Source organism: Sphingobacterium sp. HJSM2_6, from assembly GCF_049316305.1.
Lineage (GTDB): Bacteria > Bacteroidota > Bacteroidia > Sphingobacteriales > Sphingobacteriaceae > Sphingobacterium.
Map to the genome: position 1 here is coordinate 1 of NZ_JBMOXB010000015.1, position 115343 is coordinate 115343.

98 protein-coding genes, 1 other RNA gene and 2 pseudogenes (1 of these 101 running past the window's edge) are annotated in these 115343 nt (G+C 36.5%); 44 read left to right on the forward strand and 57 right to left on the reverse strand.

The window, feature by feature from the left end; all coding sequences use genetic code 11:
• Positions 1-389: 389 nt before the first annotated feature.
• Positions 390-1691 carry a serine hydrolase domain-containing protein gene (locus tag ACFRAE_RS13270; RefSeq protein WP_422797651.1) on the forward strand — a complete coding sequence of 434 codons (1302 nt, stop codon included), beginning with the start codon at positions 390-392 and terminating at the stop codon, positions 1689-1691.
• A 56-nt stretch (positions 1692-1747) separates the two neighbouring features.
• On the opposite strand, the gene ACFRAE_RS13275 is transcribed toward ACFRAE_RS13270, so the two are convergent.
• A complete protein-coding gene (locus ACFRAE_RS13275; protein ID WP_422797652.1) occupies positions 1748-2830 on the reverse strand; it encodes a metallophosphoesterase in 1083 nt (360 codons plus the stop codon).
• 144 nt (positions 2831-2974) lie between these two features.
• Here ACFRAE_RS13275 and mbhE point away from each other — a divergent pair, with 144 nt between their 5' ends.
• From mbhE to mnhG, 7 genes are read left to right on the forward strand one after another with little or no spacing between them, the layout of a single operon-like run.
• Entirely contained in the window at positions 2975-5284 is a 2310-nt protein-coding gene (mbhE, locus tag ACFRAE_RS13280; protein WP_422797653.1) for a hydrogen gas-evolving membrane-bound hydrogenase subunit E, read from the forward strand.
• Between the two features lie 4 nt (positions 5285-5288).
• Positions 5289-5702, forward strand: coding sequence for a Na+/H+ antiporter subunit B (locus ACFRAE_RS13285; RefSeq protein ID WP_422797654.1), 414 nt, complete (start codon positions 5289-5291; stop codon positions 5700-5702).
• Position 5703: 1 nt separating this feature from the next.
• Positions 5704-6060, forward strand: coding sequence for a Na+/H+ antiporter subunit C (locus ACFRAE_RS13290; RefSeq protein WP_422797655.1), 357 nt, complete (start codon positions 5704-5706; stop codon positions 6058-6060).
• A complete protein-coding gene (locus ACFRAE_RS13295) occupies positions 6057-7574 on the forward strand; it encodes a proton-conducting transporter membrane subunit (protein WP_422797656.1) in 1518 nt (505 codons plus the stop codon). The genes ACFRAE_RS13290 and ACFRAE_RS13295 overlap by 4 nt, the downstream gene beginning before the upstream one ends.
• Complete coding sequence (locus ACFRAE_RS13300) at positions 7571-8047, forward strand: Na+/H+ antiporter subunit E (protein WP_422797657.1); 477 nt, start codon at positions 7571-7573, stop codon at positions 8045-8047. Before ACFRAE_RS13295 ends, ACFRAE_RS13300 begins: the two co-directional genes overlap by 4 nt.
• Positions 8044-8316: a monovalent cation/H+ antiporter complex subunit F gene (locus tag ACFRAE_RS13305; RefSeq protein WP_422797658.1), complete on the forward strand. Its 273-nt coding sequence runs from the start codon at positions 8044-8046 to the stop codon at positions 8314-8316. Before ACFRAE_RS13300 ends, ACFRAE_RS13305 begins: the two co-directional genes overlap by 4 nt.
• 34 nt (positions 8317-8350) lie before the next feature.
• A complete protein-coding gene (gene mnhG, locus ACFRAE_RS13310; RefSeq protein WP_422797659.1) occupies positions 8351-8728 on the forward strand; it encodes a monovalent cation/H(+) antiporter subunit G in 378 nt (125 codons plus the stop codon).
• A 67-nt stretch (positions 8729-8795) separates the two neighbouring features.
• Here mnhG and ACFRAE_RS13315 read toward each other — a convergent pair whose 3' ends face one another.
• The 5 genes and pseudogenes from ACFRAE_RS13315 to ACFRAE_RS13335 all read right to left on the reverse strand — a co-directional run bounded on the left by ACFRAE_RS13315 (position 8796) and on the right by ACFRAE_RS13335 (position 17082).
• Complete coding sequence (locus ACFRAE_RS13315; RefSeq protein WP_422797660.1) at positions 8796-9482, reverse strand: DUF4998 domain-containing protein; 687 nt, start codon at positions 9480-9482, stop codon at positions 8796-8798.
• A pseudogene (locus ACFRAE_RS13320) lies at positions 9472-10692 on the reverse strand (DUF5000 domain-containing lipoprotein). Before ACFRAE_RS13320 ends, ACFRAE_RS13315 begins: the two are co-directional and overlap by 11 nt.
• Positions 10693-10703: 11 nt before the next feature.
• Positions 10704-12590: a RagB/SusD family nutrient uptake outer membrane protein gene (locus tag ACFRAE_RS13325; protein WP_422797661.1), complete on the reverse strand. Its 1887-nt coding sequence runs from the start codon at positions 12588-12590 to the stop codon at positions 10704-10706.
• Positions 12591-12614: 24 nt separating this feature from the next.
• Positions 12615-15761: a SusC/RagA family TonB-linked outer membrane protein gene (locus tag ACFRAE_RS13330; protein ID WP_422797662.1), complete on the reverse strand. Its 3147-nt coding sequence runs from the start codon at positions 15759-15761 to the stop codon at positions 12615-12617.
• Positions 15762-15981: 220 nt separating this feature from the next.
• Positions 15982-17082, reverse strand: a complete 1101-nt coding sequence (locus ACFRAE_RS13335) for a lactonase family protein (RefSeq protein ID WP_422797663.1) — start codon at positions 17080-17082, stop codon at positions 15982-15984.
• A 169-nt stretch (positions 17083-17251) separates the two neighbouring features.
• Between ACFRAE_RS13335 and ACFRAE_RS13340 the strand changes: the two genes are divergently transcribed.
• Positions 17252-18622, forward strand: coding sequence for a peptidylprolyl isomerase (locus ACFRAE_RS13340; protein ID WP_422797664.1), 1371 nt, complete (start codon positions 17252-17254; stop codon positions 18620-18622).
• Positions 18623-18706: 84 nt separating this feature from the next.
• Here ACFRAE_RS13340 and ACFRAE_RS13345 read toward each other — a convergent pair whose 3' ends face one another.
• The 6 genes from ACFRAE_RS13345 to tgt form a co-directional block, all read right to left on the reverse strand.
• Complete coding sequence (locus ACFRAE_RS13345; protein ID WP_422797665.1) at positions 18707-19567, reverse strand: YybH family protein; 861 nt, start codon at positions 19565-19567, stop codon at positions 18707-18709.
• Positions 19568-19589: 22 nt separating this feature from the next.
• On the reverse strand, positions 19590-21056 hold the full coding sequence (gene cysS / locus ACFRAE_RS13350) for a cysteine--tRNA ligase (protein WP_422797666.1): 1467 nt from the start codon (positions 21054-21056) through the stop codon (positions 19590-19592).
• A 17-nt stretch (positions 21057-21073) separates the two neighbouring features.
• Positions 21074-22375 (reverse strand): ribosome biogenesis GTPase Der, encoded by a 1302-nt coding sequence (gene der, locus ACFRAE_RS13355; protein ID WP_422797667.1) that lies wholly within the window; start codon positions 22373-22375, stop codon positions 21074-21076.
• A 776-nt stretch (positions 22376-23151) separates the two neighbouring features.
• The gene (locus ACFRAE_RS13360; protein ID WP_422797668.1) at positions 23152-24030 is read right to left on the reverse strand and encodes a DMT family transporter; all 879 of its coding nucleotides are present in this window, start codon (positions 24028-24030) and stop codon (positions 23152-23154) included.
• A gap of 7 nt (positions 24031-24037) precedes the next feature.
• On the reverse strand, positions 24038-25117 hold the full coding sequence (locus tag ACFRAE_RS13365) for an LptF/LptG family permease (protein WP_422797669.1): 1080 nt from the start codon (positions 25115-25117) through the stop codon (positions 24038-24040).
• Positions 25118-25126: 9 nt separating this feature from the next.
• On the reverse strand, positions 25127-26257 hold the full coding sequence (tgt, locus tag ACFRAE_RS13370) for a tRNA guanosine(34) transglycosylase Tgt (RefSeq protein ID WP_422797670.1): 1131 nt from the start codon (positions 26255-26257) through the stop codon (positions 25127-25129).
• Positions 26258-26385: 128 nt separating this feature from the next.
• Here tgt and ACFRAE_RS13375 point away from each other — a divergent pair, with 128 nt between their 5' ends.
• Positions 26386-27531 (forward strand): glycosyltransferase, encoded by a 1146-nt coding sequence (locus ACFRAE_RS13375; protein ID WP_422797671.1) that lies wholly within the window; start codon positions 26386-26388, stop codon positions 27529-27531.
• Positions 27532-27550: 19 nt separating this feature from the next.
• Complete coding sequence (gene rsmG / locus ACFRAE_RS13380) at positions 27551-28186, forward strand: 16S rRNA (guanine(527)-N(7))-methyltransferase RsmG (RefSeq protein WP_422797672.1); 636 nt, start codon at positions 27551-27553, stop codon at positions 28184-28186.
• A 58-nt stretch (positions 28187-28244) separates the two neighbouring features.
• Here the strand turns inward: rsmG and ACFRAE_RS13385 are convergent, their stop codons facing one another.
• Entirely contained in the window at positions 28245-28475 is a 231-nt protein-coding gene (locus ACFRAE_RS13385; protein WP_422797673.1) for a hypothetical protein, read from the reverse strand.
• A 95-nt stretch (positions 28476-28570) separates the two neighbouring features.
• Here ACFRAE_RS13385 and dprA point away from each other — a divergent pair, with 95 nt between their 5' ends.
• From dprA to ACFRAE_RS13415, 6 genes are all read left to right on the forward strand, one after another.
• Positions 28571-29671: a DNA-processing protein DprA gene (gene dprA / locus ACFRAE_RS13390; RefSeq protein ID WP_422797674.1), complete on the forward strand. Its 1101-nt coding sequence runs from the start codon at positions 28571-28573 to the stop codon at positions 29669-29671.
• A gap of 14 nt (positions 29672-29685) precedes the next feature.
• Positions 29686-31221 (forward strand): MFS transporter, encoded by a 1536-nt coding sequence (locus ACFRAE_RS13395; protein ID WP_422797675.1) that lies wholly within the window; start codon positions 29686-29688, stop codon positions 31219-31221.
• 2 nt (positions 31222-31223) lie between these two features.
• Positions 31224-31451: a DUF6814 family protein gene (locus ACFRAE_RS13400; protein ID WP_422797676.1), complete on the forward strand. Its 228-nt coding sequence runs from the start codon at positions 31224-31226 to the stop codon at positions 31449-31451.
• 81 nt (positions 31452-31532) lie between these two features.
• An RNA gene (gene ffs, locus ACFRAE_RS13405) (signal recognition particle sRNA small type) lies at positions 31533-31630 on the forward strand.
• A 110-nt stretch (positions 31631-31740) separates the two neighbouring features.
• A complete protein-coding gene (accD, locus tag ACFRAE_RS13410; protein ID WP_422797677.1) occupies positions 31741-32583 on the forward strand; it encodes an acetyl-CoA carboxylase, carboxyltransferase subunit beta in 843 nt (280 codons plus the stop codon).
• Positions 32584-32721: 138 nt separating this feature from the next.
• A complete protein-coding gene (locus ACFRAE_RS13415; RefSeq protein ID WP_422797678.1) occupies positions 32722-34122 on the forward strand; it encodes a sialate O-acetylesterase in 1401 nt (466 codons plus the stop codon).
• 57 nt (positions 34123-34179) lie between these two features.
• Here the strand turns inward: ACFRAE_RS13415 and ACFRAE_RS13420 are convergent, their stop codons facing one another.
• Positions 34180-34527 carry a hypothetical protein gene (locus tag ACFRAE_RS13420; protein WP_422797679.1) on the reverse strand — a complete coding sequence of 116 codons (348 nt, stop codon included), beginning with the start codon at positions 34525-34527 and terminating at the stop codon, positions 34180-34182.
• A 101-nt stretch (positions 34528-34628) separates the two neighbouring features.
• Between ACFRAE_RS13420 and ACFRAE_RS13425 the strand changes: the two genes are divergently transcribed.
• Complete coding sequence (locus tag ACFRAE_RS13425; protein WP_422797680.1) at positions 34629-34964, forward strand: MerR family transcriptional regulator; 336 nt, start codon at positions 34629-34631, stop codon at positions 34962-34964.
• Between the two features lie 15 nt (positions 34965-34979).
• On the opposite strand, the gene ACFRAE_RS13430 is transcribed toward ACFRAE_RS13425, so the two are convergent.
• Genes ACFRAE_RS13430 through mutS form a run of 3 tightly spaced genes read right to left on the reverse strand, consistent with a single transcriptional unit; the run spans position 34980 to position 38814 of the window.
• Entirely contained in the window at positions 34980-35471 is a 492-nt protein-coding gene (locus tag ACFRAE_RS13430; RefSeq protein WP_422797681.1) for a metallophosphoesterase family protein, read from the reverse strand.
• A gap of 2 nt (positions 35472-35473) precedes the next feature.
• A complete protein-coding gene (locus ACFRAE_RS13435) occupies positions 35474-36184 on the reverse strand; it encodes a tRNA1(Val) (adenine(37)-N6)-methyltransferase (protein ID WP_422797682.1) in 711 nt (236 codons plus the stop codon).
• Between the two features lie 23 nt (positions 36185-36207).
• Positions 36208-38814 (reverse strand): DNA mismatch repair protein MutS, encoded by a 2607-nt coding sequence (gene mutS / locus ACFRAE_RS13440; protein ID WP_422797683.1) that lies wholly within the window; start codon positions 38812-38814, stop codon positions 36208-36210.
• Positions 38815-38953: 139 nt separating this feature from the next.
• On the opposite strand from mutS, the gene mtgA reads away from it, so the two are divergent.
• The gene (mtgA, locus tag ACFRAE_RS13445; protein WP_422797684.1) at positions 38954-39700 is read left to right on the forward strand and encodes a monofunctional biosynthetic peptidoglycan transglycosylase; all 747 of its coding nucleotides are present in this window, start codon (positions 38954-38956) and stop codon (positions 39698-39700) included.
• A 384-nt stretch (positions 39701-40084) separates the two neighbouring features.
• Here mtgA and ACFRAE_RS13450 read toward each other — a convergent pair whose 3' ends face one another.
• The 7 genes from ACFRAE_RS13450 to ACFRAE_RS13480 form a co-directional block, all read right to left on the reverse strand.
• Positions 40085-41122 carry an isoaspartyl peptidase/L-asparaginase family protein gene (locus ACFRAE_RS13450; protein WP_422797685.1) on the reverse strand — a complete coding sequence of 346 codons (1038 nt, stop codon included), beginning with the start codon at positions 41120-41122 and terminating at the stop codon, positions 40085-40087.
• 100 nt (positions 41123-41222) lie between these two features.
• A complete protein-coding gene (locus tag ACFRAE_RS13455; RefSeq protein ID WP_422797686.1) occupies positions 41223-42560 on the reverse strand; it encodes a DUF5121 domain-containing protein in 1338 nt (445 codons plus the stop codon).
• On the reverse strand, positions 42557-44050 hold the full coding sequence (locus ACFRAE_RS13460) for a glycoside hydrolase family 30 protein (RefSeq protein WP_422797687.1): 1494 nt from the start codon (positions 44048-44050) through the stop codon (positions 42557-42559). Before ACFRAE_RS13460 ends, ACFRAE_RS13455 begins: the two co-directional genes overlap by 4 nt.
• 1 nt (position 44051) lies before the next feature.
• Positions 44052-45572: a RagB/SusD family nutrient uptake outer membrane protein gene (locus ACFRAE_RS13465; RefSeq protein ID WP_422797688.1), complete on the reverse strand. Its 1521-nt coding sequence runs from the start codon at positions 45570-45572 to the stop codon at positions 44052-44054.
• 19 nt (positions 45573-45591) lie between these two features.
• Positions 45592-48561 carry a SusC/RagA family TonB-linked outer membrane protein gene (locus ACFRAE_RS13470; RefSeq protein WP_422797689.1) on the reverse strand — a complete coding sequence of 990 codons (2970 nt, stop codon included), beginning with the start codon at positions 48559-48561 and terminating at the stop codon, positions 45592-45594.
• Positions 48562-48745: 184 nt separating this feature from the next.
• On the reverse strand, positions 48746-50386 hold the full coding sequence (locus ACFRAE_RS13475; protein ID WP_422797690.1) for a DUF6377 domain-containing protein: 1641 nt from the start codon (positions 50384-50386) through the stop codon (positions 48746-48748).
• A gap of 13 nt (positions 50387-50399) precedes the next feature.
• Complete coding sequence (locus ACFRAE_RS13480; RefSeq protein WP_422797691.1) at positions 50400-50813, reverse strand: RNA-binding S4 domain-containing protein; 414 nt, start codon at positions 50811-50813, stop codon at positions 50400-50402.
• 104 nt (positions 50814-50917) lie between these two features.
• Between ACFRAE_RS13480 and ACFRAE_RS13485 the strand changes: the two genes are divergently transcribed.
• The 5 genes from ACFRAE_RS13485 to brnQ all read left to right on the forward strand — a co-directional run bounded on the left by ACFRAE_RS13485 (position 50918) and on the right by brnQ (position 55091).
• Positions 50918-51742 (forward strand): 2,3,4,5-tetrahydropyridine-2,6-dicarboxylate N-succinyltransferase, encoded by an 825-nt coding sequence (locus ACFRAE_RS13485; RefSeq protein WP_422797692.1) that lies wholly within the window; start codon positions 50918-50920, stop codon positions 51740-51742.
• A 19-nt stretch (positions 51743-51761) separates the two neighbouring features.
• Entirely contained in the window at positions 51762-52343 is a 582-nt protein-coding gene (locus ACFRAE_RS13490) for an L-threonylcarbamoyladenylate synthase (protein ID WP_422797693.1), read from the forward strand.
• Positions 52344-52345: 2 nt separating this feature from the next.
• Positions 52346-52825, forward strand: a complete 480-nt coding sequence (locus ACFRAE_RS13495) for a DUF4920 domain-containing protein (protein ID WP_422797694.1) — start codon at positions 52346-52348, stop codon at positions 52823-52825.
• A gap of 115 nt (positions 52826-52940) precedes the next feature.
• Complete coding sequence (folP, locus tag ACFRAE_RS13500) at positions 52941-53783, forward strand: dihydropteroate synthase (protein WP_422797695.1); 843 nt, start codon at positions 52941-52943, stop codon at positions 53781-53783.
• A gap of 9 nt (positions 53784-53792) precedes the next feature.
• On the forward strand, positions 53793-55091 hold the full coding sequence (brnQ, locus tag ACFRAE_RS13505; protein ID WP_422797696.1) for a branched-chain amino acid transport system II carrier protein: 1299 nt from the start codon (positions 53793-53795) through the stop codon (positions 55089-55091).
• 132 nt (positions 55092-55223) lie between these two features.
• On the opposite strand, the gene metG is transcribed toward brnQ, so the two are convergent.
• On the reverse strand, positions 55224-57290 hold the full coding sequence (metG, locus tag ACFRAE_RS13510) for a methionine--tRNA ligase (protein WP_422797697.1): 2067 nt from the start codon (positions 57288-57290) through the stop codon (positions 55224-55226).
• 164 nt (positions 57291-57454) lie between these two features.
• Here metG and ACFRAE_RS13515 point away from each other — a divergent pair, with 164 nt between their 5' ends.
• The gene (locus tag ACFRAE_RS13515) at positions 57455-57847 is read left to right on the forward strand and encodes a DoxX family protein (protein ID WP_422797698.1); all 393 of its coding nucleotides are present in this window, start codon (positions 57455-57457) and stop codon (positions 57845-57847) included.
• Here ACFRAE_RS13515 and ACFRAE_RS13520 read toward each other — a convergent pair.
• The 17 genes and pseudogenes from ACFRAE_RS13520 to ACFRAE_RS13600 form a co-directional block, all read right to left on the reverse strand.
• A pseudogene (locus ACFRAE_RS13520) lies at positions 57828-57902 on the reverse strand (prepilin-type N-terminal cleavage/methylation domain-containing protein); the annotation flags it as partial. The gene ACFRAE_RS13515 and the pseudogene ACFRAE_RS13520 overlap by 20 nt on opposite strands.
• Positions 57903-57950: 48 nt before the next feature.
• A complete protein-coding gene (locus ACFRAE_RS13525; RefSeq protein WP_422797699.1) occupies positions 57951-58415 on the reverse strand; it encodes an ABC transporter ATPase in 465 nt (154 codons plus the stop codon).
• A gap of 12 nt (positions 58416-58427) precedes the next feature.
• Positions 58428-58970: a DUF420 domain-containing protein gene (locus tag ACFRAE_RS13530; RefSeq protein ID WP_422797700.1), complete on the reverse strand. Its 543-nt coding sequence runs from the start codon at positions 58968-58970 to the stop codon at positions 58428-58430.
• Between the two features lie 2 nt (positions 58971-58972).
• A complete protein-coding gene (locus tag ACFRAE_RS13535) occupies positions 58973-59695 on the reverse strand; it encodes a photosynthetic protein synthase I (protein ID WP_422797701.1) in 723 nt (240 codons plus the stop codon).
• 14 nt (positions 59696-59709) lie between these two features.
• A complete protein-coding gene (locus ACFRAE_RS13540; RefSeq protein ID WP_422797702.1) occupies positions 59710-60084 on the reverse strand; it encodes a cytochrome C oxidase subunit IV family protein in 375 nt (124 codons plus the stop codon).
• Between the two features lie 32 nt (positions 60085-60116).
• Positions 60117-60854: a cytochrome c oxidase subunit 3 gene (locus ACFRAE_RS13545; RefSeq protein WP_422797703.1), complete on the reverse strand. Its 738-nt coding sequence runs from the start codon at positions 60852-60854 to the stop codon at positions 60117-60119.
• Between the two features lie 9 nt (positions 60855-60863).
• Positions 60864-61466 (reverse strand): cytochrome c oxidase subunit 3, encoded by a 603-nt coding sequence (locus ACFRAE_RS13550; protein WP_422797704.1) that lies wholly within the window; start codon positions 61464-61466, stop codon positions 60864-60866.
• A 2-nt stretch (positions 61467-61468) separates the two neighbouring features.
• The gene (gene cyoE, locus ACFRAE_RS13555; protein WP_422797705.1) at positions 61469-62374 is read right to left on the reverse strand and encodes a heme o synthase; all 906 of its coding nucleotides are present in this window, start codon (positions 62372-62374) and stop codon (positions 61469-61471) included.
• A 16-nt stretch (positions 62375-62390) separates the two neighbouring features.
• The gene (locus tag ACFRAE_RS13560) at positions 62391-63455 is read right to left on the reverse strand and encodes a COX15/CtaA family protein (protein WP_422797706.1); all 1065 of its coding nucleotides are present in this window, start codon (positions 63453-63455) and stop codon (positions 62391-62393) included.
• A 50-nt stretch (positions 63456-63505) separates the two neighbouring features.
• A complete protein-coding gene (locus ACFRAE_RS13565; RefSeq protein ID WP_422797707.1) occupies positions 63506-65380 on the reverse strand; it encodes a cytochrome c oxidase subunit I in 1875 nt (624 codons plus the stop codon).
• 25 nt (positions 65381-65405) lie between these two features.
• The gene (locus tag ACFRAE_RS13570) at positions 65406-66737 is read right to left on the reverse strand and encodes a cytochrome c oxidase subunit II (RefSeq protein WP_422797708.1); all 1332 of its coding nucleotides are present in this window, start codon (positions 66735-66737) and stop codon (positions 65406-65408) included.
• Positions 66738-66778: 41 nt separating this feature from the next.
• Entirely contained in the window at positions 66779-68014 is a 1236-nt protein-coding gene (locus ACFRAE_RS13575; RefSeq protein WP_422797709.1) for a quinol:cytochrome C oxidoreductase, read from the reverse strand.
• Between the two features lie 19 nt (positions 68015-68033).
• The gene (locus ACFRAE_RS13580; RefSeq protein ID WP_422797710.1) at positions 68034-68684 is read right to left on the reverse strand and encodes a c-type cytochrome; all 651 of its coding nucleotides are present in this window, start codon (positions 68682-68684) and stop codon (positions 68034-68036) included.
• On the reverse strand, positions 68656-69192 hold the full coding sequence (locus tag ACFRAE_RS13585) for a DUF3341 domain-containing protein (RefSeq protein WP_422797711.1): 537 nt from the start codon (positions 69190-69192) through the stop codon (positions 68656-68658). The genes ACFRAE_RS13580 and ACFRAE_RS13585 overlap by 29 nt, the downstream gene beginning before the upstream one ends.
• A gap of 5 nt (positions 69193-69197) precedes the next feature.
• Positions 69198-70679, reverse strand: coding sequence for an NrfD/PsrC family molybdoenzyme membrane anchor subunit (nrfD, locus tag ACFRAE_RS13590; protein WP_422797712.1), 1482 nt, complete (start codon positions 70677-70679; stop codon positions 69198-69200).
• Positions 70680-70706: 27 nt separating this feature from the next.
• Positions 70707-73718, reverse strand: coding sequence for a TAT-variant-translocated molybdopterin oxidoreductase (locus ACFRAE_RS13595; protein WP_422797713.1), 3012 nt, complete (start codon positions 73716-73718; stop codon positions 70707-70709).
• A 42-nt stretch (positions 73719-73760) separates the two neighbouring features.
• Complete coding sequence (locus ACFRAE_RS13600) at positions 73761-75047, reverse strand: cytochrome c3 family protein (RefSeq protein WP_422797714.1); 1287 nt, start codon at positions 75045-75047, stop codon at positions 73761-73763.
• Positions 75048-75286: 239 nt separating this feature from the next.
• On the opposite strand from ACFRAE_RS13600, the gene ACFRAE_RS13605 reads away from it, so the two are divergent.
• Positions 75287-75751, forward strand: a complete 465-nt coding sequence (locus ACFRAE_RS13605) for a methionine-R-sulfoxide reductase (RefSeq protein ID WP_422797715.1) — start codon at positions 75287-75289, stop codon at positions 75749-75751.
• Here ACFRAE_RS13605 and ACFRAE_RS13610 read toward each other — a convergent pair.
• A complete protein-coding gene (locus ACFRAE_RS13610) occupies positions 75726-76745 on the reverse strand; it encodes a LacI family DNA-binding transcriptional regulator (RefSeq protein WP_422797716.1) in 1020 nt (339 codons plus the stop codon). The genes ACFRAE_RS13605 and ACFRAE_RS13610 overlap by 26 nt on opposite strands.
• Positions 76746-76974: 229 nt before the next feature.
• Here ACFRAE_RS13610 and ACFRAE_RS13615 point away from each other — a divergent pair, with 229 nt between their 5' ends.
• Positions 76975-77298, forward strand: coding sequence for a DUF493 domain-containing protein (locus ACFRAE_RS13615; protein WP_422797717.1), 324 nt, complete (start codon positions 76975-76977; stop codon positions 77296-77298).
• Between the two features lie 57 nt (positions 77299-77355).
• On the opposite strand, the gene ACFRAE_RS13620 is transcribed toward ACFRAE_RS13615, so the two are convergent.
• The 5 genes from ACFRAE_RS13620 to ACFRAE_RS13640 all read right to left on the reverse strand — a co-directional run bounded on the left by ACFRAE_RS13620 (position 77356) and on the right by ACFRAE_RS13640 (position 87032).
• A complete protein-coding gene (locus ACFRAE_RS13620) occupies positions 77356-78231 on the reverse strand; it encodes a collagen-like triple helix repeat-containing protein (RefSeq protein WP_422797718.1) in 876 nt (291 codons plus the stop codon).
• Between the two features lie 147 nt (positions 78232-78378).
• Positions 78379-80733, reverse strand: a complete 2355-nt coding sequence (locus tag ACFRAE_RS13625) for a glycoside hydrolase family 95 protein (RefSeq protein ID WP_422797719.1) — start codon at positions 80731-80733, stop codon at positions 78379-78381.
• 171 nt (positions 80734-80904) lie between these two features.
• Complete coding sequence (locus ACFRAE_RS13630) at positions 80905-82500, reverse strand: SusD/RagB family nutrient-binding outer membrane lipoprotein (protein ID WP_422797720.1); 1596 nt, start codon at positions 82498-82500, stop codon at positions 80905-80907.
• A 5-nt stretch (positions 82501-82505) separates the two neighbouring features.
• Positions 82506-85805, reverse strand: coding sequence for a SusC/RagA family TonB-linked outer membrane protein (locus ACFRAE_RS13635; protein ID WP_422797721.1), 3300 nt, complete (start codon positions 85803-85805; stop codon positions 82506-82508).
• A gap of 42 nt (positions 85806-85847) precedes the next feature.
• The gene (locus ACFRAE_RS13640) at positions 85848-87032 is read right to left on the reverse strand and encodes an ROK family transcriptional regulator (RefSeq protein WP_422797722.1); all 1185 of its coding nucleotides are present in this window, start codon (positions 87030-87032) and stop codon (positions 85848-85850) included.
• Between the two features lie 227 nt (positions 87033-87259).
• Here ACFRAE_RS13640 and ACFRAE_RS13645 point away from each other — a divergent pair, with 227 nt between their 5' ends.
• Together ACFRAE_RS13645 and rpsO are read left to right on the forward strand one after the other, a co-directional pair.
• Entirely contained in the window at positions 87260-88471 is a 1212-nt protein-coding gene (locus ACFRAE_RS13645; protein WP_422797723.1) for an acyltransferase family protein, read from the forward strand.
• A 120-nt stretch (positions 88472-88591) separates the two neighbouring features.
• Entirely contained in the window at positions 88592-88870 is a 279-nt protein-coding gene (gene rpsO / locus ACFRAE_RS13650; protein ID WP_136901502.1) for a 30S ribosomal protein S15, read from the forward strand.
• A 300-nt stretch (positions 88871-89170) separates the two neighbouring features.
• On the opposite strand, the gene ACFRAE_RS13655 is transcribed toward rpsO, so the two are convergent.
• Positions 89171-89302 (reverse strand): hypothetical protein, encoded by a 132-nt coding sequence (locus ACFRAE_RS13655; RefSeq protein ID WP_422797724.1) that lies wholly within the window; start codon positions 89300-89302, stop codon positions 89171-89173.
• Between the two features lie 273 nt (positions 89303-89575).
• On the opposite strand from ACFRAE_RS13655, the gene pnp reads away from it, so the two are divergent.
• Complete coding sequence (pnp, locus tag ACFRAE_RS13660) at positions 89576-91744, forward strand: polyribonucleotide nucleotidyltransferase (protein ID WP_422797725.1); 2169 nt, start codon at positions 89576-89578, stop codon at positions 91742-91744.
• A gap of 295 nt (positions 91745-92039) precedes the next feature.
• On the opposite strand, the gene ACFRAE_RS13665 is transcribed toward pnp, so the two are convergent.
• Positions 92040-92822, reverse strand: coding sequence for an SAM hydrolase/SAM-dependent halogenase family protein (locus tag ACFRAE_RS13665; protein WP_422797765.1), 783 nt, complete (start codon positions 92820-92822; stop codon positions 92040-92042).
• Positions 92823-93073: 251 nt separating this feature from the next.
• Between ACFRAE_RS13665 and ACFRAE_RS13670 the strand changes: the two genes are divergently transcribed.
• From ACFRAE_RS13670 to hisIE, 10 genes are read left to right on the forward strand one after another with little or no spacing between them, the layout of a single operon-like run.
• Positions 93074-94042 (forward strand): PhoH family protein, encoded by a 969-nt coding sequence (locus ACFRAE_RS13670; protein ID WP_422797726.1) that lies wholly within the window; start codon positions 93074-93076, stop codon positions 94040-94042.
• Between the two features lie 33 nt (positions 94043-94075).
• Positions 94076-95020: a phosphoribosylaminoimidazolesuccinocarboxamide synthase gene (locus ACFRAE_RS13675; RefSeq protein WP_422797727.1), complete on the forward strand. Its 945-nt coding sequence runs from the start codon at positions 94076-94078 to the stop codon at positions 95018-95020.
• Between the two features lie 22 nt (positions 95021-95042).
• Positions 95043-95420 carry an STAS domain-containing protein gene (locus tag ACFRAE_RS13680; RefSeq protein WP_422797728.1) on the forward strand — a complete coding sequence of 126 codons (378 nt, stop codon included), beginning with the start codon at positions 95043-95045 and terminating at the stop codon, positions 95418-95420.
• A gap of 4 nt (positions 95421-95424) precedes the next feature.
• Positions 95425-96336, forward strand: a complete 912-nt coding sequence (locus ACFRAE_RS13685; RefSeq protein ID WP_422797766.1) for a ribonuclease Z — start codon at positions 95425-95427, stop codon at positions 96334-96336.
• Between the two features lie 56 nt (positions 96337-96392).
• Entirely contained in the window at positions 96393-97445 is a 1053-nt protein-coding gene (hisC, locus tag ACFRAE_RS13690; RefSeq protein WP_422797729.1) for a histidinol-phosphate transaminase, read from the forward strand.
• 6 nt (positions 97446-97451) lie between these two features.
• A complete protein-coding gene (hisB, locus tag ACFRAE_RS13695; RefSeq protein ID WP_422797730.1) occupies positions 97452-98591 on the forward strand; it encodes a bifunctional histidinol-phosphatase/imidazoleglycerol-phosphate dehydratase HisB in 1140 nt (379 codons plus the stop codon).
• Between the two features lie 40 nt (positions 98592-98631).
• Positions 98632-99222 carry an imidazole glycerol phosphate synthase subunit HisH gene (gene hisH / locus ACFRAE_RS13700; protein WP_422797731.1) on the forward strand — a complete coding sequence of 197 codons (591 nt, stop codon included), beginning with the start codon at positions 98632-98634 and terminating at the stop codon, positions 99220-99222.
• 14 nt (positions 99223-99236) lie between these two features.
• Complete coding sequence (locus ACFRAE_RS13705; protein ID WP_422797732.1) at positions 99237-99989, forward strand: HisA/HisF-related TIM barrel protein; 753 nt, start codon at positions 99237-99239, stop codon at positions 99987-99989.
• Between the two features lies 1 nt (position 99990).
• Positions 99991-100746: an imidazole glycerol phosphate synthase subunit HisF gene (gene hisF / locus ACFRAE_RS13710; protein ID WP_422797733.1), complete on the forward strand. Its 756-nt coding sequence runs from the start codon at positions 99991-99993 to the stop codon at positions 100744-100746.
• Between the two features lie 12 nt (positions 100747-100758).
• Entirely contained in the window at positions 100759-101346 is a 588-nt protein-coding gene (gene hisIE / locus ACFRAE_RS13715; RefSeq protein ID WP_422797734.1) for a bifunctional phosphoribosyl-AMP cyclohydrolase/phosphoribosyl-ATP diphosphatase HisIE, read from the forward strand.
• A gap of 93 nt (positions 101347-101439) precedes the next feature.
• Here the strand turns inward: hisIE and ACFRAE_RS13720 are convergent, their stop codons facing one another.
• The gene (locus tag ACFRAE_RS13720) at positions 101440-102753 is read right to left on the reverse strand and encodes an acetylxylan esterase (RefSeq protein ID WP_422797735.1); all 1314 of its coding nucleotides are present in this window, start codon (positions 102751-102753) and stop codon (positions 101440-101442) included.
• 217 nt (positions 102754-102970) lie between these two features.
• Between ACFRAE_RS13720 and ACFRAE_RS13725 the strand changes: the two genes are divergently transcribed.
• Complete coding sequence (locus ACFRAE_RS13725) at positions 102971-103897, forward strand: WD40 repeat domain-containing protein (protein WP_422797736.1); 927 nt, start codon at positions 102971-102973, stop codon at positions 103895-103897.
• Here the strand turns inward: ACFRAE_RS13725 and ACFRAE_RS13730 are convergent.
• The 5 genes from ACFRAE_RS13730 to dacB all read right to left on the reverse strand — a co-directional run bounded on the left by ACFRAE_RS13730 (position 103854) and on the right by dacB (position 109699).
• Positions 103854-104687, reverse strand: a complete 834-nt coding sequence (locus ACFRAE_RS13730) for a hypothetical protein (RefSeq protein WP_422797737.1) — start codon at positions 104685-104687, stop codon at positions 103854-103856. The two genes, ACFRAE_RS13725 and ACFRAE_RS13730, sit on opposite strands and share 44 nt — an antisense overlap.
• A gap of 49 nt (positions 104688-104736) precedes the next feature.
• Positions 104737-105213, reverse strand: a complete 477-nt coding sequence (locus tag ACFRAE_RS13735) for a GAF domain-containing protein (RefSeq protein WP_422797738.1) — start codon at positions 105211-105213, stop codon at positions 104737-104739.
• Positions 105214-105335: 122 nt separating this feature from the next.
• Positions 105336-105920, reverse strand: a complete 585-nt coding sequence (ruvA, locus tag ACFRAE_RS13740; protein ID WP_422797739.1) for a Holliday junction branch migration protein RuvA — start codon at positions 105918-105920, stop codon at positions 105336-105338.
• A 17-nt stretch (positions 105921-105937) separates the two neighbouring features.
• Positions 105938-108217, reverse strand: a complete 2280-nt coding sequence (locus ACFRAE_RS13745) for an NADP-dependent malic enzyme (protein WP_422797740.1) — start codon at positions 108215-108217, stop codon at positions 105938-105940.
• 51 nt (positions 108218-108268) lie between these two features.
• Positions 108269-109699, reverse strand: coding sequence for a D-alanyl-D-alanine carboxypeptidase/D-alanyl-D-alanine endopeptidase (gene dacB, locus ACFRAE_RS13750; RefSeq protein WP_422797741.1), 1431 nt, complete (start codon positions 109697-109699; stop codon positions 108269-108271).
• Between the two features lie 128 nt (positions 109700-109827).
• Here dacB and ACFRAE_RS13755 point away from each other — a divergent pair, with 128 nt between their 5' ends.
• Positions 109828-111603 carry an aminopeptidase P family protein gene (locus ACFRAE_RS13755; RefSeq protein WP_422797742.1) on the forward strand — a complete coding sequence of 592 codons (1776 nt, stop codon included), beginning with the start codon at positions 109828-109830 and terminating at the stop codon, positions 111601-111603.
• A 79-nt stretch (positions 111604-111682) separates the two neighbouring features.
• Here the strand turns inward: ACFRAE_RS13755 and ACFRAE_RS13760 are convergent, their stop codons facing one another.
• Positions 111683-113269, reverse strand: a complete 1587-nt coding sequence (locus ACFRAE_RS13760; RefSeq protein ID WP_422797743.1) for a discoidin domain-containing protein — start codon at positions 113267-113269, stop codon at positions 111683-111685.
• A 335-nt stretch (positions 113270-113604) separates the two neighbouring features.
• Here ACFRAE_RS13760 and ACFRAE_RS13765 point away from each other — a divergent pair, with 335 nt between their 5' ends.
• Positions 113605-114165, forward strand: a complete 561-nt coding sequence (locus tag ACFRAE_RS13765) for a hypothetical protein (protein WP_422797744.1) — start codon at positions 113605-113607, stop codon at positions 114163-114165.
• 56 nt (positions 114166-114221) lie between these two features.
• On the forward strand, positions 114222-115343 hold the 5' portion of the coding sequence (locus tag ACFRAE_RS13770) for an ABC transporter ATP-binding protein (RefSeq protein ID WP_422797745.1). It continues 714 nt past the right edge of the window; 1122 of the gene's 1836 nt are visible here — the first part of the coding sequence; it begins with the start codon at positions 114222-114224; the stop codon falls past the right edge of the window.

Below are 115343 nucleotides of genomic sequence, written 5' to 3' on the forward strand. Positions count from 1 at the left end.
AATTACAGCAATGGATCTCCTTCGGATCTTGGTCGGACATCACTCGGATGTTCACCGAAAATCAGCGAACAAGATCCAAAGGTCTTCCGAAGAAGTTGAAAAGAAGCAGTAAAAGTAGACCGTATTTACTTAAAGCGTAAAAGAAACAAGGAATCAATTATCTCAATGCGTAAATCAGCAAACAACTAGATCAATACATTATCCTAATCCTATTTCCACAAGTGTGGCACGTGGAACAACCAATAGTTATCCTATAGTAACCAGTAGTTGCTTAACAAGCATATTTAAAAATTGACATTACGTTGCCAATAATTCATTTCAAAATAATTTAATTAATTGTAATTTAGAAAGGCAAACGACACCAATCAAAACTTATAAAATTTATACATATGAAAAGGTTCTCACTTATTTATTATTTATGCCTACCTCTCTTTCTTAGCAGTTATGTTTTAGCACAACCCGTAAAATCTGAAAATCAAACACCCAAAAACAAAAACGTAGTCAGTATTCAAGGATTCAATGTAGATCGACTCCAACGAATAGACCAATTATTTCAAGAGTATATAGACCAACAATGGATAAAAGGTGGAGTTGCCTTAATACTTCATGACGGAAAGCCTGCTTATTATAAAGCATTCGGTGTCGATAAGAGCAATCCATCAACAAAAATGAAAGAAGATGCAATCTTCCGAATTGCCTCACAAACCAAAGCCATTACAAGTATAGGTGTCATGATGTTGTTTGAGGAAGGTAAATTTCTGTTAGACGATCCGATATCCAACTATATTCCAGCATTCAAAAACCCTAAAGTACTTGATCAATTTAATGAGCGCGACAGCAGCTATACTACAAAGCCTGCCAGCAGAGAAATAACAATACGTGATTTATTGACCCATACCTCCGGCATCGACTATGCACAGATCGGAAGTCCTGCCATGAAAGCGATTTATGAAAAAGCTGGAATTGTAGCCGGATTTTCTCCAGAGAAAAAAAAATTAGAAAACATGATCAATACACTAGGTGGGCTACCATTAACTCATAACCCTGGTGAAAAATTTACGTATAGTTTAGGTATCGATGTTTTAGGTCGATTAATCGAGGTATGCTCTGGACAGAATCTGTCTGAATTCCTACATCAACGATTGTTTGTACCACTTCGGATGAAAGACACTTATTTCGACCTGCCGGAAGAAAAACAGGATCGTTTAGTACAAGTATATGCAGACGATGCCGAAAAAGGTCAAATAGTGCCCTGGACGGATAAGTATTCGCCAGGTATAACCATCGATTATCCCATCAATAGAAATGGATTATATGCTGGTGGAGCAGGTTTAGTATCTACGATATACGATTATGCGAATTTTTTGCAAATGATCATTAATCAAGGAGAATTCAATGGACAACAAATTCTAGCGAGAAGAACGGTAGATATCATCGCTCAAAACCAAATCGGAAATTTATCCTTGGGTGTAGATAAATTTGGTTTAGGCTTTCAAATTACCAGCAAGGACGGTCAAGCCAGATTGGGATTAACGGAAGGCACCTTATCTTGGGGTGGCTATTTCGGTACCAATTATTGGGCTGATCCAAAAGAAAAGATTGTTGGCTTAATTTTTATTCAACAAAGTCCCTTTAATCATGGAGAAATACACGATAAATTTAAAGCCTTAGTGTACCAAGCTTTAAAATAGCGATACTAAAAAGCCATACTCCTTAGAGTATGGCTTTTTTAAGCTATGTATAAGGACTAATCCAATTTAAACTCAAACTCTTGATTTGCCTCTTTTTTATACGCTAAATGTTGCGTAGCTGGTGAAATTGCAAATAGCGGAGAAAAGGTTTTCACTTTTACTGTTTTACCATCTGGTAAAAACTCCAAAAACCTTAACCAACCATCGCCACCATTGCCATGCCAACCGCCACCCATGGCTTGTGCATTAAACAACATTTGCGTTACTGTTTTTCCAGCAGCATTTTTATCCTGACGGAAACCTATGTGCTTATTGAAATCATCGGGACCTGCAATATGTCCACACAATACTAAACGGATATTTTTAGCAGGTTTTACTAGTTTTTCAAAAACAGAAGCTCCCCAATTAGGATTTTCTAATTGATATCCCTCTTGAGGTATGTGCTTACTTTGCGCATCTATATAAGTATGTGTTAATAAGATGACCTCATGTTGCGCATATTTAGGTAGATCTACCGTCTTCTTTGCCCAATCTAAAACAATATCACGAGGTGCAAATTCTAAAACCATGACCAACAATTTCTTTTGGGTGGGTGTAATAAATTCATAAACAGCATTCGTAGTTGTTGAATTTCCATTAAGGCTTGGCCCAACCTCGCGAATAGCAGCAGCATTTAATGAATTCTGTTCAGGAGAAAAATAAGTGTTATAGTTAGTCGCTCGGTATTCAGCACTTACATGACCATAGTCGTGATTGCCTGTAGCTAATATATAAGGTACTGTACCATTCAGTCGATGAAATGCAGAACTTATGTTGGTCCATTGTTGTTTGCTATTTTGATCTGCCGCTTTACCATCAGGATTTAAATAATCGTTTTGTTCCACTAAATCGCCTGTACATAATACAAATTGTGTATTTAGAGCGTTGGAATTATCCTTAATCCAAGAAGTCATTAAATTAATAATACCTACATTTCTTTCAAACTTAACATAAGTCTGTGGATCTGGCACTAAAACTAAAGACCAAGAATTTTTATCTGAAAGACTAGGTTTTTCATAAGCTTGCTGCGCAAGGGAAGGTGCAGCAAAAAAAATTAACCCTAAAAGATAGGTCAATAATAGGATAGGTTTTTTATTCATAAATATTTGTTATTGAGATTTAAATCTACTCAAAATTCTAATCCAAACCCAATATTAACCTTGTTTTTGCACAAAAATAACGGGGCTAAAAACGATTTTTTTATTATATTTAGCCGAATCCCAAATATTTACAAATTAATAATCATGCTATTTACAATATTTGTCGCTTTACTCTCTGCACTTATTTTAGTTCCATTTGGAAAGAAGATCAAGTCGAAATGGAGTATGGTTTTACCAATTATTCCCACATGTTTATTTATTTACTATTTAAGCTTTGTTCCTTCAGTTGCCTCAGGATCTGTATTTACCCAAATGATTGCTTGGGTTCCTACCCTAGGGGTAAACTTTGATTTGAAATTAGATGGCTTATCGTTATTATTTATCTTATTAATCACCGGGATAGGGTCTGGGATCTTTTTTTATGCCCGCACCTATTTAAAAGGGCATCCCTATTTCGATCGCTTTTTTGGCTACCTCTTCCTATTCATGATGGCCATGATGGGCTTGGTCTTAGCCGATAATTTATTATTGTTGTTTATCTTTTGGGAATTAACAAGTATTACTTCCTTTTTCTTAATTGGTTTTAATAATGAAAACAAGGATTCTAGAAAGAGTGCCATCACGGCCCTCACCATCACTGGTGCTGGCGGCTTATTTTTATTTGCGGGTCTAATCCTCATTGGGAATATCGCTGGCACCTATCAAATATCAGAATTAATCAATAGTAGGACCGAAATCCTCGCACACGAATTATATCCATTAGTATTAGGTTTGCTCTTTTTAGGAGCATTTACCAAATCAGCGCAATTCCCTTTCCATTTCTGGTTACCAGGAGCAATGAAAGCCCCGACGCCAGTTTCGGCGTATTTACATTCTGCTACCATGGTAAAAGCAGGCATTTATTTATTGGCGCGCTTTTCTCCAATACTTGGAGGAACAGACTACTGGACTTATCCATTAGTCATTGTTGGAGGTTTTACAATGATTTATGCGGCCATCTTATCCTTATTTCGCTTAGATCTTAAATCCATATTAGCCTATAGCACGATTTCGGCTTTAGGAATCTTAGTTTTTCTTTTAGGATTAGGAACTCGCGAGGCAGTGATCGCTGCCAGTGTTTTTATTTTAGTGCATGCCTTATATAAGGCAACACTATTTTTAGTAACTGGTATTATAGATCACGAAACAGGAACCCGCGATATTAGTAAATTATCCGGTTTACAACAGGTATTAAAACCTGTCGCCATTGCCGGATGGCTTGCCGCATTGAGCAGTGCCGGATTAATATTGACCTTTGGGTTTATTGGCAAAGATTTAATCTATGAAGCGACATTACAGTTGCCGAATCAATACAGCACGATTCTTACGGGCTTGGCTGTCGCATGCAATACCTGTTTAGTTGCTGCTGGATTTATGGCAGGCATCAAACCTTTTTCTGGAAAACTTCCCCAAGAATTCAGCAAATTACATCTGCCCTACCCTTCTATGTGGATTGTGCCTTTAGTATTAGCCGTTTTAGGATTGCTCTTCGGCCTATTCCCTACTCAAATAGGCGAATTATTTAGTCTGCAAACTGCGAATAGTATTTTTGCAGGTGAAACACATATGCATTTGAAAATTTGGCATGGTTGGAATACGGTATTGCTTTTAAGTCTTGTCACATTAGGTCTTGGCACAGTGCTTTATGTTTTGAATAAGCCCAGTTCTACCAAGGTATTATACATCGAAAAGTTTAACAACTATTCTTCTCAAAGCCTATTCAATCGCTTTGGGCATCAAATCTTTCGCATATCTGCTTGGTTCACCAACTTGTTCCATAATGGATTTTTACGATCTTACTTAATCAAAATCATCATTTTTGCCGAAGGATTGTTGATCTATAAATTATGGAAAAGTGGCCCCATCTATATCAATTTTGACAAACTTACTCCCCTGACCATCTATGAGGTAGCCGTTGTCGTTATCCTTTTAGGGGCTTTGTTAATTGTAGTTTCAACAACTTCTCGATTAACTGCGGTTGTGTCCATGAGTGTCATCGGCTATTGTATCTGTTTAATGTATGTTTTCTACAGTGCCCCTGATTTAGCGATGACCCAGTTTACCATTGATACTTTAAGTACGGTATTATTTGTATTGGTGCTCTATAATCTTCCTGGATTCTTAAATCTCGCCTCGGCAAGGGAACGCTATCGGGATATGGTAGTCGCTATTGGTTTTGGAGTCATCCTTTCCATCATCGCATTGAAAGTGCTGCATGAACCTATAACTACCGAAACTAGTGATTTTTATGGGGAGAATGCCTACATATTGGCAAAAGGTAAGAATGCCGTGAATTTAATTATCGCGGATTTTAGAGGAATAGACACCATGTTTGAAACGGTTGTACTGGGTATAGCGGCCATAGGTGTTTACAGTTTATTGAAATTAAGATTAAAATCTTCCGAAAAGGAATAAAAATATGCGGAGTATCATTTTACAAACGGCAACGAGGTATCTATTACCAATTTTATTGTTATTCTCGTTTTTCTTATTATTGAGAGGCCATTACTACCCTGGAGGCGGATTTGTGGGGGGACTAGTTGCTTCCATAGCCTTCGTATTGCATAGTTTTGCCAATGGTGCAGAAGCTACGATGAAAATTCTGAGACGAAAACCCCTTTCATTAATTCCCATCGGCTTGGCTATATCCGCATTTAGTGTATTCTTACCTACTTTTTTCGGCTTACCACCTATGACTGGATTATGGCTTGAGGAAAAAATTGCTTTTTTAGGAATGGTGGGTACAGCTTTACTATTTGATATTGGGGTTTATTGTGTGGTGGTTGGGGTTGTATTAACCATATTGTTTACCATATCTCTAACGAAAGACTAAAATGGAATTATTATTAGTAGCCGTTTTAGGGTTGTTGTACGCCGCTGGTGTATACCTCATCTTAAGAAGAAGTATGGTTAAGTTATTATTGGGAATTATGCTCTTGGGTAATGGTACCAATATTCTTATTTTCTTATTGGGAGGCATAACTAAAGGAAAACCACCAATTATTGATGCTAACCACAATGTGTTTCAAGATATTTATGCAGACCCCATACCACAAGCGTTGATTTTGACAGCTATTGTCATCAGCTTTGCATTAACCGCTTTTGCCATTGTATTATTAAAACGCGTATATGCGCTTGTAGATTCAGATGATTTGGACGATTTAAACACACCGGAGGAGGAAGATTTATGATTGACAACCACATATTAGCTCCGGTTTTTATACATTTATTTACAGCAATTATTCAATTAATTGCTTGGCGAAAAACAGTGACTCAACGTTTTTTGAGCGTTGGAGGTTCTTTTATAGGCTTACTCATTGCTATCCGCTTATTTAGCACAGTTTACCAGGACGGCACTCTATTTCTAAACGCTTCCAATTGGGAAGCTCCATTTGGGATTGTCTTTGTTGCTGATTTGCTCAGTGCCACCATGGTCATGCTTACGTCTATTGCTGGCTTTGCCGTATCTATCTTCTCTACGGCGAGTTTAAGTCGGCAGCGGATGTTGTATGGCTACTTCCCCATATTCCATTTCTTATTAATGGGTTTAAATGGGTCTTTTCTTACAGGCGATATCTTTAATTTATACGTTTGGTTTGAAGTTATCATCATCTCTTCTTTTGTATTAATGACCCTCGGGGGCAGAAAAGCACAATTGGAAGGTGCTGTAAAATATATGGCTATGAATATTTTAGCCTCTACATTTTTCTTAACCGGGATCGGAATTTTATACGGTATTACCGGAACGCTAAATATGGCAGATTTGGCATTAAAAATTAAAGCTTTTGACAATAAGGCTTTAGTAGGTATTACCTCCGTATTTTTTCTATTAGGTTTTGGAATTAAATCGGCAGTATTTCCGCTGTATTATTGGTTGCCTTCCTCCTACCATACGCCTCCTTCTGCCGTGGCGGCAACATTCGGAGGTTTATTGACCAAAGTAGGAATATATGCGATGCTTCGCGTATTCAGCTTGATCTTTATTCCCGACGAGTTTACCCGAAACTTATTGATGGTCTTAGCTGTTCTCACCATTCTAACGGGATTATTCGGCGCATTAATTAAAAGTAATATTCGAAGACTTTTCTCTTATTTAATAGTTTGCCATATTGGATTTATGCTTGGTGGTATTTCCATGTTTACCAAAATTGCCCTAATGGGTACGGTATTTTACCTCATCCATGATATCATCGTAAAAACAAACATGTTTTTAATAGCAGGTTATATTAGGCAAGTGCGAGGAACTATGGACATGCATCGTGTGGGTGGTTTGTATAAGGAGTATCCATTGATCTCCTTAATAATCGCCTTGGTTTTATTTTCTCTTGTCGGGGTACCTCCATTATCGGGCTTCTGGCCGAAAATTTATTTAATTCAGGAGGCTTTTGTCGGTCATCATTTTATCTTTATTACTGCAATCATTTTAGGTAGTTTAGGAACGATGTATGTGATTGCAAAAATGTGGGTGCAAGTTTTCTGGAAGGATGTGCCGGAAGGTATTGAATTGGAAGATAAATATAAAAACCTACCCCTGTTTAGAAAACTGTTACTCATCATACCTATATGCATACTGGCTTTTGTAACTTTATATATCGGAATTCAAGCAGAAAGTATTGTAAAGGTCGTGGATCGAATATCAAATGAATTGTTGGATACTAGCCCCTATATCCGTACGGTATTGGGTGATAAAGCTAACCTACTATGATTAAGTATTTTTTAATGAATCTATTGCTTTCCTTTATTTGGGTGGCACTACAAGGTTCCTTGTTGTATTCTAATTTCATATTTGGTTATTTGTTAGGCTTCGCTGTATTGTGGATCATGAATCGTAATGAGGTGGATCAACGCTATTTTTACCGGGTTCCCAAAATTATCAGCTTTTTCTTTTTCTTTTTGTACGAACTTATCCGCGCCAATATTCAAGTAGCATACGATGTGATTACGCCAAAGTATTTCTTTAAACCTGGCATCGTACGGTATCCAGTTAATGCGCAAACAGATTTTGAAATCAATGTGTTATCTACTTTTATTTCCCTTACTCCAGGCACGTTAATTCTGGATATTTCGGATGATAAAAAAGCCATATACATCCATGTGATGTACTTGAAAGATGAAGAGCAATTTATTCGATCGTTGAAAACTGGCGTGGAACGAAAATTATTAGAATTAATACGATGAGTTTAGAAGCATATTTCGATTTCGTAATTCTTCCAATATTAACAATATCCGTTTTATTGGTGTTTATACGACTGTTTAAAGGCCCCTCAGTGGTGGACCGAGTAATTGCTCTGGATTTAATAATCACCATAGGAATTGGAATTATTACGGTATACAGTATTCGACAAGAACAAGAAGTGCTATTGGATGTGGCGATCATATTGGCGCTAATAGCTTTTTTAGGGACTATTGCCTTTTCTTATTACATAGAAAAACAAGAAGATGATTGATATTATTTTAGCAATTTTAAGCACAATTGGTGCATTGTCTATCCTTTTTGCATCCATCGGCGTATTGCGAATGCCCGATTTTTATTTACGATTGTCCGTTACAGTCAAGGCGTCTACTTTAGGTGTTGGCCTATTGCTCATTTGTGCAGCGATTATGTTCCCCGATGATGTTTCTGTTACCACCAAGTCTATCGCCATTATATTTTTCTTATTTCTAACTGCGCCCATTGCCGCCCATATGATCGGAAAGGCTGCATATTTTACAGGAACACCTCTTTGGAAAGGAACAATTGTCGATGAATTGAAAGGAATGTATAATAAAGAAACCCACTGCCTAGAAAGTGACCCGAAAAAAGCGCATGAAGATCCTGAAGCAGAATGCAAACAATTAAAGGATCAAGCGACGGATTAAATCAACATAGCAATTCATAAAAATAGCGCGCAATTATTAAAATTTGCGCGCTATTTTTATGAGTTATTTATGGGAGTTTTAACAACTTTTTTTGAGTAAATATCGTGTCAATAGACCCTTTATTGGGTATAAAACCATTGATCATATGTATATCAGAACCTGTTTTATAATTTATCAGAAATACCGTGTCTTTTGGATTCATGATTTTATAATCTACAACTTGATTATTAACATCTGTATATTGGAACATCGAAGTAACTAATATATTCGCATTATCCGGAAAAAAAATCAAACGTAAATCTGACGAACCCACTGCAGTAAATTTAGATTTTACATTCAACGTGGAAAGACTAGATTTATACCGATCACCATATATTTTAAACAGAATATTCTGCTTTATTGAAGACTCTCCTTTTTTATTCAAGGTATAAATAGAAAATCGATAGCTAGTTTCTTTCAATTTATCTACATATAAGCTATCCTTTAACCCAGACTTCTCATTCGGAATGTCGAAAATGATGGTATCAGTAACACCAGCTAAAACAATTTTTGCAGCTGAATTATTTGGAGGTATAATATAATTTAATTTGAAACGGTAATACCCATTTGAAGGAACAATATTTTGTAATTTTCCAGGATAGTTTCTATCGCTGTTAGCTAATAAATCTTTATAAAATTCATCAGGTTTACTACATGAAATGAACCATAGGTTCATCATGGATAGTAGGAAATATAGGTTTAATTTAGTCTTCATATATTCCAAAAAAAGTTAATTCGTCAATTAAAAAATCTGTCCAACCTTCCCACACCGATTTTATTGCAAATCGATAATACTGGTATGGAGGTGGAACTTCATCAAAAATAAAATCCTCACCGTTAATTGATGCATAAGCCGTCAATTCTGCCGATTATAAGTTTGCTGGTTTAGTAGAAACGAATTCCTGAATTAGAGTCCAATCCTCTAAACTCTCTTTATTACTCGGTGAGTTACTGCCGTATAAAGCGAAAGTTTTAGGTGTAGAATATCGGAAAGTGTAATTGCTGGAGGGGCCATTGTAATGGAATAATTTAACCCTTGAAAGTTTAGCCTTTTTACCAATATTAATAGAAAAATGAGCTTCCTTTTTATTAACTTCATTCAACACATCTGTTTTCGAATAAAATCCAGATGACAAACCGCTTTCTCCTATTAAATCATCCCATAATTTAACCATTGGATAATTATGGTTATACTTCAATTCATCCCCTTGGTTTGGGATAATAAATTCACGAAAAAGAGCTTTATCCAGTTGTATTTCTTTCCAAGGTGTTCCAGTCATGACCAAACTATCGGAAATATTTCCCCAACGATCTGTTACATAAATATAGAAGGTGTCTTCTACCGGTGGAAATCCTAAAAAATACTCCGATCCTTTTTCTGTTTTTATTTGTTTTCGAATTTTGGTAATAATCTTATTTTCATCTCTTTTGATGGATGCTATATTAATAGATAATGGATCAGATTCCGGATTGGAAAAGTTGACTTTAATACCTGAGAATGTAAAAATGGATTTTAAAGAATTCTTAACAGCTTTGAATGAAGGTGTTAATACTTCAACTTCAAATATGGTTTGATCACCTTCAACCTCCCCTTTACTTACTGGAGTAACAGTAATGGAATGCTTGCCTTCAGAATCAAAACCTTCTAATAGTATATTATCCTCATATTTGCTCAGCTTAACTGACCTGATGACCTCCTTCCTAATTTGAAAATCTATTCTGGTATATAAATACTCATCAGGTTGAGCAGTATTGATAATCACCTTCACCTTTCCGGGTAGTGCTTCCGAAGTTATCTTATCTATTTTATTTGGCTGTACACCTTTTTTAGCTTGAAACTTAGGTTCTTTTGACCAAGCCATTGCGAACAACAAAATAAAGGTCCAACGCAAACAGCTGTATATATAATAACATGTAATTTTCATATGAGTCTTTTTTACCAACCTGGATTTTGAATTAAGTTTTTATTTGTAAACATGGCATCATCATCTATAGGCCATAGGTAATCTCTGAGGGTGAATTGTCTTATATAAGATGACTTTACACGGTAATAATAATCTGCATTTTCTTGGGAGGTATCCCAATGCAAAAGTGGCTTACTCAACTCCACATCAGCAATTTTCCAACGGATAAAATCCCAGAATTTTTGACCTTCTAAGTTTAATTCAATTCTTCTTTCTTTTCTTATAATTTCACGTAAACCCTGTTGAGTACTGGGCTTGGTTGGAAAAATGGAAAATTGAGCCCAGCTTTCTACTACCGATTTTAAACCTGCTCGCTCCCGAATCGGATCAAGATATTTGAACACTTCAGGACTAGGACCTGAGAGTTCATTTAATGCTTCAGCATATAGCAAATAAAGATCGGTTAATCTAATAATCGGAAAAGGAAATTCCACCGGTGTGGTAGTACCATTAAATCGAATTTCGTATTTAAATGGAACTAATTTCTTGGCATAATAGCCTGTCAAATTAAAATAGTATGGATTGTTGGAAAACATAGCTTGTCCTTTTTTCGCCATGACGAGAAAAGGAGCTTTTTCATCGTAAACACCCTGACCATACCAGGTTCCTCCATCAAAACCTAAATTGGCATAGAATCTTATTTCTCGATCTATATTCAACTTGGAGGTTTTATAATTGGGGATCAAAAATACGGTTGGATTTGTTGAGGTAGTTGTGACGGCAAAACGATTGGAAAAATCCCAATGTAAATCTTCCTCTATAGGCACTCCATTATTGGTATAAAATTCTTCTGCTGTATTTATACTTACTGAAAAATTGCCATAACTAAATGCATTAGGATAAAATCTAGGAACGTAATTAGAAAATTGCATTCCATGATTGACACTCTGAATATTAGCCCATAATATTTCCGGATTAAATCTTTCTGTCAAAGCACCGCGTATATTCAAATGTATTTTCGTCTCTTTGGAGACTAATTGAGCAAGTGGTGGAAGATCGTTCAATTGATATTTAAATAGTTTTACATCATGTGTATTGGCTAACTCAATCGCTTCCTTACAAGCGTCTACGGCTAATTTCCACTTATTTGGATCATACTGCTGATTAAAAAAATTTTCCGCATATTCATTCTTAAAATGAACATAATCTGTATTTCCATTATAAAAAGGGCTCGCAGCATAAACTAATAACTTAGCTTTAAATGCTAAAGCAGCTAGTTTTGTGATTCTACCGAATGTACTTAAATCGGTATTTACATCATTCAAATATGTTGCAGCTTCGTCTACAGAATTCACCATAAATGAAATGCAATCATCGACCTTCATCCTTTTTACTTTCAATAATTCAGATTTCTCTCCTAGCGCCAAGTTTTTATCAATGATAGGTATAGGTCCAACTTGCAAGAATAGCACATAATGGTAATAAGCTCTCAATACAATGACCTCAGCCTTCCAACTGTTTTTTTCAGCCTCTTTCATATCTGGAACAGCCATAATATTGTCAATGAAAATATTGCAATGCCTGATGCCTTCCCAGACATTTTTTGCTGTCCACTTGGATCCGAAAGGACTAGCAGTTCGTTGATTTCCTAGAGCAATCTGTGTTACATTAAAAGAAGCTTCAAAATTGGAGTGAGTCGCTTCTAAACTGTTGTAAAAGGTAGGATCAACGTTGTTCGCCCAACTTCCTTGATCTATAGGAGCTCCATCTGTACTTGGTAAATAGGAATAACAGGTAGCCAAAAAACGCTCTGCTGTGTTTCTTAGATTAAAAGCCATCTCTAAATCAGGAACATTGTCTGGGACGATATCTAAGAATTTGGAACACGACAGACTAGCACTTATAAAGATGCTTATCATACAAAAAGCAATTTTTCTCATGATTTAGAAATTTAAATTAAGTCCAAAGTTGGTTACTTGTTGAATAGGATAATTAAGACCATTCCCCTTTTGTTCCACATCCCAATCTTTAAATTGACTCCAAATAAAAAGATTGGTTCCTGTAGCATATAATCTTAAATTGGTTATTTTGTATTTGCTGAGCCATTTTGATGGTAGAGACAGCCCTAGTTCCAATTGCTTTAATCGTAAAAAGTCTCCATTCCTTAACCACCAAGAACTGGGTGCCGCATTGTTTTCGATAGGATTTTCCGAGAACCTTGGTGCTAAGGCATATAAATCTTGGTTGTGCTCTGACCAATGATTGTCTGCAAACATGGTTAACAATTGATTATTTCCTACTCCTCCGTCTAACTTAACTTTAGTAAATGGATGTACTCCACCTGTGGTATAATTGATCATAAAAGAATTTCTAGCGGATCCTTGAAAGAACAGTGAAAAGTCAATGAACTTATAGGATGCAGAAAAGCCAAATCCGTAAATAACTTCCGGAACCATAGGATAGCCCATAGGTACCTGATCTTTATGGTTTATAACTCCATCATTATTAATATCAAAGTATTTAATATCTCCAGCCTTCAATGCTCCGCCTATGAGCTGCCTTGGAGAATTGGCAACCTGCTCATCCGAAACAAATAAATGATCTGCTACGTATCCCCAAATTGTATTAATAGGTTTCCCTGAGTATAATAAATAATCCAAACCATAATCAATTTGTTCGTATTTCAAATACTTGGATCTGGAATAGGTTAAATTACCCATCAACCTCATGGTAAAATGATTTCTGAATCTTAGGTTCCAAGTCAAGTTCCCGTCGATTCCTCGATTAGAGGCTTCACCAATACTTGCGTATTGTGTAACAGCTCCTAAACCCATGGTATTCGGAATATCTGCTCTTGATTGCAGAATATTTGAACGATGTTCACTAAAATATTCACCTGTAAATTCCAATTGATTTAAAATGGAAAAGTCAAGAGCAAAATTGGTTTTTCTGGAAGTTTCCCAAGTAATATCAAAATTGGCATATCGATTTATAGCTATTGTCGCAATTCTATTATTCAAATTAGAACCAAAGCCTACTGTTTTAGATTGGTTGAATAGATTGACATCCGAGAGGTAAAAAAATCGCTCATCAGATGCTCCAACCTGATCATTTCCAATGAAACCATAAGTATATCTGAATCGTAAATTGTTAAAGAAATCTTTGAAAGGGAAGAATTTTTCATTAGATAAAGACCAGGCGGCTCCAATAGAAGGGAAAAATCCAAAACGGTTTTTCGATGCAAAACGCTCTGTACCATTGTAACCAAAATTAAATTCTACTAAATAACGTTTATCATATCCATAGCCAAATTTACCTGCGTATCCAATATTTCGTAAAGGTAACGAAGCTTGAAGGGCTCTATCTTGTGAACCTCCTAAAGTGGTAATTTGATGCCTAATATTATTATAGAGGTTGGCTGTAATTTGATGTTTATCCGCAAAAACACGATCATAAAAGATGGTCGCTTCAGCATATATAGAGTTGCGAACATCCTTTTCCCCAGGCACAAAGTTCAAGAATTCTGATCCTGTAGTTTCATTCAACAATTTAAGGGAAGGTAAGCCTGATAGGTCATTGACTCCAGTGGAAGTATAATAATAAGGTTTGGTAGAACGACTCACAGACATAGTCGAGTAGCGATTGGTGTTGATCATTCCCCTAAATCGCAAGCCCGGAATAAATTGATCTAATTTTTGATTTAACTCCAATTGAGCGTACATCGTCGAAGTGGAGTTTTCTCGGTAACCCTTTGAAATTTCAGCATAAGGGTTTAGATAATTAGTATCGTCTTCAAAGTTTCCAAACATGGTATGTTTGACGTATTCAAATCCTTTTACATTATCATAAAAGGCAGGAAAAAGAATAGGATTGGCTTTTGTCGCATAGCTATAAGCGGTATTGCCAGTAGGTATAGGTCCTGTATATTCATCGAAAGTTCCACCTAAACGAACCACCAATTCTGTGCTGTTGGTGAGATTGATATTTATATTACTTTTTAATTGATAAGTATCAAAACGGATATTCGAGTTGTAATTGTTTGTTCCTACTGTTTTGAACAAGCCATTATCTTTGTTAAATGTTCCGGATACAAAATAGGATGTTAAGCTGTTCCCTCCATTGATATTAATATTGTTACGATTAGTTAAGGCTTGTTTCTTCAAAATCATATCCATCCAATTTGTCATAGGATAAATTATAGGATCAGTACGATCCTCGGTATTTCTAATTTTGTCCTCGGAATACAATGGGGCAACTTGAGGATTTCTGGTTAGTATGGCTTCATTGTGGTACCGCATAAAGGTGATTGGATCTGCCACATCAACTATTTTTGTAGGTCTTGAAATGGACGTTTCTGAAGTAATAGAAAGCTTAGCTCTACCAATTTTACCAGATTTTGTAGAAACTAAGATAACTCCATTTGCACCCCTAGCTCCATAAACTGCCGTAGAAGTAGCATCTTTCAACACGGAAAAACTTTCAATATCTTGAGGTTGTAATCTAGCCAAATCATTCGTGGTGACCTCCATGTTATCAATCAAGATTAATGGATCTACCTTTCCTGTTCCAAATGAACTTACCCCTCGAATAAAAAAAGATGCATTGTCATAACCTGGCTCTCCCGAAGTTTGATAGGCAATCATTCCCGCCACTCGACCTGCCAAGGCGGTAGTTAAGTTAGTGGATGGTACTTTTAAATCTTTGATGTTTACTGTGGTTACAGAGCCGATTAAGTCTGTTTTTTTTACCTTTGTATTGAAAGCCGTAATCACTACACCTTCAATTAATTCATCTTTAAGTTTTAGATATATTTCCAGATAATTGTTCTCATTCAAATCCAAGGATAGATTTTCATAACCTACCATAGCAACTTGAATGGAATTAAATTGAACTGGGATTTTGATGCTGAATTCCCCTTTAGCATCTGTAGAAGTAGCCAAGTTTGTCTTTGGCACACTGATGGTCGCACTAATAAGAAGTGAAGAGTCGGTTTTGGATAATACTTTTCCCTTTACAATACGATCCTGTGCGATGGAATAATGCAAAGAGAAAAAACCAGTCATTAGGAATAATAACTTGATTAAGCGCATACTTAAATAATAATTTAGAGTTAATAAAAAATAAATTAGCTAAACAATTACTACAACGAAGTAATAATTATTGCTAATTTAATGTTTACAAACTAAAAATTAATTAGTAATTATAACTTTTAAATAATTTTAAATACTTATTTTATTAATAATTAATTAAAATAAAATTATTAACCGAAGACAAAATAGTGTTAAAACGATAAAGTACCAGAGTCTAAAACTAAAAAATTAGGCACACAGGTTTAAACACTGAAAATCTTTTTCCAGAATCTTTTAGTAGCCCACTTTTTGTATCCCTATGGAACACAACGATTTCATTACTGTTTTGATTTCCAACCAGAATAAATTTTTCATCGGGTGAAAAATTAAAATTCCGAGGTCCGTTACCCAATACGGAAACCACTTGATCACGTTGTAACTCTCCATTTTTCAGCACTTTAAATAAAGTAATGGTATTTGCTTCGCCACGGTTAGTTGCATACACCTGTTTGCCATTAGTAGTTATTTTAACATCTGCTGCGCCATTGTTCCCAGTAAATGAAGGACCATTCATGCTGATGACTTGCTGTTCTTTCCAAGATCCATTTTCCTGTTTATACATCACTAAATCTCCGGTTAATTCCATCAATGCATAAAGCCACTTTCCATTGGGATGAAAAGTAAGATGTCTAGGTCCAGCACCTTTAGGTGTCTGAATAATTTCCTTTTCAACAAATTTAAAAGCATGGCCATTTTCAACAATTTCCAGCACATGGATTTTATCTGTACCTAAATCAGAAACATAAACACGCTGATCTGGCCCTTGAAAAGCCGAATGCACATGAGAGGCTTCTTGCCTAGCTTTATTTACACTTGAACCTTTGAAGTGAACGCTATCATCCAAACTTTTAATTGATCCGTCCTCATTAAGAGCGTATAAATCCAAGGCACCTCCTAAATAATTAGAGACTACCGCATACTTTTGATTTTTCTCCTCAATAATAACATGACATGGTGCTTGTCCTGTCGTCGGTAAACTATTCAATAACTTAAATCCATTTTCCGTAATCCGAAAGGATGTTAGGGCTTGTTTTCCATTTACTAATTCATTCACTGCTAAAATCAGCTTTCCTTTCCTCGCAAGGAAAGAAGGATTTAAAGTTTCAACAACATTTTTGTATTTAATATCAGCAGTCTTCGAATCAAATTCGAGTTCATAAATTCCTTTACTTTCCTGAGCTGCCGTATACGTTCCTACATATAAAGGAATCTTTTGAGAATAAACCTTGGATATACCCATGGTAGCGAATAATAAGAAGAATAAAATAGCTCTTGTTTTCATCTGTTAAATATGGTTAAAAGGACTTTATATTGATTGCGAATCGGTATTTTAGCAAACTCTTTATGAAGCAATGGTAGATTAATTCAATATTTAATTCATAAAAGTATAAAAAAGGCATAATATTTAATAATTTTGCTGATATTGAATAGTTAAGAGCGAATCGAAAAGAATGAAACAAGTTTCAAGCATAATACTTTTTTACTTATTAATTAGTGCGTTTACTGCTACGGCACAGACTAAACTAATTGACCGTGTAGTAGCTACTGTTGGTAGTGGCGTAATTCTACAATCTGACATTGAAGCACAATACGCTCAATACCTCATCAATGGAGGAACTCCAAATGATCAATTCAAATGCATGGCGTTACAGCAATTGATTATGACAAAATTATTGGCTCAACAAGCAGTAATTGACTCTGTGGAGGTTACCGAATCGGAAGTTGATGACGATTTAAATGCAAAGATGCGGGGAATGATTCAACGTGGAGGTGGACAAGAACGTGTAGAGAATTTCTTGAAAAAATCTATTTTGCAATATAAAGAAGAAATGCGTCCAATTGTTGCCGAACAAATGAAAGCACAGAAATTGCAAAGTACCATTATCCAAAAAGTGACTATTACTCCTCAGGAAGTAAAAAAATATTTTGAGACATTAAATCAAGATACATTACCATATTTCAATACCGAAGTAGAAATCGGCGAAATAGTCATTAACCCAGAATTGACGAAAGAAGAAAAAAATGTTTTCCGCGAAAAAGCTGAAATGTATCGTAAGCAAGTGGTAGACGGGACAGATTTCCGTACCGTTGCAACGTTCTATTCGGATGACAAAGGTTCTGCAGTAAATGGAGGGGAATATGATTTTGCACCTCGTGAGAACTATGTAAAAGAGTTTTCAGCGATGGCTTTCAAATTAAAACCAGGAGAGCTTTCTCCCGTGTTTGAAACAGAATATGGTTTTCACTTTTTACAAGTCCTAGAACGTAGAGGAGAAGAAGTGAAAGTAAGACACGTATTGGTAGAAATTAAACCTACTGTAGCAAGTTTAGAGCGTACCAAGGCTAAAATAGATTCTATATACGAAAGAGTAAATAAAGGTCAAATATCCTTTAGTGCTGCAGCATCTTACTATTCCGATAATAAAGAAACCAAATTTAATGGTGGTATGGTGTACAATCCGCAATCACAATCACGTTCTACGATTATTCCAGTAGAAATGTTAGATAAAGAATTGTTTGTTGCTATCGACCCACTTAAAGAAGGAGAGTTCTCTAAACCATTTCAATTTCAAGATCAACGGACTGGGAAAATTGCTTATAAATTCAATTACCTGAAAAGAAGAATCCCTCCGCATGAAGCTAGTTTAGAACAAGATTTTTCAAAAATTCAAGAGGCCGCACAAGAGGATAAAACAAGAAGGTTGATGAGTGAGTGGTTTGAAAAGAAAACTAAAAACACCTTCGTACATATCAATGAAGATTTCAATGCGTGTGAAGAATTAAAAATATGGAGTGCACCGCAAGATATTGCTGCTAAATAATAAGTATTCTTAATACGCTAAGTATAGCAACAAAAAAGGGCAGTAATCATTATGAATTACTGCCCTTTTTTTTATGAATATCTTTTATTTTTCAAACATCATTTCTAGAATTACCTTCCAATTAAAATCATCTTTTAATTGCCAAACTCTAATATAACTGAATTTTAATACTTTTTCCTTAGTTCCTACAGTAGCTGTACCTAAGGTATAGGCGAATTCTCCACTATATGCACGACCTACTTCTGTTGGGTCTGTATCAATTTCAATGCGTTCCTTTTTCAAAAACTCCAACACATTGTCTTTTCCTACAATTTCATCTTTCCAAGGAAAATAATACCGTGCATCTTCCGCTAGAAATTCAGAGTATCCGGTTTTAGTATCCGCTTTTAAGATATTTGAAAATAATTCATCCGTTTGAAAAACCACTTCTTCACGCTGCTCTAGTCTTTTAACAGATCGATGTTTTAAAAACGGTTTATTATCTGGTTCATAATACTCTAATCCAGTACTTTTCTTTTTGCCATGATTTTCTACCTCAGCTCGCAAATGAATCTTCCAATTTCCTTTCTTATCCCTTCTCCAAACAGTCAAATACTGGCCGTTTCTTTTTACAGCCCCCACCTTTTGAAATTGCAAAGGACCAGAGGTAACTCCCCAGTCTAAACTTCGAGAAACTAATACAAGGTTCGGTTCCCAATTTAAAACATCTGGGAGATTGGGTCTATTATCGAGGTAATTTATAGCATTCACAGGAGAAGGAACATAAAATATACTTTCCTTATCCAGCATATATTTCAATCCCGATCTGGGATTTTCAGATTTAGATAGATTAGCTGCAGTTTTATCTACATTAAGTAGTCCGCCTACCTTTTCTGGTAATTGACCAAAACATGCAATAGATAAACAGGTAGTAGTTACAAAAACTAAGCTTTTTTTATAGATCATTCTTTAAATTTTACCTACCTAATCAAATCTTATTCCAAAGTGTACCATCTTTACTATCCTTCAGTAAAATACCTACAGCATTCAATTGTTCTCGGATACGATCGGATGTTACAAAATCTTTGTTTTTCTTAGCGTCATTGCGCATTTGAATGATTATTTGCATTAAATCATCCATATTATCTGAATCTGCTAATTGATCGTCTTTAAGCCCTAAAATATCGTATACAAAAGATTGAATAAATGATTTTAGGTCAGATAAATCAGATGCTGTAATAGTCAGTTTATTATCAAATAGGGAATTAATGATTCTTACCACTTCAAACAACTCCGCAATTAATACAGGGCTATTGAAGTCGTCATTCATTGCTTGATAGCATCTATCTTTAATTTCGGATAAATTTCCGAAACTAGAACTTTCCGAAACTTGAATCTTTTCCAATAGACCAATAGCAGTCATCAATCTTTTGAATCCTTTCTCTGCAGCATCTAACGCCTCATTTGAAAAATCCAATGTACTCCTGTAATGCGCCTGAAGCATAAAAAATCGAACAGCCATAGGTGAATATCCTCTTTGCAATAGCGGATGGTTTCCAGTGAAAAGCTCCCCTGGTAAAAATCCATTACCTGCAGACTTGGACATTCTTGATCCATTAACGGTCAACATATTGGTATGCATCCAATATTTTGCTGGTGTGCTGTGATTACAAGCTTCAGATTGCGCAATTTCATTAGTATGGTGTGTAGCGGCAAGATCCATTCCTCCACCATGAATATCAAATTGGTCACCTAAATATTTCTTACTCATAGCAGAACATTCGATGTGCCATCCTGGAAAACCAATTCCCCAAGGAGATGGCCAACGCATAATGTGTTCAGGTTTAGCCTTTATCCATAAAGCAAAATCCAACCGACCGCGCTTCTCATCTTGTCCACCAAGTTCTCTGGTATTAGTTAACAAATCTTCTAAATTCCGATTGGTTAAAATGGTATAGTTATATTCTTTGACGTACTTTTCAACATCAAAATATACGGTGCCATTTACCTCGTAAGCATAGCCATTCTTAATGATCGCTTGCACCATTTCGATTTGTTCCGAAATATGTCCTGTTGCCGTAGGCTCTATACTTGGAGGCAAAGTGTTAAACAATCTTAAGACATCGTGAAAACCAATGGTATACTTCTGTACAATTTCCATAGGCTCCAATTGTTCAAGTTTGGCCTTTTTTGCAAATTTATCGTCACCTTCATCATTATCTCCTTCAAGATGACCAGCATCTGTAATATTTCGCACATACCTCACTTTAAAACCTAAGTGAATCAGGTATCGAAAGATTAAATCAAAAGATACAAATGTTCTACAATTTCCCAAATGAACATCACTATAAACGGTGGGTCCACAAACATACATCCCAACTAAATTGGGATGAATAGGTTCAAATTTTTCTTTTTTACGAGTGAGGGTATTGTAAACTATTAAATTATGCTCCATACGTGGTGTTGAAACGATTATTTTTGTCTAAAGTATATTTGGATTGGCACGCCTTTAAAATCGAAGTGTTCACGAAGTTTGTTTTCGACAAAGCGTTTATAAGGATCTTTAATATATTGAGGCAAATTACAGAAGAAAGCAAACATTGGTGATCTTCCTGGCAATTGCGTCACATATTTAATTTTAATGAATTTCCCTTTGTTTGCTGGAGGTGGATATTTCTCAATAATATCTAGCATTACATCATTTAATTTTGATGTAGGGATTTTCTTAGTCTTATTTTGATAGACTTCCATTGCCGTTTCAACAGTTTTAAAAATACGCTGTTTCTCGGTCACGGAAGTAAAGATGATAGGAACATCAGAAAAAGGAGCAATTTTACTTCTGATACTTTCTTCAAATAATTTTGCAGTTTTATGGTCTTTCTCTACGGTGTCCCATTTATTCACCAAAATCATGATCCCTTTTTTATTCTTTTCTGCTAAATGGAAAATATTTATATCCTGAGCCTCTATTCCATCCTTTGCATCCAACATTAAAATAACGACATCAGAATCTTCCAATGCTTTAATGGTACGCATAACCGAATAGAACTCAATATCTTCATTTACCTTAGATTTTCTGCGAAGTCCAGCAGTATCTACCAGTAAAAACTCATGACCAAATTGATTATAATGAATATGAATAGAATCTCGGGTTGTTCCAGCAATAGGAGTTACGATATTTCTTTCCTTACCTAAAAGTGCATTGGTTAACGAAGATTTCCCAACATTTGGGCGACCAACGATGGTAAATTTTGGCAGTTCACTATCATCCTCTTCTTCGATTTCAAAATGCTCCACTACATCATCCAATAATTCGCCTGTTCCAGAACCTGTCATCGAAGAAATGTTATAAATCTCTCCCAATCCAAATCCATAAAACTCAGCTGAATCATGATGTTGCTTTGCACTATCTACTTTATTTGCAACGACGAACACAGGTTTGCTTGACTTACGAAGCACATGCGCGATTTCATCATCTAAATCAGTAATACCGGTAGTTACATCTACAACGAATAACACTACTGAAGCCTCTTCAATTGCAATTAATACTTGTTCACGAATTGCTGATTCGAAAACATCATCTGATCCTTGTACAAAACCGCCAGTATCGATAACGGTAAATTTCTTTCCTATCCATTCCGCTTGACCGTAATGTCTATCACGGGTTACTCCACTAAAATCATCTACGATTGCCTTACGACTTTCCGTTAATCGGTTATATAATGTAGATTTTCCTACATTGGGTCTACCAACAATTGCGATTATATTTGCCATATTATTAATAAATTCGTTACCTCACGGCAACATTTTTCAGGTATTGTGTAAAAGTACAAAGTTACGCAATAATCACACATTATTAGGCAGTTTTACAAAAAACAAATAAGATATCTTAGAATATTTTAGGTAAATAAAAGGAGTTAACAAACTCATGCTGATGTAATTTGAATCAAATATTGGCTTAAGATTAGTCTTACCTATAGTTTTGAAGAAAACGTAAATGAAGAAGGCCATCCAGGATTGGACAGCCTCCATCTAATAAATAGTTTTGAAAATTAACAGTTAGAAATATTTTATTTAACTAAATAATATCAAGAACTTTCTCAATATCATCCTTCTTATTTCAGCGATTTGTTTTATTACACCTTGTAATACGATCATCACAAGCGGCTAAACAGTTCAAAAAACACAATCTAAAATACTAAAAATAACGGAATTATTAACTCTTTACAAGCTAATTCTGTATTCTTTAGTCATTCAGAAATATATATTACACGCAAACGAAAACTGTCTTTCTTACTAAAACATTGAAAAATTACCACATTCTTTTCAGGTAACAAAATGCAAAATAAACGCAAACGTTTGCTTCAAATAAAAATTAACCCTATAAAATTAACCTAAAGTGTCATCATAGCAGGGTTAACAAGAGAGGTAATTATCAATTTATTAACGAAATTAATTAAAATTAGAATTTGAAACAAATAATTCCATTTAAATACAATAAAATGGCACTTGTTTATTAAAATCAATGAGTATTTGATTTTATAATGATATTATAGGTTAATCTTATTTTTCATATAAGGATAAACAAAAACAGCTCCTAATACGATTATAGCTCCTAAATAGAAACCTGTACTCATGGCCTCTTGTTGCCCAAAAATAAGCAAGGCTAATATAATTCCATAAACTGGTTCTAAATTGGTCGTTAATGCAACCGTAAATGCAGAAAGTTCCTTCATCACAGCAACACCAAGTACATAAGCCACTGCGGTACACAAGCCTCCTAATAAAAACAAATAACCGATATCCTGATTATTTAAGATCAATTGGGGACCAAAACCATCTTGAACAAAAAGCAATAAACTGATTCCTAGAAAGCCTCCCAACATTTCATAGAATGTAATCAATGCGGGTTCTGCCTTTTTAACCATCCGAGCATTAAATATGGAAAATATACTCGCACAAAACGCACAAGAAAGTCCAAAAACAATCCCCCAGAAATACTTAAATTCAAACTTAAAAATCAGGTAAATCCCTAAAATGATGATTAAGCCGACGATGACATCCGATAAAGCAATTTTCTTTTTGTTGATGATAGGTTCCAACACGGCTGTAAATAAAGTCACGCTGGATAAAGTAACCAGAGTTACAGAGACAGTAGACACTTTTATCGCATGAAAAAACAAGATCCAATGCAGGCCTACAATCAATCCTACCCCCATATATTGAACCAATTGGTTACGGGTTACCTTAATGGAAATACGTTTGATTTTAAAATAAATAAATAGAAATATTACCGCGATAAGAACCCTATACCAAACAAGAGGAATTGCAGATATAGAAATCAATTCTCCCAACACCCCTGTAAAACCCCAAATCAATACCGTAAAATGCAATATTAGAATATTGCTGTTGATTTTTATTGCTGGCATAAAAAACTTACTTAGGCGCCTTTTTCAGAAGATAAAAACTAAGAATAATAAATATCACGTTTGGAATAAGCACTGATATTAGCGGGTCTAACCCTCCTTTAATAGAAAACATACTTGAAAAACGCTCCAATACAATATAAATACAACTTAAGCCAATCCCTAATCCTAAACTTAAGCCTATCCCTCCCCTAACTTTCTTAGACGATAAGGAAACCCCAATAATCGTTAAAATGAATGCCGAGAAAGGATTGATTAATCGCTTATATTTTTCTAACAACAATTCATTCATTCTGCCGGTTCCACGGATTTCTTCCTTATCAATACGTATTTCCAATTCTTTTTGGCTCATGGTCGTGAATACGTTTTCATACACTTCAAAATCTTGCGGACGCATATCTAAGGTCGTATCACGTTTATCACCAGTTTCCATCTTTTCCTTAAGCCCATCGATTTCCCTATTTGAATAAGTATGAAGGCTCCATTTGCTGGCCACAGAATCCCAAGTAATCCGCTCGGCCATCAACTTGGCAATCATTTTATCCCCATCAAATTTCTCTAAACTGAAGTTGTATCCAGTACGACTTTTAATATCAAACGAGCCCATATATACATAAGTGTTTGAATCCACTTGCATATGTGTAGACGTTGGTGAAGTTTCTTTATTCGGTTTTACAAAAATATTTTCAAAATCCACCTTAACCTTATTCGTATATGGGATGATAAACACGTTAGACACTAAAGTAAGGGCAAAAATCAAACCGGCACATAAAATATAGGGCCTTAACATCCGATTAAAACTCATGCCTCCGCTTAATATAGGCACAATCTCTGTTTGATCGGCCATTTTTGACGTAAAGAATATTACGGCTATAAAATTAAAAAGAGGCGTAAGCATATTGATGAAAAAGGGCAAACTTCCAAGTGCGTAATACTCAAAGAAAACCCGATGCATCGGAGCATTATATTTATTAAAATCATCGATTTTTTCAGAAATATCAAAAATGACAATAACTACACAGAAGATAGCTACTGTAAATACAAAAGTAGATAAGTACTTTTTAATGATATATAAATCAATGATTTTCATGGTTATTGATTATAATCGTTGGTCTAAAATTTTAACCATGCTGTTCTTCCAATCATAAAATGTTCCATCGATAATTTTTTCTCTAGCTTGACCTACCAACCAAAGATAAAAATGAAGATTATGAAGAGAAGCAATTTGTGCGCCCAAAATCTCTTGCGATTTAATTAAATGGCGTAAATATGCTTTGGTGTGTAAACGATCGACTAATAAATCACTATCTGGATCTATCGGACTAAAATCATCCTTCCACTTTTCATTCTTGATATTAATAATCCCCTTTTGAGTAAATAACATCCCATTCCGAGCATTTCGGGTAGGCATTACACAGTCGAACATATCAATTCCTAACGCAATATTTTCCAATAAATTAACAGGTGTGCCCACCCCCATTAAATAGCGAGGCTTATCCACCGGTAGAATATTGGTCACCACTTCCGTCATTGCATACATTTCCTCGGCAGGCTCACCTACCGACAAGCCTCCTATCGCATTACCTTCACGGTTAAAAGAGGCAATAGTTTCTGCAGACTTTTCTCTTAAATCCTTATATACTGACCCTTGAACTATTGGAAATAACGTTTGGTCATAACCATACAAAGGCTCTGTACTATCAAATCGATCGCAACAACGTTTTAACCAACGGTGAGTCATATCTAAAGATCTTCTCGCATATTGGTAATCACATGGATATGGAGTACATTCATCAAAAGCCATGATGATATCCGCACCAATTATTCGTTGCGTATCCATAACATTTTCAGGCGTAAATAAATGCTTAGAACCGTCAATATGCGATCTAAAAGTCACTCCCTCTTCTTTTATTTTACGAACTTCGGTTAATGAGTATACTTGATAGCCCCCAGAATCTGTTAGCATGGGGCGATCCCAATTAATAAATTGATGTAAACCACCTGCTTTTTGAATTACATCCAACCCTGGTCGTAAATATAAATGGTAGGTATTTCCTAAAATTATCTGTGCTTGAATATCATTAACTAATTCATGCTGATGTACCGCTTTCACTGTACCTGCTGTTCCTACGGGCATAAAAATTGGTGTTTTTATCGTCCCATGAGCGGTTTCTATCTCCCCAGCCCTTGCTCTTGAAAGTTTGTCTTTTGCCTGAAGCGTAAATTTCATACTCTTATTTAATCGACCGCAAAAATACTATAAAATTTCGAGCAAGCCTTAATTCCGCTAATTTATTCGCATTTATTAACATCTCTCGAATCATTTACTCTTTTATGCTGTATCTTTGATGCAATTTTATGCAATTAACCCCAGAAATTATACTAGAATGGCAACACATCCCTTTGGGGATTATTTTGCTATTGTTGCTTTTTCAACTCTATTTTTTACTTTTCGTTTACGCTCGATTAGCTCGGCATAAAGTATCTTCTTTCCAAGAAGCTACAGATAAACCCGCTGTTTCAGTTATCATATGCGCTCATAATGAACAAGAAAATTTAAAGACTTTTTTACCCAGTATATTAAATCAGAATTACCCTAATTTTGAAGTCATTGTTGTCAATGATTTCTCTACCGATGAAAGTAAGTGGGTATTAAAGGATTTCGCTGAGCAGTATCCGCATTTAAAAATAGTCGATATTAAGGAGCATATCAAACTAAAGCATAGCAAAAAATTTGCACTTACCATGGGTATTAAAGCAGCTCAATACGACTACTTACTCATGACCGATGCCGATTGCCAACCCCATAACGAACATTGGATTTCGGAGATGGCCGGTGGATTTACAAATGAGCACAAAGAACTTGTTTTAGGATATTCCCCATACTTTAAGCTTCCTGGTTTCCTCAACAAACTTATTCGTTTTGAAACCACACACACGGCGATGAGCTACCTTTCTTATGCGTTAAAAAAGGATGCCTATATGGCTGTAGGAAGAAATTTAGCCTATCGAAAAGCTTTATTCTTTCGAGGCAAAGGATTTAATGCCCATATGCACATCAAATCTGGTGATGATGACCTTTTTGTAAACAGTAATGCAACCAAAAAGAATGTTCAAATTTCCATCCACCCAAATGCCTTTGTCTTGTCTGCTCCAAAAGACAGCTGGAAAAGTTATTATAAGCAAAAAGCACGTCATGCCGGTGCATCAGTACTTTACAAGAGCCGACATAAACGCATGTTAGGAATTCAATTGATTAGTGCATTGCTATTCTACCTCGCGTTGATCATCACAGCATGCGTATTTCCTTCCACTTGGAAATTCATCTTAGGAGCCTATTTTTTACGATTAATCATACAATTTATCATCTTTAGACCCATTTATCAAAAGCTACAAGTGAGCGACTTATGGCTATGGTTACCAATTTTGGATCTATATTATTATTTTTACATCTGTTTTAATGGATTGTTTAACCGAACAAAAAAACAACAATCCTGGAAATAACCCTTTAATTTAATTGTCCGTGAATCCTACAGTAGACATCATATTTCAGTATTTTCCGAATCTTACGGAGAAACAAAAAGAACAATTCACACAATTGGCTACGGTCTATCCATTATGGAACGACCAAATAAATGTCATATCGCGAAAAGATATTGAAAGCCTGTATTTAAAACATGTGCTACATTCATTAGCTATTGGAAAATTTATTTCCGAACTGACCGCTAAAACTAGAATTTTAGATGTAGGTACAGGAGGTGGATTTCCAGGAATACCCTTAGCCATTCTTTTTCCAGAGGTGCAATTTCATTTAGTAGATTCCATTGGTAAGAAAATTAAAGTCGTACGTGAGGTAGCAGCAGCTATAGGCTTGACAAACGTAGAGGCTGATCATATTCGTGCAGAAGATTTAGACTATAAATATGATTTTATCATCTCCAGAGCAGTAACTAGATTAGCAGATTTTATTCCTTGGGTTCGTAATAAAATTGAAAACAAAGATCATAATGCAATTCCAAACGGCATATTGTATTTGAAGGGTGGAGATTTAAAAGAAGAAATCAAAGAAGCAAGAGTTAAAGCGGAATTACATCCAATAAGTAGTTACTTTAAAGAAGACTTCTTCGACACAAAATACGTCCTATATATCCCCATGTAGACTCGCTTTATCGCGCAAAAGCCCGATTATATTATGTAGGGAAAAAAGACCTTTTTCCCTACTGAAGATATTTAGATATCTCTGCGCCTATGAGATTAATTTCTTCATCCATACCAAACATGGGTAATCCAGATTCAGGATTTAATTTCAACCATAACGTATCCGTATCTTTAATCAATTGAACATATTCCTTCCCATCTTTAAAGACGGTATAGGTATCCGTTTCATCAGGAAATATAGAATAAACTACATCAGCTATCTCTATATCAAAGGGCTCTTGCACTTCCATTTTTTCTGTTTTTATTCACAAAGTTAAGCAATTAAATGCAAGAGATATTGCAGAAAAAGGCCTGAATCATTATCTTTAGTCGCAACTAACCAACAATGAACGCTATAGAGAAAATTGCGATAACTAAGATTAAAGGTATTGGTCCTAAATCCAGTCGATTGCTATTAGCGTATTTTGGCTCTTTAGAAAACATTTTTCTGAGCAATAAAAAAGAATTACAACAAATCCCTGGCTTAAGTGCAAATGTCATCCAACAGCTTCTTAATAAATCATTTTTAGCAGAGAGTGAACAAGAATTACGCTTTGTGGAAGATCAACAGATCCAACTCTTATGGTTTGAAGACGAACTATTCCCTCAGCGATTAAAACAATGTGATGACAGCCCAATGCTCTTGTATCATAAAGGAACGATCAATTTAAACCAACCTAAAGTCATTAGCGTTGTTGGCACTCGAAATGCAACTTCCTACGGCAAAAAATTAACCGAACAACTCTTAAACGAATTAAAAGAATTTCAAGTCTTGGTCGTTAGTGGCTTAGCTTTTGGCATCGATATCCAAGCGCACCGCACTGCTTTACAACTTAAATTGCCAACAACAGCAGTATTAGGACATAGCCTAGATCGAATATACCCTTATGAACATTCAGAAACTGCAAAAGAAATAATGCAAGCGGGCAGTTTATTGACCGAATTCCCATCAGGAACATTACCAGATCGCATGAATTTCCCCATGAGAAACCGAATTATTGCCGGATTGGCAGATGTCACCATCGTTGTTGAGGCTGCAAATAAAGGTGGAGCCTTAATTACTGCGGAAATCGCCAACAGTTATGATAGGGATGTTTGTGCCTATCCAGGTCATGTCGATCAACCCTACTCTGCTGGATGTAATTATTTAATAAAAACGAATAAGGCCCACTTGATCCAAGAACCACAAGACCTTATCAATTTAATGCAATGGAAAAAAAATAACCAACAAAAACAAAATATTGGCTTTCAATTGCCCTTAATGCCAAGCTTATCTACCGATGAAAAATTGGTCTTTGACTTTTTAAAAGACGAAAATCAAGCAAGCATTGATGATATTGCTTATTATTGCAAATGGCCAGCAAGTAAGCTCGCAGTCACCCTTTTAGAAATGGAAATGACTGGTTTGATTCAAACATTACCTGGAAAAATATATAAATTACCTTAAACCTAAACTAAATTATGCAAGAACAAGTAAATAAGAAAGGAATCTGGAAAGTCATCGGAGCTTCTTCCTTAGGAACATTAATCGAATGGTACGACTTTTTTATTTTTGGAAGTCTATCCATAGTCATTTCTACCAAATTCTTCCCTTCAGACAATCCTACTGCAGCGTTTTTATCGACACTGGCAACTTTTGCTGCAGGCTTTGTGGTAAGACCCTTTGGTGCTTTATTTTTTGGACGTTTAGGCGACATGATTGGCCGAAAATACACCTTTATGGTCACCTTGATGTTAATGGGTGGCGCTACATTCCTCATTGGATGTATTCCTTCCTATGATCAAATTGGATTCTTGGCCCCTGTCATCGTATTAATATTACGTTTATTACAAGGTTTAGCTTTAGGGGGTGAATATGGTGGAGCAGCCACTTATGTTGCTGAGCATGCACCAAATGGGGAACGTGGATATTGGACCTCATGGATTCAAACTACAGCAACCTTTGGATTGTTTATCTCTTTAGTCGTAATCCTACTGACCAAATTTTTCCTAACAGCAGAACAGTTTGATGATTGGGGATGGCGTGTACCCTTTTTATTATCTATCCTCATGGTCTATGTTTCTTACTTAATCCGTAAAAACATGGATGAATCTCCAGAATTTAAAAAAGCTAAAGCGGAAGGAAAAACTTCTACAAACCCTCTAAAAGAGAGTTTTGGAAACAAATACAACTTAAAATTCGTTTTACTAGCACTTTTTGGAGCCGCAATGGGCCAGGGGGTTGTTTGGTACACCGGGCAATTTTATTCCATGAGTTTCATGAAAACAGTCATGTTTCTAGACTCTGACCAAGCCGATATCATCTTAGGTATTGCCTTACTTTTAGGTACACCATTCTTTGTCATATTCGGAAAACTATCTGATAAAGTGGGCCGTAAATGGGTCATGTTAATCGGGATGCTTTTAGCTATGCTAACCTATAGACCGATATATGAGACGATGTATCAAATAACCAATGTTGAAAATAAGAAAGAATTAATAGATCAAAGAAAGACCGAGAAATCCATTCTTGAAGTCGATCAAAAGAAGGAAGAAATCGTTAAAACGAATCGTGCATATGCCGATGGGACCCGATTAACAGAAACAGTTAGCACCACGGTAGCCATAGGTGGGCAAGCAGTTGAACAACCTAAAGAATCCAAAAGTAAAATTACCGTCCATGTGTCAGGTATAAATTATGTTAAGCTTATTGGCTTAATCTTTATTCAAATAATCTATATCACCTTGGTTTATGGGCCAATAGCAGCCTTTTTAGTGGAAATATTCCCAGTAAAAATCCGCTATACCTCCATGTCGCTACCCTATCACATCGGAAATGGAATTTTTGGTGGATTGCTTCCTGCCGTATCAACCTATTTGGCGACCAATGCCCAGAGCGGAGGAGATCCCCAATTTTATTTAGAAGGTTTATGGTATCCGATTATTATTTCAGCAGTCTGCTTTGTCATTGGAGCCCTTTATATTAACAAAAATATGGTCGCTAAAGATTTAAACTAATTATGGAACTTGTAAAAAAAGCCTTAGGCATATTATGGATTATTTTAGCTGTGCTGACCGCATATTTTTGTATTGCGCAGTTTGGGCTCCCTAAAATATTATCAGGACATCAAGAAGATGTTGTGTTTGGCGTCATTATTCTCTTTATTTTAACACCTATCATCAGTGTTGGAATGGCTGTTTTCGGATATTTCGCTTTAAAAGGAGAATTTCATAAAGATAAGATGTAATTTTTGGACTGAAAGTCAGCATTATAGCCAAATATTGACATTTTCTTTTCGAAAGAACCAAAAAAATGTTAATTTTGTCGTGGGTAAGTCCTTTACGACCAGCTCCCTTTGAATCCCCCAGGTTGGGAACAAAGCAAGGGTATTAGGTTGAGCGGTGCGATAAAGGTAGCTTACCCATTTTTTATTTCCATTCCCCAGCATTCAGCAGCATATTCTTCCCTCAATTTCAATTCACAACACACATATTAGATATTTTTCGTTTATTTGTAATCCGAATTAACACGAGTATATGAGTTGGTTTAAAAGAAATAAGGCAGGAATTCACACTGCAACAGAACATAAGAAAGAGGCCCCTGATGGGATGTGGAACAAATGTCCTAATTGTAAAAAGCCCCTTTTGAATGTAGAACAAGTTGAAAATAAATACGTTTGCCACTATTGTGACTATCATATCCGTATAGGCTCTACTGCATATTTTTCTATTTTATTTGATAATAATGAATACACTGAATTATTCTCAAATCTCAAAGCAGGAGACCCTTTAAACTTTGAAGATAGCAAGCCTTATAAAGATCGATTAGTCGAAAGTCAAGCAAAGACAGGACTAAAAGATGCTTTACGTGCAGCTGTTGGAAAAATAAATGGACAAGAGATCGTTATTGATTGTATGGACTTTTCCTTTATAGGAGGTTCTATGGGATCCGTCGTTGGTGAAAAAATCGCCCGCTCCATTGATTATTGCTTAGCGAATAAGCTACCTTTTATGCTCATTTCCAAATCAGGAGGAGCCCGAATGATGGAAGCCGCTTTTTCATTAATGCAAATGGCTAAAACATCCGCGAAATTAGCCCTTCTAAGCCAAGCAAAACTTCCGTACATCTGCTTGCTCACCGACCCTACAACAGGAGGTGTGACCGCATCTTATGCGATGCTAGGGGATATTAATATTGCAGAGCCTGGAGCACTCATTGGATTTGCCGGACCAAGGGTTATAAAAGAAACCATAAAGAAAGACCTTCCAAAGGGATTTCAAACTTCGGAATTTTTATTAGAACACGGTTTCTTGGACTTTATAGTCGATCGAAGACAATTAAAAGATAAAGTTTCAACATTTTTGAAACTAGTCAAATAAGTCTACTAAAGAATTTGGCGGTTGATAGCAAATGCGATCAACCGCTTTTTTTTGCCCAAAAATAATCCCCCTCATGAGCTAGCCACTAAAACTTTTATTACCTTTATGGGTATCAAATAAACCTAAAACTATTAAATCATGCTTAAACTCAAAGGCTTTCTGATTAGCTGCTTGTTATTAGCAGCATCCATAAACCAAGTAGTAGCTCAATTACGATTACCAAACTTTTTTTCAAACCACATGGTTTTGCAAAGAGAAACCGCCATAAACTTTTGGGGATGGGGTAATGCAGGCAATCAAGTTGAAATTACTGCAGACTGGTTTAAAGACACGGTAAGAACCAAAGTTGATCCTAACGGAAAATGGATAACAACTCTACCAGCAGGCAAAGCCGGTGGACCACACCGCATAAACATCTACATGGCTGGACAAAAAATAACCTTAGACGATGTTCTCCTAGGTGATGTATTTATTTGCTCTGGCCAATCGAATATGGAATGGGGAGGTAACCAAAACTTAAAAGAGATTATGGATGAATTGCCTACAGCTAACAACCCAAACATCCGTCTTCTACAAGTCAGTAAAGTTGGCGCTAAAACGCCGCAAGAACAATTGGCAAACGCTTGGTCTACGCTATCAGCTGAAACCTTAAAACCCTTTTCAGCCATCGGTTATTTTATTGCAAAGGAAATCAATAAAGATCAACAAGTACCTATTGGAGTCATCAATGCCAGTTGGGGTGGAACACCTGCAGAGGTTTGGACACCTGAGTATTTGATTCTAAACGACCCGCTCTTATTAAGTTATGCACAAAAACAAGGCTTTGCTGAATACAGACCTTATGAAAATGGAACCCTGTATAACAGTATGATTGCTCCATTGAAAGGATACAACCTCACTGCAGCTTATTGGTACCAAGGCGAAAGCAATGTAGGCACCTATCCAGGGTATGACAAATTAATGAAAACCATGATTAATTCTTGGCGTTCTGCATGGAATCATGATTTCCCATTCTATTTTGTACAAATCGCTCCTTTCGCCTATAACAACCAAGTACCCTTAGCGGCGTTCTTACGTGAGCAACAAGTGAAAACAGCATTAGAACTTCCCAAAACAGGCATGGTGGTCATTACAGACTTAGTGGACAATATCAAAGACATTCATCCTACCCTGAAAAAAGAAGTTGCTCGTAGATTAGCTGAATTAACCTTAGTAGATGTATACAAAAAGCCTATTCAAGATTATAAATCACCAGTGTATAAGTCTCAACAAATTAAAGGAAACAGTATAGAAATCAGCTTCCATTATTTAGACGGACAATTAACGGCTAAAGGAGATATTACGGATTTACAAATCGCAGGAGCTGACCAAGTATTTCATCCAGCAAAAGGAACGATCAAAGGAAATAAATTAATTATTCAATCCAACGAAGTGAAATCGCCTGTAGCAGCTAGATTTGGATTTACAGAAATTGCGATGCCGAATCTTTTTAACAGTAGAGGACTTCCTGTTTCTCCATTCCGAACCGACAATTGGTAATTAATCCTGCATATAATTAGATCCATGTATTGGATTTAGCAAAACACAAAGACTATTTTATGAAAGGTATTTGAGAAAATCAAATACCTTTCTTTTTTGTAAATAGCTCATATCCTGATCATTTTTATACGCTTCTTGTTCAAACGAAATTTCTAGATAAGCACGATGAACATTTTGAACAAGGATTAAGCGCACTAAAAATTCAGTTAGGTACCATACATAAAATGGAATAACCAACAGTTCTAACGCTTGATAAATATGTATCCGTTCATGATTCAGCAGCGTCTTATTCTGTCGATCATTTTTATGCAGTAAAAAGATAAATGGAAATATCGTAATAGCCTGAGCCTTACCTAAAGAAAAAAATTGAGTCCAAAATTTACTTACGATTACTTTTCCGAGCATAATTAATCCATCAATTGTAGAATTTTAGTATAAAAGTATCGCTTTTTTTGAAATTCAAACTTTGATTGTATATTTGTTTTTATCACCAATGCTGAAAATTCATGCCTTACAAAGAAAGAGATATCAATAAGCTGTACTATACCATGGGTGAAGTAACGGAAATGTTTGATGTAAATGCTTCACAGATTCGTTTCTATGAGCGTGAATTTGAGATTCTTCAACCAAAGAAAAACAAAAAGGGCAATCGTCTATTTACGCAAAATGATATCTCCAATTTAAAGATTATTTTTAATTTGGTGAAGGAAAAAGGCTATACCTTACAAGGGGCAAGAGATTATTTGCGTAGTAATAAAGGAGAGGCCAAAGAAAACCAACGAGTAATTAATTCGTTAGAAAAATTAAAAACCTTTTTAATTGAAGTAAGAGACAATCTGTAATGGTTTCATAAGCGATTACCTACCGGCAAGCTCAATAACCTCCAAATTTTCTATTTTATCCTCATGGATATCGAAGCGCATTAACGTTCTAACGGTATGCCAACCTTGTTTTCCCGCAGCACCAGGATTCAGATGCATCAATCCTAATTTAGGATCATAATGCACTTTTAGAATATGGGAGTGTCCACATATAAATAATTTAGGGGGATTTAGCATTATCTCTGGCTTTACCAGTGGACTGTATTTACCAGGATACCCACCAATATGCGTCATCCACACATCCATTTTTTCGCAATTAAAACGCAAATGTTCTGGAAATTGTAAACGAATGTCTTTTTGATCGATATTTCCAAACACCCCTTTCAAGGGTTTAAAATTTTGCAATTCTTCAATCACTTCCATAGATCCAAAATCGCCAGCATGCCATATTTCATCACAGCCATCAAAATAGGAAAATACGGCCTTATCTAAATAGCTGTGGGTATCTGAAATTAATCCTATCTTCATGCTTAGAATGCTAAAAAAAATGGTTTCAACAAGTTTTTATACGCCTCGGTATAAACTCCTCGTTCTTGATAAATTGTAAATAATTTCTTTTCTATAGGTCCTACTCTTCTTTCAAATCGCAAAATACTTCGAATAATATCCGCATCTTTAAAAGATTGAATGGCGATGTTATTGCTTAAATATAGATTTAGCTTTGCCGCTTCCTCAATCATTAGGTCCGACAGCTCCGAAGGAAGAATCAATTCAAATATCCCATGTTCACTTAACTGTTGAGCAGCAAATTCCAGCAAGCCTTTAAAAAAGATTTCATCCGTATGCTTTGCCACTTTTTTACGGGGATCTGGATTGTGTAAAGAATTGATGTAAAATGGAGGATTCGAAACGATTAGATCAAAGCTTCCGGAAGGTTTCCAATGAAAAACATCCGAGTGAATGATTTCCAAACGCTCATGAAAAGGAGCATTTAAAAAATTTAATTTTGCTGTTTCAGCTGCCAAAAAATCAATTTCTACCGCATAAACGCTAGCATTTTCAAAACGCTGAGCCAGCATTAATGCGATTACTCCTGTCCCCGTACCGATATCAAGTATCGAATCGATGGATTTGGAATCTGCGGCAGCAAATGCCCCTAGCAGAACCCCATCTGTATTGATACGCATGGCACATTGCTGTTGATCTACTGAAAATTGTTTGAATTGAAAGATATTAGCCATTTAGATTTAATTGTGGCAATTATTTAATTTTTCAATACCCGTTGAATTTCATCCAATTTCATTAACGCTTCTACCGGAGTAAGGCTATTGACATCTAAATTATTCAACATATCCCGAATTTTCTCCAGCACTGGATCATCAATAGAAAACATCTGCAGCTGATAAGCCTGCTTTTGAATCTTCCGCATGCTGTCTTTAATTTTTTCCCCGCCAGTACGCTCTTGTTCTAGCCTTTTTAAGATCTCGCTAGCTCTTGCAATCAGTCGAGGCGGCATACCCGCCATACGTGCCACATGAATACCAAAACTATGTTCCGATCCTCCTGGCACTAACTTTCTTAAGAAAATAACTTTATTACCAACCTCTTTGACACTGACATTAAAATTTTTCACCCTAGGTAAGGAGGTACATAGTTCATTAAGTTCATGGTAATGGGTGGCAAATAGTGTCTTTGCACGTGAAGCTGGATGATTGTGCAAATATTCGGCGATGGCCCATGCGATGGAAATACCATCATAAGTACTGGTACCACGACCAATTTCATCCAACAAGATTAAACTGCGATCAGAAATATTATTCATGATACTTGCTGTCTCGTTCATTTCCACCATAAAGGTAGACTCTCCAGAAGTAATATTATCCGAAGCACCAACACGGGTGAAAATTTTATCGACCACCCCTAAATTAGCCTCTTTAGCTGGAACAAAGGATCCTATTTGAGCCATAAGAACTATCAATCCTGTCTGCCTCAAAAGCGCTGACTTACCCGCCATATTAGGACCTGTAATGATTATAATTTGTTGCCCTTCAGGATCCAAATAGGTATCATTGGTGATGTAATCCTGCCCAATAGGTAAGTTTTTTTCAATCACCGGATGACGCCCTCCCTTGATATCAATAATTTTACCTTGATTGATGGAAGGTTTGACGTAAAAATTCTTTTGAGCAATGACTGCAAAGTTGAGTAGTACATCCAATTTCGCTATCAACTGCGCATTGAGCTGTATGGGTTTAATATATTCAGCGATATCGGATAATAAGCCGGCATAGATGCGTTGTTCTATAACTTGAATTTTTTCTTCAGCTCCCAATATCTGCTCTTCATATTCTTTTAATTCCTCGGTGATATAGCGTTCAGCATTGACCAAGGTTTGTTTTCTGATCCAAGATTCCGGAACTTTATCCTTATGGGTATTGGTTACTTCTAAATAGTAACCAAACACATTATTAAACGCAATTTTCAAAGAAGGTATCCCGGTCAATTCCGATTCCCTTTTCTGAATCTCCAACAAATAATCTTTACCTCCAAAAGCCACCCGTCTCAACTTATCTAAATCAACATCCACCCCATCAGCAATGACATTTCCTTTATTGATCGCTATAGAAGGTTCGGCTTGCAAGGTTTTTTCCATTTTATCCCGAATAATTAAACAGGGATTCAATTGCTCGGCAATGATTTGTAATGATTCTGAGCTAGGCTTACTGGTTAATTCTTTTAATCGTTCTACAGCATATAGCGCTCTTTTCAGCTGCGTAACCTCCCTTGGGTTTGCTTTTAGCAAGCCAATCTTACTTATTAATCGTTCTAAATCACCAACCTGTTTAATTTCTCGGATCAATTCATCCCTCAATTCCTGCTCCTGATAAAAATATTCAACCACCTGAAGTCGTTCTTGAATTGCTTTTTCCTCTTTTAAAGGCATGATGATCCAACGCTTTAATAAACGGGCACCCATTGGAGATGCTGTATCATCTAACACTTCGGATAGTGTTGTTGCTTGTTCGTTTGAAGAACCTATTAATTCCAGATTGCGTACGGTAAATCGATCCAACCACATGTACCGATCTTCTTCAATCCGGGAAATATTGGAGATATGTTGTAAGTTCCTATGCTCCGTTTCATTCAAATAGTGAAGGGCAACACCAGCAGCAACCATTCCAATTGGCATTCGGTCTATTCCGAATCCTTTCATGGAATTCACCTCAAAATGCTTTAACAAACATTCGTTAGCATAATCGCCAGTATACGGCCATTCTTCTAAGGTATAAGTATAATAAGCGGATCCAAAATGTGCTACAAACTCTTTAAACTGTTTTTTTCCTAGTATGATTTCAGTGGGCTTAAAGCCTTGCAATAATTTGTCAATATAATTTATAGAACCCTGTGCAACCAAAAATTCTCCCGTAGAAATATCCAAAAACGAAATCCCTACAGTTAGTTTATCAAAATAAATTGACGCTAAGTAGTTATTCACTTTTTGTTGAACAATATTTTCATTGTATGAAACGCCTGGAGTTACTAATTCGGTGACTCCCCGTTTCACAATCGTTTTGGTTTGCTTGGGATCTTCCAACTGATCACATATCGCTACCCGTTGTCCCGCACGAACCAATTTGGGTAAATAGGTTTCCAGAGAATGGTGTGGAAATCCAGCAAGTGCTGTTTCAGATTCTGAACCATTTCCACGTTTTGTTAAAACTATCCCTAAAATTTTGGCCGCCTTTACAGCATCCTCTCCAAATGTCTCGTAAAAATCGCCAACTCGAAACAGCAATAATGCACCAGGGTATTTCGCCTTGATCGTGTTATATTGCTGCATTAAAGGGGTTTGTTTTTTCTCTTTTGCCAAAGGTTCTCCTTTTTTGAATAAAGCGTAAAAATACTAGAATTGTAGCGATTTGCCAAACTAAGCAAAACATAAAACTCCTAGGTACAGAATCCTGATAAATTAAAAAATACCTCTTATTTTTGCATCAAATATCAAATCAATGGCAATCCAGCGAGCAACAAAAAATAACCTTTTCAAAAATAGTACGAAAAAGAAAAAAGCTTCTTTTTGGAAGACTGTATGCTTACCTCTTGTTCTAAAAATTATCGCTGCATTTTTTATACTTAGTATATTCTGGGTTATTGCTCTTCGATTCACCAATCCTCCTATCACCTACCTCATGTTACAACGTGGTTTTGAACGTAAAGATGCTGGTAAAGAGTGGAAAATTGAACGGAAATGGCTGAACTATGAGGATATCTCTAATAATTTAAAACGTGCAGCTTTGGCCGGCGAAGATGCCCACTTCATGACGCACAATGGTTTTGATACCGACGCTATCCTTGTAGCAATCGAAAAAAATAAAGATGGCAAACCCTTACGTGGAGGTAGTACCATTAGCCAACAGACTGCAAAAAATGTATTTCTATGGCCAGGCAGATCCTGGCTCCGCAAAGGATTAGAAACCTATTTCACCGTACTTATTGAATTGCTATGGAGCAAAAAAAGAATTTTGGAAGTCTATTTAAACGTCATTGAAATGGGGCAAGGTGTCTATGGTGCAGAAGCAGCATCCCAATATTACTTTCATAAATCAGCCAAAAACCTAAGCAAGAAAGAAGCCGCACTCATCATTGCCATATTACCAAGTCCACAGAAATGGGATGCTCGCAATCCATCCAATTACATCAACAGAAGAGCAAATAGCATTGTTCGTGATATCAATTATTATAAAATACCGGAGTAAAAAAAATTTAATCAATATGCTAACACAATTCTAGAGCACCAACTCTAGTATCCTGCTGCATAAATTTTTAAAAAAAATAAAATCTGACATTTTTCAGCGAATTTTCAGTAGTGGGCGAACTATTCCATCCACTCTTGTTCGGATCTCCTTCGGAGATCATTTGGATATTAAACCAAAAAGTCCGATGGAGATGCGATGAAAATCCAAATATAAACCTGAGCATTTCAACTTAATACCCAAGAAGATCGTTGAGTTTATTCAAAAACTTCCCTGTTCTTATTGTCCACGAAGAAAAGATAAAATAAATTGGACATAAGGAATTCAGCGTTTTACCGAATTCCTTTTAAAAATCATATGGTACCGATTATGATAAAGCTGGTGTCATTATTTATAGATTTCCACGGAGATTGTACCATCTTCTGCAACGGAACCGCGATACATTCCTTCGGTATTAAAGGGCATAATTAATTTCCCATCCTTATCTAGGGCAATCAGACCTCCGTCTCCACCCATTTTGCCAATTTCATCAATAACTCCTCGAGCAGCCTCCTCCACGGATTGCTTCGCATATAACATCCGAGCGGAAACTTGATAAGCCGCAACCGATCGAATAAAAAACTCCCCCCAACCGGTACATGAAACCGCAACAGATTGATTATTTGCATAAGTACCTGCCCCAATAATTGGTGCATCACCTACTCTTCCAAATTTCTTATTGGTCATTCCTCCAGTCGATGTTCCAGCCGCCAAATTACCTTGACGATCCAATGCTACACAACCTACTGTTCCGAACTTTTCATCCTTATAAACTTCAGGAATTGCTGTATGATTTGCATTATGGTCGAGTTCTGCCCGTTCTTTATCCCTAGCTTTTGCTTTTTGTAATGCATCCCAACGAGCTTTGGTCCAAAAATAAGAAGGATCAACAATTTCCAAATGCTGACTTTTAGCAAATTGCGCTGCACCTGCTCCGACCATCATGACATGTTCAGAGTGCTGCATGACAGCAATGGCAGCCTTTATTGGGTTTTTTATGGTAGTCACTCCTGCTACGGCACCGGCTTTCAAATTAGCACCATCCATAATCGAGGCATCCAATTCATTTTTACCATCATTCGTGAACACTGCTCCTTTCCCCGCATTAAATAAAGGCGAATCTTCCAAAATAGTAATTGTTTGAGCAATAGCCTCTACACTAGATTTCCCCGCCTTCAATGCCTCATATCCTTTGCTCAATGCAAGCTTCAAAGTGTTTGTATATTCTTTTTCCATCTCCACTGTCATGTTTTTTTTCAATATGGTGCCCGCCCCTCCATGAATAGCTAAAATATACCGTGGTTTGGAGGCGGATTGCGCAAAAAGATCTTGACAAGGGACACAAATAGCAATAAAAAGCAGTATAAAAAATATGGATCGCATCATAATAGTGGTTATTTGCATTAAAATTAGAAAATAATACCTAAAAACAGCACATGCCGAACAATTTCTTGTCCGGCATGCGCATTTCATAGGTAATTAATATTTATTTTTTGGTGACTGTCAATTTAGCTTTATCGTTTCCTTCGGATAAATCAACGACAAATTCATATTTAGCGTTGTTTTCTAAAGTTTTTCCTGTCAGTATTCCTAAATTTCCCGGATCTCTTCCATTAGTACCATCTCCAACAAATATGATATCACTCGTTGTACTTAATTCGGTATTTTTATATTCACCCCCCCATCCTTTTTGATGGAAGAATTTGAAGTTAATAGTTGATGCTCGAATAGATTGACCAGCAACTACCGTAACACGGTATCTTTTATTTCCAATAGGCGCTAGACATAATGCATTGTCGGTATTCCATCCAACTTCATTACCTGCTACAGTAGGTTTTCCGATTCCTTCTCCAATAATCCAAATCGCCCCTGTACCATCTGCATTCAGTGTTGCTAAATTATTGCCATTCATAGCCTCCACAAATACATAAGATTTATCAAAATTGGCATAGAACCTGTATTTTCCAGTACTGGCATTGAAATAATATTTCCCTCCTTCTTGACGAATATAGTCTTCATCAATCCACCAAGTACTCAATCCATCAATTCCATCAATGGTTATTTCTTGTCCTTCAGTTACCTGAATATCCACGGCATATAAATCATCCGTTAACATACGCATACCTTCTCCATTGAATGCATATCCAATGATAAATGGACTGGCCGCATAAGTCAATGTATTAAAAGCAATGGTATATACTCCAGATGAAGAATTTGAAAAAGGTATGTTTTGAGTAATACCCTGAGTTACAGCATCATTCTCCCATCCAAACTGTATAAGGTTGCCTAAAGAACCAAAAGCTGGTGCTTCTATATAACCGGCTATTTTAAAAGGCAAGTTTTCCGTAAGCTCATATTGATTAGCTGCAACACGTTCCATTTTATACGTTTTTGCCGCTGTAACGAAGTTCAAGAAAGGAAAATCTGGACGTGTAATTGGCAAGGATTCTGTTTTTTCCGCTTTAACTAATTCCACATTCTGTAAGGTGAATTTTAATGTTGCACTTCCATTAGGAATATCCTTTAAGAAAGGGACAAACAATTTACCACTATAATCGCCATACTCTTTAGTCCGAATAATTTGCTCGGCGACCACTTCTTCGTTAAACAATAACTGCGCTTTTACAGTCGATAATTTAACCCCTTGATCTGCTACAGATACTGTGAATGGAATACTATCTCCAAAATGCGCAGTTTCAGGCTTTAATTTCACATCAATAGTCGGACTTCCTCCGCCTATTGGAACGATTAATTCTTCCTCTTTACAGGATGCAACTAAGGCTAACAGAAGAATATATATTGAATTTTTTATAAGTTTTTTCATTTTTTCCAAGAATAAGATACTACAGCGTTTGCTGGAATAGCGTAAGTGAAATGATTTTTACCGTCATCTATTGTAATTTTAGATTCTGATCCCGCAGCATTACTAAGCACTAAAGCATATGTTCCATCGGTATTTTTAAATGCAGCGTACACCAAATTACTATCGTTGACTCCTTGCGAACCTATACGAATAGCTCCTGGTTTGACTACCGCAGACATATGACCAATGATGTAATAATGAGAATTTTTACGGATAGTTTTATAATCACTTTTATTAATATCTACCGCCCCATAACAAGTTTGGCATCCACCATCGCGATTAGGTCCACGATCTGAATCTAACATGAGGTTCCATACAATTACCCCTTTGCTCCAATTGTTGACAGTTCCTAAAGCAACTTCCTTCATATCCTCTGTCAAACGTTTACTTAAATTATTTCCATCATTCCAAGTACCTATGGATGTTTCTGTAAATACAATCTCTTTATTTGGCGCTTTCTGATGAATATCTAAAAGTTCTGCTTTATCTCCACCATAATTATGATAGGCTGAACCTGCAAAATAGGCAGCTGCCGCTGCATCTTGGAAGATTTTCACAGGGTAATCCTCTTGGGATGCCATATTATCGTAATTGTAATTATGGTCAAAGGCATAGATTTTTGTTGTCAGGCCTGCAGCTTTCAATTTTGGACCTAATGCCGTTTTTACAAAAGCTTGCTGTTCACTCCAATGCATCAATAATGAGGCTGAATTTCCTGCATTCAAGGGTTCATTTTGAGGTGTGATGGAATAAATCGAAATGCCTTCCGATTTCATTGCTTCAATCCACTTTACAAAATACGTCGCATAGTCTTGGTAATAAGTTGGATTTAAATGCCCACCTGTCCATGAATTATGCGCTTGTAGATCGGTCAAATTATTGACCTTCATCCATCGAGGTGGAGTCCATGGAGACCCCATAATTTTAAGCGTTGGGTTGATGGCTAAGATTTCCTTAAGGACAGGGATCACATACTTTAGCTCTTCTTCTTGCAAAGCGAAGTTTGCTATTCCGGGCTCATCAGCCAAGGTATATTCACTTAAAGAAAAGTCTGAACATCCAATCGCTATACGAATATAACTTTGTCCCATACCCTCTGTTGGTGAAAAGGTTTCTTTTAAAAACTTACTGCGATCGGCAGCATTCATTTTCAACAGATTGTATGCTGCAGACCCCGTTACTGCGGAGCCGAAACCATCAATGGATTGATATTTTACATTTTCATCCAATTTGATAGATTTCGGAGCCATATTAGACCCTTTAGAGAAACTTACATAGCCCTTTTTAAAATCTTGCGATAATGATCCTGTCGTCGTATACAGCAATACATCTCCAGAGGTCGGAACTTCCGGTACAACCACAACATCCTTTACACTATCACTACCACATGCAATCACTACCCCCGCCAAAACTGCGGTAGATAAAATACAATTTCTTATTCTATTCATCATACTAATAGCCTAAATTCTGTACAATATTTGGATTTTGATCGATAATCGCCTGAGGGATTGGTAAGCGATACGAATTCTCATTAAATGGATAAACTTGAGTTTTACGTCCTGAATCTTTGGCATACACCGCATTCATAAATTGCTCCACCTTGTTCAATCGCACTAAATCAAACCAACGTTCCCCTTCAAATGCTAATTCCAACCTTCTTTCCTTTAAATATGCTTCTAGCATATTTTCTTTGTTCGCTTTGGTCCCGCTAGCTAATTTCGGTAGCTGCACACGTTCACGGACTTGATCAATGATATCTGCTGCTGCAGCTAAATCAGGACTTTCTTTCATGATAAGTGCCTCCGCTTTTAACAATAAGATGTCCGCATAACGCATCTTGATAATGTTACTAAATGCTGAACGCGTTTTATACATAAATGGATAATTATTTGAAGGATAGTAATTACTCCAAGTAGCTTCATAAAACACAATTGATTCCGTATATCGGATTTGATCTGCTTCTCTAGTGAAAGCAGCAATTAAATCACGAGATGGGGTTATCCATTTCGCCCAGGTAAAGTTGCTATTGTAGTTAGACAAATCACGACCAAACATCCAGGTTACCCAGTTACCATTACCTACAAAGAACTGTGCTTCCAAAATACTTTCTTTCGAATTTCTCTTCTTTGCATCCGCAGAACCTTCGACTACTCCAAATAAATCACGATAGTCGGCCTCTAAACCAAATCCATCCGCGGCCAATTCATCGGCATATTGAATAACTTTAGCGTAATTTCTTAATGGTTTTTCAGCATATAATTTTACTAATAACGCTCTAGCCACCGATTTAGAAAACTTCGTTTTATCTGTTGTTAAATTTTCAGGAGCATCCGAAATAGCTTCTAACAAATCTTTTTCAATTTGCTCATAAGCTTCTTTTTCCGTTTTTTGAACTGGAAAATAATCTTCATAAACATCTTCGATGGTTTCTTCAGTAATGTCACCAGCGATAGTGGTCACAACAGGAATATCTCCCCATAAACGAACCATATCAAACATAACCATAGCTCTGAAGATTTTAGCCTCCGCTTTCATGCGATTGCGCACACTATTAGTCAAGGTATTATCTTCAACCGAATCAATGTTCACAATTAATAAATTAGCACGAGCTATATCTTCCATATAGCGGTTCCAATCTCTTTCCATCACCGAGTTTGATCCTTCAATAGAATTATTTTCAAATGGCATCACTTCAGCACCGGTAGTACCTGCGTAAGCATTGTCTGAATGCGATTCAGCAATCAACAGCAAATCCATATACCAATGCTCTTGCCTATCACGCATTTGGTTGTAAATCGTTTGTAAATGTCCTTCTACTGCCGCACGATCTTTAAACACAACTGTTTCCTCTTCATCGGTAACTCCTTCGGTTACATCTGAATAAGTATCCAAGGGCTCCTTATCCAATGAACAACTGCTTGAAATAGCCATAAATGCTATTAGCACCAGTTGATATATATAATTTCTTTTCATCGTTTTCTAATTAAATTCCTTAAAATTCCAAATTCAAGCCTAGTACAAAAGACTTACTTTGCGGGTACGTTCCCCAATCTATACCTTGAACTGTGCCACTATTTCCATATTGATTCACTTCAGGATCTAAACCAGAATACTTCGTGAGCGTCAATAAGTTCGTTGCGGAAACAAATGGTTGTAATCTATTTATTCCAATTCTATTCAACAGTTCGGAACGAACATTGTAAGAAAGAGATATATTTTTAACACGTAAATAACTTCCGTCTTCTATAAAATACGTAGAATTTAACATGTTGAATCCAGCCTTAGGGATTTCGGTAATTTGCCCAGGAACCCTCCATCGCTGTAAAACGCGTGTCGATTGATTTTTTCCATCATACATACCTTCTGTTTCCATACGTGAGGCATTGAAAATATCATTTCCTTGAGATCCTTGTAAGAATATACTTAGGTTAAAGTTTTTGTAGGAAAAATCATTTGTAAATCCAAAGGTGAAATTCGGGTTAGGATTACCAATAAATGTGCGATCTGAAGAAGAAATTCGTCCATCTCCATTGATGTCTTGATAATTTAACTCGCCTGTTTCAGGATTTACTCCCTCACTGATATAACCAAAGAAACTACCCATAGAACGTCCAGGGACATTTCTTACCGCATAATCATTAACCACTTCTACGGTTCTAGCGGCAGGGTAAATTTGTTGTAAGGCAAGACTGTTCAAATTGTTTCTATTGAAGGAAATATTAAACGAGGTATTCCAAATAAATTCATTTTGAAAGTTTTTACTCTGAATATTTAATTCCACCCCTTTGTTTCTCATTTCACCTTCATTTCTAGTGATGGTGGATGCAATTTGCCCAGCAGGTAAGGATACATACATTAACATATCTCGGGTTGTTTTTTGATAATAATCAAGGTTAATTATCAAACGACTATTAAATCCAGTAAAGTCAATACCAAAGTTAGTTTGATTTGTGTTTTCCCAATGCAAATCTTTAGTTCTCAAATTTGCTGCGGAAATGGTAGGTAATGCATTTATTTTACCTGTTTCAAACCATGGTTGTCTGGAAATATTGTACCGTTGTAAATAGGCATAATCACCGATTCCATCTTGATTACCCGTTAAACCCCAACCCCCACGAATCTTCAAATCATTGATCCAAGTGTAGTCTTGCATAAATTCTTCCGAAGAGATCCTCCATGCCGCAGAAATGGAAGGAAATACTCCCCAACGGCTATCTGGATGTAATTTGGAAGAACCATCTGTACGTAAATTTGCAGTAATTAAATATTTACCATCAAAATTATACGATAAACGTCCAAAATATGACATAATCGCCCAATCAGAAGCACCAGAACCTGTACCAGTCCAAGAAATCTTATTGGCAGCATTCAGCGTTTGAATTAAATCATTTCTAAAATGGGAGGCATTAATCCAGTTGTTTGAATATTGTGAAGTGGTATACGATGAACCTAACATCGCTTCAAACCCATGTGCATCAACTTGCTTATTGTAGTTAAAAACATTATCGAAGGTAATCACCGAATTCATATTTCTAGAATCTGATCCTTCACCAAATTGATTTCTTCCCCAAGTGGTCGATAATGGATCTAAAAAGGTTGTAGACATGGCATTTCTACGATCCAAAGCAAAAGTAGAACGGAAATTCAATTCAGGTAAAATATGCACTGTTGCTGTTCCAGCACCTATAAATCTATTTTCACGGTTTTTATTATTCTTCGTTCTAGCCATATTTTCCAATGGACTAGTGATATTTAATCCATAAAAATTATGGTAATATTGCCCCTCGTTCATCGTATCCCAAATAGGTGCATACGTTGGCGTATTAATAGTTGCTAAAATTACACCTCCGCGATTTGATCCAGTACCTTCAATAATTCCATTGCCATTATAATCCGCATAGGAAATATTGGCATTCACTGTTAACCATTTACGCACTTTATTTTCAATATTTCCACGGAAATTATATCGTTTATAAAAAGCAGTATTGATAATACCCTTATCATCAATGTACCCTCCTGATAGCAAATATTTAATTCGATCGTTTCCATCGGAAATGGACATCTGGTAGTTTTGAGTCACCCCATTTTGGAAGGTTTCATCAAACCAATTGGTTTGATCGGTCAAATTATCTGGAAGATTTATCATCCCAATTTCACCCATCAAATCTTTATACTGTGCGGTATTTAAAGGTGTAATGCTATTGGTGATTTTGTTTTGTGTCGTTAATACATTTAAGGTAATCTTAGGGTTTCCTACTCTTCCTTGTTTAGTAGTAATCAATATCACCCCATTAGCAGCCCTAGAACCATAAATCGATGCCGAAGAAGCATCTTTTAAGATTTGCAAATCGGCAATATCATTTGGAGATAAAAAATCAATATTATCGACAGGGATATTATCGACCACATATAAAGGATTATTGCTGCCGTTAAATGATGTGGTACCTCTAATACGGATAGAAGTTCCACCTCCTGGAGCACCGCTTGGCTGTGAAACTGTAACCCCTGCAGCACGACCTTGAATAGCTTGTGAAGCATTAACAATAGGACGTTCTGTTAGATCTTCTAAGGAAACCGAAGAAATCGCTGTTGTTACATCCTTACGTTTCACCGAACCGTAACCAATAACTACTACGTCTTCCAAGGTATTGGTAGCAGGTTTCAAATTTATGATCAGATCCCCTGTCTGAGCAATAACCTCTTGACTACTGTAACCTATGTAAGAAATTCGAAGTTTTGTTCCTACAGGAACATTGCTAAGAGTAAAATTTCCCTCATTATTTGTAGAGGTCGAAGATGATCCTCCAATTTGAGTAACCGAGGCGCCTGCAATCGGATTGTTTGATGTTTCGTCTATTACCTTTCCTGTAACGGTAATGCTAGCTTGTCCATAGGACATACTACTTACCAACAACATTAAAAAAATAAATAGACCTGTGTTAACCTTTGTAAAAAGCTTCATAGGACTTATAATTAGTTTTATTATTAATTTAGGATAAACCTTACTTCCCATTCAAAGTTAAATAGGGAATCTCTTTAAATAGCTTAATGTGAAATCACTTTAATAAAAAAGTAAACAATATAAAACACAAATAATTGATAAACAACTATTTGCATATAGTTTTCGATAAAAAAAGTAACGTAAATTAGGAGCTTATCGCAATATTTCCGATTTCTTTTATTCGTTCATCAAAGTCTTCTTTGGAACCAATGACCTTATTTTTCACTTTTACTCGATAGTTGTAAACGGTCCTTAACGAGTACCGCAAGAAGCGGGCGATTTTATTGGAATCCGAAATGCCTAAACGAATCAATGCAAAAATGCGCAACTCATTATTGAGTAATTCATCTGGTTTTAGTGTAATTTGTTCTTCAGGTTTCAGTAATTTATTAAACTCTTGAATAAAGCTAGGGTATAAATTCAGAAAGATCACATCAAAATTATGGTATAAATCTTCCAATTCCGTATTGATGATATCTTGTGATTTCAATTCACGACTCAACTCTTCAAATTGTTTATTGGACAGTTTTTTCAATATTCCTTTTCGGTTATGATCTAATTTGTCAATATATGTAGAACATATTTCAAAAAACTGTGCCATATATTCTTCTTTAATATGGTTGGACTCGCGAAGATCATCATTGACTTCCAGTAATTGGTTGTTTAATACATGAAGTTCTTGATTGGCTATATTTAAGTCCCTGCGTATTCTTTTCAATCGCTTCATTTGCATGTATACGACAATCAAAACCATTAAAAGTAGGACTGTCATCACACTGATCGTGTAAAGGAAATAGGTGAGTTGATTTTTGCTGGCCATTTCCTTGTCTTGGAAAGCAGAATTAATAATGGGATAAAATGATGAGTTTTCAATTGTCCGAAACCTTACATTACAAAATAAGGCATCTTCCATCGCTTGTTGAATAAATTGGTAAGCCTTGTCAATGTCATTGCGTTCAAAATAAATTAAGGCTAAACTTTGCAATGAGGCATTATCCCTGACGGAATTCTTTAAATCGGTGATGGCCGACAGACTAAAATAATAGACTTGTTTATCCTTATCGGATTTATTTTTATAGATCAAGCCTAAGAGGTAGGTAATCACAGCACGTTCGCGTTGGGGTTCTTTCACATCCTCTAACAAGCGATTAAGTTCCTTTTCTGCACGATCTTCTTCGGCATTAAATAAAAACTGCGTAGCATGATTGATGCGATAAGCGATGGAATTTTTAGGCAAAACGGATAATAAAGAATCTCGATAAATCTCGCTTTGAATAAAATACTGGTTATAATTGGTGCTTTGACCGTATTGAGAATAAAAATCGGTCGACGTTTCATAATAGTCTGCTAATAAATTTCCTGTAAGCTCTTCTCTTTTTAAATTTTTAAGAAGCTCTTTTGATTCAATAAATCGACCTGCTGAAGAAAGTAAGCCCGCCATTTGGATTTGCGATTGGGCCTGCTTGTACTGGTCTTTTAACTCCTTAGCCAAGTTCAAATTGTATTGCACATACAAAATGGCGGAATCAATTTGATAGGTTTTAAACTCTTTATATAATTGTTGATGGATTTCGTAACTACTTTTTGCGGAGAGGGAATTGTTCAACGATTCTTTCAACACATAAATGCGTTTTAATTTCAATCGCTCAAAAGTGGACTTTTGTGCCAACGTATTATTCAATTCGCGCACAGCTGCATCAAGGTTGACAGGCTCTTGCCCAACAACTTGTGACATACCCAAGCCCATTAGTACTAGGGTTAAGAAGTACGAAAAGATTAAATACATGTTTGGTTTATAACTATTTTGCACTATCGGCCTCATCCCACCAATCACTTTTCAAATCATCAATTTCTCGACGATCTTTTTTAGTTGGACGCCCAGTCCCTCGATCACGCTTTAGGATAGGGGCATGAAAGGTGGATTTGAAAGCATAAGTCTCTTCTACTGGTGTTTTATCTTCATAATGTAGCACAGCAGTCTTCGCATCTACGCGTTTATCTAAAAGGGAAATAACTCGTATTATCTTCCGTTCTATTCCTTTTTGAATGCTGTATTCGTCCCCAACTTTTACGACATAGGAAGGCTTGATATTCTGTCCAAGAAGTTTTACTCGACCTGCCTTACAAGCCTCCGTTGCTAAGCTTCGAGTCTTAAATAATCGGATGGACCATAAATATTTATCTATCCGTAATTTATCCGTAGATTCTCCCATAAGACAAAAATAGGCATATCTTCTTAATTTTGCTGTTTATGTAACTAAGATCTCACTAAAAATCATCATATTTGTACCTATTAAAATATTGTTTTGTTGAAATTATGTACGAAATTAATTCATTAAAAAAACTAATAGAGGATGCTTGGGAAAATAGGCAACTATTAGAATATAAGGAATATATTGAAGCGATCGCATTTGTGATACAAAAGCTTGACAATGGTGAAATCCGTGTAGCTGAACCCATTGGTGAACGTTGGCATGTAAACGATTGGATTAAGAAAGCTGTTATTCTTTATTTCCCTATTCGTGCTATGAAAGAAATCAAAAATGAGCCTTTCATATACCACGATAAAATGAAATTAAAAACGAATTATAAAGAAATTGGTGTTCGTGTCGTTCCTGGTGCATCAGCGCGTTATGGCGCATTCCTTGCAAAAGGTGTAATCATGATGCCTTCTTATGTAAATATAGGTGCCTATGTAGATGAAGGTACGATGGTCGATACTTGGGCTACCGTAGGTTCATGTGCGCAAATTGGCAAACATGTACATTTAAGTGGTGGTGTAGGAATTGGCGGGGTATTGGAGCCTGTTCAGGCCTCTCCGGTAATTATTGAAGATAATGTTTTCGTTGGTTCTAGAGCGATTGTCGTGGAAGGTATCCGTGTAGAGGAAGAAGCCGTTTTAGGGGCCAATGTCGTTTTAACAGCATCTACAAAAATAATCGATGTATCGGGTGCTGAACCTGTGGAATATAAAGGATATGTTCCTGCACGTTCCGTTGTAATTCCAGGATCCTATACTAAAAAGTTCCCTGCTGGAGAATTTCAAGTTCCTTGTGCCTTAATCATTGGTCAACGTAAAGAGTCTACCGATAAAAAGACTTCTTTGAACGATGCATTACGTGAGCACAACGTAGCAGTGTAAGCCTAAATTTTAAAAATTTATGGTTGCAGAACACATAGATAAGCAAGATTTACAACGAGCCCTCGAAACTTTAAGAGCTGGAGGGCTCATTTTGTATCCAACGGATACGATATGGGGAATAGGTTGTGATGCCACAAACCCCGCAGCAGTAGAAAAAATATTTGCGCTGAAAGGCAGAGATAAGCATAAAAGCATGATTATCCTTTTGGAAAATGATTACCAATTGGAGGCTTATGTAAAAGAAGTTCCTGAAGTCGCTTATCAACTCATCGAAGTGAGTGATAAACCACTGACTCTGATATTTGATCAGGCAAAAAATCTAGCAGCGAATGTAGTTGCTGAAGATGGCAGCATAGGAATCCGCATTGTTAAACATCCTTTTTGCCAATCTTTAATTCAAAAATTCAGAAAACCCATCGTTTCTACATCTGCAAATATCAGTGGTCAACCTACTGCCTCGAATTTTGATGCTATAGATCCTGAAATAATTAATGGGGTAGATTATGTAGTTTCCTATGGTCAAGGTCTATTAGAAAAGGCTAATCCCTCCACCATCATGAAATTAGATGCAAGTGGAAAATTTACGTTTATAAGAAAATAAGTATGAAACAGTTGATGACAATCTTTTCCGTATTCGTAGCGAGTGTTACCTTTAGTTTCGCGCAACAAGCTATTCAACCAGCTAAAGTTGGGGTAACTTACGGAAAGAAAATTGATGAAAAAGGCGCTTTATCAGTAAATAGTTTGGAGAAATCCTTATCAAAAAAAGATAACTATACTGGAAAAATCGAAGGTGAAGTTGTTCAAGTATGTAAAAAGAAAGGATGTTTTTTAACCATTAAACGTCCGGGAGATCAAGAACCAATCATGGTTAGATTTACTGACTATGCTTATTTTGTTCCTCAAGACTTAGTTGGTAAAACAGTGGTTGTTGAAGGTAAAGCAAAAATGAAAGAAACTACCGTAGAATGGCAAAAGCATTATGCGGAAGACATGGGTAAAAGCAAAGAAGAAATTGCCAAAATTACAAAAGCAAAACATGATATCTCCATCGTTGCTGATGGTGTATTGGTTGTGAAGTAATTTTAACCAGGCTCTATTTAGGCTGTAAATGAATAATTTACAGCCTAATTTATATACATTAGGGAAGCATTCAGCATCTTTCCCCTAATAGATCACATCGGAAACAAATCACACTATGTCCATATTTCAAGCTGCATCCTGTCAAACCATTCTTGTCAATGGACAGATCATGGATTTTAATGTGCCTAAGGTCATGGGCATTCTTAATTTAACACCTGATTCTTTTTATGATAATGGACGTTTTGTTGATTTACAACAGGCTAAGGATCATGCAAGCAACCTTTTAGATGAAGGTGCAGATATATTGGATTTGGGAGCTTATTCTACCCGTCCTGGTGCAAAGGAAATTTCAGTGCAAGAGGAATTGGATCGAATTATGCCTATGGTTGAATATTTACATCAATACAGCCCACAGACCATCTTGTCCATAGATACTTTTCGTTCGCAAGTAGCTTCAGAAACCGTACATGCTGGCGCGCACATCATCAATGATGTTTCTGGCGGCTTATTAGATGCTAAAATGTTTGAAACAGTGGCTACCTTACAAGTGCCCTATATTTTAATGCATATGCGCGGAACGCCTGCTACCATGCAAAATTTCACTGACTATGATGATTTGGTTTCGGATGTGGCTACCCATTTAGGGAAAGCTATTTCACAATTAAGGAAATTCGGGGTGAAAGATATTATTCTTGACCCAGGCTTTGGTTTTGCGAAAACCATCGCCCAGAATTATGAATTACTCTTGCGTGTGGATGAATTGCAATATTTCGGATTGCCAATACTAGGTGGAATTTCCAGAAAATCCATGATTTACAAAAAAATAAATAAAACTGCCGATGACGTTCTTCCAGGAACCATCGCCTTAAATACCTTATTACTACAAAAAGGGGTACAACTTCTGCGTGTACATGACGTGAAAGAAGCCAAACAATTGATTGAAATTTTTTATTCCTAAACCCCAATTTTGAAGAAGACAAGAGATATTATCACTATTGGTTTCGCCTTATTTGCCATGTTTTTTGGCGCTGGAAACCTTTTATTACCGCCGTACATTGGCGTCCAAATTGCTGACCATGTGTGGATAACTATTTTTGCCTTTGGGCTCACAGGGATATTGCTTCCATTCCTAGGTATTCTTTCTGTAGTCAATTCAGGTGAAAGCTTTCAAGACCTTGGAGATCGTTTTCATCCGTGGATTGCACCTGTATTAGGCAGCATTATTATGCTTTGTATTGGTCCTTTAATTGCTATTCCTAGAACGGCAGCAACAACGTTTGAAGTCGGAATCTTACCTTCCTTTCCTGAGGCTAAACCCATATGGACTTCAGTAGGATTTTTTGCAATCACCTGGTTATTGACCATTTCTCCTTCGAAGGTTGTCGATATCATTGGTAATATCCTTACTCCTGCACTTTTGGTCTTATTGGTTGGATTAATAGGCATCGGCATCATCCATCCAATAGCTGATTATCAAGCGGCCAAATTAAGCGTCTCAGAATCCTTCAATCTTGGCTTTCTGGAGGGATACCAAACTTTAGATGTATTGGCTTCAGTCATATTCGCCGGTATCATCATAGCTGCCTCTAAAGCGAAAGGCTACCAATCGTTGAAATCAAAAAATCAAGTGGTTATAGCAGCTGGTCTATTGGCTGCAGCTTGTTTGTTTATCATTTATGGAGGACTCATTTATTTGGGTGCGCGATCTGGAGTGGATGATATAGGCATCAAACGTTCTGAATTGCTCATCTTGATATCGCATGCTTTAATGGGTAAATACGGCATGTTGGCCATCGGATTAAGTATTGCATTAGCTTGTTTGACCACAGCAATTGCCTTAGTTTCCGCAGTTGGGAGTTTCTTTTCCAAGTTAACCCACAATAAATTATCGTATAAACTTTTAGTAACGATCTGTTGTTTAGTGTCTTTGTTGCTTTCCATCACGGGAGTCGACAATATTATAGCTGTAGCATATCCAATTTTAAGTTTTGTTTATCCAATAGTAATCACGTTAGTATTATATAGTGTGATTTTTGGATCCATAATCAAAAATAAATCGCCCTATATTGCGGCAATTATCGCATCTACGGCTATTGCTACTTTGGGCTTGTTGAAACAATTTGGATTTTTAAATGAAGGCGCCATCTCGAATCTTAATCATATCCCATTATTTGAAAGTGACTTGGGCTGGGTGATCCCTTCCTTTGTAGCTTTTATAGTGGTAACTTTCATGACAGTGTTCTATAAAAATAAAGCCGCAGCATAAACAGCTTTATAGGTTTATCCTTAAACTAAGCTACTTATGAATTGTATAAGGTAAATTGGAGCTAATAAAAAATCCGTTAACAAGGTTGTTGTTAACGGATTTTTTAACGTATTAGGATTATATACAGGCTACCTATCGAATGGTACTTCCTGCAGATACCTCTGATATTGGGTTTACAAAATCTAAACGACCATCGGCTTCTTCAGCCATCAAAATCATCCCTTGCGATTGAATACCCTTTATTTCACGAGGTTCTAAATTAACTAATATAGATACTTGTTTTCCTATGATTTCTTCTGGAGTAAAATGCTCCGCTATGCCAGATACGACAGTACGTTTATCGATACCGGTATCTATGGTCAGCTTCAATAACTTCTTCGTTTTCGCGACCTTTTCTGCGGTTAATATCTTGCCTACACGGATGTCTAATTTAGCAAAATCATCAAAAGAGATATTCGCTTTTGCAGCTGCTTTAGGAGCTGCTAACGTATTGCTTGCTTTTGCTTGGGCAAGTTTTTGAAGTTGAAACTCAACTTGCTCATCAGTGATCTTATCAAATAACAATTGTGATTCGCCTAATTGATGACCGTTTGGAATTAAATGAGCTTCACCAGCGGCAGTCCAATCTTGGGCAGGAAGGTTTAACATCTCAAATACCCTAGTACTGCTAAAAGGGAGAAATGGCTGGCCTAAAACGGCTAGGTTTGCAACGATTTGTGAAGCAACATACAATACCGTTTTTACACGTTCTTCATCGGTTTTAATGGTTTTCCAAGGCTCTTCATCCGCTAAATACTTATTCCCTAAACGGGCAGCATTCATAAAATTAGCTAATGCTTCGCGGAAACGGTACTGCGATAGCGATTGCTTAATCAAGTCAGGGAACTTAGACAATTCATCCAATACTGCTTGATCTTGAGTAGTCAATGCTGATCCTAAAAACACCTTGCCTTCAAAATATTTGTGCGATAGCACCATCACTCGATTAACGAAATTTCCTAATATCGCTACGAGTTCATTATTTACACGCGCTTGAAAATCTTTCCATGTAAATTCACTATCCGAAGTCTCAGGTAGTATTGACGTTAACATATAACGCAATTCATCTTGCTTATTTGGGAATTCTTCTAAGTATTCATGTAACCAAACGGCATGATTGCGGGAAGTGGATAGCTTATCTCCTTCTAAATTTAAAAATTCATTTGCTGGAACGTTCTCCGGTAAAATGTACTCCCCATGTGCATGAAGAATAGCAGGAAACGTAATGCAATGGAATACAATATTGTCTTTACCTATAAAATGAATTAATGTGGAATCATCTGCTTCATTTGCTTGTTTTTTCCAGTATAGTTCCCAATCTTTTCCTTCATCTATTGCCCATTGCTTAGTCGCAGAGATATATCCAATAGGAGCATCTAACCATACATATAATTTCTTGCCCTCAGCTTCAGCTAATGGAACGTCCACTCCCCAATCCAAATCCCTAGTCATTGATCTGGGTTGTAAACCTGTTTTTAACCAAGACTGGCATTGACCAAAAACATTGGATTTCAAAATATCCTTTTTACCTTCTATAAGCCACTTCTCTAACCAAGGTTGATATTTATCCAAAGGAAGATACCAGTGTTTGGTTTCCTTAAGAATAGGCTCTTTACCGCTTAATGTTGATTTGGGATTAATGAGATCCGTTGGATTTAATGAAGTGCCGCACTTCTCGCATTGATCTCCATATGCGCCTTCATTATGGCAATGTGGACAGGTGCCAACGATATATCGATCTGCTAAAAACTGCTGATATTCTTCATCAAAATATTGTTCAGAAAATCGCTCAATAAATTCACCTTTCTCATGCAGATTTAAAAAGAATTCTTGAGACAATTGATGATGGATAGGTTCTGAAGTACGGTGATAAATATTAAAGGCTATTCCAAATTCCTCAAAGCTATCTTTGATTTGTTTGTTATACTTATCAATAATTTCTTGGGGTGTAACCCCCTCTTTTTTTGCTTTTATGGTTATAGCAGCTCCATGTTCATCTGAACCACAAACATAGACTACATCTTTATTATTTAAGCGTAAGAAACGCACAAAAATATCTCCAGGAATATACGCTCCTGCTAAATGACCAATATGTAAAGGTCCATTTGCATAAGGTAATGCGGAGGTTATCGTATAACGTTGTTTATTAAAAATATCCAATGGTGTGAAAATTAATGTTTATTATTAAGCTTATTCGCTTGGAGTACAAAGATACAGCAAATTGAACTATTCTGCTATGCATTGCTTTAAAATCCTAAAGAAATGAATATTAAAAAAGAAAAAATTGTAATTTCGGGTTCATAAGCAATTCCTTAAAAACAACAATGAAAAATTCTAAAGACATAGGACTACTAATTATTCGACTTGTTATTGGTATCACCATGATTGCATTTCATGGTCTAGGTAAATTAATGGGAGGTCCTGACACTTGGACTAAAATAGGTGGATCCCTAAATAATATTGGAATAAATTTTACACCTATGCTATTTGGCTTAAGTGCAAGCCTTATCGAGACCGTAGGATCCCTCCTATTTATTCTGGGACTATGGACACGCCCCGTAGCTGCATTGTTGGGCATGACTATGCTGATTGCCGCAATTAGCCACCTAAGCCGCGGAGATGGATTTTCCGGAGCTTCTCATGCCATCGAACTATTGGCTGTATATATCGGTTTTATCCTTATTGGCCCAGGAAGATTTAGTATTGATAAGAAATAATATCAATTCTCCCTCCTATTATCGTCAGGGAAATAATTAATTCCAGCAAAGTAAAAAGCCTTCAGTGTACACTGAAGGCTTTTTAAATATAGCTTTTGATTCACTATCGACAAGAAAATACAGCTTGATGCCAGCTATCTTTAAAAGGAACTTCCCATTTATTAGAAAGATCATCCGCGGATTGTAAAATGTTATTAAACACAATGGTTTCCTCAGTCACTTCCCCTTCTTTACATAGCGCTTCAAAAACATCACGAGAAACCAATTGTATGGTTCCCTCTTGATCACGATAGGATAACAACATCCGATTAAATAAACCGATATTAATCTCCTCTTCTAATTCCTTTAATACCCGAACAGACTTATCAATAGAACAACCTGTTACATGAGCTAAAGATTCATCAACAATAAAAATAATGAACAAGTTATATTTAATCTCTACCGAACCTGCTAATTGACTGCCATGTGCTGTCCATTCTTGAACAAATTCTTGTAACCTGTTTTTCGCTATTTCCAATTCTGGTTGAGTGAAAAAGCGATCTGCTTGATAAATCCACGTTTTTTTCATCGTTGTTCCTCCTTAGTAGGGATAATATGGAGATATCATTAAATAAACAATAACCCCAGTCACAGCTACATAAAGCCACATTGGATACGTAATCCTTGCTAACTTTTTATGCCGCTCATAAGCTCCTGCAATACCCCTAATAAATGTAAATAATACGAATGGTATAATGATTATGGAAAGAATGATATGGGTAATTAATATAAAATAATATACATAACGAATCATACCTTCACCACCAAATTTTGTTTCTAAGGAGGTCATATGGTAAGCCACATACATTAATAAAAACAACGATGAGAAAACCATGCATAACTTAATCAAATTCTCATGAAGTTTAATATTTCCTTTTTTGATAGCCCGAACAGACCAAAACAAACAAATTGCCGTGATACCATTTATCGTAGCATAAATTGGGGGTAAAAAACCTAAGGGTTCCACATTGTACCCTAATTTATTTAAATTTACTCTAAACAATAAGGCTACTACCAATGGAATTAAGATGGACAATGTCCATATAATACCTTTATACTTTTTTTCTTCAGGGGTCATACCCATAACTATTTCTTTTCTATTTTTAATGGACTATTTCTAATTTCTTCAACCACTTGAACTTTAATCTCATCTTCCAAACGATCCACTTCTGAACGAAGTCCTACATCATAAAACCCACGAATCCTTCCTTTACTATCAATCAATACAAATTGATTACTAATAATAAATTTATGTGGATTAGATTGATCAGGCATCGCTTCGATCAATAAATTATGGCGTGCATAATCAAATATATCAACCGAAAGATGATGACCTAAATACCAGTGAGGATTCATCCCTTCACGGTAATCAGCTATTTTTTCCAATAAATCACTAGACTGATCCGTACTATCGACACTCAAAGAATACAATCGAATCTTATAATTTTCTTTAAACCTTTCAGCGATGGTGTTCATGTCATAAAATAACTGTTTGGACAATCCATCATCTTTAGCATAGAATAAATGAACGACAGATATCACGGTATCAGTTGATAAGAACTGATTGGGTTTACCATCAAAATTTATAAAATCAAAAGGTTTTACGACATGAAATATGGTGTCAGGGATTTCTCTACCCATCACCCGATTCATTTTTCCAGAAAGTTCTTTCTTTCCAAATACAGGTAATTTAACGTACTCATTAGAGCCCATTTGGTTTACCATAATATATAAAAATCCTGGCACAAAGAGTACAAGTGCCAGGATTATTAATTTTGATATATTTCTCGAACGAGTATTTTTACTCATTGCAATAATTTCAATTAATGTGGGAATATTGGTTGATGCGTAAATGCGCCATTTAAGAAGTCACCCTCTATCAACATCAAAACAATAAAATAAATAATAAAAATAAATACTACACTACAGCAAACAATAAAACCTGTTTTTTCAAATTTCAAGTGCATAAAGAATGCAACAATATAATAGGCCTTAATTAACGTAAGAACTATATAAATTACATTAACTAGCATACCTTTTTGAAGAATTCCCCAATGGTGTACAAAACCTAATGCGATTAAGAACTCTAATGCAGTTAATGCTAATAGTATAAAAAATACGGTCCAGATACGTTTTTTATCCATTCCTTCACCGTGTGCATGTGCGTCGTGGCCAGCTATATGATCGTGATTACTCATTATCTTTTCGAATTATAAATAAAAATACAAGATTAAACTAAGTAGAAGAAGGTAAATACAAATACCCAAACTAAATCCACAAAGTGCCAATAAAGACCTACTTTCTCCACCATCAAATAGGTACCTCTTTTTTCGAAGGTATTATTCAAGGTCATAGAAAGAATGATAATATTCAATAACACCCCAATTGAAACGTGAAATCCGTGAAAACCAGTAATGGTAAAGAACAAATTGGAGAATTGAAGTGCTGCTGTATAGGAGACCTCTTTTGTGAAATAAGGACTGAGCGCTTGCACTATGGCATTATCATCTGTAAGTCCTGTTGCTGGGTTACGTCCAAACCAAAAACCTTGGTGATGTAAGTGAGACCATTCAATTGCCTGACAACCTAGGAAACACAAACCACCCAAAATAGTCCAAAACATCCATTTTACGACCTCTTGTTTAGCGTTTCGATGTCCCGCTTCAACGGCTAATACCATAGTTACGGAAGACATAATCAAAATAAAAGTCATTATGCCGACAAACACCAATGGTTGGCCATGTTCAGCAATACCTGGAATCGATTGAAACACTTTATCTGCATCAATCCATGTAGGTTGAGCAAACTTTTGCGCACCATAATAAATCAAAAATGCAGAGAATGTAAATGCATCCGACACCAAGAAAAACCACATCATGATTTTTCCATACTCTAAGTTCCAAGGTGATTTACCTCCGCTCCAAGGTCCTTCTTTTACCTTATCCAATTGCGATACTGTTGTACTCATTGTTTACTGTTATTGATTCAAAAGTAAGAAAACATAAATATATATCCATAATAGATCTAGAAAATGCCAAAAAATAGTGGCAATCTCCATCCGGAAAATATTGTTATGAAGTGGAATCTGTTTTGCAGCTCCAACATAACATCTTATTAGCACTAATATACCGGCGATGATGTGTAATAAGTGAAAGCCTGTAAATACATATATGAACGATTGTGAGGCATTATTATTCGAAAATGATATTTCTCGATCAAATAAGACCGTCCAAGCATAATATTGTAGCGCAAAAAAAACCACTCCTAAAAGGATTGTAATTACTAAATAAAGCTTTTGCTTTTCAAGATTTGCTTTTTTTACTGCATTAAAAGCGATATGAATAGTTAGACTACTCAAAATAATTACTGCAGTACTGAACACAAATGCATAAGGTAAAATAGTTTTAATACCCTTATCTACCCCACTTGCCGTATAAACGATAAATCCAGAGGAATACGCAGCAAACATCATAAACATAGCAATCATTCCCAGGTAAAGATTAAATTTCTTAGCCTTTTGTGATCTGTTTAAATCTTCACGTATCAAGTCCTGCTTATCCATACTTAATTTTAATTCCATTATTAAAAAGGTTTGAAATCTAGCAATAACAATAATTGTGTTATTGGTAAGTAAGCAAAAGAAGTAAACATAATCTTCTTCGCTGTACTGATTTCCATTTTAATTAAATGTTGATATCCATACCATGTAAACATCAACGCACCTATTAACGAAACGACTGTGAAAGTCCATCCCGCAATCCCGTAGTACATAGGTAGAAAACCTACAGGAATCATCAACACACAGGATACAAAAGTAAACCATGCGGATAACTTATCTTTTTTTGTTGTTGGTAAAAGACGAAATCCAGCTCGTTTATAATCATCATCTGCCACCCAAGCAATAGCCCAAAAATGTGGAAATTGCCAAAAGAACTGAATCATAAACAAAACCCATGGTGTAATCACCACTGCTTGTTCACTAACCTCGGTATAAGCTAATCCAAAACCTGCAGATTTAAATGCAGCATAGTAACCTATTAATGGAGGTAGAGCTCCTGGAATTGCACCTACCCAAACGGCGATTGGTGATTTCTGTTTTAATGGTGTATAAACAAAAGCATACAAGATAATTGAAAACACTGAAATTAAACCGGCAATAAAATTCAAGTTTACCAGCACTAAAGTTCCAAAAATCCCCATAAACAAACTTAAAATTAAAGCTTGTCCAGAAGTCATCCTTCCTGATGGAAGTGGACGATCCATTGTACGCTCCATCAATTTATCAAGATCCCTTTCGACGATCTCATTAAACCCATTAGCCGCGCCTGTCACTAAAAACCCTCCAAACGTCAATAAGGCCCAATTTGACCATATAATTTCCCCTTGCTGAGTTGCTCCTATCAAAAATGCAATAGAGGCAGAAAAAACAACGGTTAATGTTAATCGAAGCTTGACAAGTTTGTTAAAATCTGAAATAAATTCCTTCATAACCTAAAAATTCCCCTTAAGACCTAGTTTCCTTTTCAATGCGTTTAGGTTTATTCAAAATTAATAATAAATAATATTGAGCCCCAACTAGTAAACTTGCTATCACCAAATGTATTGTTTGTGCAAAAGCTGGCACATGAAATCTAGCTAATACAATTCCTGATAACATTTGGATACATACCAAGATTAATGATATGAAAGCATAACGATATTGAATCGTTCCTAACAAGTTAGAACGTTTAATTCGATAGAACAATAATACCGTAATGGCTAAGGTTACATATCCTAAAAACCGATGTATATGATATGCTGTTCCAATAGAATCAATCCAATTCAATCGCTCCACATCCTGTTGTTTTAAATGATCTATAATTTCCCGTACATCGGTACCAAAAACAACTTGAATACCTAAAATTAGTAAAGAAATTAATGTTATCCATTTAAAATCAGCACTCCGATTATTTTCCAGAATCCTTGGGTTACGATAAGTCAAGGCCCAGTAAAATGTTTGTATTGCAATACAAACTATCACCAATGCCAATAACATATGTATTGTAATCACCCATGGTGTTAAATTAGTAGACACCACAATAGATCCTAACCAGGCTTGAATAACAACAACAATAAGATTAAGAACGCTCCATATGGTTATGGCTTTTTTCTTTTTCCAATAAGTAAAAGAAAAAATAGCGGCAAACAACATACAAAAACCGGCAATAACTCCCGTCAAACGGTTGACATATTCTGTCCAGGTCTTTGCAACATTAAATTCTTCATGAACTAAAATAGATTCATCATGACGAATTTGTTCCGCTAAATCACGGTATCCAAAAGTCTCAATTAACTTAGCAAAACGTTCATTTTTTTTAATCCTTCCTTCCACGTGATGCTCTTCATAACCCACAGGTAATTGCGAAACATCCGTTGGAGGAATAATTTGATTAAAACATTTAGGCCAGTCAGGACAACCCATTCCTGAGCCAGTACTCCTAACAATCCCGCCTGCCGTAATTACTAAAAAAAGAACGATAATCGTGATCCTATTGATCCGAATAAAACGCTTCTCAGCTGATGGATACATGGATTTCTCCATTTAAAAATTATATGTGTGAAAGAGAGGTAGGTATAAACCTACCCTTCTATTTCTCTATTGTGCTCGCGATTATAGTTCTTTTGAGCCTCAACACCTTCTTCATTACCTTCCCAATCGTGCAATAAATTTGAACTCATGGTTTGAGATAAAGGAACACTTTGTGGAATAAAATCAGCATCATGTCCAGGTTTTGAATAATCATAAGGCCAACGGTAAACGGTAGGAATTTCTCCTGGCCAGTTTCCGTGAATATGTTCTACTGGAGTAGTCCACTCCAATGTATTTGCGTTCCATGGATTCTGAGGAGCGCGTTTTCCACACCAAATGGATGAGAAGAAGTTCCATAAGAAAGCAACTTGACCAACTGCAGAAATAATAGCAGCCCAAGTAACCAAAATATTCACGGAAACCCATTTCTCCATAAATGGAAACTCTGTAAATGCATAGTAACGACGTGGAACTCCATCAATACCCATGAAGTGCATTGGGAAAAACACTAAGTACGCTCCGATAAAAGTTAACCAAAAGTGGAAGAAGCCTAAACGCTCATCCATCATACGGCCAAACATTTTTGGATACCAGTGATAAACACCACACAACATACCAAAGATTGAAGCAGAACCCATTACCAAATGGAAGTGAGCTACGACGAAATAAGTATCATGTAAATTGATGTCTAAGGCAGCATTACCTAAATATAATCCTGTTAAACCACCAGAAACAAAGAATGAAACCATACCGATAGCAAACATCATGGCAGGAGTAAATCGAATATTACCTCTCCATAAAGTAGCGATATAGTTAAATGCTTTTACAGCCGAAGGAACAGCGATAATCAACGTGGTAATCATAAATACCCCTCCTAAGAAAGGACTCATACCAGTCACGAACATATGGTGACCCCATACAATAAATGATAATACCGTAATACCCACTAAAGAGTATACCATCGCATGGTAACCAAAGATTGGTTTACGAGAATTCGTAGATATCACTTCAGAAGTTAATCCCAAAGCTGGCATCACCACGATATATACTTCCGGGTGACCTAAGAACCAAAACAAATGTTGGAATAAGATTGGAGAACCACCTTCATTTGGAAGAATAGTACCACCAACCACTAGATCCGATAAATAAAAGGATGTTCCTACAGAACGGTCAAAGAACAATAAGACTACCGCAGAAACTAATACTGGGAATGATAACAAACCTACAATAGCTGTTAAGAAGAATGACCAAATAGTCAATGGCATTTTCCATAAATCCATTCCTTTAGTACGCATATTCAATACCGTACTAATATAGTTTACCCCACCTAAAACTTGAGATGCGATAAATAAAGTCATACTTAATAACCATAAAGTCATTCCAAGCCCTGATCCAGAAATCGCCTTGGGAACGGCAGATAGCGGTGGATAAATAGTCCAACCAGCTGATGCAGGACCACTTTCTATAAAGAAAGATGCAATCATGATCACACAAGCTACAAAAAAGAACCAATACGATAACATGTTCATCAAAGGCGATGCCATATCACGTGCTCCTAATTGATAAGGAATTAATAGGTTACTAAATGTACCCGATAAACCTGCAGTCAACACGAAGAAGACCATCATAGTACCGTGGATAGTTACTAAAGAAAGGAAGAAATCCGCTTTGATTCGACCTCCTTCAGCCCATTTACCTAAGAATACTTCGAGAATAGGAAATTCTTTATCTGGCCAAGCTAATTGAATACGAAATAGAATCGACAGGATCATGGCAAAAACTGCCATAATGATACCCGTGATCAAAAACTGCTTTGCAATCATCTTGTGATCTTGACTGAAGATATATTTAGTCAAGAACGTCTCATGATGGTGATCATGGGAATCATGATGAGCTGCGTCGTGCGATATAACTGTAGTTGACATATGCTAATTTATATTCTCTAATCTATTAATTTATTGTAGATGCAATACGAGTAGTTGACTCCGCATCAGTTCCTGTTTGCGCAAATTCCTTTTGAAGATCTTCCGTAAAGAATTTACCCTGAGTGGCTAACCACTGCTTATATTCTTCTTCCGTAACAACTACGACTTTCTTTTGCATATTATAGTGAGATTCACCACAAATCTTCGCACACAACATTACATAATCATATTGAGGATCGTTCATACGATCACGCATTTCTTCTGTAGTAACGGTTGGTGTAAATTGAAAATAATTCGTCATCCCTGGTACAGCATTCACTTGTACGCGGAAATCAGGAATATAAAAGGAGTGAATGATATCTTTAGATAAGATATGAAAACGAACAGAACGATTAACTGGAATTACAATATCATCCCCTTTAATATCATCCCATGCATTTTTATCGTTGAAATCGATACCGTAAGCATTTGTTGGTGTCGTCAATTTATAATTACGTTTACCAATTTTTCCATCTGCTCCAGGGTAACGTACGGTCCACATAAACTGCTCACCTAATACTTCTACTTGAAGTGCAGAATTTTTCAATTCCTCTGGAATATTAGTGATTGATCTCCAAGTAAAGAAACCGAATAATACTAAAACTGTCAAAACAACAGCTGGCACTATCGTCCATAACCTTTCAATCGCATCGTTGTGCGGATAATAGTATGCTGTACGATTCGCACGCATTCTATAAATATAAGTAAACGATAATAATAAGATATGAACTATTACCAATACAATCGTAATGATCACCGTGGTAATAATAAACATTCTATCAATATCTTTTCCATGTTCCGTAACTGCCGGACGCCATGACCAACTACCCCAAACCGCGTATCCGTAATATATGAATGCTAAAAAGCCAACAAGAAATACGAAAAACAAAACTGCTTGTAAGGTATTATTTGCTAAAGGATTATATTTTCCATTAACCCGTTTGGTTAAGGAATAAATCGCATGTACTTTTCCTATTACGGCAACAACTGTACATAATATTAAGAACAATAAAATATAATACACTAAGTTTTTGTAAACCTGTGGATCAATTACTTTCTCTTCTTTTACTGTCGTTGTTGCTTTAGCTACTGTTGAACTTGCAGTAGTAGTAGCTGCAACAGTCGCTGAATCCGTTGCCGCGGCAACGGTAGAATCAGTTGATACAACAGCAGATGAATCAACAGCTACAGCAGTAGTAGTCGCACTAACAGCTGTAGAATCCTGCGTCGCTGCTATGGAAGGAACCGCTAGCAATAAGTTAATCGCCAGCAATCCTCCTAGTAAGGATTTAAATTTGTTATGTATTTTAAACTTCATTTCTTATAAGACGTTTGAACGTTATTTCAACTAAATCTCTATTAAATTTGGTGATTTAAACTCTCATCCATGAATGGGTGATGCTTAGGAGCCAACGCATGTTTGCTCAATTTATTCATCACCAAGAAAGTAAATAACCCAACAAAACCAATAGCAGTACCGATTTCAATAAAACCAAATCCTCTATGTGTTTCTACTGTACCTGGCATAATCATAATATAATAATCTAACCAGTGTCCACACAATAATAAAATGGCAACAAACAACATGATGTTTTGCTTACGTTTCGCATCACGGTCTACCAATAATAATAATGGCGCCACAAAGTTAATGATTATGCTTAACCAAAACCATGGTTTATATTCAGGTTCCCAACGTTTATAGAAATAAACGGTTTCTTCCGGAATGTTTGAATACCAAATCAACATAAATTGAGCGAACCAAACATAAGTCCAGAAAATAGAGAAACCAAACATTAATTTCCCTAAATCGTGCAAATGATTCTCATTCACCCAAGTCATATATCCTGCTTTCTTAACCAAGATTAAGATCACAACGATAACAGATATTCCACTTACCCACATGGCTGCAAAGTTATACCAACCGAACATGGTTGAAAACCAGTGTGCTTCCAATGACATAATCGTGTCAAATGACCAAATAGGTGTTGTGAAACCAAAAATTACTAAGAATATAGCTGATAATTTAAAGCTCTTTTTATAAGAATTTAATCCGCCCGCTAAATCTTCATTATAAGAAAGCTTCGCAAGAATAAAGGCAAATATACTGTAACTTCCCATGAAGATAATTTGACGAACCAAGAAACCTGGTACATTCAAAAATGCCACCTTTCCAGCTACTAATTTATCATAATTTGGGCTTTCAGGATCGGCAATCCCTTCTAAGTGCCAGTGATGATATAAGTTATGTGAAGTTAATCCTACTCCTACAATAACTAATAATACTAATGAAGCTATTGGTAATATGCTCGCCATTGCTTGAGGTATGCGGATTAATCCTGCAGACCAACCTGATTGTGTTACCATTTGAAGTGCAATAAAAAATGCACCAGCTGCACATACACAGGTAAAGTAATAACCCATCAATAGTAAATTGGCATATGTACGCTCAACCATAATATGGTCACTGGATAGTAAACCAATGGAAATAGCGGCTATTCCTACAACGATCGCAATCAAACTCAGGATTTTTCCTAACCCTTTAAATTCGTATTGCTCGCTGAAATTATAATCGTGATGATGATTGTGAGTTCCCATTTATAATATCGATGTTAGATTATTTTTTTTGTAATTCATGAACGAACATTACCACTTTCCAACGCTCTTCAGGTGTTAATTGAGAAGCATGCGATCCCATCGCGTTCCATCCGTAAGTAATGGTATGAAAAATCTTACCATCTGTCAATTCTGACATTAAACCTCCTCTTGATGATGGAGTACCTGCTGAACCATGAAAAGATGGAGGTGCAGGAAATTGCTCTAAGGAACGAGTTCCGCGTGAATCCGTAACTTGTCTTTCTTTTGTTATTGCTCCGTCTCCAGCTCCTTCTTTACCGTGACAAACAGCACAATAAGTAATGAATAATTGTTGACCTTCGACTAAATTTGCTTCATTAACTAGTAATGGATTTTTAACTTCCGCACCTGCACGTTGGTAATCTTCAACAGTGCTGGTATACTCAAATTTATCAAATCCAATCGGATTAGTTCCTGCTGGAGGTAACTGTGCAGTTTGGTTATTCTTAAAGTTCTTATTTGGCTGATCCGGATTGAAAGCAATTGGATCATACATATTACGCGAAAATTCCAAACCTGTACTCCTTGTTGTTCCATCGCCACAGGCAGAAACTACAGCTGCCAACGCAACTGCTACACATACAGTTCCAAGAAAATTCTTCTTATTCATAGCTAACATATTTTCTTTCATTGTATTTAACTTCTACTGCTCCAGCTTCTTTCAATAAGTTATCTATTAAGGCATGGTCAGTATTTTCATGTGCATCTATAGCAATTATAAAACGGTCATCCGATGCTCTTAAGTCCATCACGCGTGGTGCACGACCCGGAAACAAATGATTACGGTAGAAAAAAGTTGCAACCATACCTAAAGCACACAATAAAATAGTGACCTCAAAGGTTACGGGTACAAAATTGGGCAATGCTAATGAAGGCTTACCTCCAATATTCATCGGCCAATCATAGGCCATAGTATAAAACAATAAACTAAATCCTAAGATGGTACCTGTAGCACCAAATAAAAATGCAGCTATTGGTAAACGTGATGGCTTAACTCCTAATTTAGCCTCAATACCATGTATTGGCATTGGAGTAAAGCAATCATAAATGCTAATGTTGTTCTTTTGCAACTTGTCAATCCCGTGCATCATTTCATCAGGATCTGCAAAACTTCCTAGTATATATTTTGTATTGCTCATTGCTATTATTTTTTACGTAATGCGTTAATATCCTCTTCTGTAACTGTATCGTATTTTTCCAAAGAGTTTCTAAAGTATTCCACTTGATCCTCTGGAAATGCGCCCTCTTTAACCAGTTTGGTTTTATGTTGTAAACTGGAACTTTTCAGTAACAATTTCACCTCTGCAATCGCAATACCCGGTAAGAAACGAATAAATAACAAAAACAAAGTAAAGAATAATCCAATCGAACCTACGAAAATACCTACGTCAACCCAAGTTGGGTAGAACATCGCCCAAGACGATGGTAAGTAATCGCGGTGTAAAGAAGTAACGATAATTACAAAACGCTCAAACCACATCCCAATATTTACAACAATTGATAATACCCAAGAGATAGGAATACTGGTACGAATTTTCTTAAACCAAAATAACTGCGGTGAGATTACGTTACAAGTCATCATCGCCCAATATGCCCAAGCATAAGGTCCTGCGACACGATTCGCAAATGCATACATTTCATATTCAGAACCTGAATACCATGCAATAAACAACTCCGTTAAATAAGCTATACCTACGATAGATCCTGTTACCATGATGATTTTATTCATGGATTCAATGTGGAACATCGTGATGTAATTCTCAAAGTTCATGACCTTACGTAGAATTAACAATAAGGTTTGTACCATCGCAAATCCCGAGAAAATCGCTCCTGCTACGAAGTATGGAGGGAAGATCGTCGTATGCCATCCAGGAATTACAGAAGTTGCAAAGTCCATGGATACAATTGTGTGTACCGAAAGTACAAGTGGTGTAGATATACCTGCTAAGATTAATGATACAATCTCAAAACGTTGCCATGTCTTTACAGAACCATTCCATCCAAACGATAAAATCGAATAAATACGTTGTTTTAATCCTGTAGCACGGTCACGAACAGATGCGATATCCGGCAATAATCCACAGTACCAGAATACTAAGGATACAGTAAAGTAAGTAGAGATCGCGAACGCATCCCATACCAATGGTGAGTTAAAGTTTACCCATAATGATCCAAATTGATTTGGAAGTGGGAAAATCCAGTATGCCAACCAAGGACGCCCCATGTGCGCTACAACGTAGGTAGCCGCACAGATTACAGCAAAGATAGTCATCGCCTCAGCTGATCTGTTGATGGAGTTACGCCAGTTTTGGCGGAATAATAATAATACAGCGGAGATTAATGTTCCTGCGTGACCAATACCTACCCACCATACAAAGTCGGTGATATCCCAGGCCCAGCCTACAGTTTTATTTAATCCCCAAGCGCCGATACCTGTCCAAAAGGTATATCCAACACTTACAACCCATAACATAGCTCCTAAAACGGCAACAGTAAATCCTATCCACCAAGCTTTGTTCGGTTTATTTTCTACCGGAAGTAAGATATCATCAGTAATCTTTGCATAGGTGATATCCTTGCCGGTAATTAATGGTTCTCTTAATATTGATTCGTTATGCGATGACATAGTTATTTTATTTCAGTCTAGAATAAATTAAGCTTCAAACGTGTTTCTTACTTTCGTCATATAACCAATGTTTGGTTGTACGTTGATTTCTTCCAATACATAATAAACACGTTCATTACGTAAGGCTTTAGAAACTTCTGATTCCGGATCGTTAGCATCACCAAAGATGATAGCATTTGCGGAACAAGCTGATTGACAAGCCATTTTAATATCTCCGTCTTTTACTTTACGGTTTTCAATTTTCGCTTGTAATTTACCTGCTTGAATACGTTGGATACACATTGAACATTTCTCCATAACCCCACGTGAACGAGTGGTTACATCTGGATTTAACACCAATTGAGTGAATTCATTATTCAAGTAGTTATCAAAACGTGAATCATTCCAGTAGTTGAACCAGTTGAAACGACGTACTTTATATGGACAGTTGTTTGCACAGTAACGTGTTCCAAAACAACGGTTATAAGCCATATGATTTAATCCTTCCGACGAGTGTACAGTTGCTAAAACTGGACATACAGTCTCACAAGGTGCGTGCTCACAGTGTTGACATAACATCGGTTGATGAACCACTGTTACATCTTCGTAATCCAAGCCATTTGCTTTTGCAATATCATTTTCCTTGGTCAACTTATCTGTTCCGTGATTTAATGTATAATAACGGTCAATACGTAACCAGTGCATTTCACGACGACGACGAACCTCATCACGACCCACTACAGGAATATTATTTTCTACATTACATGCAACGATACAAGATCCACAACCTGTACATGCATTCAAATCAATCGCCATTACCCAACGATGACCCGGTTGTTCATATTTATTCCATAAATCATATGTTTTATGAGAATCAGAAAAACGACCAGATTCCGAATTTGGATCTTTTAAATAATTCGCAAATGTAGTTTCACGAACAATATTACGACCTTCGATGCTGTGGTGAGTTTGCGTTTGTGCTAATTCATAAATTCCAGAAGCTTTAGTTAAGGTCGCTTTAGCAGCAAATTGAATGGTACCATTCACTAAACTAGCAAACGGATAGGCATTCACCCCTACATGATTACCTGCTTTACCTACTTTGGTACGGCCATAACCTATAGCGACTGAAACAGTCCCTTTAGCTTGTCCTGGTTGTAAAACTACTGGCAAATCTACTTGATATCCATTCGCAGCAACAGTCACTTTACCGGTTTCTTTAATCCCTAGTGCTTCTGCATCCGATGGATTAATCGCCGCATAATTGTCCCAAGTTACTTTAGAAACTGGATCTGGCAATTCTTGTAAGTATGCGTTATTTGCATAACGTCCATCACGCAAACTAGACGATTCATAAAGTTTCAATTCAACATCGCCAGCAATTTTCTTGCTATCTGCTGCAATTGCAGTAGCAACTGCATTTACATCTACATTAGCCGAATATGCTGAACCTGTAGTTGATCCTTTATGAACAAATCCTTGTTGCAAAACATCTTTCCAAACTTTTCCAGTTCCTGCAAGAATATTAGTCTCCCAATTTTCTTTTACAAAATCATGTATCGCTTTATTCACACCAGCCCAAACTAATAAACTTTGTTCAGCTTGGCGTGTATTAAATACAGGATTGATCGTAGGTTGAATAATTGTGAATAAGCCTTCTTTAGCTGAAGAATCTCCCCAAGCTTCTAAGAAAGTACAATTTGGAGCGATTGCTTTTAATTCTGATGCAGTCTCGTCAGCACGATCTGCAAAAGAAACGGTATAATCAATTTTAGCAATTGCCGCTTTAACATCTTCTACTTTGAAGTAATCGTATACAGGATTACTATTCAAGAAAAATGCTACACCAACTTGACCTGCTTTAGCTTGTGTTAAAAATTGTTGAAATCCAGTGTCTGAACCTTGATATTGTTTAGCATAATTATCTAAATCAATAATTGCTCCATATGCACCCAAAGCGGTATTAATCGCATTTACTAACAATTGTACATTGCTATCATTTGATCCAGCAACAACAACTGCAGCACCTTTTGCATTAACCAATTCTTTGGCAGCAAGCGTTAATACCTTTTTCGCTTTCGCATTGGTGGTACCTCCAGCTATTGCTTGACCTGTAATTTCATTATATAATGCAATCAATACAGCCCCTTCTTCAGAAGGTTTAATAGCAGCACGAACGTCTGCATTTGAACCGGTTAGTGATAAACCAGATTCAAACTGTATATGACGTGACATTTTACCACCTTTCAATGATTTATAGTCACGATTTTTAATGTAATCTTGAGTATGCTCTTCACCAGCTAACCAAGTGCCTAAGAAATCTGCCGCAACAGAAACAACAACTTGAGCTTTATCAAAATGATAAGAAGGAACAACTGCCTTTCCAAATGATGCTTTGTTTGCTTCAATGATACCACTGTAAGAAACAGCATCAACTTGAACATGTTGCGTCGCTGGATATTTCGCAGCTAATGCAGCAATTGAAGCTAATGTGGAAGGACTATTGATGGTATTGGAAACAATAGTAATTTGTTTTCCAGCAGCTTGCGCTTTCGTTAATGCATCAATGACAGCAGCATCCAATTTTGCCCATTCTACATCCTTACCTCCAATTTGAGGATGCTGTAGTTTAGACATATCGTATAAATCAAGAACTGAAGCAGTCGTTGATGAATCTGTCCCTTGATTTAATCCCACTGCATTTGGATTCGCCTCTAATGAGATTGGACGGCCTTCACGCGTTCTTACGATCACACTTTGTCCATTGAAAGAAGAAGCATAATAGTTAGGGATACCTGGAGTAATTTCTTCCGGCTTGATCACGTAAGGAACAGCCTTATGAATTGGCGTACGGTTACATGCAGCTAAAGTTACTGCACCTAATCCGAACCCTAACGCCTTTAAAAAGTCACGACGAGGAGTTTTTGTACTTAATCCAGCTTCGTTTAACACATCTTCTACGGGAATAGGTTCAGCAAACTCCCCTTTACTTCCTTGTACAAAAGCAGGTGTTTGATTTAATTCTTCTAAACCTTTCCAATATTTTTTATTGCTTTCCATTTAAGCTATATATATAAGATTCCGTATTCTAAATTTATTCTATTAATAGTGACACTTACCACACTCTAATCCACCAATCATCGCCGCAGTCATCTTCTCTCCTTTTTTCAACTTCTCATGCGCCTCAATTAATTGATCATAGTAAGCATTATCCTTATTCACTTCTGTTTCCTTATGACAATCCACACACCATTTCATAGTCAATGGAGAATATTGATAAACTTCTTCCATATCTTGGATTGGTCCGTGACAAGTTTGACATTCCACACCAGCCACTGTTACGTGTTGCGAGTGATTGAAATATGCAAAATCTGGTAGGTTATGAATTCTTACCCATTCAATAGGTCTAGGATTATTTCCATAGGATCTAGTATCTGGATTCCAATCCACAGCGCGGTATAATTTCGCAATCTCTGGAGATATATTTCCATCATAGTGATCCGATCCAGTCACTGTATTATGACAATTCATACATACATTCGCTGAAGGAATAGATGCATTTTTGGATTTAAAAGCACCACCATGACAATATTGACATTCAATTTGATTTACACCAGCATGTACTTGGTGTGAGAATTTAATTGGTTGTACAGGTTTGTAACCTTGGTGCACTCCCACATTCCACATCGTTTGCCAGCCCAAAACACCTAGTAAGCCAACCAGCATCAGCACGACAAAGAATACCAATTTCTTATTCTTTAAAAATGCTTTCGCAAATTTTGCTGTACTGCTTTCACCAGCTTCTTCGTGTTTCGCTTGCGCTTCGGCAATCGCTTCCTTATTCGCTGAAATTACCTTTTCTAAGGTTTTGGTTACTCGGTTTAACGCAAAAATAACGGCTACTGAAACCACAAATAATGCGATCAAGCCAATAATCATCATATTGCTCGCATCAGAACTTCCACCAGCACCTCCACCATTAGCTTCGGTCTTTTTAGCTTTTTCAGCTAACTTAACCTCTTCTGCTTGTACATAAGCAATGATATCTTTGATATCAGTTTCTGATAAATGCGCATATGGAGCCATCACAGTACTATACTGAGACTTTAATTCCACGGCTTGAGAATCACCAGAATCAATCATTCCTTGCGGATTGTGAATCCATTTAATAATCCAAGCCTCTTCACGACGCAAACTTAATCCTACCAAATCTGGACCAGCACCTTTTCTTCCTAAGGTGTGACAAGAATTACAGGCATTCTTTTTAAACAGCGCACCACCATTTGCAGCATCCTGAGCTTGTGCAACAGTTGTTACGGCAAATAACAATACCAAACTGATCGATATTGACTTCGCAAGTCTTCCCAAAACGGATGAGATATTTCTCATATTTAGCACTTTATACTATTTTATGTGTAATAATTAATTGTTGACTCTCTAGTATTTGTACACAATACCGTACAAAACAATGCACAAAAGTATAACTTATTAAGCAATCCCTGACAATTTCATGACGTAATTTATCAATTTATATTCATTCTAAATAATTCAATTTTCATTGCCCTACTCGGCTTAAAGTAACATTTATATGATTTTTATTCTAGGATAATATGCTAACTTCGTTGTATATGAAAGCAATAATATGTCTATTATGTTTGTTTATTTTTTCAAATTGTGTTAAATCACAAACAAATCAAGCGCATAAGTCTATGGAAACTCCCAAAAAATTTAATCCCTTAAGTCCTGAAGAAGAATATGTAATTGTGCATAAAGGTACTGAAAGACCTTTCACAGGTTCGTTACTAAACAATAAGCAAGCTGGAACTTATGTCTGTAAAAGATGTGATGCCGCGCTTTACCTTTCAAAGGATAAATTTGAATCCCACTGTGGATGGCCAAGTTTCGATGATGAAATAAAAGGTTCGGTAAAACGAATTGTGGATGCGGATGGAAGAAGGACTGAAATTTTATGTGAAGCTTGCGGCGCCCACTTAGGTCATGTTTTTGAAGGCGAAGGATTCACCTCCAAAAACACGAGACACTGTGTCAATTCTATTTCGATGAAATTTATACCAAGTCCTCCTCCACAATAGTAGAGGAATCCCGGATTAATAATTCACTCGGAATAACAATTTTCTGCAATTCTTTATTTTTTCCCTTAATCTCATTCAATAAGGTATGGATGAGTTCATTGGCAATAGTCGAAGTATCTTGAGTCACCACACTAATACTTGGTTCATATAATTTGAATAAGGTATGATCATCAAACGCTACCATTCTTGGTAATTTGATTTTATACTTTTTAACCGCGGTTAAACCATCAATTGCTAAATAATTCGTAGCAAACAACACCGCATCCAATTTATTAGAAGAAATGAATTCATAAAGTTGATCAATGGCGGAGTCTTGATTCTCATCCATTTTAACTTTTTTGATATATGCCTGTAATTGAAACTCATCTATTGCACTCATATAGCCATCCAAACGATCGCGCATCTGGGTTTGATTAGAATATAGGGATACAAAACCGATTCTACGGTTCTTAGGATCGGCTAATAAATGTTTCGTCGCTTCAAATGCTCCTTTAAAATTATCAAGAACCACATAGTTGGTTTCCAATTGTGGAATATATCGGTCAAATAATACCAATGGCACATTGTTCTTTATCAAATTCGACAAGGTGTCTTCCAGGTTTTCAGGTGGTGTAATGATATAGCCATCCACTTGCCTATCATAAAATAGTTGAATAAGTTCCTTTGCTTTTGTCTCATCATTATCCATACTACAATAGATAATATGATAGCCATTATCATAAGCTATTCGTTCAATGTATTTGGCCACATTCGAGAAAAAGGGATTGGAAATATCTTCCACGATCAGTCCTAATATTTTAGATTGCCCTGTACGTAGACTTTGTGCCAATTGATTGGGTTTATAGCCTACTTTCTTTACATATTCCAGTACACGCTTAGTTAATCCCTCACTTATTCTTTTTTCTTTTGCTTTTCCATTCAGGATAAATGATACGGTAGTCACAGACACACCTAGATTTTTAGCTATATCACTTATTAAAATGCGTTTTCTCATTGTAGGTTAGTTCTCAAGTTTATAATATTTCAAATATATAAATATAGCTAAATTTTAGCAACACATCGCTAAATAAATTGCTAAAAAAAATCATAGGTATAAAAGTTAAACAAACTAAATCCCAGAATTTAATCTTTACTTCCTTTGCAATTTCCATTTGAACAGCTAATTGTCAGCTAAATTAGAATAGGTACATTTATTGTTATTACTAGCTAAAGGAGAATAACACATGTCAGATTTCAATAATAGCATTAATGTAAAAGATTTTGAAAGCACTGGAAATCAAGATTTTTACAAAACTTTTCGAGACAAATTAATAGATGTCGAGCAATTTCCATCGATTTATAGCTTTAAATTCATTGTGAAGACTGATTCAAATAAAATGGAAGAAGTGAAAGCGATTTTTAAACATCCGAGTGCAAAATTTGCAGAAAAAAGCTCTTCCGGTGGAAAATACACGTCCATAACCATACAAAACTATGTAGTCAACGCCGATGAGGTTATTGAATATTATAAAAAAGTAGCTGAAATACCTGAGGTGATGATGCTGTAACAAACAAAAAATGGGTGACAATATGTCACCCATTTTTTATGTTTAGTATGATATCCCTCAATATTGCATTTCTTTCAAAGCTTGCTCTAAAGCTTTTGGATCCTTTACATCTATTTTACGCTCCTCCCTCCATTTAGCCATAACCGCACCCGGAATAATAACATACCGAAACCTGAGACTGGAATTAAAAGAGGTCGTATTAATTACATGATCATGCCTTAACCTTGTAATCACAATTTCTCGTTCTTTTAATAAATATGAAATCGTACTGGTGACACCAGAAGCATTGGAGGTGTAGGGTAAAGGGATGGAACTACCACCTAATGTTATATACATCAATACCGTAGCCCGGTTCATTACATCTTGTGTTATTCTTGGCGCATAAATATGTGCTATTCGTAATAAGCTGTTATCGATCGTAGAATCTTTTTGCCTAACCCCAACCATCCATCCACTATAAATGACATTCGCAGTACCTGTACTTCCACGTAAATTTACGGCAGTTCCCCAACCTGAGGCTGTTTTTGGCCCATAAAACAAATAAGTGTTTGATTGAAAATAAAAATCACCAAGAGCTCCTAAAGTAGTCGATGGAATTTCAGTACCACTTAGTATTTTTGACCCACTAGCTCCAGCAGTACCTCTTAAATTAACCCCAGCTCCCCAACCTGCAGCAACTTTAGGCCCATACAATACGCCAGTGCTTGTCCTTAAATAATAGTCCCCTAATTTCCCTATACTTAATGCCGGGACATTTGTTCCACTATATATAGTAGAACCATCGGCCCCTTTCTCCCCAACCAATCCCTTTTCACCCTGTGGACCAACTGCGCCTGTGTCTCCTTTTTTACCTTCAGCTCCTGGATCCCCTTTTTTACAGGCCATTAGGCAAGTAATCATGGCAATGGAGCATAACAACCTAAATGATTTCATAAATTAACAGTTCGTAATTCAACAATACAATTGCCGTGAAACTAATTCATGTAAATACATTTAATATTAGCAATGAGTGAATAGCCAGTTTTAGTATGTGAAGACTACACTTTAATGAGTAAAACGATTTTTTTTAATTTATTATATTTATATTTTTTGAAACAATTTGCTAATCGTATTCCATCCCTTCTTAAGGCTTACCCGATGAACTTGACCTTTGAAATGTATGGAAGACTCTTTTGCTTTATTTGAATGTATTTGCAGTTCTTGTATTTCATGATTCTGCCAAATCATATTTACAGTTAAATCTCCTCTCGCTCGAATTCCTTTGACCTTGCCACTTCCCCAAGCCTTGGGAATAGCAGGTAAAATATGTATTTCCTGAAGATGAGATTGCAGTAACATTTCAGCAATCCCTGCGGTTCCACCAAAATTACCATCAATTTGAAATGGCGGATGAGTAGAAAACAGATTGGGTAAACATGTTTTCCCAATCAAACCTAGCAAATGCTGATAGGCTTGTTCGCCATCCAATAAACGGGCATAAAAATTTACAATCCACGCTTTACTCCAACCGGTATGTCCACCCCCTGCAGACAACCTTGTTTCAATAGTTTTCTTTGCGGCTTCAAATAGTACAGGCTCATTTGGAGTAATGGATCGCCCAGGATACAAACCTAATAAATGTGACATATGCCTATGTCCAGGTTCCACTTCCTCATAATCATGAATCCATTCTTGTATCGTCCCATTTTTCCCGACTTGAATGGGTGGTAATTTAGTGGAAACCTCCTTCACCCGATTTAGAAGATCTTGATCTTTATTTAATACCCTAGCTGATTCTTCAAAATTTCTAAATAACTCCAAGATTATTTGAATATCGATTGTACTTGCATAAGACAATTGAGATTGCACTTGTTTTCCATTTACAATCGTTTTAAATGTGTTTTCAGGAGAATGAGATGGATTCGTGACAAGATAACCTTCAGGAGAAGCTACCAAAAAATCCAATAGCCATTCAACTGAACCCTTAAGGATGGGATACAGCACATGTTCTAACACTTGAACGTTTTCATTATAGGCGTAATATTCATACATACTATTAGCCATCCAAGGCCCATTCATGGGAGAAAGACCCCAAACTCCATCAGCAACCCCAGTTCTTCCAAATGGATCAGTCAAATGATGCAAGGTCCATCCGTTTGCATTATACATTTCTTTTGCTGTTTTTGTTGCTTCTTTAGATAGCCGATCAAAAAACAACATTAACACCAAACTAGTTTCTGATAAGTTAGCAGACTCCGCCGGCCAATAATTCATTTGAAGATTTATATTGGTATGAAAGTCTGCGTTCCAAGGCGCTTCATAATCCTTATTCCAAATGCCTTGTAAATTTGCAGGAAGCACTCCCGGTGACCTACTGGATGACATTAATAAATAGCGGCCATATTGATAGAATAATACCGGCAAGCTCAAATCCTCCGAACCATTTCCAAATGCCTTCAATCGTTCATCCGTTGGAATATGCGCTTTAGCATCAGCACCCAAACTAAATTCCAATCGATTGAATTTTTGCCCATGCTCTGCGATATGATTCTTCTTAATCGTAGCTGAAGAATGATCATCTAGCCTTTCCATGATGGTTTTACAAGTATTTAAGGGAAATATATCCGGATTGTAATCTAATAAATATTGGACATAATTTGTAGTTCCTGCTAAAGCAAAAACGACCTTTTTACTTTGTTTAACCCGAATTCCTGCTAAAGAATCCTGTGCATAGGTTTCATAAGATCCATCACAAAAAACTACTTTTAATAGGGTCGCAAAAGACATATGATCTCCTCCTGGCCCTTGACTTTCATCTTCTTTATCATGGATCTGACCCGTATAATACACATAGTCGTTCGCCTTCTCATATACCCTCACATCACGCTCCCTAGAAATATGCGTTTCAAAACTAATTGGTGCAGTAGACTCAATTTCAACCATCATTACCTCATGATTGGCAGAAACATAAATTTGTTGAGTAATTTGATTTTCACCTACTGTATATTGAGTTCGGTGAACAGCATCAGCTAAGGTTAACTTACGCTTATAATTTCCTACCGACTCTTTTTCCCATGGAAAATGAAATCTCCAATCTCCTAGTGGTTGATAGGATCGAATCCGCGGGGGAGTGCCCACCATGTATTTATTTGCTAAATCTTTTGCTTCATCAAAACGATTCTCAAATATTGCCTTTTGTATTATGGGTAAATATTCAGCTGATTTTTTATTATTGTTGTTAATTTTTGAACCAGCCCAAACACTCTCCTCATTCAACTGAATTAACTCATTAACCGGATCTCCAAAAACCATCCCAGCAAGACGACCATTACCAATTGGCAATGCTTCCACCCACTGCGATGCAGGCTTATTGTACCATAGCGCAAGTTCCTCTGATTCTTGTGCCGCACAAATTAAGGGAATAAGGTAACATAGGTTTAAGAAAAATCTTTTCATGTCTTGAAGATAAAATAAAATGATCAGAATTCACAAGCCTTAAAAAATAGCGCGGTGCTTTACCTTCAAATTTCACCCCGTTCAACAGATCAATTCGATTAACGTTTCCTTAAAAAATAAAAAAGGCTGTTTCGTCTTGAAACAGCCTCTTTATAATGAGTAGTGTGAAAATTAGTTTACATCCCAGAATAACTTCGTATTTACATTGTCCGTACTTTTTACCACTTCATAATTTGCGGAGTTTAAGTTAACTTCACTTGCTGGTAAATACCATTTAACGGGTGCTGTTTTTTGAATATCAGATGGCTCCACATTAAAAGTAAACGTTGGATAATTTAATCGCTTCACCTCTGCCCAGGATTCCAATGGTTGCACGATGTTAAAATGTAACCATTTTTGCGTAGCAATTAATTGTAAATTATTTACTCCCCAACCGATATTACTTATATAGGTATTAATCTGTCCTACGGTTGGCGCAGCCGCTTCAGCTGTCGTATTATCTGCACTCAATTTACGGATAGCTGGATATAACGCAATAGATTCTTTGATTCCATTTTCAAAAGCCGTTTTTGCATTCGCCGCATTTCCAGATTTCAAATAATATTCCGCTAATAAAAACTGAATTTCCGAAGCAGAGATTAATATTCCAGGAAAACGTTCATTTCTTGAAAAAGTCGAACGATTGTATAGTGCAATTTTACTCGGATTTGCCTGCGTTCCAGCAATCATTGTTTGCTGTTGAGAGCTTGGTAGAGATTGATCTAAACCAATATATTCCCCTGCAGCTCTTGAGCCCTCTCCAGGTTCGAAAATAAATGCTAACCGTGGATCAACATTTGTTTTCATATGGTCAATCATCACCTTACTAGCAATATTGGCATTCCAACTTTCAATTCCATCCCTAAATCCCCTTGCATTTATGTCTGTGCCTGGATTCACAATATCCATATCAATATTTTGATCATTGGTCAAGACTAAAGGATAGTTCGTTGGATTTCCTACAATTTCCGCTATTTCCTGTGTTGCACGAGCAGAAAAATTCGGCGCTGCACTTACACGTGTCAACATGCGCAAACGTAAGGAGTTCGTATACCTTTTCCAAGTAGTAAGATCACCTGTATTAATCAAATCTTGTAATTTGAAAGAATTTGCAACACTAGTAGACAATGTCATTGTATTTAAATCATTAGCAATGACTTTCAAATCATCCAACATCTTTTTATAGATATCTTCCGCACTGTCATATTGTGCAAATGAATTCGCATAATCGGCATCATTCGTATTAAGTAATCCGGCTTGAGTCCATGGTATATCTCCATGCAAATCCACTACCTGATGCGTTTGATTGTAAAATAAAACCTTTGCCGCATCATAGAATATTTTCTTAGCGGTCTTATCTACCTCACTCAAGGAAGCATAAAGTTTCTCAAATTCGCGAAATTGTGCTAAGCCAGCATAATAGGTATTCCAACGATCTTGTACCGAAGCACCTCCCGGGTTTAATTGATTGGTTTCATTGGCCCATCCTGTAGCCTGAACATAGCGAATAGCTGAAGACCTTAAGATGACAAAATAATTCCAATAACTCGGAACAATTAATTCCCGATAAGCGTAGGTAATTCCAGCAAATTGTTTTTCAACAGTACTTTCTCCAACTTTCCCTGGATCAGTATATAATTCCTCAAAACTAGATTTCTTACATGAGGTTATAGCGAGCATACTTGATGAGCATAGACCAAAAAGCAGCATATATTTATATAGTTTCATAGTGATTAAAAGCTAGCACGTAACATTAAACCATAAGTTCTCGTCGCAGGAGCTGTTCCTGCATTTGTAATTTGTTGTGTCCAGTGGGATCCCCCAGTCATTTGCTCTGGATCAAGATGCTTGTAGGAGCGATATAAGAAGAACAAGTTTCTACCAAATGCTGATAAGGTTAAGTTTTTAGCTCTTAGTCTATTTGCCACTTCTGTTGGCAAACGATAAGCCAAGGAAATTTCACGCATTTTGATGTAATTATTCTTTTTCACATAAAGCTCATAACGAGAAACTGAACTATATTGAGGACCTCCCCAATTATAAGTAGAATTGAAATAAGTGGATTGAGAAATCACATTCGTATTCGGACTACCATTATCTAACACCCCTTCAATCAGCATACCATCGTCATAAACTTCTTCGCCATTAGGACCCGTAGCACCATTGTGTGCAATCCCAACACCTTGAGCATTCTTATAATAGGTAATCCCTCCATGTTCTGCATCCATATTCTGAAGGGTCTCTTCCAATAAGCCACGAGACATCATCCAATTAATCCCAGTAGGCATCATATATCCACCCCATCGGTAATCAATTAATGCATCTAAAGTGAAATTTTTGTAGGTAAATGAGTTAAAAAAACCACCTGTAGACTTTGGCAAACTATTTCCAGCAAATACATACTTCGTATTATCCAATGCATATAAACCATTGCTTGCTACAATTTGCTCCCCATCATCATTCTTACGTACTGGTCGAACATAAATATCCCCTAAAGATTCACCAACCCTAGAAACAATCTTGGCCGCATCACCATCGATGAAACTATGTTGGATTTCATTCGACTCACCTGTTAATTTTTCGACTTTATTTCTATTGAACGCAAAATTTAAGGTACTAGACCAACGGAAATTATCCGATTGAATTGGGGTACCATTAATAGCAAACTCCCAACCTTGATTCCGTAAAGTTCCCACATTGGCTAAGATCGAAGATGATCCGGAAGAAATTGGCAATGATAAATCCAATATTTGATCTCTGATTTGTCCATTATAATAGGTAACATCAAAACCCAAACGATTATTTAAAAATTTAGCTTCTATACCAAATTCAACCTCTTTTTTGGTTTCTGGTTTAATATCAAAATTTCCAAAACTTGATGTAGGAATCAAGGTATAAATTACCGAACCTCCTGTATTTTGATCACCTAATGTATTTTGAGTGTAACTGATTGGACTTTGGAAAATCATTGGATAATTACCAACAATACCCCAAGATGCTCTTAACTTGGCATAGTTCACATAATCAGGCATCTCAAATGCCTCATTCAAAATTAAACTGGTATTCACCGATGGATAATAAAGCACACTATTTTTCGGGTGCATCATACTGATACGTTCCCGTCTTAATGTTCCTTCAACAAACCAATAATCATTAAAATTATAATTTAAGGTTCCAAATATCGCATCCCTTAAAGAATGCTGAACGGTTGAATTGGTTCTTGCATTATTTACTGAAGCATTTAAGTTAAACCAATTTCGTACACTTAAGCCCCCATCTGTATAACTGTTCTGGGTAAGAAATTCATATTTAGTTGCAGTATACCCCGCCATGGCGGTTAATTTATTCTCATCGTTGATTGGCAACGCATACGTTGCTAATAAATCCGTATAATAAATTTTACCTGTTTGATTGGTCAATTGATACTGTGATATATCATTATTATTACCATACTCTAAAGGCACCGTATTTGGTTTTTTATCTTCTAATTTTGCACTGGTTATATCCGCAGAGAAACGAGCTCTTAATGTCAAATTTTCTGTTGCTTGCCAAGTGTTGGTAAAGGAACCCATAATACGATTTGAGAATTCCTGATATTGTCTGGCTTTAATATTCCAGAAATAATCTAAAACATCCGCTTTATACCCATTATACCTGATATTCTCATTAGGGGTTAAACTTTGTCCTGATCCCATTACTGCACGATAGCCTAAACTCGTTTGATACTTATTAAGGTACCATTCTGGATTATCCCAAGTCGAAATCATACCCGTAAAATTATTAATCAGGCGATCCGTCATATATGGTCTGTTATAAGTATCCTGATTAATGAAATTTACAACGACATCCGTGGTGAATTTATCCCATAACTTAAAGTTACTGTTTAGATTCGCTATGTTTTTACGATTATAGGAATCCATAGAAGTCATTTCATTATCTTGACGGGATAACGAAAAGCGAATATTGGAACTTTCCGTTGCATGGCCTAATGCGACATTGAAAATCGTATTATTCGGGTTATTGAAAAATTTGCCATAGGCATTTTGGGCGCTATATGGGCGAACGACACCGTCCCAAGCAATCGTTGGTAAGCCATCGAATTTAGGACCAAAATTGACCGTTGCAGCTAGTACACCCCGGTTTACCCCATTAATAGCTTGATCCTGTCCATAATAGAAAAATCGATCTGCTGCTTGACCACCATCAGCGTAATGAACTGGATATCCTGGCCCCCTTACATCTTGAAATCTTGGCAAATAGGCTATTTGATCATGGGTATACGTAGTATTAAAATCAATAGAAAATCCCTGACCTCCTTTTCCTGATTTCGTCGTTACAACAACGACACCATTCATCGCTTCAGAACCGTATAATGCCGCTGCAGAAGCTCCTTTCAAGACCGAAATTGTCTCGATATCCTCTGGATTTAAATCCTCTAACCCATTTCCTCTGGATCTACTATCCCCCCAAAAGTTGGAATTATTAAATCCGGATTGACGCATTGGAACCCCATCGATAATAACTAATGGTTGAGAACCTAAGGAAATAGAATTTGTTCCGCGGATATTAATATTGATACCCGATGTTGCACCTCCTGGTGACGCAGAAATACGTACTCCAGGTGCTTTTCCATACAATGCTCCAGCAAAGTTTGGCGAACCCGTTTTCGTCAGCTCTTTGGCTTCTACCGTGCTCATCGCATACCCTAATTCTTTAGGAGCACGTTTAATACCCATGGCTGTCACGACTACTTCGTCGATATTGCCTGCTTCTTCTTGCAAAACTACATCATGTGTACTGGATGTAATTGTGATGATTTGGCTTACATAGCCTAATATGGAAAAACGGATTTTTTCACCGTTTGATGCTTGAATAGAGTAATTTCCTTCGATGCTTGTTTGTGTTGCACGATTAGTTCCAACTACCGTAACACTTACACCAGGTAAAGCTCCATTCGAATCTGTAACTCTCCCCGTAACAGATTGTTGCGCATATAACACATCGATGCCGAATAGCATTAACAGTGTTATCATGCAGCAAATAGAGTAAAGTTTGCTCATTGATTGATGATTTAGTTAATTGATTCTTGTGATTTGTTTATAAATTGAACGATCAGCATTCCCCACAACAACGCATGCGGAACCTAATAGCTGTATATTTTTGGTTTGTGAAAATTCAATCTTTGTATGTTTGGATAATCGTTGAATACTAAATTCAAGTAATGCACTTTGTACCTGGGGTAATAAAATTTGTTGCGCCTTGGCGCCTCGACCACTGATAACGACCTGTTCGGGATTGATAATATGGATGAGCGTAGCAATACCTTTTCCCAACATATAGCCAATACGTCGAATCGATTCAATAGCTAATTGATCACCTTCTATCGCTGCTTCTATTAATTGATCTCCTGTAATGGTTTGATGTTCTTGATAATGCGACTGAAGGGAAGATTCTTCCGCTGTTTTTAATTTATCAACGGCAAATTCCACCGCTGCAATTAAGGAAGCTTCCACCTCTAAACAACCTTTTTTACCACAAGAACATAGCTTATTGGTGTTAGATAGCGGTATATGGCTAAATTCACCAGCATAGCCACTATGTCCACGATAGAGTTCATTGTCTAAAATCATTCCTAAACCCACACCCCAATTCAAATTGACCACCATGACATTTTTGGATTGATTTGCCACTCCAAACCGATGTTCAGCAATCGCAATGGCCGAAGAATCATTCTCCACAAACACAGGAAAATTAAAAGCGCTTTCCAAATTGGCCTTTAAATCGTACCAAGGTGAATTTGCTGGGTACGAATTATTTTTGCCGCTATGACTATCTACAAAACCTGGCATAGTAACCCCAATCCCATATATGTTAGCATGATCACTCGACAAGAGGACTTCAGATATAAAAGATTTTAAATTATGATACGCTTCCTTTGAATTCAGGTCAATTTCTCGTGTCTTTATGGGGCTGGAAAATTGATTATTAAAATCCATTAATACGATTGAAGAATACAATTGATCGATAGCGACACAAAGCATCTTCGGTAATTGACTCGCGATGGGAATAAATTGTGCGGCTCTTCTTCCGCCTGTAGACGGCGCCAAACCATCCTGTGAAATATATCCACCTTCTAAAAGTTTATTAACGGCATTCGTAATATTCGGTAAGCTTTTACCAATATGTAAACTTAAATCGGCTATAGATTGAGGATTTTTAAAATACAAGTTCTTTAATATCGATAATTTTAAAGTTTCCACTGGTTCAAATAATTAGGCGTTAATATTAAATTAAAGATAAATTAAAATTTAGATAACATGCAAATTCTTTTTAAAATTTTTAATAAGTCAAACATATGTTTTTAATAAAAAACATTAATGAACCGCACTTATTGAGGTATAATTAGTATTTCCAAACTCATTACTAAGTTTCTTGTAAATCAATAGGTGTAACAAAAAATGATTATTTTCGAAGATTAATTGAAACTATGAAACCACGTTATTATTCATTAGACGTATTCAGAGGGGCTACAGTAGCCTTAATGATTATGGTTAATAATCCGGGAACTTGGGCATATATGTTTGCTCCCTTAAAGCATGCACCATGGCATGGTTGCACCCCCACGGATTTAGTGTTTCCATTTTTTCTTTTTGCCGTTGGAAATGCGATGTCATTTGTCATTCCAAGACTGCAAGAAGCTGGAGATGGGGTATTTTGGACTAAAGTGATTAAAAGAACAATTCTAATTTTCCTGATTGGATTAGGATTAAATTGGTTCCCATTTGTACAATGGGTAGATCAAGCTTGGCAATTTAGAGAATGGGTAAACCCCAGCGATCCTGAGCGTGGAGTTCGTATTTTGGGGGTTTTACAACGCATAGCGCTTGCTTATTTCTTCGCCTCAATTTTAGCGTATTATTTAAAACCTAAAAACTTAATTCTAGTTTCAGCGATCTTGCTCTTTGCCTATTGGGGACTTTGTGCCTTTTTGGGTACTGGAGATCCATATTCGTTGGAAGGTTGGTTTGGAACTGACATAGATAAGCAAATCCTAGGGGTAGCTCATATGTATAAAGGGGAAGGAATTCCATTTGACCCAGAGGGATTAATCAGCACATTACCAGCTATTATACAAGTGGTATTTGGTTATTTAGTAGGTGTTTTTATCAAAAACCAAGGTCAGGTCAATTGGCTTTGGAAAAAAGTACCAAGTTCTACCGAGCATCATTTTAAATTGCTTTCGGGATTAATGGTTACAGGCTTTATACTCATCGTACTTGGATGGACTTGGTCTTTAGGGTTTCCAATAAATAAAAAAATATGGACAAGCTCTTACGTATTATATACGACAGGATTAGCAAGTCTATGTATTGGAACCATGATATGGTATATCGAAGTGCAAGGTGTAAAAAATTGGTTAACGAAATTTTTCGATGTATTTGGAAAAAATCCCCTTTTCATTTTTGTACTAAGTGGCGTATTTGCAGACCTACTGGATTTTATCCGAATTCCTAATGGCGTAAACGAACAAGGAATTCCAATAACGATCCACCCCTTAACCTGGTTTTACAAAAACATTTGCGCCCAGATTCCAGGTCCAGCAGAGCTTGGTTCTTTTGTATTCTCTTTATGTTTTGTAGCCTTTATGTGGGTAATATGCTATTGGTTAGATAAAAAGAAAATTTATATCAAAGTTTAATTGGATAAGGAGCTGTCATTCAAACCGAAATAATCTGATATAAATTTTCAGTTTACAGATTAAGATGCTATCTTTGCAGCCAATTAACAGAATTTTTAACGCTTTAATATTATTCAAGAGATGTATTTAAGTAAAGAGTACAAAGCTGGTATCTTCGAAGAATTTGCAGGTGCAGCAGCAAACACAGGTTCTGCAGAAGGACAAGTAGCTTTATTCACTAAAAGAATCGCTCACTTAACTGAGCATTTGAAAAAAAACAGAAAAGATTTTAATACACAACGTTCTCTACAAATGTTAGTAGGTAAACGTCGTTCTTTATTAGCTTATCTGTACAAAAAAGATATCAATAGATACCGTGCCATCATCAAAGGATTAGGCTTACGTGATATTATCAAATAAGCTTTTAGTAAAAAAGATTCAAAGGGCTTTCAACACATGTTGAAAGCCCTTTTCTTTTCCTAGTACCCCCAGCTAATTGGACTTTCAACCTCCGTATGAAAAAGCAATTTACAGCATACATACCCCACTAATAATCAAAGCTTTCACACTGTAATCTATTTAAAAACACCTTTCAATTAACCGGATCTCGGGCGCATCTCCGTCGGATCTCCTTCGGATCTTCAACGAAGAAATCCAAAGGAGATCCGAATGAGATCCATCTAATATCCAAGTTCAAATGAACTTAGAACGTTAGAAAACTTATCGAAAAGATTCAGGATCAACTCGCTTACTGCAACTGGAGTCCTCCCCTAGCAACAGAAAATCAACACCATGATCCACACTCCCCATTGCAAATACAAACTCAGAGGGAACGGTTGAATTCTGAGCCATGAAAAAAAACCAAGATTTGAGACCAAGGATCTTGGACTATGCAAGGCGGCTTTGAAGCCCGAACCCCATGTATTGACTTATTGGCTAAAGGCTAGTTCCTACAAAGCCCTAGACTTTGATACGATCATTCAATTCCAGTCATTTAACGGCACAAAATCTCCTGTTTAATGTCCGCTATCTATTATCTAATTTTTATTACCTTTGTTTGATTAAAAAAGTCAAAATAAACGGATGCATATTCAATGACGCAAATGCATCATCAAAGAAAACAAAATGAGTTATAACGAAAAGAAGGTAACCATCGACATGGGGAGCGACGTTGCTCCTATTGAATTGTCGACCGGTAAATTAGCTAAACAAGCTGATGGTTCAGTGGTATTAAAACAAGGAGCCACCATGCTATTAGCAACAGTAGTTTCATCAAAGGAAGCTAAAACAGGGGTTGATTTTCTTCCATTATCGGTAGATTATCAAGAGAAATATGCCTCTACAGGTCGTATTCCAGGAGGATTTTTACGTCGTGAAGCAAGACTTTCAGACTATGAAGTTTTGATTTCTAGATTGATAGATAGGGCTTTACGCCCCTTGTTCCCAGAAACTTACCACGCTGACACCCAAGTTATGGTAAGCTTAATATCTGCAGACAAAGAAATCATGCCAGATGCCTTAGCTGGATTAGCAGCATCTGCGGCAATCGCTGTATCTGACATCCCATTCAATGGACCTATTTCAGAAGTACGCGTAGCCAAAGTTGATGGTCAATTAATCATCAATCCACGCGTTTCTGTATTAGCAAAAGCAAGCTTAGAATTTATTGTTGCAGGTTCTGCTCAGGATATCGTGATGGTAGAAGGTGAATGTAAAGAAATTTCTGAAGAAGAAATGGTCGAAGCTATCGCATTTGCACATGAAGCAATTAAAAAACAAGTAGCTGCACAAGTAGAATTAGCGGCATTAGTGGGTTCAGCAACAAAACGTGAATTCAACCACGAGCCTACAAACCCAGCGTTGAAAGATGCGATCTATGCGGCAACTTATGATCAAGTATATGCTGTTGCAAAATCAGGATCTTCAAAACACGAACGCTCCCTTAAATTTGCAGAAATTGGCGAATCATTTTTTGTCACTTTAGGTGAGGAATTAGATGATGATACCAAATTCTTAATGAAAAAGTATTATCATGATGTTCAATACGATGCTGTTCGTAATCTAGTATTAGACGAAGGAATTCGTTTGGATGGCCGTAATGTACGTACTGTTCGCCCAATTTGGACGGAAATTGATTATTTACCAGCAGCACACGGTTCAGCAATCTTTACTAGAGGAGAAACTCAATCATTGACTTCCGTAACTTTAGGTGCTAAGGACGATGAGCAAATGATTGATGGAGCATTCTTTAATGGCTACAATAAATTTTTATTACACTATAATTTCCCAGGATTCTCTACAGGTGAAGTAAGACCAAATAGAGGTCCAGGTCGTCGTGAAGTGGGTCATGGAAATTTAGCTATGCGTTCATTGAAACAAGTATTGCCTGCAGAAGCAGATAATCCATATACAATTCGTGTAGTATCTGATATTTTAGAATCTAACGGTTCTTCTTCAATGGCTACCGTATGTGCTGGAACATTAGCATTAATGGATGCAGGTGTTAAAATATCTGCTCCAGTATCTGGAATTGCCATGGGACTTATTACCGATGAGAAAACAGGAAAATACGCTATTCTATCGGATATTTTAGGCGATGAGGATCATTTAGGAGACATGGACTTTAAAGTTACAGGTACTTCTAAAGGTATCGTAGGTTGTCAAATGGACTTGAAAATCAATGGCCTAAAATGGGAAGTGTTGACTCAAGCATTGGATCAAGCGAAAGAAGCACGTTTACATATTTTAGGAGAAATGGACAAAACCATTCAAACTCCACGTGAGGATTACAAACCACATGCTCCACGCATTATCCAAATTACCATTGATAAAGAATTTATCGGTGCAGTAATTGGACCCGGTGGTAAAATCATTCAAGAAATGCAACGTGAAACTGGCGCAACGATTTCCATTGAAGAAGTTGACAATAAAGGAATTGTCCAAATTTTCGCAGACAATAAAGATGCTATCGATGCCGCATTAGCTCGTATCAAAGCAATCACCGCAAAACCAGAAATTGGTGCTATCTATGAAGGTAAAGTGAAAACGATCATGCCATTCGGTGCTTTCGTAGAAATCATGCCAGGAAAAGATGGTTTACTACACATTTCAGAAATCGATTGGAAACGTCTAGAAACTATGGATGGTATCTTCAAAGAAGGTGATATCGTTACTGTAAAATTATTAGAAGTTGATAAGCAAGGTAAATTAAAGCTTTCCCGTAAAGCATTATTACCTCGTCCTCCTCGTGAAGACAAACCAAAACAGGAAGAAAAACCTGCAACTGACGCATAATTTTCTTTTAGGAATAAGACAAGAGTCTCTCTGCTAAGAGACTCCTAGATAAGAGACTTCAGCCAATAGATTATTGCTGAAGTCTCTTTCTTTTTTAAACCTGAGCTAAGGGATTTGAAACAAAAAATCATAAACCGAATTTGCGGTCTATGATGCTGTATAAAAAGAAGATTTTAGCTGGAAGAAGATGTCATTAGTTTTGCTTGAAGATCGATTCGAAAGCTCATATACCCTAATGTTCAGGCATAGCCTGCCCAAGATCAGCAAGCCCAATCTAATGCCTCTCGGCTACGGTCTAGTCAATGAATTCAATCATGATCGTTTCATCATGGTGTAAGCCTAATAATTGACTTGCGTTACCTTTATTGATGGCTATCTCGAGGTAATTACTAATTCCAAAGAGGCAAAGCATCTCCCCTTCGATGACTTCATTATAATGCCAACTCATTTTATTAAGAGTCTCATTCCGTTTAAATCTTAAAATAAAATCCCTTCCTTTCTGAATTTTATTAAAAAGCTCCTTACTGATATTGCTAATCACATTGCCAAAAGAATCGATGTAAGCCACATGACCTTTAATGCTATGGTGATTATACACCGGCTGAAGCGTTACTTTTTGCACGGCATTATCAATCGGGAATCCGATATCGGTCAATTTGCCTCCATTAGCAATATGGCAAGCCGCTTTGGTTAAAATATCGGCCAGTGGAAAATGCAAGTACCTTAAATCCTGCATAATATTTATCTCCACTAATTCACTTGGCTTTGCTTCCCCAAGGATAATACTAAAAATACCATTGTCGGCAGCAACAAAATAATGATCATTATAGGCCATCGCCAAATACCGAGATCCTTCTTGGAAAACAGTATCAATACCGATGAGATGCACGGTATTTTTGGGAAAATAAGGATAGGCGTTGCTGATGACAAATGCAGCGTGTTGAATGCGGAACAAGGGGATATCATGAGAGATATCTACCAGTCTTACATCCGGCAATAGCGAAATGATGCTGCCTTTCAATGCAGCTTGATAAAAATCGCGATTCCCTAAATCTGTGGTTAACGTAATGACTCCCATGTTTTTCAGCATACTTCTAGCTAAAAAAATTAAAATTAATTTAAAAAGCGAATTACAAAAATAGAAAAAGTAAACCGATTGGTAAATGATAAGTGAATTAATACTTGTAATTGCTTTTATTTCTAGTCAATTAGTTTGTATTTTTGAGTCAAATAATTTTCAATTTCGCATTAGGCGATATTTATTGGTTATATTTATAGCAATACCTTTATTACTAACAGGACAAAACTAGAAACTTAATATTGTACGATTTGAGTGAATTAGAAATCAATTTAGATGGTGTCAATTTAGTGACATTATGGGGAGCTCAAAATGAAAATTTTGAGTTTATTAAAAAAGCTTTTCCAAAACTACGTTTAGTCGCCAGAGGTAATCAATTAAAAGTATTGGGGGAGGAAGGAGAACGCGAAAGGTTTGTAAACGTGTTTGAAGGTATTTTAGCTCAAGTAAATCAATTTCAATCTCTATCCTTATTGGAATTGGAAGGTTTACTAAGTACTGTAACTGACTTAAAGGTTAGCTCGGTTCTTGGCACAGAACCAGAGCAAAAGCAGGTTTTTAAAGATGAACCAATCGTTTATGGACCCAATGGCATCATTGTTCGTGCACGGACGCCAAACCAGCGTAAAATGGTGGATAGCATCACTAAAAATGATATCTTATTTGCTATTGGCCCTGCTGGAACAGGAAAAACATATACCGCTGTTGCTTTAGCCGTACGAGCCTTGCGCAATAAAGAAATTAAACGCATCATTTTGACTCGTCCTGCTGTTGAAGCTGGGGAAAATCTAGGCTTTCTTCCAGGTGATTTAAAAGAAAAGGTAGATCCTTATTTAAGACCACTGTACGATGCTCTAGATGATATGATTCCAGTAGAAAAATTGAAAGGCTATTTGGAAAATCGGACTATTGAGGTGGCTCCTTTAGCATTTATGCGCGGAAGAACATTGGATAACTGTTTCGTGATATTGGATGAGGCGCAAAATGCTACCGAAATGCAATTGAAAATGTTTTTAACCCGTATGGGACCAACCGCCAAATTTATAGTTACCGGAGATATGACCCAAGTAGATTTGCCCAAGAAACATCAATCAGGCTTAGTGAATGCGGTGAAAATCTTGGATAACATTAAAGGCATAGACATTATCTACTTAAATGGCTCTGATGTTGTCAGACATAAATTGGTAAAAAGGATATTAGAGGCCTACGGTGATATTTAATAAATAATTTAACGCGTGAAAAGCGCAAATCATATGAGTACAATTAAAGAAACAAATTTCAATTTCAACAATCAGACATCTTTTTACAGAGGCAAAGTACGCGATGTATATAGTATTTCTAATGGCTATTTAGTCATGATTGCTTCAGATCGTATTTCTGCTTTTGATGTTGTATTACCTAAAGCTATCCCCTACAAGGGACAAGTATTAAATCAAATCGCTTCCAAATTTTTAGAAGCAACAGCAGATATTCTTCCGAATTGGGTGGTTGCTGTTCCTGATCCCAATGTTACAATTGGAAAAAACTGTGAACCTTTTAAAGTAGAAATGGTCATTCGTGGATATGCCGCTGGACATTTGTGGCGTACTTACCGTGATGGTGGTCGCGAATTATGTGGTGAAGTTCTCCCTGAAGGTTTAAAAGAAAACGATAAATTACCAGAACCGATCATTACCCCAACTACCAAGGCAGCAGTGGGTCATGATATGGATATTTCAAGAACAGAAATTATCAAACAGGGCATCGTTAGTGAAGAAGACTACCTTCAACTGGAAAAATATGCTAAAGCATTGTTTCAACGAGGTACTGAAATTGCAGAAAAACGAGGGCTAATTTTGGTAGACACCAAATATGAATTTGGTAAAAAAGATGGGGTTATCTATTTAATAGATGAAATCCATACCCCAGATTCTTCACGCTATTTTTATGCTGAAGGATATGCGGAGAGGCAATCAAATGGAGAGCCCCAGAAGCAATTATCTAAAGAATTTGTGAGACAATGGCTAATTGAAAATGGATTTCAAGGAAAAGAAGGACAACAAGTTCCTGAAATGACCGAAGAAATTGTGAAATCCATTTCAGAACGGTATATTGAGCTTTATGAACATATTACAGGAGAGCCATTTGTTTATCCTGAAGCTGGTGAAGTGTTGAATCGTGTAGAAAAAAACATCAACCAAGCGCTTTTATCTTTATAATCCAAACAAAAATCTAAACGCTATGAAATTTACAGTAGATAAGTATGATCGCTATGTGGTAATAGAACCCCTTCGAACAATGTTGGATGGGGAAGCTGCTGCAAATTTAAAAGGAGAATTTATGTTGAGAAACACTGGAGGTCAACGTAATATTGTCTTAGACATGAATCAAGTGTTGGAAACGGACGAAACAGGTATTCGTACAGGTTTACTAGCCAGAAGGTTATGTAAGTCATTAGGAGGATTGTTTATTATTACCAATTTAAATGAAGGGGTAAAAAAATACATTAATTCCTTAGGATTGGATAACTATTTAATCATTACCAAAGACATTGAGCAGGCCAAAGATTTGATTTTTGGCAATGAAATTCGTTTAGATTTAAAAGAAGGGCAAGGATAATATGATACGATTTGAAGTTTTGATTCTAGGGAATAGTTCAGCAACCCCGGTATTTGAACGACATCCTACAGCTCAAATCGTAAATTATAATGAACAATTATTTCTAATCGATTGCGGGGAAGGAACGCAAATGCAATTAACGCGTTATGGGATTAAAAGCAATCGAATAGATCACATTTTTATTAGCCATTTGCATGGCGACCATTATTTAGGCTTAGTTGGCTTAGTCTCCTCCATGCACTTGATCGGAAGAAAAGCAGATTTGCACATCTACGGTCCGGCGCCATTGGAAGAAATTTTAACGTTACATTTTAAGTTTTCTGATACAGACATTCGATATTCCATTATCTATCATTGTACGAATCCAGATAAAGAGGAGCTTATCTATACGTCTAGGATGATGAACATCAGTTCCTTTCCTTTATCTCATCGAATACCCTGCACAGGGTTTCGATTTGATGAAGGAAAGCGAGCTGCAAGCCTAAAGATGGATTTGATTGAACAATACGCGATTCCAAAACCATATTTTTCCGCTTTAAAAAAAGGAATAGATTATGTCGATCCTTCTGGGAAAATATATGCCGCTTCCACATTGACCACACCTGGTCCTCGATCTAGAAGCTATGCCTTTTGTTCAGACACGATACGAACCTCCACTTATCTGTCTGCTATCCAACAGGTCGATTTATTGTATCATGAATCTACCTTTTTACATGAAATGCAAGATCGTGCCAAAGAAACATTTCATACCACCGCTTTAGAAGCGGGAGAAATAGCCCAAGAAGTAAATGCTCAAAAGTTACTGTTAGGCCATTACTCAGCCCGGTATAAATCATTAACACCACTTTTAGAAGAAGCGAGGTCCGTTTTTCCAGAGACTGAACTATCTACAGAGGGCAAATGGTATTTAGTTTAATGATTTTTGTATAATTTTCTCCATATTTACACCTCAAAATTTTCAGTATAATCAACATGCCATTCAACTTAAACGCGATCCTACGAGAAAACATTAAAAACCTCGTACCTTATTCATCGGCAAGAGATGAATTTAAAGGAGAAGCATCAGTCTTTTTGGATGCCAATGAAAACTCTTTTGGCTCCCCATTACCACAGGATTACAACCGTTATCCTGATCCTTTACAATGGGAATTAAAACATAAATTACATCGTATCAAAGGAGTTCCTTCGGAACATATCTTTTTGGGTAATGGCTCTGATGAAGCCATTGATATTTTATATCGTGCCTTTTGTAACCCAAAGGTTGATAATGTAGTGATTGTACCTCCCACCTATGGAATGTATGAAGTATCTGCAAATATCAATGATGTTGAAGTCAGAAAAGTAAATTTGACAGCAGATTATCAATTAAATGTAGATGGTATCGCGGAAGCATTGGATCAACATACCAAAATCATATTTATTTGTTCACCTAATAATCCAACAGGTAATAGCATCAATCCATTGGATATCGAGACTTTATTGGTCAATTTTAAAGGTATTGTCGTTGTTGATGAAGCATATATCAATTATTCAAAACAAAAATCCTTTACTTATAGCTTACATGAATTCCCAAATTTAGTAGTATTACAAACTTTATCAAAAGCTTGGGGTTTGGCTGCATTAAGGTTAGGATTAGCTTTTGCTAGCAAAGAAATTATTGAGGTCTTTAATAAAATTAAACCTCCGTATAATATCAACCAAGCGACGCAAGATTTAGTACTTGCTGCATTAGAAAATATAGACACGGTAAATGAATGGATAAAACAAACCATTCAAGAACGTGAGATTTTAGTAACTAACTTATTAGCACTTCCACAGGTGCATCATATCACACCCTCAGACGCTAATTTTATATTAGTAAAATTCGATCAACCTCGTGCACTTTACGAACATTTGGTAAGTAAAGGAATCATTATTCGGGATCGTTCAAAAATCACACTTTGTGAAGGTAGTCTACGGATAACAGTAGGGACCAAAAATGATAATGATCGATTACTAACGGAAATAAGGGGATTTTATAATTAAACAAACATGGCTAACCAACTAAAACGTGTTCTTTTTATCGATAGAGATGGTACTTTAATCCAGGAACCTGCAGATGAACAAATCGATTCGTTTGCAAAATTAAAATTCTATCCAGGAGCACTACAATACTTACCGAAAATTGCGAAAGAATTAGATTTTGAATTGGTTTTAGTAACCAATCAAGATGGATTAGGAACAGCTGTTCATCCGGAAGAAAACTTCTTCCCTGTGCATCAATTCGTTATGGATACCTTTGCAGGCGAAGGTGTACACTTTCAACGAGAGCATATTGACAGAACGTTTCCACATGAACAAGCTGAAACTCGTAAACCAGGAATAGGCATGTTAACTTCCTATTTTGATGCCTCTACATATGATTTAACGAATTCATTTGTTATCGGTGATCGAGTAAATGATGTTAAATTAGCACAGAATTTAGGCGCAAAAGCGATTTGGCTTCGAGTGAATGACGATTTAGGAATAAAAGAACAAGTGGAAATAGATCCTCAAGTCGTGGCCTTGGAAACTAGCGATTGGAAGGCGATTTACGAATTTTTAAAACTAGGAACACGTACTGCTGAACATCATCGCAAAACCAATGAAACTGACATTTATATTCAATTGAATTTGGATGGTAGTGGAAAATCAAGTATACAAACAGGCTTGCCCTTTTTTGACCATATGTTGGATCAATTGGCTAGGCATGGTGGGCTTGATCTAACGATTTTAGCCAAAGGAGATTTGCATATAGACGAACACCATACCATTGAAGATACCGGAATTGCATTAGGAGAGGTCTTTTTAACCACCTTAGGCGACAAGCGAGGAATAGAGCGCTATGCTTATACCCTGCCTATGGATGATTGTTTAGCGCAGGTCGCTTTGGATTTTGGTGGCCGCAATTGGATTGTTTGGGATGCCTCATTCAAACGTGAAAAAATCGGAGACATGCCTACGGAAATGTTCTTCCACTTCTTCAAATCGTTTTCTGACGCTGCTAAAGCAAACTTAAATATCCAAGCAACAGGTGAAAATGAACACCATAAAATCGAGGCTATATTTAAAGCATTTGCAAAGACCATAAAAAAAGCAGTTCGTCGAGACGCTGATCACATGCAACTACCAAGTACTAAGGGCGTTTTATAAAAACTAATGACTGAGGAAGTTGTTATATTAGAGGAGATACATGATTGGAATAGTAAATTACGGAGCCGGTAATATATTTTCCCTTACCGCCGCATTAAAGAGGCAAGGGATTGCATATGGTATGATCAACGTGCCTGCAGATTTTGATAAATTTTCAAAAATCATAATACCAGGGGTAGGACATGCGGGATCTGCTATGGCGAAACTGCAAGCATCGGGATTGGTCGAACATATTAAGGCCTTAACAAAGCCTGTATTAGGTATTTGTGTAGGTATGCAATTACTGACTGATTTTTCAGAAGAAGGAAATGCCAAATTAGTAGGGATCATCCCCTTGAAAACTTTACACTTTGAAGATCGTATCAAAGATAAAGTACCGCATATGGGATGGAATACTATAGATTTTGAAAATAACTGTCCACTTTTTAAAGATATTCCTAATAATTCCTATTTTTATTTCGTTCATTCGTATTTTATTGAATATGATGCGCATTATACGGTAGCGAATTGTCAATATGGACTTTCATTTTCTGCCGCAATTGCTAAACACAATTTTTGGGGAGTTCAATTTCATCCAGAAAAATCAGGAAAAGCTGGAGAACAATTATTATTAAACTTTAGTAAAATTTAATCGAAAATAAGACTATGTATATTATACCTGCAATAGACGTTTTGGACAAACAGGTTGTCCGTTTGCGCGAAGGAAACTATGATGATGTTACTAAATACGCCATTTCATTAGAAGAACAAATTGAAAAATATCATGCAAATGGTACTGAGATCGTTCATATCATTGATTTGAATGGTGCCAAAGGTGATTTTTCTAATCAAGAATATTTGTTTGAAATCATCAAACGCACCGACATGAAAGTACAATATGGCGGTGGTGTCCGTAGCATAGAAAAAGTAAAGGAATTAGTCGATGCAGGAATTTATCGTGTTATTGTAGGAACTCAAGCGATTACTAATCCGAGTTTTCTAGAAGAATTAAGCAAACTGAATGAAGGACGAGTAAAATATGCTGATCATATTGTAATCGCCATTGATGTTTTGGATGAAGTGATTAAATATTCTGGTTGGTTAGAAAGTTCACCTATCAAATTAATGGAATATATTGACAAATGTTTAAGCCTAGGTTTTTTCCGCTTTCTTTGTACAGACATTAGCAAAGATGGAAAACTTGGTGGTGCAGGGGTAGAATTATACCAAAAATTATTGAGCCACTCACCCATCATTAAATTAATAGGTTCTGGTGGCATTAGTTCCATGGAAGACATTGAGGCCTTAAATAATCTTGGAAAGATGGAATCCGTAGTAGTCGGAAAGGCTATTTACGAAAATAGAATTACCATCGAACAAATAAAAGATTGGAACTTAAAAGCCCTTATCTCCATATAATATGCTTGCAAAGCGGATAATTCCCTGTTTGGATGTAAAAGATGGTCGTACAGTAAAGGGAGTGAATTTTGTGGACCTTCGGGATGCAGGTGATCCCGTAGAATTAGCTTGGCAATATTCTCAACAAGGTGCGGATGAATTGGTATTTTTAGATATCACCGCAACCCATGAGAAACGTAAAACCACAGTTGATCTAGTTAAAGCGGTAGCGAGCCAAATTAATATCCCTTTTACCATAGGTGGTGGCATAAATGAGATTGCGGATGCCGATGTATTGTTAAATGCAGGAGCTGATAAAATTTCCATAAACTCGGCTGCGGTTAAAAACCCAAAATTATTAAATGAATTTGCCCAAGCTTTTGGCGTTCAATTCGTAGTTCTAGCGGTAGATACGCGATTCGTAAATGGCAAAAACTTTGTCCATCTGCGAGGAGGTAGAGATTTAACAGCAATCGAAACGGAGAATTGGATAGGTGAAGCGGAAGATCGAGGAGTAGGAGAAATATTATTAACCTCCATGGATCACGATGGCACAAAAAATGGATTTGATAATACCTTGTTAAAAAAAATAAACGATCGTATTCGAATTCCACTGATAGCATCTGGAGGCGCTGGAACGACACAAGATTTTATTGATGTATTCCAAGAAGCCCAAGTCGATGCTGCATTAGCAGCATCTGTATTTCATTATGGTGAAATCAGAATTCCAGAATTAAAAGAGACATTATATGCTAATGGGATATCCATTAGACGATGAATATTTTGACAAATGAACATAGATTTTAATAAAGGCGATGGATTAGTTCCTGTAGTGATTCAAGATGCACAAACCTTAGAGGTATTGATGCTCGGGTATATGAATCAGGAAGCCTGGGAAAAAACCCAATTAGAAGAACGAGTAACTTTTTATTCGCGGAGTAAAAATAGACTTTGGACAAAAGGTGAAGAAAGTGGTAATTTTCTAAAAGTAAAATCTACTCATCTTGATTGTGATCAAGACACGATACTAATTCAAGTGGTTCCTGAAGGGCCAACTTGTCATACGGGGTCTAGAAGTTGTTTTAACACCCCTTATAATCAAAATTTTATTTTACAATTGGAGCGAATCATACAGCGACGCTATGAATTTCCGGCAGATGAATCGTATGTAAATCGATTAAGAACAAGAGGCATTAATAAAATAGCTCAAAAAGTTGGTGAAGAAGCCGTAGAAACAGTGATTGCTGCATTGACCGAAACAGAAACTGACTTCATTAATGAAAGTTCAGATTTACTATTCCATCTATTGGTATTGATCAAAGAAAAAGGCTTGAATTTAGAGACTATAGCTAAAAATTTAGAAAGTAGGCATCAATAATTTGATGCATACCTGCATAACAAGGGGGATAAAATATGACTTATTTTATCCCCCTTTGTTATTTATGCACAATAAGCACATGGCTTCGTTCTCTCATTTCTTAGCATGCTGATCAAGAAATTTGAGGTAACAATACCAATCGTAGGCATTCACATCGTGTATACCTGCCCGAATGTGATAACCTACATCCTGTAGGATAGGTTGATGTAATTTCGGCAATGAAGCATTTGTTAATCCTTGCTTTCGATACAATGCATAGATCGGGCTTGCATAATACAAAGCCAGGTATTCCCCTTTAGGATCTGCCCATAAATCGTTTTCCGCACTTGCTACATACAAAGGTCTCGGTGCAATGAGGGCAAGTAACATATGCTGATCAAAAGGCATATCCTCTTCTCGATGATGATATTGATTTAATTGTTTTGCAAACCAAAACGGTTTAATACTCGATACAATGGCGATGGTTTCACCAAATTTTCTTTTGGCTAATGAGGCCCCTCCTTCTCCCGAATTATTGGCAATGACGATATTAAACCTAGGGTCTTGAGCTGCTGCCCACAATGCCGCTTTACCATGTCTAGAATGGCCAAGAATGGCAATCCTTTTTTGATCTATATAGGGTAGTGTTTCTAAATAATCAACAATTCGACTGGATCCCCATGCCCAAGCGCCTATAGCTTCCCAAGCATCCGTTTTGGTATTCGGATAATCAGAAAATAATGCAGCAATGCTATGCGCTTTAAAACCTTCCTGATCTGGAAAAATATCATGATAACACATGGTTGCCACTGCATACCCTTTCTGAATAATTTGTTCAAAATCCCAGCGATTGGATTGAATGCCTCGGATCCAATCTTGATGTTTAGGATCTCGAACCAATTTAAAGTTTTCACTATATATGATCGAACTATCAGTCATGACACTGTGATTTCCTTTATAATTATATCCTACAATTATGGGTACTTTACCTTTGACCTGATTAGGAAGAACCAAAAGTAAAATGGCATTAACTACGTTATTATTATTGGAAAAGCTTAGTTTAATCTGTTTTATTGTTGCTTTACCACCCAAAGCCCTAGTATTTTCAGCTATCTGCTCATATTGCACCGATATGGATTCAGAAGGTGTTCGGCCATACATCTGCGAACTGAAGATCTCCAAAAGCTCTGGTTTACGTATGTTTTCCCACTCTTTCTTAGTTTTTATTAAGGTGCCATTATTAGATTTTAATAATTCAGGCAGTTCATAAACTGGCACTAGGGCTTCATCATAATTGATTTTCTGTGCAAATAAAGTGCTTGTAGAAAGTAAAAAAGCAAGTGTAAAACCAAGTAATCGATGTACATGCCGATTATAATAGACAGAAATACTATTTAAATGGGGGATAAAACTGCTTGTTAAATACATTGAAATTTAGTTGTTGATGTGTATAGGTCTATAGTGCAATTTAACAAAAAATAATATTCTAAGTGCTCATCAACAACAAATTAAGTCTTTTGCTAAGTACGCTTGATTGAAAATCAGTGTAGAAAGTTATCTAATAAAAAAACCTGCTCAACAAATTAGAAGCTATTATGATATTAGCATGTTTTTATTTCCTGATACTAGATGATATCTTTGTGGGATGACAGCAAGCTTTACGAATATTGAACTTGAATCCACCTTGAAAGGTCACCAACAACCTATATTTACCGTTGCTATCTCCTCGGATCAGCGAAGTTTATATTCAGGCGGAAACGACAAAGGAGTTGTAGAATGGGATTTAGAAACCATGTCTTTCAAAAGAATATTATGCAAAGTTAATTCATCTGTTTATGCGTTAAGTCCTATTCCAGATCAAAATATTTTATTGATAGGGATGCGATCAGGACAACTATTGGTTGTAGATACGGAGAAACAAACACTACTAGCCAATTTAAAAACAGAGCAAGGCGCCATATTCGCCATCCAAGTTATTCCTCAAAAAGAGGAGATAATTGCCGTAGGCGAGGAAGGCTATGCATATGTTTGGAGTCTAAAGACCTATGATTTACTTTATCGGTTTCGGGTTTCAGATAGTACCGCACGTGTCATTGCGTTAAATAAACAAGGAAATTTATTGGCCATAGGCGATAAAAAAGGTGTTATTCAACTACTGAATGCGCATGATTTCCAACAAGTTAATAAACAACAAATTCATGAACTTCCGGTTACAAGTTTAAGTTTTCATCAAAACCAGTTGTACTCAGGCGGCAGGGACGCTAAATTGTTTCAATTGAATGAAAACCTTCAAGTCATCAAATCCATAATCCCACATATGTTTACCGTATACGGAATTGTCCATCAAGAACAGTTACCCTATTTTATTACGGTTAGTAGAGATAAAAGCATGAAAATTTGGAATGAAGAAAACTTAAGCCTATTAAAAAATATCTCTAAAGACCGAGGATATGATAGTCATTCACTTTCGATCAATACGGTTCTATGGAGTAAAGATCGAATATTTACCGTTAGCGATGATAAATTGATTAAAGTATGGAAGCTGCAGGATCAACAGGCTTCACTCCTATAGCTCTTCTACTGGTGCATAAATAATAGGAGTAAATAGTGACCATGACGGAAATGGATAATAACGTGTATAACAGGGGTAGAAATATTCTTTGGGTTTCTAATTGGTCTATTTGAATCTGAAATATCATTCCATATAATCCCCAACAGATCGCCACGATAACGGAAGGTAACAAATTACGAATAGCATAATAACTCCCAAATACAACCAATACGATTAACAAACCAACACTCATCCCAAGTAATATAGAAGGATCTAGAAAGTATAAAAACTTATTAAATACGAGGGTTGAATTAAAAGTAATAACCACTAAAATCCATCCTAAATATATACCAAATGCCAGTCGAATAAAGTATCTGGTAATGGAATTAGAAGTAAGCATGCGAATATTTATTCTTCGGTTTATCACAAGCAAAGTATAGGCACAGCCAATACTACATAAGACTGATATAATAAATTGATCATTGAGTTTCAACACCATGCTTAAGCCACAGAACATTTGGTTCAAAATCAACATAATATCGATTTTTTGGACTTTACGAATGGTTTTGAAATTCAGATGTGCTTTATTGGTGCTGCTATACATGATGTAGGATACCAAAATCATCACTAAAGCAATGAATATCCAAATATTGTAGGTGTAAATGGCTGGAGCAATAGGATTATGATATTTTTTAACTGCAGTTTCTATCGTTTGACCATAAACATATTGGTTATCTAGTAGAATTATCCAGATAAAATTTACGGTAACTATGATAAAATTAAAAATAGCTAATAGCCTAATGGCAGACATGATAGATTAATAATTAGTTAGCTTTACTTTAACCTAATATAGCTAAAATTTATGATTTGTTAAAAATTTTAACAATATCTTCTAAATTTTTTAAATCCACGAGATCAAAGTCGTTCAACCGATCGCTATCCACATCTAGAATACCTATGCAAGTATTTCCTTCCCAGACTGGAATAACAATTTCCGATTTAGATAAGGAACTGCAAGCAATATGACCAGGAAAAGCTTCCACATCTGGTACAATGATGGACGCCTCTTTTTCCCAAGCTGCACCGCAAACACCACGTCCTAGACCGATACGGGTACATGCAACAGGCCCTTGAAAAGGTCCTAAAACCAATTCATCTCCTTCTACGATATAAAACCCTACCCAAAAAAAATGGAACTGTTCTTTTAAAGCAGCACATACATTAGCCATATTTGCAATTCGATTGGTTTCTCCTTGCACTAAAGCCTGTATTTGCGGGATTAAACTTTTGTATTGCTCTTCTTTAGTCCCTTTAAGAATGTTTAAATCTTCTGCCATTGCCTTTTAGAATTTGAGCAAAGATACGAATTCTTCAAATGTTCTGTGCTGAGGCTAATACAAAGAAAGTCTATCTGTAAACAGATAAACTTTCTTATAGAACAGCAATGCTCAACGTATTTCTAGAGCTTTTTTAAGGCTGCTTTGATTAATTGTTCTACAGTTTGTTCTGAGGAGGCATCATCAAGCGATTGTAAGACCTTTTCCGCTTGCTGCTTAGGAAAGCCTAACATAACTAAAGCCGATAAAGCCTCATCTACTGCTGAAGGTTTACTGATGACCAAAGGCAATAATGCATCCGGACCTTGTTTTTTCAATTTATCTTGAAGTTCAAGAATCACCCTTTGGGCAGTTTTAGGGCCAATGCCTTTTATTTTTTGGATTATAGCCACCTGACCCGCAATAATAGCTTGTTGGATTTCTTCTGGGGTTATGGAGGAGAGCATCATTCTGCCTGTATTTGGTCCGATACCCGATACAGAAATTAGATGATGAAACAAATGCCGCTCCGCCTCTGTAGCAAAACCATACAAGGTATGTGAATCTTCACGAACAATAAAAGAAGCATACAACTTGCAATCTTCCTGATCCTTTATTTGACTGTAAGTAGTCAAAGAAATATGAAGATAGAATCCAATGCCACCTACTTCCATGACTACATGTGTAGGGGCTTTAATGACTAACTTTCCTTTAAAATAATCGTACATCGTCTTAATAGATTAAATTATTTTGTTGAATTCCCATGCTCTATGGCATCAACTACGGCAATCGTCACCATATTTACAATCTCCCGTACGGAGCTATCCAATTGCAAAACATGCACTGGTTTATTCATTCCTAAAAGAATAGGACCAACAGCTTCCGCATTACCAACTTGTTGCAATAGTTTATAAGCAATATTACCAGATTCAAGATTAGGGAATACTAAAGTATTCGCAGGTTCACCATTTAATCGAGAAAATGGAAAATTATCTGCTAGCATTTCTTTGCTTAAAGCAAAATTGGCTTGAATATCTCCATCTACAATTAATTCTGGATTGTTGCTGTGTAGAATTTTTACTGCTTCACGAACTTTGTCAGCAACAAATCCATCATTTGATCCAAAATTGGAATAAGAAAGCATCGCTAAACGTGGTTTGATGTTGAATCGCTTAACTGCAGAATCCAATAAAACCGCTATATCTGCTAAATCTTGTGCACTTGGATCTGCATTCACGGTGGTATCTCCAAAAAACAATGGCCCTTTCTCCGTAATCATAATATACATACCAGCAACTCGACTTCCAGGTTTTGCACCAATTACTTGTAAGGCTGGACGTATTGTCGAAGCATAGTTCCGTGTTAAGCCAGAAATTAAAGTATCTGCCTCTCCAAATTCCACCATACTCGCCGCAAAATAATTTCTATTGGTAATTAATTTTCTAGAGTCTAATTTATTGATTCCCCTACGTTGTCTCTTTTGATATAAATGCTCTGCGTATTTTTCAAAACGAACAGAACCCACCTCTAATTGAGGATCGATAATTTCAACATCTTCCAATTCAAATCCATATTCTGCAATGAGTTGGTTTATTTTTTCTTTATTACCCAAAAGGATTGGGAAAGCAATACCCTCCTCTTTTACAATTTGAGCTGCTCTTAAGGTTTTATAATTATCTGCTTCTGCAAACACCACCCGTTTAGGATTGGATTTAGCCTTATAAGTGATGTTACGAATTAAACGATCATCTTTCCCTAATCGCTTATGCAGTTCATCGCGATAAGCATCCCAATCTTCAATAATTTTGCGCGCTACTCCCGATTCAATAGCTGCTTTTGCTACAGCAATAGAAACTTCTGTAATCAAACGCGGGTCGGTCGGTTTAGGGATTACATAGGTATGTCCAAAACGGATATTGTTTTGATTATAGGCTACATTAACTTCCTCAGGAACGGGTTGTTTTGCTAATTCAGCAATCGCTTTAACCGCTGCAATTTTCATTTCTTCGTTAATAGCAGTAGCTCTTACATCCAACGCTCCTCTAAAAATATAAGGGAATCCCAATACATTATTAACTTGGTTCGGATAATCCGAACGACCCGTCCCCATGATGATATCCGTACGAGTAGCTATCGCTAAATCATAGGCGATTTCAGGATTGGGGTTAGCCATAGCCAATACGATAGGATTAGCTGCCATGGTTAATAACATTTCAGGACTTAATACATCCGCCTTCGATAGACCAATAAATACATCAGATCCCACAACCGCATCGGCTAGGGTATGGATATCCAATGTCGTAGCCCATTCTGATTTGGTTGCATCTAGATTTTCACGATCAGCACGAATTACACCCTTACTATCTAGCATGACAATGTTTTCTTTTCTAGCACCTACAGCGACATACATAGCCGTACAAGAGATCGCAGCAGCTCCTGCGCCATTGACTACGATTTTCACCTCTGCTATATTTTTGTTTTGCAATTCACAAGCATTAATCAATGCAGCTCCAGAAATAATAGCTGTACCGTGCTGATCATCATGCATCACTGGAATGTTCATTTCCGCTTTCAAACGTCTTTCTATTTCAAAACATTCTGGAGCTTTAATATCTTCGAGGTTGACCCCACCGAATGTAGGTTCCATCGCTTTTACGATATTTACAAATTCATCCACATTTTTGGTGTCCAACTCTATATCAAATACATCAATATCGGCAAAGATTTTAAATAATAATCCTTTCCCTTCCATTACTGGCTTACCTGCTTGGGCACCAATATCACCTAAACCTAAAACGGCAGTTCCATTACTAATTACGGCAACTAAATTTCCTTTTGCGGTGTATTTATAGGCATCTTCTTTGTTTTCAGCGATGGCTAAACATGGTTCTGCCACCCCAGGAGAATAAGCTAAACTTAAATCTCTTTGTGTACTGTGTGGCTTTGTAGGTACTACGGCAATTTTTCCAGGACGCCCCATCGCATGATACTGCAAAGCGTCTTTTTTTCTATTGATGTTACTCATTACAATTTTAGTTTATTCTATATTATTGGAGACTACACAAGTATATGTAGTTTATTTTAATGAATTTAATAATTTAAACATGTTTTGACGCATGGTACTGGATGAACCCTGATAATTATTCACTAATAAAGAGAATGTATATTCTTGACTATCGGCTGCTTTTTGATACCCTGTATAGCCTAATGTAGCCGTTATGGTTCCACTTTTCATCGCTGTTCCATTGATTGTTGGTAGTCCTTTATAAAAGTCAGTGAACCAAGGACGAGTTCGAGCATACTGCATTATTTTTGCCATCGCTATGCTAGTCACTCGATTTTGTGGAGATAAACCTGAACCATCATAAACCTTCATCATGCTGATCGGAATTTTTAATTTATTTTGCCAAAACTTGGCCATCATATTTGCAGCCTCTTGGCTTTCCATTTTATTAGCAGAGATTTTGCCTATCACTTTTAAGATCGCCTCACCATACAAATTAATACTCTTTTGGTTAAACCAGTGGATAATATCAATCAGTTTGGGAGATTGAACGGTAAGGATTAAGTTTTTTTGTTTTGGAATTTGATAGTTAGGGTTTTCATCCTGAAGCGTTTTAAAAGTTTTTAATGCATCTAGCACTTGAATAGAATCTTGCCATAAACTAGCCGACAAATCATAGATTAATTTAGCTGCTGGATCGGGCATGGAGTATTCAATTGTCTTTTTAAGGTCTAAACCGTAACTTCCTCTAAAATAAATAACATGAGCATAGGGTGCAGAATAAGCATATACTTGGTCACCGGAACCCGCAGCTCCTGTGGTAACTTCATTTATTAACTGAAATGAAGAATCTGCATTCGTGGAGATTAGATTTGCAGTTTGACCTATTTTAGTTGGTTCAAAATTAGCTCCTAATTTATTTTCCTTCCAATTTAAGGCAGAGAATCCGGCACCGTAATAGTTACCGATATCTGTCCAAGTCCATGTTCCAGGAACATCAAATCCATTGGAAAGGTGATCATCAGCAATGATTTTTCCATTAATTTGTTTAATACCTAATTTCTTAATACTTTCTTTCCAGGTGTTCAAAAGTACATTGGAAGAATGTTCCGGGTATCGGTCACTTCCGAGTGTAGGATCTCCAGACCCTTCAATAATGATATCCCCATGCAATACCCCTAGCGAATCTATTTCTCCTGTATAATAAAGATGCGTAGGAAACGTGTAATTAGGACCTAACAGTTCCAATGCTGTAATGGAAGTTATCACCTTTAACGTAGAGGCTGTAGGTAAACCAATTTTACTATTTCCTTCAAAAACAAGTTCTCCTGTTTTGGCATTTAATACAGAAAAAGAGGCCAACCCACTCTCTAAAGAGGGATCGGTAATGAATTGTTGAAAGGCAGTTTGAAGTTTAGGTTTTATGGTTTGTGCGTGCGCTACCGATGAAATCTGTAGGAAAACCACAAGAGATACATAAAAAAACGAAAAAAATCTTCCCATAGACAGCAAATATCGCAATCTACCAAACAACTCGTACATTAAAATTGTAAAATTTCAAATCTAAGTTTAAGAGACTATTTAAATTAGCATAGTTTTTATAACTTGCACAGATTATTAAAAAATAGACAATGAAGTACATCGAAAAATTGGCTTCGATCCGCCAACAGATGGCCGAAAATAGGATTGACGCCTATATCATTCCTTCCTCTGATCCTCACATTAGTGAATACCTTCCAAAACGATTTAAATGTATAGAATGGGCCTCTGGTTTCACAGGTTCAGCAGGCACGTTAGTTATTACACAAGAATTTGCTGGATTATGGACTGATTCAAGATACTTTGTTCAAGCCAATGAACAATTAGCCGACTCCGGATATGAATTAGTCAAATTACAGGTACAAGGAGCATCAGAATATGCGATATGGTTGAGTAAAAAATTAACATCAGGCGAGGTAGTCGCATTTGATGGAAATTTGGCGTCCGTCGCAGTAGCGAAATCGGTTCAAGATGTTTTAATACCATTAGGTATTGTTGTTGATGGTCATGTTGATTTATTAAGTAAGGTTTGGGAAAACAGACCTGCTTTGCCTGAAGAAAAGGCTTACCTGCTTGATGAGCATACGACAGGACAATCTACAGCTAGCAAAATTGAAACTATCAAATCACAGCTTGCTGAACAGCGTGTAGACAGTCATTTCATCTCGTCTTTGGATGACTTGGCTTGGGTATTGAATATCCGTGGAAACGATGTGAATTGTAATCCAGTAGTTTTAGGCTTCCTATTAATAAAACCGAATCAGAATACTTTATTTATTTCGCCAGGAAAATTAACCGATGAAGATATTCATCGATTAACAGAGTCTGACATACACGTAGAGCCTTATGAGAATGCAATACATGCAATTAAGCAATTAGAGGCTAAGCGCATATTACTTGATCCAAAACGCACTTGTTTTGCCTTTTACGATGCGGTTCCTGAACAGGTAGAAATAGTACAAGCATTAAATCCTTCAACCACCTTAAAGGCGGTGAAAAATAAGGTGGAGTTAGCTCATACCAGAAATGCAATGTTAAAAGATGGTGTTGCACTGACTAAATTTTTTAAATGGCTGGAAGAAAATGTTTCACATGGAAACCTAAATGAAATCAGTATTGCAAAATATTTAGAGGAACTTCGTTCTGCTTCGGAAGGTTTTGTCAACATCTCATTCGATACAATTGCAGGATATTTGGAACATGGCGCATTGCCACATTACAAAGCGACAGAAGAAAGCAACAGTACCCTTTCATCAACCGGATTACTTTTAGTTGATTCTGGCGGCCAATATATGGATGGAACAACAGATATTACTCGGGTTGTATCCCTTGGAAATATCACTGCAGCGGAGAAAGAAGATTACACCATTGTATTGAAGGGTTTGATAGAGGGTAGTTTAGCTATTTTCCCAAAAGGCACATGTGGGTATCAAATTGACGCTATAACCAGAAGACCTATTTGGTCTACCTTCAGGAATTATGGCCATGGAACTGGACATGGAGTCGGTTTCTTTTTAAATGTACATGAAGGACCTCATGTCTTTAATGCATCTCCAATTGATATTACGATTGAAGAAGGTATGATAACTTCGATAGAACCTGGTTTATATAGAGAAGGTCAATATGGAATTCGAATTGAGAATCTAGTCCATTCTAAATCTATTGGAAACACCGCATTTGGAGAATTCATGGATTTTGAAACATTGACCGTATGTTATATTTCTACAGATTTAATTGAGAAATCATTATTAGATGATGTTCATAAGAAATGGTTAAATCAATATAATGCTTGGGTATATGAGCAATTGGCTCCTTTATTAAGCGATTCAGAAAGCATTTGGTTAAAATTGAAAACGGCATCCATCTAACTGGATACTAACTTATAGCATAAGGGCTTGACAACTGGAAACGTTGTCAAGCCCTTATTGATTATGGATTAATTAACAATTAATCATTAAATACTGCAAAATCAGCAAGATTGGAATAATAAAAATCTCCCCAAGAGCTCGTAGATTCAATTTTAAAATATCGTGTGCTAACAGGAGCATCGAAATTCACATTTATCCAGGACTTCGCGGATTTTGGTAACTGAACTTCTTTTTCGATCGTCCAGGTGGTACCGTTTTGACTGGTATAAATTTTAATATCTTTTAAAGCTCCATTTAAATTGTCTCTATTTCGGAAAGAAACTCCTTTGGCTGTGATAGCAGCTCCCATATCTATTGCAAAGAAATGCGGTTGAATGGGTTGACTTGATTTCCATTCTGTGTGCCAGAATGTGTTTCGGTTATTATCCAATACATTAGATGCTTTCCCATCATTTTCTTCACTATCCTTGTCCACTATGGTCCAACCTGCAGTTGGTAAAAAAGTGTGTAATACCACTTCTTGAAGATTTGGAATATTATTATTGAAAGTATACAGGAAATTTTCTGTTGACCTTGTCCCATTCACATGCATGAATCCTAATCTCAATTGATAGTCTCCGCTTAGCTCATAAAAATCGGTTAATGGACATTCCAATTTAAAGGTATTATTTGCTCCTACTTTAGCAACCCATTGAACAGCATCGTAATCATTATTAGACCCATAAGGTGTTTTATCATGCCATACGACTACCTCGTTCACCGTTTTGTTGGTTGTAAAAGATCCTTCGACCACTATTTTATTATTTTCTACTGAAGAACGTAAAGTTTTTAACTCAAAATCTACTGGGCTATACCAATCTGTTCGAGTCTCGGTACTGAAGACTTGGCTTGTATTAAATGTTGCAGCAGTTGCACTCGTCAAAGAAGTAGTCGATATCCCATAAGTTGAGTTTCCGGCCCCCATTAATGCAGTACCCAAAGTCGATTGTAGGGATTTGTTCATTTTATTATGACTGGCATTCATTCCATGCCCTAGTTCATGCAATAATCCGCCAATCCAAACAGTAGCTTTCCAACCGGTTGTTCCTCCAATGCCTAAATTTTTTCGATCGAGGTTTGCATAATCCAAGGCATAACAAGTGGTTCCAGTTCCATAAAACGGTGGCCCACCAGGACTATTAGGATCTTCCGTAGTATAAGTTGGAATGATTATGAGATTATGTTCACTTTTCTTGGAAGATGGATGCTCTGTAAAATAAGCGTCTACTTCCTTTTTTACGGCCCCACTCCCACCTTCGTACGGATAAGTTGCTTTAGCGAATTTTCCTTTTAAATAAATAATATTGATCATTTGATCAGAAATTAAGTCTAGTCCGAAAGACTTTCTTCCATAACCTTCACGATCCATGTTATCGGCAAATTCATTTTGTGCGAAAAGCAGAATATCACTCAAGCGTTTTTTAAAATTGGGCACGGTATCCACATCGGTAGGCACGAAATAAATCACATTTAATTTATATGGATTGTCTCTCCATGCATTTGTTAATTCTGCATTCTCTTTTTCTTCTTCGGGCGCGGGCGGCAAAATTTCTATTTGATTTTTTTCACAGGAATAGGTTAAAATAAGCATACAGGCTATAGCCCGCAATAAGTGTAATTTTCTCATAATTAATTAGCAAATTAAATTTAATTCAGTGGTTGTTTATAATTATTTCATTTTAAGATGTGGATATTAATTAAAATAAAAAAGTGTTAATTTAATATCAAACGTTTGCGTTTAAGAAATAGCGTCTTTTATGTAACAGCTTTTGTTACATAATCTATAAAATGAACTGGATCAAAACCCTATTTATTGATTCCGAATATGATTGCTATTTAAAAAATCATACATTTGAAAATTACATATGAAAAGTATTTGATGTAAGTATATTCAAGAGTTTTCTAAAGCTCTATGAAAGTTCATGCTTATAAATAGTTATGTCTGCAAGCAGAAATTCAACCATGAGGAAAGCAATATTAGTTCATTTTACCTATTTAATACTGTTTTGTTCTAGCAGCTTCGTTTATGGACAGGCAGATCAAAATCTACAGGCTGATTCATTAAATTATGAATCGCAACGTAATCGAGTAAACGAGTTATTGGATCAACGGAGTAAAAAATTTGGAGAATATGGTACATCCTTAGAACAAAAAACAGGAGTTTTTGGATTGTTCAAAACCAAAGGGGACATGCAAAAGTCTAATGAAATACTACGTGAAATAGTCATTAATGACAATCACATTTTCATTGAAACAAGAAAACTATTAGAATTAAAAGATTCACAAAGCATTCGATACCAGCGATTAGCAAATGAATATGATGAGCAGATCAATTCTTATATGAAAACCATCAGCAAATTACAGGAGGCTAATGAGGGTCTAAAAAAAGAACTGATGGACTTAGGCAATCAACAGCATCAGCATAGCCTGATCTTCTACATTGCTGGACTCCTAATACTTATTCTTTCTGGCTGGTTAATCATGCTATACCGAAAGAATAGCCTAAAAAAATTGACGAAATAGTGATAAGAAGACTTTTATATATACTTACTTTTGCGCAAAGTTGTTTAAGTTAACACATGGCCAGACCGAGATTGAATAGCGGAGATTCCCGTTCGGAAGATTTACCGAAACCCAAAATTAGCAAAGATATCCTGAAGAAAGCATTCAAGATATTCTCCTACATCCAACCATTCAAATGGAAATTTACGATAGGTATGGTGTTTCTCGTTTTATCGAGTTTGACTATGCTGACTTTTCCGGCACTGTTAGGAGCCATGATCGATGCAGCCCAAGGAATAGAAACCTATACTTGGTTACCATCCAATGTGATGTACATCGGTGGATTGTCCATCTTTATACTCAGTATCCAATCGATCATTTCCTTTTTTAGAATTCGGATATTTGTAGAAATTTCAGAAAAGGCGTTGGCAAATTTACGTAAAGACACGTACCATCGTCTTATTACCTTGCCTATTGATTTTTTTGCGAATCGTCGCGTTGGAGAATTAAATAGTCGATTATCCTCCGATTTATCTCAAATACAAGATACCCTAACGACCACGCTAGCAGAAATGTTAAGGCAAACCATAAGTTTATGTTTTGGCGTGGTGCTACTCATTTTTGTTTCTCCAAAATTGGCATTAATGAATTTGAGTATTTTACCTATCATCATTGTTGTTGCAATCATCTTCGGGAAATTTATCCGAAAACTCTCCAAAGAAGCTCAAGATCAATTGGCTGATTCCAATTCAATTGTTCAAGAAACTTTGTTGGGTATAAGTAATGTGAAGGCGTTCGTAAATGAGTTTTATGAATCGAAAAGATATTCCGATAAATTAGGAAAAGCTGTAAACTTAGCGGTGAAAGGAGCTACCTATCGAGGAATATTTGCTTCATTTATCATTTTCGCCATTTTTGGTGCTATCATCTTAGTGATATGGTATGGCGCAACTTTAGTCTCTAGGAATGAAATTTCTGTTGGGGATTTAACAACCTACATCTTGTATTCGATGTTTGTTGCTGGATCCATGGGAAGTTTTCCTGAATTGTATGCCAATATTCAACGATCATTGGGAGCAAGCGAACGCGTATTGGAAATTTTAAATGAGCCAAAAGAAGACATCGATGTTAGCGAAGAGGATAAGAATATTCATCATGTATTTAAGGGGGATATCAGTTTCGACCATATCCGTTTTGCA

What these genes read in the sequence shown, in the direction of transcription:
- ACFRAE_RS13270 (WP_422797651.1), top strand. Translation starts at nt 390, where the DNA reads ATGAAAAGGTTCTCACTTATTTATTATTTATGCCTACCTCTCTTTCTT.
- ACFRAE_RS13275 (WP_422797652.1), bottom strand. Translation starts at nt 2,830, where the DNA reads ATGAATAAAAAACCTATCCTATTATTGACCTATCTTTTAGGGTTAATT.
- mbhE (WP_422797653.1), top strand. Translation starts at nt 2,975, where the DNA reads ATGCTATTTACAATATTTGTCGCTTTACTCTCTGCACTTATTTTAGTT.
- ACFRAE_RS13285 (WP_422797654.1), top strand. Translation starts at nt 5,289, where the DNA reads ATGCGGAGTATCATTTTACAAACGGCAACGAGGTATCTATTACCAATT.
- ACFRAE_RS13290 (WP_422797655.1), top strand. Translation starts at nt 5,704, where the DNA reads ATGGAATTATTATTAGTAGCCGTTTTAGGGTTGTTGTACGCCGCTGGT.
- ACFRAE_RS13295 (WP_422797656.1), top strand. Translation starts at nt 6,057, where the DNA reads ATGATTGACAACCACATATTAGCTCCGGTTTTTATACATTTATTTACA.
- ACFRAE_RS13300 (WP_422797657.1), top strand. Translation starts at nt 7,571, where the DNA reads ATGATTAAGTATTTTTTAATGAATCTATTGCTTTCCTTTATTTGGGTG.
- ACFRAE_RS13305 (WP_422797658.1), top strand. Translation starts at nt 8,044, where the DNA reads ATGAGTTTAGAAGCATATTTCGATTTCGTAATTCTTCCAATATTAACA.
- ACFRAE_RS13315 (WP_422797660.1), bottom strand. Translation starts at nt 9,482, where the DNA reads ATGAAGACTAAATTAAACCTATATTTCCTACTATCCATGATGAACCTA.
- ACFRAE_RS13325 (WP_422797661.1), bottom strand. Translation starts at nt 12,590, where the DNA reads ATGATAAGCATCTTTATAAGTGCTAGTCTGTCGTGTTCCAAATTCTTA.
- ACFRAE_RS13330 (WP_422797662.1), bottom strand. Translation starts at nt 15,761, where the DNA reads ATGCGCTTAATCAAGTTATTATTCCTAATGACTGGTTTTTTCTCTTTG.
- ACFRAE_RS13335 (WP_422797663.1), bottom strand. Translation starts at nt 17,082, where the DNA reads ATGAAAACAAGAGCTATTTTATTCTTCTTATTATTCGCTACCATGGGT.
- ACFRAE_RS13340 (WP_422797664.1), top strand. Translation starts at nt 17,252, where the DNA reads ATGAAACAAGTTTCAAGCATAATACTTTTTTACTTATTAATTAGTGCG.
- ACFRAE_RS13345 (WP_422797665.1), bottom strand. Translation starts at nt 19,567, where the DNA reads ATGATCTATAAAAAAAGCTTAGTTTTTGTAACTACTACCTGTTTATCT.
- cysS (WP_422797666.1), bottom strand. Translation starts at nt 21,056, where the DNA reads ATGGAGCATAATTTAATAGTTTACAATACCCTCACTCGTAAAAAAGAA.
- der (WP_422797667.1), bottom strand. Translation starts at nt 22,375, where the DNA reads ATGGCAAATATAATCGCAATTGTTGGTAGACCCAATGTAGGAAAATCT.
- ACFRAE_RS13360 (WP_422797668.1), bottom strand. Translation starts at nt 24,030, where the DNA reads ATGCCAGCAATAAAAATCAACAGCAATATTCTAATATTGCATTTTACG.
- ACFRAE_RS13365 (WP_422797669.1), bottom strand. Translation starts at nt 25,117, where the DNA reads ATGAAAATCATTGATTTATATATCATTAAAAAGTACTTATCTACTTTT.
- tgt (WP_422797670.1), bottom strand. Translation starts at nt 26,257, where the DNA reads ATGAAATTTACGCTTCAGGCAAAAGACAAACTTTCAAGAGCAAGGGCT.
- ACFRAE_RS13375 (WP_422797671.1), top strand. Translation starts at nt 26,386, where the DNA reads ATGCAATTAACCCCAGAAATTATACTAGAATGGCAACACATCCCTTTG.
- ACFRAE_RS13385 (WP_422797673.1), bottom strand. Translation starts at nt 28,475, where the DNA reads ATGGAAGTGCAAGAGCCCTTTGATATAGAGATAGCTGATGTAGTTTAT.
- dprA (WP_422797674.1), top strand. Translation starts at nt 28,571, where the DNA reads ATGAACGCTATAGAGAAAATTGCGATAACTAAGATTAAAGGTATTGGT.
- ACFRAE_RS13395 (WP_422797675.1), top strand. Translation starts at nt 29,686, where the DNA reads ATGCAAGAACAAGTAAATAAGAAAGGAATCTGGAAAGTCATCGGAGCT.
- ACFRAE_RS13400 (WP_422797676.1), top strand. Translation starts at nt 31,224, where the DNA reads ATGGAACTTGTAAAAAAAGCCTTAGGCATATTATGGATTATTTTAGCT.
- accD (WP_422797677.1), top strand. Translation starts at nt 31,741, where the DNA reads ATGAGTTGGTTTAAAAGAAATAAGGCAGGAATTCACACTGCAACAGAA.
- ACFRAE_RS13415 (WP_422797678.1), top strand. Translation starts at nt 32,722, where the DNA reads ATGCTTAAACTCAAAGGCTTTCTGATTAGCTGCTTGTTATTAGCAGCA.
- ACFRAE_RS13420 (WP_422797679.1), bottom strand. Translation starts at nt 34,527, where the DNA reads ATGCTCGGAAAAGTAATCGTAAGTAAATTTTGGACTCAATTTTTTTCT.
- ACFRAE_RS13425 (WP_422797680.1), top strand. Translation starts at nt 34,629, where the DNA reads ATGCCTTACAAAGAAAGAGATATCAATAAGCTGTACTATACCATGGGT.
- ACFRAE_RS13430 (WP_422797681.1), bottom strand. Translation starts at nt 35,471, where the DNA reads ATGAAGATAGGATTAATTTCAGATACCCACAGCTATTTAGATAAGGCC.
- ACFRAE_RS13435 (WP_422797682.1), bottom strand. Translation starts at nt 36,184, where the DNA reads ATGGCTAATATCTTTCAATTCAAACAATTTTCAGTAGATCAACAGCAA.
- mtgA (WP_422797684.1), top strand. Translation starts at nt 38,954, where the DNA reads ATGGCAATCCAGCGAGCAACAAAAAATAACCTTTTCAAAAATAGTACG.
- ACFRAE_RS13450 (WP_422797685.1), bottom strand. Translation starts at nt 41,122, where the DNA reads ATGATGCGATCCATATTTTTTATACTGCTTTTTATTGCTATTTGTGTC.
- ACFRAE_RS13455 (WP_422797686.1), bottom strand. Translation starts at nt 42,560, where the DNA reads ATGAAAAAACTTATAAAAAATTCAATATATATTCTTCTGTTAGCCTTA.
- ACFRAE_RS13460 (WP_422797687.1), bottom strand. Translation starts at nt 44,050, where the DNA reads ATGATGAATAGAATAAGAAATTGTATTTTATCTACCGCAGTTTTGGCG.
- ACFRAE_RS13465 (WP_422797688.1), bottom strand. Translation starts at nt 45,572, where the DNA reads ATGAAAAGAAATTATATATATCAACTGGTGCTAATAGCATTTATGGCT.
- ACFRAE_RS13470 (WP_422797689.1), bottom strand. Translation starts at nt 48,561, where the DNA reads ATGAAGCTTTTTACAAAGGTTAACACAGGTCTATTTATTTTTTTAATG.
- ACFRAE_RS13475 (WP_422797690.1), bottom strand. Translation starts at nt 50,386, where the DNA reads ATGTATTTAATCTTTTCGTACTTCTTAACCCTAGTACTAATGGGCTTG.
- ACFRAE_RS13480 (WP_422797691.1), bottom strand. Translation starts at nt 50,813, where the DNA reads ATGGGAGAATCTACGGATAAATTACGGATAGATAAATATTTATGGTCC.
- ACFRAE_RS13485 (WP_422797692.1), top strand. Translation starts at nt 50,918, where the DNA reads ATGTACGAAATTAATTCATTAAAAAAACTAATAGAGGATGCTTGGGAA.
- ACFRAE_RS13490 (WP_422797693.1), top strand. Translation starts at nt 51,762, where the DNA reads ATGGTTGCAGAACACATAGATAAGCAAGATTTACAACGAGCCCTCGAA.
- ACFRAE_RS13495 (WP_422797694.1), top strand. Translation starts at nt 52,346, where the DNA reads ATGAAACAGTTGATGACAATCTTTTCCGTATTCGTAGCGAGTGTTACC.
- folP (WP_422797695.1), top strand. Translation starts at nt 52,941, where the DNA reads ATGTCCATATTTCAAGCTGCATCCTGTCAAACCATTCTTGTCAATGGA.
- ACFRAE_RS13515 (WP_422797698.1), top strand. Translation starts at nt 57,455, where the DNA reads ATGAAAAATTCTAAAGACATAGGACTACTAATTATTCGACTTGTTATT.
- ACFRAE_RS13525 (WP_422797699.1), bottom strand. Translation starts at nt 58,415, where the DNA reads ATGAAAAAAACGTGGATTTATCAAGCAGATCGCTTTTTCACTCAACCA.
- ACFRAE_RS13530 (WP_422797700.1), bottom strand. Translation starts at nt 58,970, where the DNA reads ATGGGTATGACCCCTGAAGAAAAAAAGTATAAAGGTATTATATGGACA.
- ACFRAE_RS13535 (WP_422797701.1), bottom strand. Translation starts at nt 59,695, where the DNA reads ATGAGTAAAAATACTCGTTCGAGAAATATATCAAAATTAATAATCCTG.
- ACFRAE_RS13540 (WP_422797702.1), bottom strand. Translation starts at nt 60,084, where the DNA reads ATGAGTAATCACGATCATATAGCTGGCCACGACGCACATGCACACGGT.
- ACFRAE_RS13545 (WP_422797703.1), bottom strand. Translation starts at nt 60,854, where the DNA reads ATGAGTACAACAGTATCGCAATTGGATAAGGTAAAAGAAGGACCTTGG.
- ACFRAE_RS13550 (WP_422797704.1), bottom strand. Translation starts at nt 61,466, where the DNA reads ATGGAATTAAAATTAAGTATGGATAAGCAGGACTTGATACGTGAAGAT.
- cyoE (WP_422797705.1), bottom strand. Translation starts at nt 62,374, where the DNA reads ATGAAGGAATTTATTTCAGATTTTAACAAACTTGTCAAGCTTCGATTA.
- ACFRAE_RS13560 (WP_422797706.1), bottom strand. Translation starts at nt 63,455, where the DNA reads ATGTATCCATCAGCTGAGAAGCGTTTTATTCGGATCAATAGGATCACG.
- ACFRAE_RS13565 (WP_422797707.1), bottom strand. Translation starts at nt 65,380, where the DNA reads ATGTCAACTACAGTTATATCGCACGACGCAGCTCATCATGATTCCCAT.
- ACFRAE_RS13570 (WP_422797708.1), bottom strand. Translation starts at nt 66,737, where the DNA reads ATGAAGTTTAAAATACATAACAAATTTAAATCCTTACTAGGAGGATTG.
- ACFRAE_RS13575 (WP_422797709.1), bottom strand. Translation starts at nt 68,014, where the DNA reads ATGGGAACTCACAATCATCATCACGATTATAATTTCAGCGAGCAATAC.
- ACFRAE_RS13580 (WP_422797710.1), bottom strand. Translation starts at nt 68,684, where the DNA reads ATGAAAGAAAATATGTTAGCTATGAATAAGAAGAATTTTCTTGGAACT.
- ACFRAE_RS13585 (WP_422797711.1), bottom strand. Translation starts at nt 69,192, where the DNA reads ATGAGCAATACAAAATATATACTAGGAAGTTTTGCAGATCCTGATGAA.
- nrfD (WP_422797712.1), bottom strand. Translation starts at nt 70,679, where the DNA reads ATGTCATCGCATAACGAATCAATATTAAGAGAACCATTAATTACCGGC.
- ACFRAE_RS13595 (WP_422797713.1), bottom strand. Translation starts at nt 73,718, where the DNA reads ATGGAAAGCAATAAAAAATATTGGAAAGGTTTAGAAGAATTAAATCAA.
- ACFRAE_RS13600 (WP_422797714.1), bottom strand. Translation starts at nt 75,047, where the DNA reads ATGAGAAATATCTCATCCGTTTTGGGAAGACTTGCGAAGTCAATATCG.
- ACFRAE_RS13605 (WP_422797715.1), top strand. Translation starts at nt 75,287, where the DNA reads ATGAAAGCAATAATATGTCTATTATGTTTGTTTATTTTTTCAAATTGT.
- ACFRAE_RS13610 (WP_422797716.1), bottom strand. Translation starts at nt 76,745, where the DNA reads ATGAGAAAACGCATTTTAATAAGTGATATAGCTAAAAATCTAGGTGTG.
- ACFRAE_RS13615 (WP_422797717.1), top strand. Translation starts at nt 76,975, where the DNA reads ATGTCAGATTTCAATAATAGCATTAATGTAAAAGATTTTGAAAGCACT.
- ACFRAE_RS13620 (WP_422797718.1), bottom strand. Translation starts at nt 78,231, where the DNA reads ATGAAATCATTTAGGTTGTTATGCTCCATTGCCATGATTACTTGCCTA.
- ACFRAE_RS13625 (WP_422797719.1), bottom strand. Translation starts at nt 80,733, where the DNA reads ATGAAAAGATTTTTCTTAAACCTATGTTACCTTATTCCCTTAATTTGT.
- ACFRAE_RS13630 (WP_422797720.1), bottom strand. Translation starts at nt 82,500, where the DNA reads ATGAAACTATATAAATATATGCTGCTTTTTGGTCTATGCTCATCAAGT.
- ACFRAE_RS13635 (WP_422797721.1), bottom strand. Translation starts at nt 85,805, where the DNA reads ATGATAACACTGTTAATGCTATTCGGCATCGATGTGTTATATGCGCAA.
- ACFRAE_RS13645 (WP_422797723.1), top strand. Translation starts at nt 87,260, where the DNA reads ATGAAACCACGTTATTATTCATTAGACGTATTCAGAGGGGCTACAGTA.
- rpsO (WP_136901502.1), top strand. Translation starts at nt 88,592, where the DNA reads ATGTATTTAAGTAAAGAGTACAAAGCTGGTATCTTCGAAGAATTTGCA.
- ACFRAE_RS13655 (WP_422797724.1), bottom strand. Translation starts at nt 89,302, where the DNA reads ATGGCTCAGAATTCAACCGTTCCCTCTGAGTTTGTATTTGCAATGGGG.
- pnp (WP_422797725.1), top strand. Translation starts at nt 89,576, where the DNA reads ATGAGTTATAACGAAAAGAAGGTAACCATCGACATGGGGAGCGACGTT.
- ACFRAE_RS13665 (WP_422797765.1), bottom strand. Translation starts at nt 92,822, where the DNA reads ATGGGAGTCATTACGTTAACCACAGATTTAGGGAATCGCGATTTTTAT.
- ACFRAE_RS13675 (WP_422797727.1), top strand. Translation starts at nt 94,076, where the DNA reads ATGAGTACAATTAAAGAAACAAATTTCAATTTCAACAATCAGACATCT.
- ACFRAE_RS13680 (WP_422797728.1), top strand. Translation starts at nt 95,043, where the DNA reads ATGAAATTTACAGTAGATAAGTATGATCGCTATGTGGTAATAGAACCC.
- hisC (WP_422797729.1), top strand. Translation starts at nt 96,393, where the DNA reads ATGCCATTCAACTTAAACGCGATCCTACGAGAAAACATTAAAAACCTC.
- hisB (WP_422797730.1), top strand. Translation starts at nt 97,452, where the DNA reads ATGGCTAACCAACTAAAACGTGTTCTTTTTATCGATAGAGATGGTACT.
- hisH (WP_422797731.1), top strand. Translation starts at nt 98,632, where the DNA reads ATGATTGGAATAGTAAATTACGGAGCCGGTAATATATTTTCCCTTACC.
- ACFRAE_RS13705 (WP_422797732.1), top strand. Translation starts at nt 99,237, where the DNA reads ATGTATATTATACCTGCAATAGACGTTTTGGACAAACAGGTTGTCCGT.
- hisF (WP_422797733.1), top strand. Translation starts at nt 99,991, where the DNA reads ATGCTTGCAAAGCGGATAATTCCCTGTTTGGATGTAAAAGATGGTCGT.
- hisIE (WP_422797734.1), top strand. Translation starts at nt 100,759, where the DNA reads ATGAACATAGATTTTAATAAAGGCGATGGATTAGTTCCTGTAGTGATT.
- ACFRAE_RS13720 (WP_422797735.1), bottom strand. Translation starts at nt 102,753, where the DNA reads ATGTATTTAACAAGCAGTTTTATCCCCCATTTAAATAGTATTTCTGTC.
- ACFRAE_RS13725 (WP_422797736.1), top strand. Translation starts at nt 102,971, where the DNA reads ATGACAGCAAGCTTTACGAATATTGAACTTGAATCCACCTTGAAAGGT.
- ACFRAE_RS13730 (WP_422797737.1), bottom strand. Translation starts at nt 104,687, where the DNA reads ATGTCTGCCATTAGGCTATTAGCTATTTTTAATTTTATCATAGTTACC.
- ACFRAE_RS13735 (WP_422797738.1), bottom strand. Translation starts at nt 105,213, where the DNA reads ATGGCAGAAGATTTAAACATTCTTAAAGGGACTAAAGAAGAGCAATAC.
- ruvA (WP_422797739.1), bottom strand. Translation starts at nt 105,920, where the DNA reads ATGTACGATTATTTTAAAGGAAAGTTAGTCATTAAAGCCCCTACACAT.
- ACFRAE_RS13745 (WP_422797740.1), bottom strand. Translation starts at nt 108,217, where the DNA reads ATGAGTAACATCAATAGAAAAAAAGACGCTTTGCAGTATCATGCGATG.
- dacB (WP_422797741.1), bottom strand. Translation starts at nt 109,699, where the DNA reads ATGGGAAGATTTTTTTCGTTTTTTTATGTATCTCTTGTGGTTTTCCTA.
- ACFRAE_RS13755 (WP_422797742.1), top strand. Translation starts at nt 109,828, where the DNA reads ATGAAGTACATCGAAAAATTGGCTTCGATCCGCCAACAGATGGCCGAA.
- ACFRAE_RS13760 (WP_422797743.1), bottom strand. Translation starts at nt 113,269, where the DNA reads ATGAGAAAATTACACTTATTGCGGGCTATAGCCTGTATGCTTATTTTA.
- ACFRAE_RS13765 (WP_422797744.1), top strand. Translation starts at nt 113,605, where the DNA reads ATGAGGAAAGCAATATTAGTTCATTTTACCTATTTAATACTGTTTTGT.